Genomic DNA, 106,602 nt, shown 5'->3' with positions numbered 1-106,602 from the left:
CAGAGCCCCCTCGAAAGCCGGATATACGGAAGCAGTCGTACCACGGTCGTCGACACAGCGTTTCACTGGCAAACCGGGGAGAGTCCATATACGGGTGCAACCCGCCGACTTCGGTGCGGTCCCGCGCCATGTTCGGCGGGTTTCACCCGCCCTACCGGCGCTTCACCCGGCGCGGGCGCCCGGTGGGCGTCCGTTCCGGCGCGACGCCGGTGTAATAGATGTCATGGGTGGTACTGGCCTTGGCGTGGCCCAGGTCGACCTGCAGGCTCCTGAGCGGCCGGTGCGGCGCGTCGTAGCTGGCGCTGGTATGGCGCAGCCAGTAGGTGCTGGCGGCGCGCAGGCTGGAGATTTCCCGCTCGCCGCGGCCCTCGGCCTGCATTCGTTTGACCGCGCTGTCGAAGCACTTCTGCACGATGTTGCGGATCTGCCGGTCGGTCAGCCCGCCGCGGCCGTCCAGCTTCAGCAGCAGCGGTACGTTCTCGCTGGGCTGCGGCAGCGGCGTCAGGTTGCGCGACATGCGGTAGCGCTTGAGGTAGCCGAGCAGCTCGCTGCCGACCGAGATCCGCCGCTCCTTGCCGCCCTTGCCGACGGTCACGTACCACCAGGCACCGTCGCCGTCCTGCTGGAAGGCCTGCATGGTCGGATGCCAGTCGGGACGCCCGGCCAGCTCGGAGATGCGCAGGTACAGGGAGAACAGCACGACTACCACGAACAGCGTGCGTTCGTGGCGCTCCGCGTCCTGGTGGGCCATCCACTCCGCGGTCTCGATGACGAACGCCCACTGCAGCGGGTTGAGCACCTTGCCCTCGATCGAGGGCGCGCGCTTCTCGAAGAAGCGGCCCGGCTCCTCGATGGCGCGGAACGGATTGTCGAGCAGCGTGTTCTGCCCGATCAGGAAGTCGTAGAAGGAACAGCAGATGGTGAAGGCCTGCTTCAGCGAACTCGCGGTGACCTTGTAGTGCTCCGGCGCCTGGCGTGGCATGCCGGTCTCGTCGGCGAGCTTGCGCGCCGCCTTGCTGCCGAGGCTCTCGTAGGGGCGCCACTGCGGATTGGGCACCAGCTCGCCGGGCTCCTCGCCGGCGATGAAGCGCCGCCGCACTGCCTGGCCGACCCACTCTATGTCCGGTTCGCGACAGAAGCCGAGGAAGGCCTCGGCGTCCTCGCGGGTCAGCCTCAGCACCGAACTCCCCTTCTTCAGCCAGCTCCACAGCAGCAGCCGCTCCACCTGGATGCGGTAGGCCTTGTAGGTGGTTTCCCAGCCGGCGTAGTCGCGCAGGAAATCCCGGGTGTGCAGGTAATCGTTCTTGGCCGGAAGCTCCGGTTCGAGCCTGTTCAGAAAACGCACGACGAAGCGGTTTTCGAACACCAGGCTGCCTGGGGACAGCGCCAGGAAGCGTGCATAGGTGTCGAACAGCGGCTGGGGAATGAGTTCGGTCATCGGGCAAGGGGTCTGTCGGGTGGCTGGATGTCAGGATACATATTCCGATTATAGGCATAATCGGAATACTTCCTGCCCCCGATACGTGCGAAAGCCCGGCTCGAAGCCGGGCTCTTGCCCCTACCCGCTCAGAAGAACGCCTGGATGCCGGTCTGCGCCCTGCCGAGGATCAGCGCATGGATGTCGTGGGTGCCTTCGTAGGTGTTGACCACCTCCAGGTTGACCAGGTGCCGGGCGATGCCGAACTCATCGCTGATGCCATTGCCGCCCAGCATGTCGCGGGCCAGGCGGGCGATGTCCAGCGCCTTGCCGCAGCTGTTGCGCTTCATGAGCGAGGTGATCTCCACCGCCGCGGTGCCCTCGTCCTTCATCCGTCCCAGGCGCAGGCAGCCCTGCAGGCCCAGGGCGATCTCGGTCTGCATGTCGGCCAGTTTCTTCTGGATCAGCTGGTTGGCAGCCAGCGGGCGGCCGAACTGCTTGCGGTCGAGCACATACTGCCGCGCGGTGTGCCAGCAGGCCTCGGCGGCGCCCAGCGCGCCCCAGGCGATGCCGTAGCGCGCCGAGTTCAGGCAGGTGAAGGGCCCCTTGAGGCCGCGCACCTCGGGGAAGGCGTTCTCCTCGGGAACGAACACCTCGTCCATGACGACCTCGCCGGTGATCGAGGCGCGCAGCCCGACCTTGCCGTGGATCGCCGGGGCGGACAGCCCGGCCCAGCCCTTCTCCAGCACGAAACCGCGGATGTCGCCGGCCTCGTCCTTGGCCCAGACCACGAACACGTCGGCAATCGGGCTGTTGGTGATCCACATCTTGCTGCCGGTCAGCCGGTAGCCGCCGTCGACCTTTTTCGCCCGACAGGCCATCGAGCCCGGGTCGGAGCCGTGATCGGGCTCGGTCAGGCCGAAGCAGCCAATCCACTCGCCGCTGGCCAGCCTGGACAGGTACTTCTGCTTCTGCGCCTCGGTGCCGAACTCGAAGATCGGCAGCATCACCAGCGAGGACTGCACGCTGAGCATCGAGCGGTAGCCGGAGTCGATGCGCTCGACCTCGCGGGCGATCAGCCCGTAACACACGTAGTTCAGGCCGCTGCCGCCGTATTCGGCCGGAATGGTCGCGCCGAGCAGGCCGGTCTCGCCCATCTCGCGGAAGATCGCCGGATCGGTGTGCTCCCGGCGGAAGGCTTCCAGCACCCGCGGGGCCAGCCGCTCGGCGGCGAACTTGCGGGCGCTGTCCTGCACCATGCGTTCCTCGTCGCTCAGTTGCTGGTCGAGCAACAGCGGATCTGCCCAGTTGAAGCTTGTGTGGTTGGCCATGTCGGTATTCCTGTCTTGTTGTTCTATCGCTAGTGAATTCAGTGTCCGGGCGAAACCGGCATCAGTCCAGCCGTTCGACGACGCAGGCGATTCCCTGCCCCAGGCCGATGCACAGGCTGACCAGCACATGGCGCCCGCCGGTGCGTTCGAGCTGGCGCAGCGCGGTCAGCACCAGACGCGCCCCGGAGGCGCCCAGCGGATGGCCGATGGCGATGGCGCCGCCGTTGGGATTGAGGCGCGGGTCGTCGTCGGCCAGCCGGGTGCAGCCCAGCACCTGGGCGGCGAAGGCCTCGTTGATCTCGATCACGTCCATATCGGCCAGGCCCAGTCCGGTGCGCTGCAGCACCTTGCGGATCGCCGGCACCGGGCCTAGGCCCATCAGCCGCGGCTCCACCCCGGCGATGGCGCCGGCGTAGCGGCCGAAGGGCGAGCGCAGGCCGTCGTAGATATAGGCTGTCATGCCGATTGCTCCTGTTGTTCCGGGGTGTCGAGCGGCAGGCCGAGCTGCACGTGGCGAGCGACGCTGCCGAACAGCATCGCCCCGAACCCGAATACGACTACTACCCCAGCCAATGGGTCGAGCCCTACCTGGGACGCCGCCGGCAGAACGGCTTCGCCCTCTACGAAGTCCTTGGCATCGACCGCAGGGACCTGCAGCGGCGCGAGCAGCAGATGCTGCGCAACTACTCATTCTTCGATGCGCCAGTCGGCCTGCTGGTGACCCTCGACCGCCGCCTGAATACCGGCAGCTACATGGACCTCGGCATGTTCATCCAGAACATCCTCGTCGCCGCCCGCGGCCAGGGGCTGCACAGCTGCGCCCAGGCTGCCTTCGCCCCTTTCCATGCCGCCGTGCGCCGGCATCTGCCGTTGTGCGAAGACGACCTCCTGGTTTGCGGCATCGCCCTGGGATACGAGGACACCCAGGCCCCGGAAAACCGCCTGCTGACCGAGCGGCAGCCGGTCGAGGAGTTCGCCAGTTTCCATGGCTTCAGCGAAGTAGCAGAAGGCGCCTGCTGAGCCTTGCTCCCCGCCGGGCCGTCAGGACTCCTCCTGCCGCTCCGGGGCGGTTTCTTCTGACGTGAGCCGCGCCCTCTCCTGCTCGCTCACGATTGTCTGCCGCAGCAACTGCAGCTCCGTGTTGGCCGCCGCCAGGCCGATGTGCAGCGCCTGCGCCTCCTGGCGCTGCGTATCGAGAGCCGCTTTCAGCTCGCCCGTTTCCGCCTGCAGCAGACCCAGGCGATCCTGCAGAACCTCTCTGGCGGCATGAGACTGGGTGAGCTGGCCGTGTAGCGCGGCCAGCTCGCCGGCCTGCCGTTCCAGCCGGTCGCGCTGTTCGCCCAGCTCCTTCGCTCTATAGGCATTCTCGCTGGCCAGGCGCTCGTTGGCGCGGTTCAGCTGGGTCACCTCGTCCTGTTTGAGGATCAAGGTCTGCTGCAGCTGGCGCAGCTCCATCTGCACCTGTTGCAGCTGGGCTTCGTGGCGGCGCTGCTCCTGTTCGCGCTGCTCCTTGCTGGCCTGGCGGTAGTGCTCCAGCGCCTCGCGGCTGTGCCGGTGCTTCTCTTCCAGCGAGCGCACCTGCTCGTCGCGATCCTTCAGGTGCGCAGCCTGATCCTGATTGGCCTGGCGCAGGCGCGCCTGCTCGACCTCGGCCTGCTGCAACTGCTCGCGGCTGTGCTGGTGACGCTCCGTCTCGGCTTGCAGCTGGCCTGAAAGGCTGTCGACCTGCCCCTGTAACTGGCCGATCTGCTCCTGCGCCTGGACCAGGCGCGCCTCGAAGTCCGCCCGCTCGGCGTCGCACTGCTGGCGCATCCGCGCAACGGTTTCCTCGGCCTCGCCCTGCAGGCGCGCGGCCAGCGGCGCGATCAGTGCGGCCAGTTCGTCGCTCAGGCCGACGGCACTCCTCGCCTGCCCGGCTTCGCTTTCCTCCAGCTCCTTCAGGTAGCGATGGATGGTGGTCTTCGAGCCGGTATTGCCCAGCTCGACGCGTACCGCGTCGATGCCGGGATGTTCGCCGCGGGCCAGCAGCGCCTGCCGCGCCCGCATGACCAATGCCTTGTTGATGCCGCCACGTGCCATGGAAGTCTGCTCTTCGGATTATTTCGTACTGTTTTACATATTACGTAATTACATATTAATTTTCAGCTTTCACAACGATAAAAGTCGCTATTTCTGATACTTGATAATGAAGTATTATCCGCTGACAGACCCGCAGGCAGCTGCGAGAATGGCGCTTTTCGTACTGGAGACGGGCAATGAGCGATATCGAGCGCTACCTGCAGGCCGGCACGCGGGAGAACACCCGGCGCAGCTACCAGGCGGCCATCGAGCACTTCGAGGTGAGCTGGGGTGGCTTTCTGCCAGCGACCGGCGACAGTGTGGCGCGCTATCTGGTCGCCTACGCCGACAAGCTGTCGCTCAACACGCTGAAGCTGCGCTTGGCTGCCTTGGCCCAGTGGCACGTCACCCAGGGCTTTCCCGATCCGACCAAGGCGCCGGTGGTGCGCCAGGTGCTCAAGGGCATCCGCGCCCTGCATCCGGCGCGGGAAAAGCAGGCCGCGCCCTTGCCGCTGCAGCATCTGGAACAGGCCGTCGGCTGGCTCGACGGCGAGGCCGCCAGCGCCAGCGACCGTGGCGACGCCGCCACCCTGCTGCGCTGCCGGCGCGACGCCGCGCTGCTGCTGATCGGTTTCTGGCGGGGCTTTCGCAGCGACGAGCTGTGCCGCCTGGAAGTCGAGCGCATCCAGGCGGTGGCCGGCGTGGGCATGGAGATCCACCTGCCGCGCAGCAAGGGCGACCGCGACTTCCTCGGCACCACCTGCCGTGCCCCGGCGCTGAAGCGGCTGTGTCCGGTGCAGGCCTATCTGGACTGGATCGAGCTGGCCGGCCTGGCGCAGGGACCGGTGTTCCGCCGCCTCGACCGCTGGGGCAACCTCGGCGCGGACGGCCTCAACCCCAACAGCCTGATCGCCCTGCTACGGCAGATCCTGGAGCGCGCCGGAGTACCGGCCGCGTCGTACAGCAGCCACTCGCTGCGCCGCGGCTTCGCCACCTGGGCCGCCGCCAACGGCTGGGACCTCAAGAGCCTGATGGGCTACGTCGGCTGGAAGGACATGAAATCGGCCATGCGCTACATCGATCCCACCCTGTCCTTCGGCGGACTGGCTGCCAGGCCGCTTCTGGACAGCGATGCCGCCCCCCTGGCGAAGCTCCCCGATGCGTTCTAGCGCATACCTCGCCCTTGTCTTTGATTACAGCTTTGATGGATTGCTTGAGAGGTTGGTTGGGTGGAATATCTCTCTGCCCTACATTTCCGATTTCAGTAAATACATAAAAGGTTCGTTCCCATCGGGGGCCAGTGCCGGGCTTTCCCGTTATCGAATGAGGGGTCAATGCTCCGGCCTGGCTGGCCAAAGGCGATCGGCTATGGTTTCAGAGAGATGGCAGCATCATGGGAGGACAGTCATGAGCAGCGCCGAGCAACGGCTGTGCCTCTATACCGCCGTCGAACTGGAACCGGTGCTGCAACGCATGACACAGCAGGCCGCCCGGCTCTTCCAGCCGGGACGTCCGCTGTATGTGGTGGGGCTGTTGCGACGCGGCGAGCCGCTCGCCCGGATGCTTGCCGAACGGCTGCAACCGCTGCTCGGACTGGCCGAACTGCCGGTCATCCCCCTGCGGGTCAAGCGTTATGCAGACGACCTGAGCCTGCTGCACCCCGCCACCCTGCTGGAGGAAAACCCGGTCCTCGCCGGCCTGGAGCTGGCCGGCGCCACGCTGCTGCTGGTCGACGACGTGCTCTATGGCGGCCATTCGCTGCTACGCAGCTGCGCCTACCTGAGCCGGCTGGGGGCTGGCGAGATACGTACCGCGGTGCTGGTCGACCGCTGCGTGAGCAGCCAGCCGGTACATGCCGATGTCTGCGGGGTTCGTCTGCAGATCGCGCCGGGGGATATCATCGACTGTCAGGTGCCGCCCTACGAGGCGGAGTTCTGCATCGAGCTGTGCCGGCGATAAAGACGCCCTGCCCGGCTCAGCCGGCCAGATGCTGAAGGAACCACTGGCCGGCCAGTCGCTCCACCTCCTCCAGGGTGCCCGGCTCCTCGAACAGGTGGGTGGCGCCCGCCACCACCGCCAGATCGTGCGGACACTGCAGCCGCTCGGCGGCCTGTCGGTTCAGCGCGAGGACTTCGCTGTCCAGCTCGCCGACGATGAACAGCGAGGGCGCGCGCACCTTGTCCAGCACATCGGCCGCCAGATCGACGCGCCCGCCGCGGGAAACCACTGCAGCGATGTCGGTCGGACGCGCCGCGGCGGCGATCAGCGCGGCGGCGGCACCGGTGCTGGCGCCGAACAGGCCAATCTTCAGGGCACGCAAGTCGGCATTGGCGCGCAGCTGGTCGACCACCCCGCTCAGCCGCTCGCCGAGCAGCGGGATGTCGAAACGGAACTGGCGAGTCACCTCGTCGATGGGCTGTTCCTCCTCGGTGAGCAGGTCGAACAGCAGGGTGGCCATCCCCAGACCGTTGAAAAAGCGCGCGACGCTACGATTACGCGGACTGTGCCGGCTGCTGCCGCTGCCATGCACGAACACCACAAGCCCCTGCGCGTCCTCCGGAGCGATCAGGTCGCCATGCAGCCTGACCTTGCCCAGGGGGAAACGCATCGGTTGCGGTACAACAGGACTCTTCATGCTTGTCTTTCTCCATTTTTCTTTTTTTCTGACCATGCCCGCTGCAGCAGCTCCTGCACTTCGCGGTCGGAAACCTGGCTGAAATCGCGGTACCAGTAGCCGATCGCGCTGAGCTCCTGCGGCGTGTACAGGCAGATTACCCGATCTGCCAGCCGGCGTAGCTGACCGACCGTTTCCGGCGCACCAACCGGCACGGCGACGATCACGCTCGTCGCCCCCAACCGCCTCACCGCCTCGATGGCCGCGCGCATGGTGGCGCCGGTCGCCAGACCGTCGTCGATCAGGATCACCGGGCGCTCGCGCAGCGACGGCTGCGCCCGCTCCCCGCGATAGGCATGCTCGCGCCGCTGCAGCTCCTGGAGCTCGCGATCGGCGACGTGCTCGATGGTGGCCGGCGGTACATGGGCGTAATGGACGATGTCCTCGTTCATCACCTGCACCCCGCCGCTGGCGATGGCGCCCATCGCCAGCTCCTGATGCCCTGGCAGGCCGAGCTTGCGCACCACCAGGATGTCCAGCTCCAGTCCCAGGCGGCTGGCCACCTCGTAGGCCACCGGCACTCCGCCGCGCGGCAGGGCCAACACCAGGGCATTTGTCCAGGGTCCTTGCGAGCTCAGGTGTTCGGCCAGGTTCCGGCCGGCCTGGACCCGGTCGGGAAAAGGAATGTTCAGGCTCATTTGCACGGCTCCGCTGCACTTCTATGCTTTGAGTCTGGCCCAATAAAACCGCGCCAGGGATGGACAGTCGGAAATCGCGACGGATAGCCGGACACACCATGCAGCGAGGTGCTCGTCATGGACAAGCAGCGTCAGAGTCAGAGCGATCAACTGTTCAAGCCCGAACTCCACGACCCCTATCTCCGCCACTGGCATGCCCACGGCAATGCGCTCTGTCCGGAATGCGGGGTCTCCTACCAGGCCGGACGCTGGTCTTGGCAGGGGCTGGACGACGCCGAGCATGCCGAGCGCTGCGTCTGCCCGGCCTGCCGGCGCATCGCCGACAAGGCCCCGGCCGGCAACCTGACCCTGGCCGGCCGCTTCGTCAAGGAGCACTCGGACGAGATCTGCAACCTGCTGCGCAACACCGAGGCGCTGGAAAAGCGCGAGCATCCCCTCGAACGGCTGATGACCATCGGCGACGATCCCGAAGGGCTGGTGGTGACGACCACCGGCATGCATCTGGCGAACCGCCTGGGGCATGCGCTGGAAGCGGCCTACAAGGGCCATGCCGACTACCACTACAGCGACGACCAGACCCTGGTGAGGGTCCGCTGGGAACGCAACTAACTACTAACTGAAGGAATGGCGCTAGCTCAGCAGGGCCGGCGCGCATCCTGCTCCTCGGCGAGCCGGTCGAGATAGCGGTCGTAGCGATAGACCGGCCCTTCCTGACAGGCTGAGCTGCGCCCGACATGGCAACGCCCGCAACGGCCCATGCCGCACTCCAGACGCCGCTCGATGGACAGCCAGATGGCCGTCGGCGGCATGCCGTGCACCAGGCAGAGTTCGGCGGCGCTCTGCATCATCGGCTCCGGGCCGCAGCAGAGCACGGCCTCCGGGAGCTGAGCGGCGAGCTGGGCCTGCAGCGGCTCCAGCGGGCTGCCCCCGACGCGCCCGTCCTCCCGCCGCTCGAGGATCTCGATGAGTTCCAGAGCGCCCCGCCACTGCGCGCGCTCCCGGGCCAGCACCTGGTGGCCGGGGCTGCGCGCGCCGTAGACCAGGGTCAGGGCATCCTGCCGGCCGCCGCGGATCAGCGCCTCGATCAGCCCGGCCAGCGCCGCCAAGCCGCTGCCGCCGGCGACCACCAGTACCCGCCGGACGCCCGAGAGGTCCGGCCAGCCGATGCCGAAGGCTCCGCGATAGCCCAGCCGCGCGCCCGGCTCCAGCCCGAACAGGGCCGGACTCATCGCGCCCTCCTTGCGAATCAGCGCGGAGAAGCGCCCCTGCCAGTCCGGCGGGCGGACGTAGCTGAAGGGCGCCTCGCCCACGCCGGGGACCGTCAGCATGAAGAACTGGCCGGGCATCACGGCCTGATCGCCGGGTCGCGGCGACTGGAGGGCGAAGCTGAACTGCCGGCATCCCTCTCCTTCGTCATGGAACTCGAGCAACTGCATGGGCCGCGGAACCAGGCTGACCATGATGATTCAATCCTCTGCATAAGATGCACACGACAGGCGGAAGCGCCCAGCCGCTGGCGCAAGCGGCGGCCATGGCGAGGGAATACTATCCTTTCCCCATCGAGCACTGCCCGGTATTTCGTCGCCTGCCCCGGCCGGGACATGGTATTCGGCCAGGCATGTGCTTGACTGAGGTGCGGTTGAACTTTCCTTTTCCATCAACCACATGGAGGAAATAACCATGGCTCAAGCAAATCAGAACGTCCCCGCAGGCAAGGAGCAGCAGCCCCAGCAGTCCCAGCAGCCAACGGCCGCCTCTACCGATCCCTGGCGTCCTCTGAGCAACCTGCGCCGGCAGATCGACCACCTGCTGGAGGACTTCGACCGCATGTCGCCGTTCTGGCCGACGGGACGCAGCGGCTTCGAGATGGAGCCTTTGAGTCGGGGCGCCGGAGGCATGGCCAGCATGCCGGCGGTGGACATCGTCGAGCAGGACAAGGCCATCCTCATCACCGCCGAACTGCCCGGCATGGACGAGCAGAACATCGAGCTCAAGGTGTGCAACGGCAACCTGATGCTCAAGGGCGAGAAGAAGAGCGAACGCGAAGAGAGCAGCAAGGGCCGCTACCTCTGCGAGCGCAGCTATGGCGCCTTCCAGCGCAGCTTCGCCCTGCCGGACAGCATCGACGCCGACAAGATCGAAGCCCGCTTCGACAAGGGCGTGCTGAGCATCACCCTGCCGAAGCGCCCCGAGGCACAGCAACCAGAACGCGTCATCGGCATCAACAAGCCGGCGACCCAGTCCACCACCCATTGATCGCGCGGAGCTGACAGCAATCTGGAGCGCATGAGGAACCCCCTGGGGGCGCGGGTGATCGAGGCCACAACCGGCCGCCATCACCGGACCGCGCCCCAGCCAAAGCCCAAGGCATTTGCCCCCTCCCCGATACGTGCACCGACACACCGATCGCTCGATCGCCGGGATGGCGCCTGCTGGCGATGCCCTGAACGACTCACCCACAAGCGCAAGCAGCCCCACAGCCCCGCCCCTCACTCCGGCAGACGCGGCTCCAGGGACTTGGGCTCGGGCAGCTCGGTCATGGTCGCCTCGGTCAGCAGCAGGATGCTGGCCACCGACACCGCATTCTCCAGCGCCACCCGCACCACCTTGGTCGGATCGATGATGCCGGCCTCGAACATGTCGACATAGCGGTTCTGCGCAGCGTCGAAACCGATGCTGCCCTGTTCGGCGAGCAGCCGGGCGACCACCACGCCGTCGTCCACCGCGGAGTTCTCGGCGATGGTCCGCACCGGCATCTCCAGGGCGCGACGCAGGATCTGCAGGCCGGTGCGCTCGTCGCCCTCGACCTGCGCCTCCTCGGCGAGCAGCGCCGGCACCACGCGCAGCAGCGCCAGACCGCCGCCGGGCACCATGCCTTCGGCGATGGCCGCCTTGGTCGCGGCAATGGCATCATCCAGGGCATCCTTGCGGGCCTTCATCTCCGCCTCGGTCGGCGCCCCGGCGCGGATCACCGCCACGCCGCCGGCGAGCTTGGCCAGCCGCTCCTGCAACTTCTCGCGGTCGTAGTCGCTGCCGGTCTTGTCGAGCTGTGCGCGGATCTGCTTCATCCGCGCCTCGAGCGCCGCCGAATCGCCGGCGCCGCCGATCAGGGTGGTGCTTTCCTTGTCGACCACCACGCGCTGGATACGGCCGAGCTGGGCCAGGGTGGTGTCCGCCAGGCTGCGTCCCAGATCGCGGCTGATCACCTCGCCGCCGGTCAGCACGGCGATGTCTTCCAGCATTTCCTTGCGCCGGTCGCCGAACCCCGGCGCCTTGACCGCCACCGCATGCAGCACGCCGCGGATGTGGTTGAGGATCAACGTGGCCAGGGCCTCGCCCTCGATGTCCTCGGCGATGAACAGCATTGGCCGGCCGGCCTTGGCGACCTCCTCCAGCAGGGGGATGAGGTCCTGCAGCAGGCTGACCTTCTGTTCGCAGAGCAGGACGAAGGCATCCTCCAGCACCACCTGCATCTTCTCGGGATCGGTGACGAAGTACGGCGACACGTAGCCGCGCTCGAACTGCATGCCCTCGACCACCTCGAGGATGGTTTCGGTAGTCTTCGACTCCTCGACGGTGATCACGCCCTCGCCGCCGACCTTCTCCATGGCCTCGGCCACCAGCTCGCCGATCTGCTCGTCATTGTGCGCGGAGATGCTGGCGACCTGGGCCTTTTCCCGGCGCGCCAGCACCGGCCGCGACTGCGCTTTCAGGGAAGCGACGGCTACCTGGAGGCCACGGTCGAGGCCGCGCTTGAGATCGATGCCGCTGGCGCCGGCGACCACGTTGCGCACGCCGTCGGCGAAGATCGCCTGGGCCAGCACCGTGGAGGTGCTGGTGCCATCACCGACCGCCTCGCCGGTACGCTCGGCGGCCTGGCGCAGCATGGCCGCACCGAGGTTCTCCTCGGCATCCTCCAGATCCACCTGCTTGGCGATAGTCACACCATCGTTGCAGACCGTCGGCGCGCCCCACTGGCGCTGGATCAGCACCGACTTGGATTTCGGCCCCAGGGTCACGCGCACCGCGTCGGCCAGCTGGGTCGCCCCCTGCAGGACCTTCTCGCGCGCGGCGTTGCGAAACAGGATACGGGTCTTCGCCATGCCTCATCTCCTGTGGTAGTCGGGCTCGCAGACCCCTTCCGGGTGGACCACCAGCACGCTGCACGGCAATCGGTAGAGCAGCGCCTCGCTGGTACTGCCGAGAATCTCGTATTCGAAGGACTTGCGCAGACTGCTGCCCAGCACCACCACGTCGATCTCGTGGCGGCTGGCGTAATCGGTCAGGGTCGGGACCGGCGGCCCCAGCAGAAAATGCCGCTGCCTTTCCGGTACGCCGTGGCGATCGGCGAGCAGCCGGAAGGCCTCCTGGGCCGTGCTCTTCATCTTCGCCCCGAGCGTGCCCAGCCAGGGCAGGTTGAGCGTGGCGCTGCCGAACGGCTGGCCGCCCTGGGCGTTGCAGGCATGCAGCAGATGCAACTCGGCGCTGCACTGCAGGGCGAGATCGCCGGCCGCGCGGACGATCCGGTCGTTGAACTCGCTGGCCCCGTCGGTATGCACGAAGGGGTCGACCGCCGCCGCCACCTTGAGCGGCAGCGGGTTGTGCGCATCGGTCACCAGATGCAGCGGCACGGGGCAGCGGCGCAGCAGCTGCCAGTCCAGCGGGGTGACGAAGGCGCGCATCACCGCCGACTCCGGGCGCACGTCCTTGATCACCAGGTCCACTGGCATTTCCCGCACATGGGTGATGATTTCCTCCTCCGGGCGCTTGCTCCAGACCACCTCGGTGGTCACCTGCAAGCCCTGCTCACGCAGGATCGAGGCCTCCTCCTCCAGCCACTCGCGATGGCCGGCCAGGTAGCTGTCCACGGCCTGCTTCATCCCCTCCGGGTTGAAGCGGCCAACCGCCGCCAGGGTTTCCACATGAGTGAACAGCGCCATGTGCAGTGGCGCGCCGCTGACCCTGGCCAGGGCAGCAGCACGCTCGAAGGCCGGTGTTCGACACATGTCCGGGGTGACGACCAGCAACAGGCGTTGGAACTGGCTCATGGGGAAACCCTCCGGGGATGACAGGCCACGGTTTCATATTAGTAGGCCTGTCATGAAACGCCGGAGGGAGCGCGTGCTAGCCGGGTAGCGATTGCCGCTGCACGGCCTCCAGGAGCCCTTCGAGGGCCTGCTCCAGCGCCCCGCTGTTGTCGATGACGACGGCATCCGCCGGGCGCTCGGCCGACAGCTGCCGGGCGCGTTCGACCCGCGCGGCGATCTCCTGCGGCGTCTCCCGGCCGCGGGCGCTCAGCCGCTGCTGCAACAGCGCCGGATCGACCTGCAGCAGCAGTGGCAGCAGACGCGTGCCATAGCGCAGCCGGGCCTGATCCAGATGGGCGCGCGAGCCGTTGACCAGCACGTCCAGCCCGCGCTCCAGCCAGCAGTCGATCTCCAGGCCGATGCCATAGCGGTAGCCATTGGCGCTCCAGTGCAGGGCGAAGGTGCCGAGCGCCAGTCGCTGCTGGAACTCGGCCTCGCTCAGCCACAGATGGTTTTCCCCCTGCAGTTCGGGCGGACGGGTGATGTAGCGCGAGGCGATCAGACAGGAACCTGCACTGAGGCGTTCGCGCGCACGCAGCAGCAGGGAATCCTTGCCGGCGCCCGAAGGCCCCATCAGGTAGAACAACCGGCCATGCACGTTCATCCCTCCCCCTCGCCGTACCAGCGAACCCAGGTGCCGAAACGTTCCGGCAAAAGCACAAGAATCATGGTGTCATCCGAACGGCAATCGCAGTTTTCTAAGGATTGCTTGCTTTTAGTATTTACAGGTTGTCCCTTGCAAAGATAATGATTGCCATCATTAAAGCCATTGGCTAGCATTTTGCCCGGCATGTGACAGGGTTCAATGATTTCAGCCAGGCAGTCTGGAAACAAGAGCATTCACGTCACGGGGGATCGGTGCCCCCCGCAAGGAGGCAAATACATGATTCATCGCACCCCGTTTGCACATCAGGCGGCCCTCAAGGGCAGCCTGCTCTCCGTGCTGCTGCTGCTGGGCAGCAACACGGCTATGGCCGAGGAGATCACCGGCCAGGTGGTCGAGGTCCTGGATGGCGATACCCTCAGCCTGCTCACCTCCGACGACTGGCAGATCCACGTCCGCCTGGCCAATATCGACGCCCCCAACCCCAGCCAGCCCTACAGCGACAAGGCCCGCCAGACGCTCTCCGCCCTGGCGCTCGGCAAGCGCGCCACCCTGAAGGTGCAGGCCCGCGACATGGCCGGGCGCAGCGTGGCGCAGGTGCTCATCGAGGGCAAAGACATCAATCGCGAGATGGTCCGCCGTGGAGCAGCCTGGGTCGCCCACGACCATGCCGCGCCGCCGGTCCACCTGCTGCCCGACGAGACCGCAGCCAAGCGGGAACGCCGCGGGCTCTGGAGCCAGCCCAAGCAGGACATCGTGGCGCCCTGGGTCTGGAGCAACACCAAACAGCAGGGTCAGCAGACAATGGTTTCGAGCTGCGCCGGCCATTCCGGCACGCCTGACTGCCCCGTGCGCCGCCTGAACTGGGTGCCGCAGGACGAACAGCAACCGCGGCATTGAACAGCCGGCTCAATCCGGCAGCGCATCGGTGAAGCCGAGCGCCGCCGGCGTATCGACATCCCGGAGCACGCCGCGATCCTCGACCGCCAGCTCGTGCACCCGCCCCTCGCGCAGCAAGCGCTTCGCTCCGCGGTCGCCGTCCAGGGCCGCCAGCTCCGCCCGGCAACCCCTGCCGAAGCCGACCGGATGACCGTAGCGCCCCTGCCAGGTGGGCACCACCAGCGGGTGCTCCTCCAGCGCCCGCAGCACACGCCCGACGGTCGAAGGCAGAATGAACGGCATGTCGCCCAGGGCGATCAGCCAGCCCGCGCAATCCTCCGCATGGCTCACCGCCGCGGCGATGCTCTCGCCCATTCCCGCCGAATCCAGGATCAGGACTTCGCAGCCATGCGTCTCGCCGAGGGCGATCGCCCCGCCGTTGCCGGGCCGGGTCACCAGCAGCACCCGCTCGAGATTAGCCCGCAGCGCCAGCAGCGCATGCTCCAGCACCGCCCGTTCGCTGCCGTCGCGACCGCGGCAGCGCGCCAGCAGCTTGTCCTCGCCCGCCCCGGCAAGCGCGCGGTAGCGGCTGCCCTGCCCCGCCGCCAGCAGCACGGCGCAGATGCCGCCGCTCATGCCGGCTGCTCGCTGGCCTGACGGGCCGGCCGGCTGGCGTCGGCGACGCCATTCTTCAGCGCGACGATCTCGGCGAGCAGCGACAGGGCGATCTCCGCCGGCACCCGGCTGCCGATCGGCAGGCCGATGGGGCCGTGCAGGCGCGCGATGTCGCCTGCCGCCAGGCCGAGGAAGGCCAGGCGCTCGCGGCGCTTGGCGCTGTTGACCCGCGAGCCGAGGGCGCCGACGTAGAAGGCGCGGGATTGCAGCGCGGTGAGCAGCGCCATGTCGTCGAGGCGCGGATCATGGGTCAGCGCGACGATGGCGGTGCGTTCGTCCGGCTCGATGGCCAGCACGGCATCGTCCGGCATGCCGGGCACGAAGCGGGCGCTGCCGTCCTCCCAGCCGAAGGCGAACTCCTCGCGCGGGTCGCAGATCAGCACCTCGAAATCGAGCATCCGTGCCATCTCGCTGACATAGCGCGACAGCTGCCCCGCGCCGATCAGCAACAGGCGCCAGCGCGGCCCGTAGACCGCGCGCAGGCGCTGCCCGTCGAAGCTCAGGGCATCGCCGCGGGAAGCCTCGTGCAGACTGACCGAGCCGGTGGCCAAATCCAGCTCGCGGGCGACCAGCTCATGGTTTTCGCAGCGCGCCAGCAGCGTCTCGACCCACGCGGTCTCCAGCACCTCCTCCTCGGTCAAACGCAGGGTGCCGCCGCACGGCAGGCCGAAGCGCGCCGCCTCCTCGCGGGTCACCCCGTAGGTCACCAGGGACACCGGCCGGCCCGGCGCGCTGCGCCCGTCGTGCAGCCGCTCGATCAGGTCGTCCTCGATGCAGCCGCCGGATACCGAGCCGACCGGCATGCCGTCGCCGCGCAGGGCGAGCATGGCGCCGGGCGGCCGGGGCGCGCTGCCCCAGGTCTGCACCACCGTGTAGAGCAGCACGCGCTGGCCGGCCTGCCGCCAGGCCAGCACGCTGCGCAGAACATTCAGGTCGGCACTGTCCATCAGGCCTCCCGCCAGCCTTTCAGCTGGTCGCGGATCGGTAGTTCGCGGATGCGCTTGCCGGTGGCGGCGAAGATGGCGTTGGCCAGCGCCGGACCGACCGGCGGCACGCCCGGCTCGCCGACCCCGCCGAGCGGCACCTCGCCGGCCGGACGGACCGGATGCACGGCGATGGTCTTCGGCGCCAACGGCATGCGCGCTACCTCGTACTGGTGCAGGTTGCTCTGCTGCACCCGGCCCTCCTTGAAGCTGATCTCGCTGACCACCGTGTTGCCAAGACCCATCACGCAGGCGCCCTCCATCTGCGAACGGATGCGCTCGGGGTTGATCTGCGGGCCGCAGTCCACCGCCATGTCCGCCCGGTGCACGACCAGAGTGCCGTCGTCCCGGACCTCCACGTCGAGTACCACGGCGACGTAAGTGACGAAGCTGTAGTGCACCGCCAGCCCCAGGCCGCGGCCCCTGGGCAGCTCCCTGCCCCAGCCGGCCTGACGGGTCGCCTCCTCGACCACCGCACGCAGGCGGCCGGGGTCGATGGGATACAGGGCCGGCGATTCACCGTGGTTCCAGGTGTCGCCCAGGCTGTGCGGATCGATCCTGCGCGCCGGCCCGAGCAGTTCCAGCAGGAAGTCGCGGTGGTCCCGGCCGGCGGCGGCGGCCAGCTCGGCGATGAAGCTCTGCACGGCGAAGGCGTGGGGAATGTTCGACACCGAGCGGTACCAGCCGACCCGGGTGTGGGCTGCCGCCGCGGGGTTCTCCAGGCGCAGGTTGGGCAGCGCGTAGGGCATGCTGACGAAGCCCATGCCCAGCTCGATGGGGTTCTCGTGCCGGGGGTCCGGCCCGAACAGCGCGCCGATGCTCGGCGCCACGCTGCGGTGCAGCCAGGCGCTCGGCTTGCCGTCGGCGTCCAGGGCGCCGCGCAGGTACTCCACCGAGACGGTGTGGAAGTAGGAATGCTGCAGGTCGTCCTCGCGGGTCCACTGCACGCGCACATGGCGGCCGGGGAACTCCCTGGCCAGCACCGCCGCCTCGAGGATGAAGTCCGGCTTGGACTTGCGGCCGAAGCCGCCGCCGAGCAGGGTCACGTTGACCTTCACCTGGCCGAAGGGAATGCCCAGGCGCTCGGCGATCCGCTCGCGGGTGACCTGCGGCGCCTGGCTGGGCGCCCAGACCTCGCAGGCGCCGTCGGCGAACCAGGCGGTGGCCACCGGCGGCTCCATCGGCGCCTGGGCCAGGTGCGGAATGTAGTACTCGGCCTCGACCAGCCGCCCGCCCCTGGCGAAGACCGCTTCCACGTCGCCGGCCTCGCGCACCACCTTGCCGGGCGCTCTTGCCGCCTGGCTCATGGCCTGGCGGTAGGCGACCGAGTCGTAGGCGGCGTTGGCGCCGTCGTCCCAGTCGAGCTTGAGCGCCTCGCGGCCCTTGATCGCCGCCCAGGTGTTGGAAGCCACCACCGCCACGCCGCCCAGCGGCTGGAACTCGGAGGGCAGCGGCGAGCCGGCGATCTCCACCACCCTGACCACGCCCGGCACCTTGAGCGCCGCAGCGGCATCGAGGCTCTTCAGCCTGCCGCCGTAGACCGGCGGGCGGGCCACCACCGCGTAGAGCATGTTCTCGAAGCGCGGGTCGAGGCCGTAGACGGCGCGGCCGTTGACGATGTCGGCGCCATCGACGGAACGGGTCGACTCCTTGCCGATGTAGCGGAACTGCTCCGGCGCCTTCAGGCGCAGGCTGTCGCGTGCCGGCATCGGCAGGGCCGCGGCGGCTTCGGCCAGCTCGCCGTAGCCGAGGCTGCGCCCGCTCGGCCCGTGCACGACCTTGTGCAGCTCGGCCCGGCATTCGCCGACCGGCACCTGCCAGCGCTCGGCGGCGGCCTGCTCGAGCATCTGCCGCGCCGCCGCGCCGCAACGGCGCAGCGGCTCGAACCAGTGGCGCATGCTGCGCGAACCGTCGGTGTCCTGGTTGCCGTAGCGCTGCTCGTCGCCCGGCGCCTGCGCCACCCGCATCATCGCCCAGTCGGCCTCCAGCTCGTCGGCGACCACCATGGCCAGGCTGGTGCGCACCCCCTGGCCCATCTCCGAACGGCTGCAGACGAAGGTCACCAGCCCGTCGACGCCGAGGGTGAGGAACACCTTGGGATCGTCGACCCAGCCGTGGTCCATGCCGTCGGCGCCGTACTTGCGCTCCTCGGCGAAGGCCTCGCGCCAGCCCCAGCTGGCGGCGATCACGAGCACGCTGCTGGCCGCCATGCCCTTGAGAAAGCCGCGCCGGCTGAGGTTGGCGACGGCGAAATCGTCCATGTCCGACCGGCTCATGCCTTGCCCTCCCGCAGCTTGTTGGCGGCGACCTGGATGGCCGCGCGAATCCGGTTGTAGGTGCCGCAGCGACAGAGGTTGCCGGCCATCGCCGCCTCGATCTGCGCCTCGTCGGGGTTCGGGTTGCCCCTGAGCAGCGCGGTGGCGGTCATGATCTGCCCGCCCTGGCAGTAACCGCACTGGGCCACGCCGAGTTCCAGCCAGGCCTGCTGAACCACCTGCCCGACCGGGTCGGCGTGCAGCGCCTCGAGGGTGGTGATCTTCTTGCCGGCCGCGAGGCCGACCGGGGTGATGCAGGCGCGGGTCGCCTGGTCGTCGACGTGCACGGTGCAGGCGCCGCACAGGCCCATGCCGCAGCCGAACTTGGTGCCGCTGTAGCCGGCGACGTCGCGGATGACCCACAGCAGGGGCATGTCTTGCGGCACGTCGAGGGCGTGATCCTTGCCGTTGAGGTTGAGGGTGATCATCGAAGTCTCTCGATCCTGATTCCTTGGGAAGGAGCCCGGGGCAGAGCCCTGGCCTGGAGAACGTCAGCGAACGGTGGCAGCCCGGTCCGGGCCTGGCAGGCCGACAAGAGAGTTAATCTATCTCATGCACCGTTGAATCAGGTTCAATAATTCATTGATTTCACGGCAAGCATGGGAGATTTCGGATGCCGGCCTTCACTCGCGCGGACCTCGCCGACCTCAACGTGTTCATGACCATCGTCCGGCGCCGCAGCTTTCGCCAGGCGGCGCTCGAACTGGGGCTCACCACCTCGGCGCTGAGCCATTCGATGAAGAACCTGGAACTGCGCCTGGGCGTCAAGCTGCTCAACCGTACCAGCCGCTCGGTGGTTCCCAGCCTGGCCGGCAGCGCCCTGGCCGAACGCCTGGAACAGGGTTTCCAGACCATCGCCGAGGCGCTGGCCGAACTGGACACGCATCGTGACGCGCCGGTCGGCCGGCTGCGCCTCAACGTGCCCCGCGACGCCTCGCGCCTGCTGCTCGGCCCGGTGCTGCCGGGCTTCTTCGCCCGCTATCCGGATCTGCAGCTGGAAGTGGCGGTGGAGAACCGCATGATCGACATCGTCGCCGACGGCTTCGACGCCGGCATCCGCTTCGGCGGCACCGTGCCCCGCGACATGATCGCCATACCGCTGACCGGCGAACTGCGCTGGATCGTCGTCGCCTCCCCCGACTACCTGCGCCGCCACGGCCGCCCGCAGGCACCCGGGGACCTGCTGCAGCACCCGTGCATGCGCATCCGCCTGGGCGACAACTCGCCGTACAAGTGGGAGCTGGGCAACGGGCCGCAGGCCATTCACCTGGACGTCTCCGGGCCGCTCGGCGCCAACGAGACCGACATCCTGCTGCAGGCCGCGCTCGACGGCCTGGGCCTGGCCTACTGCCTGGAGCTGTACGTCGCCGCAGAGCTGCGCAGCGGCCGGCTGGAGCAGGTGCTGCCGGAGTGGTCGTCGATGGGTCCGCCCTTCTGCATGTACTATCCCAGCCGCCGCCAGTCCCAGCCCGGCCTGCGCCAGCTGATCGAGAGCATACGGGCGCTCGGCCTATGAAGATCGGCACATTGGAAGGAGTCCCTTCCGGGGATCGGCAACCCAACTGCTTTTCTTGGAGTCAACCATTGCATTGTCAAGCAAAGTGCCATCACTTACTTTGCCAGCACGAAACGGTTGTGATCGATAGAGTGCGACATGGAGTACGCGGAAAGGCCAAAGATTGGTACCAGCACGGCATTACTGCGTATGTCAGCTGCAGCGAAACAGACCCTGCATGGTTAGCACGCCCGCCTCCTTGCCGCATACTCGGCCGGGATATCCCGGCCTGCCCTTCAACGGCGAGCGCCCACTTCGACGGGTTCGCTGCCAACATTCCGCCCGAGCTGCCTCATCCCGTCATCACCGCGTGAACAGTGCTCGCCCGAGTCTCGGTGATGCATGCGCCAAGAAAGCCCGGCCATGCCTCCCACTCCGAATCCCGCATTCAACACCCAATACAACTGGAACGGACCACCCCATGAGCATCAGCCTCGCGAAGAAACAAACGATCTCTCTGGACAAGGAAGCCGGCACGGATCTGCGCAAGATCCGCATGGGGCTGGGCTGGGACCCGGTCAAGCCATCCGGCTTCTTCGGCAAGTTGCTGAACAGCGATAGTGCCGTTGACCTGGATGCCTCCTGCATCGTGGTGGACAGCGGCCAACGTCCCGTGGATATGGTCTGGTTCCGTCAGCTGACATCCACTGACGGCCTGATCGCGCATTCTGGCGACAACCGTACCGGCGACGGCAATGGCGACGACGAAACCATCTCCGTGAACCTGGAAGCACTGTCCGGCAACATCAAGCACCTGGTATTCACCGTGAACTCCTTTCTGGGGCAGACCTTCGAGAAGGTGGGCAACGCCTACTGCCGTATCGTGGATGACGTAACCGGCAAGGAACTGGCCCGCTTCAACCTGAGCGATCAAGGCCACCATACCGGCATGATCATGGCCTATCTGACCCGTACTGCTTCGGGTTGGAACGTGACCGCGGTCGGCCAGCGCAGCAACGGGCGAACCGTGGCCGATCTGGGTAACGAAGCCGTGGCAGCGGTGAACGCATGACCACGCTGTCTCCCGGCGCCAATGCGCCTCTCGCCCAAGGCCCGCTGACCGCCACGGTCAGCTTTACCCCGGTAGCCGGTGCGGATCTGGACGTTTCGGCCTTCCTGCTGGGGGCCAACGGCAAGGTCCGTGGCGATGCCGACATGTGCTTCTTCGGCCAGACCCTTGTCGCCAACGGTGCTGTTCAGCTGTCCCAGTCCGCATCCGGTCGGGTGGTCTTCAGCCTCAATCTGGACCGACTGGATGCCGCCGTGGAGAAAGTGGCCCTGACCGCCACCATCTACGAGAACAAGGCGCGCTTTGCGGCATTCCCGCATCTGACCCTGAGCGTAAGCGGTGGCATCGAAGCGCTCATCCCGACCCAGGGCATGCAGGAAACCGCGCTGATCCTCGGCGAGTTCTACCGCCGAGAGGATGCCTGGAAGTTCCGTTGTGTCGCGCAGGGCTTTGCCGGTGGTCTCGAGCCGCTGGCCACCCACTTCGGCGTCGAGATCGCGGCCCCGACCGCAAGCCCGCCAGCGACTCCCGCCCCGGTCAGCCTGAGCAAGATCACCCTCGACAAGTCTCGCGCCAGCATCAGCCTGGAGAAGAAAGGCGATGGCGACTTCGGCGAGATCAAGATCAACCTGAACTGGAACCGTCCCACTGCCTCCGGCGGATTCTTCTCCGGCCTGCTGGGCAGATCCGGCGGAGTCGATCTGGATGTGGGTTGCCTGTTCGAGCTGCAGGACGGTCGCAAGGGCGTGATCCAGGCGCTCGGCAAGGCCTTCGGCAGCTTCGATGACGCCCCGTACATTCACCTCATGGGCGATGACCGCACCGGCGCAGTCCGTGACGGCGAGTGGCTGCGGATCAACGGCAAGGAGTGGCGCAACATCCGCCGCGTACTGGTGTACGCCTTCATCTACCAGGGCGTCCCGAACTGGAATGCCACCGATGGTGTCGTAACGCTTTTCGCCCCCGGCCAACCGCCCATCGAAGTTCGTGTGAGCGAAGAAGGCGGCAATCTCGGTTGCTGCGCCATCGCCCTGCTCGAAAACGTGGCTGGCAGCGTGAAGGTGTCCCGTGAAGTGCGCTTCTTCCAGGACCAGCAGAAGGTCGATCACGCCTACCAGTGGGGCCTTCGTTGGAGCGCGGGCTCCAAATGACCCGGACAACCTGCAGGGCTTCGCCTGCCGACCGTTCCGGCCGTGAAGCAGCGGCAATCTGTCCTTGTCCAACGCCGACCCGAGGCTGACCAAGCCCCTGGTCGGCCTGAACCTGTAACCCAATCCTCCGCAAAACCATCCAGAAGGAAGTTGAAAATGGCTGTATCCCTGAGCAAAGGCGGCAACGTATCCCTGTCCAAAGAAGCCCCAGGCCTGACCGCCGTGAATGTCGGCCTCGGCTGGGATGCTCGCGTCACCGATGGCGCCGCATTCGATCTGGACGCCTCGGTATTCGTGCTCGGCGAGAACGACAAGGTGCTGAACGATCAGGCCTTTGTTTTCTACAACAACAAGAAGTCGGCCTGCGGCAACGTCGAACACCAGGGCGACAACCGCAGCGGCGAAGGCAGCGGCGACGACGAGCTGGTCTCCGTGAGCCTGGCTAGCCTGGGCGCCGAAGCCAGGAAGCTGGTCTTCGCTGTCACCATTCACGAGGCTGCCGCTCGCAACCAGAGCTTCGGCCAGGTGAACAAAGCCTACATCCGCGTGATGAACAAGGCCGGCGGCACCGAGCTCGCCCGCTTCGACCTGAGCGAAGATGCCTCCACCGAAACCGCGATGATCTTCGGTGAGTTGTATCGCCACGGCGAAGAGTGGAAGTTCAAGGCCATCGGTCAGGGCTTCGCAGGCGGCCTGGCCCCGCTGGCCGCCAACTTCGGCGTCAACCTCGCCTGATCAGTTGAAGGGGGCCTCCCACCGAGGCCTCCTTTAGCCTTTCCTCCTACTCCACAGGACTGGCCTCACGCCAGTCCGCGCGAAGCCAGCCCTGTGGAGCAGGGCCAGAACACTCGCCTGCGTCGATCGAACAAGGAATTTCCGAATGCTCGAACTCATCCAGGGCCAGCGGCTGCCCTTGTCCTCGATTACCACTTCAAGCTCCGTGGAAGTGACTTTCGACATTCAGGGCTCGCTGGCGCTCGACCTGGCCTGCTTCGGCCTCGATGCCCAAGGCGAGCTCTCCGACGACCGCTACATGGTCTTCTTCAACCAGCCGGAATCGCCCTGCCAAAGCGTGCGGCTGGTGAGTCCGACGACCTTCGGCCTCTCGCTGGCCGAGGTTCCGCCCAGCATCGACAAGCTCGTCTTCACCGCGGCCATCGACGGCCAGGGCACGCTGCGCCAGCTCGGCGCGAGCCGCTTCAGGATCGGCGACGCCGGCCTCTCCAGGGCCGCCTGCACGTTCGCCGGCGAGACCTTTGCCCAGGAGCGCGCCATCATGCTGGTGGAGTTCTACCGCAAGGATGGCGTCTGGCGGCTGAACGCAGTGCTGCAGGGCTTCAACGAGGGACTGGATGCGCTGGTATGCCACTTCGGCGGCGCGGTGGCGGAAGACGCAGCAGCCCCGGCGCCGGCAGTTGGCCACGTCTCCCTCGAGAAGAAGGTGGCTGCCGCAGCCCCGCAACTGGTGAGCCTGGCCAAGAAGGCACAGGTCAGCCTGGAGAAAGCCAGACTGACCGACGTGCATGCCCGGGTGGGCCTGATCCTCGACGGCTCGGGCTCCATGCACAACCAGTACAAGCGCGGCCGGGTGCAGGAAGTGGTGAATCGCCTGCTCCCACTGGCGGTTCACTTCGACAACGATGGCCAGCTCGACTGCTGGGCCTTCGGCGACCTGCCCCAGCAGCTCGGCAGCGTCAACCTGCAGAACTTCCACGATTTCATCGACACCGACCACGGCGGCTGGCGGAAATGGGAGCTGGGCTCACGCATCAACACCGAATACCGGGTCATCGAGCAGGCCATCGAGTTCTACCGCCGCAGCAGGAGTTCCACGCCGGTCTACATCCTGTTCGTCAGCGACGGCGGCATCTACGACAGCCGGCGCATCATCAAGCTGATCAGCGAAGCGGCCAAGCTGCCGATCTTCTGGCAGTTCGTCGGCCTGGCCGGAAGCAACTACGGCATTCTCGAAAAGCTCGACGACATGAGCAACCGCGAGGTCGACAACTGCAACTTCTTCGCCCTCGACGACCTGCACGACCTCGACGAGGAAACCCTCTACGACCGGCTGATGGAGGAATTCCCCGGCTGGCTGAGGGCAGCCAAGGCCAAGGGGATCGTCGCCTGACGGAGCGGCACTCGTCATCGGCCCTCAGCGCGCCGGCTTGCCGTCGCTCACTCCGGCGGTGTCCTCCAGCAGGCTGGCGGTCGCCGTTTGCAGGAAGGCGTTCAACTGGCGCTTCAGCGCCGCCTCGTCGGGAGCCGCGACGAGCGGCTGGCTGGCCGGATCGCTGCCGAGACGGTAGCGATAGAGTTTCGCCGCCAGGCCGGGGGGTTGCACCAGCACCCGGTCACCGCTGACCAGGGCGACCGTCTGGTCGCCGCCCGAGGGCTTGATCACGCCGAATCCCGGGCTGTCCGCCGGCTGGTCGAGCAGGTCCCGCCCCCAGCACTGGTGGCGAACCGCGCCGCCCAGGCGGCCCATGACGGTCGGCACGATGTCGAGCTGGGTACCGACGATGTCGCGGCGGGCGCCGAACTTCTCCTGCACGCCCGGGCCGATCAGCAGCAGCGGCACATTGAAGCGCAACAGGTCCATTTCCGTGAGCTGCTCGCGGCTGCCGAAGCCGTGGTCGCCGACCACCACGAACAGGGTGTCCTTGAAATAGGGCGAGTGGCGGGCCCGCTCGAAGAAGCGGCCCAGCGCCCAGTCCGCATAGCGCATGGCAGTCAGGCGCGGGTCCAGCTCGCCGAAACCGCTCACCGGCGCCACCGGCAGGTGTTCCGGCAGGGCATAGGGCGTGTGGTTGGAAAGCGTCTGCAGCAGGGCATAGAACGGCTGCCCGGCCTCGCTGCGGCGCTCGAGCTCCTCGGCGGCACGCTCGAACATGTCCTGGTCGGAGACGCCCCAGGTCGGATCGGAAAATACCGGGTCGACGAAATCGTGGCGGCCGATGAAATGCTTCATCCCCTGGCTGCCGAAGAAGCCCGACTGGTTGTCCCAGGCGAAGTCGCCGTTGTAGACGTACAGACTGTCGTAGCCCCGCGCGCCGAGCAGTTGCGGCAGTCCGGAAAAGCGCTGGCCGCCCTCGGGGGTCTGCATCAGGTATTCGAAACCGGGCAGGTTGGGGAAGCAGGCCATGGTAGCGAACATGCCCTGGTGGGTGTGGGTGCCGTTGGAGAAGAAGCGGGTGAACAGCAGCCCCTCCTGCGCCAACCGGTCGAAGTTCGGCGTGATGCCGCCCGGCGCGCCCAGGGCGCCGACGTAGTGGCCGGCGAAGCTCTCCATCAGGATCACCACCACGTTGCGGACCGGCAGGGTGCCGCCCAGCGGCGGCGAGTAGTCGCGACGGACGGCCGCGCTGCCCTCGTCGACCAGCCGGTCGGCGTTCGTCAGCAGCATCTGTCGCACGGTCTGGCGGGCTTCGCCGCTCGCCAGGGTGGCCTTCCAGAGGTGCTCGCGCTGATCGGAGAGCTGGCTGTGCACGGCGTCCAGCAGGGTCAGGCTGCCGTTGAGGCCGAGCCGGTTGGCGAACATCGAGTCGGTAGTGAAGGCGTCGCCCCAGCGCAGCGGCGGCCCCTGGCGCCAGGTTCCCCGCACCGCGAGCAGCGCCAGCGCCAGGCAGATCGAGAAGGCCAGGGCGCGGAGCGGCCAGCGGCTGCCAGCCTCCCGCCCCGCCACGGCCGGCGAGCGGGTGAGCCGGTCCAGCCGTCCGAACAGCCAGCCCAGCAGCAGCGTCGCGAGCAGCCAGGCGGACAGGTAGCGAAGCACCGGAAAGCCGTGCCAGAGCATGCTCAGCACGGTTTGCGGATCCTCCTTCAGGTACTGGAAGACCAGGCCGTTCAGGCGCTGGTGGAACTCGCGGTAGAAATCCAGCTCCAGCACGCCGAGAAACAAGGTGAGACTGGCGAGCAGGGTCAGCCAGGTGCGCAGCAGCGCCCTCGCCCGCATCGCCCGCCGGCTCGCCATGGCCAGCAGCAGGGGCGCGCAGACATAGACGACCAGGCGCAGGTCGAAGCGCAGGCCGTTGAGAAAGGCCTCAGCGAGGGTCGTGGCGGAGGCCGTGCCGATCTGCTCGCCGTTGTAGAGCAGCAGCGCCAGGCGCAGCAGGGAATACAGGGCCATCAATACGGCGGCGCAGGCCAGGGTGAAGGCCAGGTGCTGCCCGAGGGAAACACTGAAGGATGCTGGCGAAAGTTGCCGGGCTGACAGCCAGTGGTTTTTTCGCAAAAAGTCGAGCCCGACGGGACGGCTCGTAGGCATGGTTGCCGCGCTCCTGGAGGAAGTCTGCAGCAACCACTCTATTTATGGGGGCATGAAGAGCTCGTCAAAAACGGATGAACAAATCGTCAACACCGAACCTTAATGAACATGCCGCTTCCCGTCGCCATGGATATGGACCTTCTGGGCAGGCGGCGCCTCGCCCTGCGCCGGCCCCGGCGACATACTCTCGCCACCGCCATGGCGGTGCCCGGGACTGCTCTCGACCAGCATCCGGTAGCCTTCGGCATCGAGGCTCGGCAGCCGCTCGACGAAGGCCACCAGTTCCCAGATGTACGGGTCATCCATGCTCCGGCCCCAGGCCGGCATGCCCGAGGCCTTGATGCCGTGCTTGATGACCCAGAAGGCACGGGCCGGCTCGCCGCCGCTGCCGACCTTGCTCAGGTTCGGCGGCGCGGGATAGAGGCCCTTGCTCAACTCCGTCTCGGCCAGCCCCGGCGCCAGGTGGCAGCCGACGCACATGGCGTCGTAGTTGCCGGCTCCGTTGCGGACCAGCGCCTCGTCGGCAAGGCCGGGCACCTGGATGTCCCGGGCACGCACGGCGATCGAGCGTTCCCGCGCCGTCTCCAGCAGGGCATGGACCGGCGCGGCATGCGGCACATCGGCGCCCACCTCGATCAGCCCCGAATACACCACGCCGGCGCCGATCGCGGCCGAGACCAGGCCGATCACGGCCAACGTCTTGAAAACTCCCATGACTCTCCTTGATCAGCGTATTCCCATTCCAGCCAGCGGCAGGCCTCGGGGAAATCATTCTTCCGCATCGTCGCCCTCGTAGTCCTCTTCCTCGTCATCGGGCGCATTCTGATCGCTGCGATCCATGTCGTGGTCATCCATGTGCTGCTCGTGCATGTCCTCCATCATCTTCTCGTGTTCCTCCTTGTTCATCTTGTGCTCGCCGCCCATGGTGCCGCTCTTGTGCTCCTGCGACTGCCCGCTGCTGCCGGAGGAGGACTTGCCCTCCTCCTGCTCGTGGTGCGCCGCCAGCGCGGGCAGTTGCAGGGCGGCGCCCAGGAACAGGGCCAGGGAGCCGGCCAGCAGGGTCTTGCGTTTCGGGAGGGTGCTCATGGTTCGGGTTCCTCATGGCTGGATCGAGACAACGACGCCGCGGGAGATGCCCGCGCTGCCGTCAGGACAAAAATAGTTGCTCCATCGAGTTTCCCTACTCTGGCACGGCGGAAATGCCGCCTTTATTACATTTGTGTAAGGCCGGCAAACCGGAGGGCGGCCTGCATCGCAGCCGCCCGACAAGGAGTTGGCATCGCCCCGGTCGCAGCTCATCCCGGCGCACGGCACTACACTGGACTCAGATTCATCGGCTCCTTTTTCGATTTACCGGAGCGCCCGTGAATGAACAGCGAACGCCAGCGGATCCTCGATCCGGTCTGCGGCATGCCGGTCGAGGAAACCTCGGCAGCCCCCCGCACCACCTATGAGGGTCAGCCCTATTTCTTCTGCTCGCCGCATTGCCTCGAGCAGTTCGAAGCCGCACCCGGCAGGTACGCCAAAGCCCCCACAGCCCAGGCACATTCGCCGCCTGCCCAGGCCGGACAGCCGATGCAGGCGGCCTCCGGCAAGGAACGGGCGGGCCTGGCGAAGGACCCGGTCTGCGGGATGATGGTCGACAAGGCCACCGCCCTGCACAGCGAGCGCGGCGGGCGGACCTACTACTTCTGCAGCACCAGTTGCCAGCGCATCTTCGAGTCGCCGGAGGCCGAGCTGAAATCCATGCGCCGGCGGGTGACCATCGCCCTGACCGGCGTGCTGGCGCTGGCCATCCTGCGCGCCGGGGCCTTCATCGGCCTGGCCGCCGGGGCGACGATTCTCACCTGGGCGCCGATTCCCGCCCTGCCCTGGTTCACCTGGGGCATGTGGCTGTTCCTGCTGGTCACCCCGGTGCAGTTCATCGGCGGCTGGAGCTTCTACAAGGGTGCCTTCAACGCCCTGCGCAACCGCACCATCAACATGGACCTGCTGATCGCCCTGGGCACCTCGGTGGCCTACTTCTACAGCGTGGCGGTGCTGTTCTTCCCCGAGGTGCTGCCGGTGAAGGTGGACGAGCGCGCCGTCTACTTCGAGGTATCCGCGGTCATCATCGCCTTCGTGCTGCTGGGCAGGTACATGGAGGAGATCATCAAGAAGCACTCCTCGGCGGCGGTGCGCAAGCTGCTCGACCTCAAGCCCGCCACCGCCCGGGTGATCCGCGACGGCGTGGAGACGGAAATCCCCGCCGACAGCGTGATGGTCGGCGAAACCGTGGTGGTCCGGCCCGGCGAGCGCATCGCCACCGACGGCCTGGTGACCGAGGGCGCCTCCGCCGTCGACGAGTCCATGCTGACCGGCGAGTCCATGCCGGTGGAGAAGCAGCCCGGCGCCCGGATCATCGGCGGAACCCTCAACCGCACCGGCAGCTTCCGCTTCGAGGCCACGCGGATCGGCGCCGAGACGGCGCTGGCGCAGATCATCCGCATGGTCGAGGAGGCCCAGGCCAGCAGCGCGCCGATCCAGCGCATCGCCGACCAGGTGACCCGCTACTTCGTGCCGGCGGTGGTCGGCACCGCCGTGCTGGCCTTCGTCGGCTGGTGGCTGGCCGGCAACTTCCCGCAGGGCCTGCTGGCGTTCATCGCCGTGCTGATCATCGCCTGCCCCTGCGCCCTCGGCATCGCCACGCCGGCGGCGCTGATGGTCGGCGTCGGCCGCGGCGCCCAGGCCGGCATCCTGATCCGCGGCGGCGAAATCCTCGAGAAGGCGCAAAAGCTCGACACCGTGGTCTTCGACAAGACCGGCACCCTGACCCGCGGCGAACCGGCGCTCACCGACGTGCTGGCACTGGGCGGCTTCGACCGCGCTCAGGCCCTGCGCCTGGCCGCCAGCCTGGAAGCCGGCTCCGAACACCCTCTGGCCGAGGCGATACTGCGCGGCGCCCGCGAGGAAGGCATCGAGCCGGCCAGGGTGCAGGGCTTCGACTCGATTCCCGGCCACGGCGTGCGCGGCGAGATCGACGGCCATACCGTGCTGCTCGGCAACCGCCGGCTGATGGAGCGCGAAGGCGTGCCGCTGGGCGACGCCGCGGCCGAACTGGAACGCCTGCAGGCCGGCGGCAAGACCACGATGCTGCTGGCCTGCGATAGCCGGCTGGCGGCCATCGTCGCGGTGGCCGACACCCTCAAGCGCGAAGCCCTGGAGGCCATTGTCGCGTTGCGCACCGAGGGCATCGAGGTGGTGATGCTCACCGGCGACAACGCCCGCACCGCCGAGGCGATCGGCCGCGCGCTGGGCATCGACCGGGTGATCGCCGACGTGCTGCCGGCCGACAAGGCCAAGGCGATCAAGGCGTTGCAGGCTGCGGGCAAGGTCGTGGCGATGGTCGGCGACGGCGTCAACGACGCCCCGGCGCTGGCCACCGCCGACATCGGCATCGCCATCGGCTCGGGCTCGGACGTGGCCAAGGAAACCGGCGGGATCATCCTGGTGCGCAGCGACGTGCGCGACGTGGTGACCGGCATCCGCCTGTCGCGGGCGACCATGCGCACCATCAGGCGCAACCTGTTCTGGGCCTTCGTCTACAACAGCGTCGGCGTACCCATCGCCGCCCTCGGCCTGCTCAACCCGATCCTCGCCGCCGCGGCCATGGCCCTGTCGTCGCTGTCGGTGATCGTCAACTCCGCCCTGCTCAAGCGGGCGACCATCGGCAGCGCCTGAGCATCGCAGCGTGCAGGTCAGCGAACCTTCGGCAAGCCCAGGGAGATCAGCGCCGCCAGCAGCACGAAGAGGCTCGACACCCACAGGCAGGCCTCCAGCCCCCAGACCTGAAACACCCAGCCCGACAGCAGGGTGCCGAGCAGCCGGCCGAGGGCGTTGGACATGTAGTAGAAGCCCACGTCCAGCGACACGCCGTCCTCCCTGGCATAGCTGACGATCAGGTAGCTGTGCAGCGAGGAGTTGATGGCGAACAGCGCACCGAACAGCAAGAGGCCGCCGATCAGCACCGTCTGCGCGGAAAGCGTGGTGCCGAGGCCGAGGCCGAGGGCGATGGCCGCCGGCAGCCCGGCCAGCGACAGCGCCCAGGCGAAGGCCGCGCTGCCGTCCGGCAGCTGGCCGCGGCGCTTGCCGGTGAAGTACGGGGCGAACGACTGGACGATGCCGTAGCCGATCACCCAGACGGCGAGAAAGCCGCCGACCTGCCAGAAATCCCAGCCGAACACGCTGGACAGGTAGACCGGCAGCGCCACCACGAACCACACGTCGCGGGCGCCGAACAGGAACAGGCGGGCGGCGGAGAGGATGTTGATCGCCCGGCTCTTCGACAGCAGGTCGCGGAACTTGGGCTTGCTCGTCGCCTTGCCGAGATCCTTCTTCAGGGTCGCCAGGCTGGCCAGCCAGATCAGCGCCAGCACCGCGGCCATGCCCAGCACCGCGCCGGTGAAGCCCAGCCCCGCCAGCAGCGCGCCGCCGAGGAAGAAGCCGACGCCCTTGAGGGCGTTCTTCGAGCCGGTCAGGAGCGCCACCCACTTGTACAGCGTGCCCTGCTGGCCGTCCGCCACCAAGAGCTTGATCGAGCTCTTGGCGCTCATCTTGTTGAGGTCCTTGGCGATGCCGGACAGCGCCTGCGCCGCCATCACCCAGGGCACCGTGAGCAGGCTCGCCGGCACGCAGAGCATCAAGAGCGCCAGCACCTGCAGGCCCAGGCCGAGGTTCATGGTGCGGTTGAGCCCCAGGTGCGCGCCGAGCCAGCCGCCGACCAGGTTGGTGACCACGCCGAAGAATTCGTAGAAGAGAAACAGCGCGGCGATCTCCAGCGGGCTGTAGCCGAGCCCGTGGAAATGCAGCACCACCAGCATGCGCAAAGCGCCGTCGGTGAGGGTGAAGGCCCAGTAGTTGCCGGTGACCAGCAGGTACTGGCGGACCTCCGGGGAAAGGCGAGCGAGTGCGTGCATGGGAGAACCTGATGAGTCTGATCGTGCCCACGCTCCCGCGTGGGCACGTCGTCCGGACGCTCCAGCGTCCACAACAGGCTCCCACGCCGGAGCGTGGGAGCCATCACCCTACGGTGCTCAGCCGGCCAGGCCGACCTTGCGGGCCAGCTCCGCGGTGCGGTTGGCGTAGCCCCACTCGTTGTCGTACCAGGCATAGAGCTTCACCTGGGTGCCGTTGACCACCATGGTCGACAGCGCGTCGACGATCGACGAGCGCGGGTCGGTGCGGTAGTCGATGGACACCAGCGGGCGCTCCTCGTAGCCGAGGATGCCCGCGAGCGGCCCCTCGGCGGCGGCCTTGAGCAGCTGGTTGACCTCCTCCACCGTGGTCGCGCGCTCCACTTCGAACACGCAGTCGGTCAGCGAGGCGTTGGCCAGCGGCACGCGCACGGCATGGCCGTTCAGGCGGCCGCGCAGCTCGGGGAAGATCTCCGCGATAGCGGTGGCCGAGCCGGTGGTGGTGGGGATCAGGCTCATGCCAGAGGCGCGGGCGCGGCGCAGGTCCTTGTGCGGCTGGTCGAGGATGCTCTGGGTGTTGGTCAGGTCGTGGATGGTGGTGATCGAGCCGTGGCGGATGCCGAGGTTCTCGTGGATCACCTTGACCAGCGGCGCCAGGCAGTTGGTGGTGCAGGACGCGGCGGTGACGATGCGGTGCTGCGCCGGATCGAACAGCTGGTCGTTCACCCCCATCACCACGTTGAGCGCGCCCGGCTCCTTGACCGGCGCGCTGACCACCACGCGCCCGACGCCCTGGTCCAGATAGGCCTGCAGCAGGGCCACCCGGGTCATCTTGCCGCTGGCCTCGATCACCACGTCGCAATCCGACCAGTCGGTGTCGGCGATGGCCTTGTTGGCGGTGACCGGAATGCGCTTGCCGTCGATCACCACGCAGTCGCCGTCGCTGCCGGCCTCGTGCGGCCAGCGGCCGTGCACCGAGTCGAAGTTGAGCAGGTGGGCGTGGGTGGCGGCGTCGGCGGCCGGGTCGTTGATCTGCACGAACTCCAGCTCCGGCCAGCCCCAGGCGGCACGCAGGGCCAGACGTCCGATGCGGCCGAAGCCGTTGATGCCTACCTTGATGGTCATGAAGGTTTCCTCGTTTCAGAGATTCAGGGGGTTCGCGGGGCCAGCATGATAATCGCCATGCCGGCCAGGGCGACGCTGCCGCCGAGCAGATCCCAGAGCGTCGGGCGAACGCCGTCGACCAGCCACAGCCAGAGCAGGGCGACACCGACGTACACGCCGCCATAGGCGGCATAGACCCGCCCGGCCGCGGTCGGATGCAGCGACAGCAGCCAGGCGAACAGCGCCAGGGCAACGGCGCCCGGCAGCAGCAGCCAGGCGCTCCGGCCCTCCCGGAGCCAGAGCCAGGGCAGATAGCAGCCGAGGATCTCGGCCAGGGCGGTCAGCACGAAGAGCGTCAGGGTCTTCAGCATGCTGCCTCCCCGTTACCGGCCGAACTGCGCGATCCAGGCCGCATGCGCCGGATGCTGGATGGCCTTGGGCCGCAGCACCTGGACCAGGGCGACGGCTTCGGCGCGCGGCAGGCCGCGGTCGATCAGGATGCGCGCGGCGATCAGCCCGGTGCGCCCGGAGCCGCCCTTGCAGTGGATGGCGATGCTGCGCCCCTGGTCGAGCAGCTCGTGGATGCGGGCGCGCGACTGCGCCCAGGCGGCGTCGAAGTCGTCCAGCGGCACCTGCTCGTCGGCCACCGGCAGGTGGAACCATTCGAGGTTACGCCCGGCGCACAGCGCCGGCAGCGCGTCCGCCTGGTTCAGGCGCAGCTCCTCGCCCTGCATCAGGGTGATCAGCGCCTCGGCGCCGGCCGCCTGCAGGGTGTCCAGCGCACTGGCGACGCTGGTGTCCCGGGTGCCGGGGCACGGGGTGAAGATCAGGCGGCCCGGGCAGCCGGGTACATCGAGAATGTCGTGGGGGTGGGACACGGTGTTTTTCCTTGGCTCTCAAAGGGCGCGCTGGTTGACGCGCCGGGACAGTTCTTCGGCCGACTCCTTGCGCTCGGAGTAGCGGTCGACCAAGTAGTCGGCGCGGCCGCGCAGCAGCAGGGTGAACTTGACCAGTTCCTCCATCACGTCCACCACCCGGTCGTAATAGGCGGACGGCTTCATGCGCCCGGCCTCGTCGAACTCGAGGAAGGCCTTGGGCACCGAGGACTGGTTGGGGATGGTGAACATGCGCATCCAGCGGCCGAGCACGCGCATCTGGCCGACTGCGTTGAACGACTGCGAGCCGCCGCAGACCTGCATCAGCGCCAGGGTCTTGCCCTGGGTCGGGCGGATCGCCCCCAGGGTCAGCGGAATCCAGTCGATCTGCGCCTTGAACACCGCGCTCATCGCGCCGTGGCGCTCCGGCGAGCACCACACCTGGCCTTCCGACCAGAGCACCAGCTCGCGCAGCTCCTGCACCTTGGGATGGCTTTCCGGCGCATCGTCGGGCAGCGGCAGGCCGGCGGGATCGAAGATCCGCGGCTCGGCGCCGAGGCGCTCGAGCAGGCGCGCCGCCTCCTGCACCAGCAGGCGGCTGTACGAGCGCTCGCGGTTGGAGCCGTAGAGCAGCAGGATGCGCGGCGGGTGTTCGGGCTGCGCCGGCAGGCCGAGCTTGTCGAGGCTCGGCAGGTCGAGCAGCGCGGGATCGAGGTTGGGCAGGTCGTCGGGCATGGCGGTCTCCTTGGCGGCCTCAGGCGCAGATGGTCGTGCGTTCGGGGCGCTTGCGCATGCCTTCCAGACGCTCGGAGTCGGGGCGCAGCCAGTTGCGGTTGGCGGCCAGAACGGTGGCGAGCATCTCGTGCACCCAGTCCGGCAGATGCGGATGCAGGCGGTAGTACACCCACTGCCCCTGGCGGCGGTCCTCCAGCAGCCCGCTGCTGCGCAGCAGCGCCAGGTGCCGGGAAATCTTCGGCTGGCTTTCCTCCAGCGCCGCGGTCAGCTCGCAGACGCACAGCTCGCCCTCGCGGGCGATCAGCAGGGTCAGCCGCGCCCGGGTCTCGTCGGCCAGGCATTTGAAAACCGTGGTGGGGGTCAGGTGCTCGACCATGGCAGCCCTCGGGGTTCTTGCTTGAGGAGTCGGAAGGCCTGAATATATGGATTGCCGTATATTAAGTAAAGCAGGCACACTGGCTGTATCCGGTGCTTTTCCGATGCCGCCACTGGCAGCGGAGCATGGCGCATTCGGAACGGCGCATATTCGGACAAACAGATGAAGAAAACATGACCCTCGACGCGAACGGGCCGGAAAAAGGAGATGCCCCCATGTCCAGCCAATGCGAAGCGGCAGCCGCCAGGGCCGCCGGCGCCCCGCTCGGCTTCTTCGAGCGCTACCTGACCCTCTGGGTGTTCCTCTGCATCGTCGCCGGCACCCTGCTCGGCCTCTTCGCGCCGGCGGCGTCCCAGGCGGTCGGCGCGCTGGAGATCGCCCAGGTCAACCTGCCGGTCGGCGTGCTGATCTGGGTGATGATTGTCCCCATGCTGATGAAGATCGACTTCGGCGCACTGCACGAGATCTACCAGCAGAAGGCCAGCATGGGCGTCACCCTGTTCGTCAACTGGGCGGTCAAGCCGTTCTCCATGGCCCTGTTCGGCTGGCTGTTCCTCAAGCATGTGTTCGCGCCCTGGCTGCCGGCCGGCGAGATCGACAGCTACATGGCCGGGCTGATCCTGCTCGGCGCCGCGCCCTGCACGGCGATGGTGTTCGTGTGGAGCAACCTGTGCGGCGGCAACCCCAACTTCACCCTGACCCAGGTAGCGCTCAACGACCTGGTGATGGTGTTCGCCTTCGCGCCCATCGTCGCCCTGCTGCTCGGCGTGTCGTCGATCCCGGTGCCCTGGGACACCCTGCTGCTGTCGGTGGTGATGTACATCGTCATCCCGCTGGCCATCGCCCAGCTCCTGCGCCGGCGCCTGCTGGCCCGTGGCACGGCGGTCTTCCAGACGGCACTGGGGCGGATCGGCCCCTTCACCATCGTCGCCCTGCTCGCCACCCTGGTGCTGCTGTTCTCCTTCCAGGGCGAGGCCATCGTCGAGCGGCCGCTGATCATCGCCATGCTCGCCGTGCCGATCCTGTTGCAGACGCTGTTCATCGCCGCCCTCGGCTACTGGCTCAACCACAGCCTCAAGGTGCGCCACGACATCGCCGGACCCTCGGCGCTGATCGGCGCCTCGAACTTCTTCGAACTGGCAGTGGCGGTGGCCATCGTCCTCTACGGTTTCGATTCCGGCGCCGCACTGGCCACGGTGGTCGGCGTGCTCATCGAGGTGCCGGTGATGCTCGCCCTGGTGAAGCTGGTCAACGATAGCCGCGCCTGGTACGCGCGCGGCCTGCCGCACAACTGAGGAGACAAGTCCATGGAATTTCTCGAACAGCCGCCGCGCTTTCTGTTCTTCACCGGCAAGGGCGGCGTCGGCAAGACCTCGATCGCCTGCACCACCGCCATCCGCCTCGCCGAGAGCGGCAAGCGGGTGCTGCTGGTCAGCACCGACCCGGCCTCCAACGTCGGCCAGGTGTTCGGCATCGCCATCGGCAACCGCATCACGCCCGTGCCGGCGGTGGCCAACCTGTCCACGCTGGAGATCGACCCGCAGGCCGCCGCCCAGGCCTATCGCGACCGCATCGTCGGCCCGGCCCGCGGCGTGCTGGCGGAGGACGTGGTCAGGGGCATGGAGGAACAGCTGTCCGGCGCCTGCACCACCGAGATCGCCGCCTTCGACGAGTTCACCGAACTGCTGGTCGACTCCGACCTGACTGCCGCTTACGAGCACATCCTGTTCGACACCGCGCCGACCGGCCACACCATCCGCCTGCTGCAGCTGCCCGGCGCCTGGAGCGGCTTTCTCGAGGCCGGCCAGGGCGACGCCTCCTGCCTCGGCCCGCTGGCCGGGCTGGACAAGCAGCGCAGCCAGTACCGCGAGGCGGTGGAGGCGCTGGCCGACCCGCGGCGCACCCGCCTGGTGCTGGTGGCCCGCGCCCAGCAGGCCACCCTGCGCGAGGTGGCGCGCACCCACGAGGAGCTCGCCGCCATCGGCCTGCGCCAGCAGTACCTGGTGGTCAACGGCGTGCTGCCGGACAGCGAGGGCGAGCGGGACCCGCTGGCCGCCGCCGTCTGCGCCCGCGAGCAGGCGGCGCTGGAGGCCATGCCCGAAGCGCTGCGCGCCCTGCCCTGCGACCGGATCGCCCTCAAGCCGTTCAACCTGGTCGGCCTCGAGGCCCTGCGCCAGCTGCTCGACGGCGCGAGCGGCGTGCTCCCCGAAGCGCCGGCCGCCGTCCCCGCGCTGCAGGCCCCCAGCCTCGCCGAGCTGGTCGACGAGATCGCCGCCGCCGGCCACGGCCTGGTGATGCTGATGGGCAAGGGCGGCGTCGGCAAGACCACCCTCGCCGCCGCGGTGGCGGTGGAGCTGGCGCACCGCGGCCTGCCGGTGCACCTGACCACCTCCGACCCGGCCGCCCACCTGGCGGAAACCCTCGACGGCTCGCTGGACAACCTCAGGGTGAGCCGGATCGATCCGCACGCGGCGACCGAGGCCTACCGCCAGCACGTGATGGCGACCAAGGGCGCCAAGCTGGATGAGGCTGGCCGTGCGCTGCTGGCCGAGGACCTGCGCTCGCCCTGCACCGAGGAGATCGCCGTGTTCCAGGCCTTCTCGCGGGTCATCCGCGAGGCCGGCCGCACCTTCGTGGTCATGGACACCGCGCCGACCGGCCACACCCTGCTCTTGCTCGACGCCACCGGCGCCTACCACCGCGAGATCCAGCGGCAGATGAGCGCCAGCGGCATGCGCTTCAGCACGCCGATGATGCAGCTGCAGGACCCGCAGCAGACCAGGGTGCTGCTGGTCACCCTGGCGGAAACCACGCCGGTGCTGGAAGCCGCCAACCTCCAGGCCGACCTGCGCCGCGCCGGCATCGAGCCCTGGGCCTGGGTGATCAACAACAGCATCGCCGCTGCGCGGACCGACTCGCCCCTGCTGCGCCAGCGGGCACGCAACGAACTCGCCGAGATCGAGGCCGTGGCCCACACCCATGCGCACCGCCACGCCGTGGTGCCGCTGCTCGCCGAGGAACCGATCGGCGTGCAGCGCCTGCTGGCGTTGAGCAGGCCCGGCAGCCATTGACGACAAACGGCAAGAAGTACGCGCCCAGGCGCACTGCTCGGGCCTGCCGCTGGCGGTGACCTTTTCCTGATCTCCTCGCCGCTGGTGGACCTGGCCTCGGTGATCCTGCTGGCGAGCATCTTCAACTGGTCGATCGCCATCGCCTACGTGCTGGTCGGCATCGTGCTGGCGGTGCTCGGCGGCACGCTGATCGGCCGGGCGAAGATGGAAAACAATGTCGAGGCCTTCGTGCTGCACAACAAGGTGCTCGATCTGCCGCAGGAACAACTGACCCTGCGCGACCGCCTGAACTACGCTCGGGAACAGGTCGCCGAAGTCATCCAGCGCGTCTGGCTGTACGTGCTGGTCGGCGTGTGCATCGGGGCGGCGATCCACAACTGGATACCCGAAGCGCTGATCACCACCCTGCTCGGCGAGGAACGCTGGTGGTCGGTGCCGCTGGCGGTGCTGGTCGGCGTGCCGATGTACGCCGACATCTTCGGCACCCTGCCGATCGCCGAGGCACTGGTGGCCAAGGGCGTCGGCCTTGGCACCGCGCTGGCCTTCATGATGGCGGTCACCGCGCTGTCGCTGCCCTCGCTGATCATGCTGAGAAAGGTGGTCAAGCCGCGGCTGCTGGCGCTGTTCTTCGCCATCGTGGTCGCCGGCATCGTGCTGATCGGTTTTCTGTTCAATACCTTCGCCCACCTGTTCGTCTGACCTGGAGAAATCCCCATGATCGTCAAAATCCTCGGCTCCGGCTGCAAGAAGTGCGTCACCCTCGCCGAAAACACCAAGACCGCACTGGCCAGCCTGGGCCGCGAGGCCGAGGTGGTGAAGGTCACCGACTTCGCCGAAATCGCCGCCCACGGCGTGATGTCGACCCCGGCCCTGGCCATCGACGACAAGGTGGTGTCGGTGGGCAAGGTGCTCAGCACCGACGAGGTCGAGGCGCTGCTCAAGGCTCAGTGACAGGCACGCGGCGGGTTTTGCCGCGATAGATCGGCTATGCACCGGGGTGCGTCGGCCCTGGTGGGCTGAACACGGTAGCAATCCCCTTCCTTTCCACCCTTCGGGCGGCGAGCGTCAGCGAGAGGGAGGGGAGGCTGTCAAAGACCCTTCTGTCTCAGCCAGCGCCTGATACAGCGCAGCCCGCGGCCGTCGTCCGTCGGCCGGGATTTCGGCTCAGGCGCTCAAGTTCGACTTGCGCAACTACGCTTACGACGGCGCGCTGCAGTGGCTAGCGGCGCGCCTGTATCGGGGCCGGACCACCGACTTTCGTCCCCCGCGGCGCCTTCGCACCGGTGTATCCAGGGCCCGCACCCTTGCCCTGAGCACGACGGGTGCGGCGATCTCCAGAGGCAGTTCTTCAACTCAGTCAGCAGGCAGGAGAACCATCATGAGCAAGATCGACGTTGTGCTGTGCAACCCCGTACGTACCGCGATTGGCACCTTTGATGGTGCGCTCAAGAATGTGCCGGCGCCGGACCTGGGCGCCACGGCGATTCGCGAGAGCCTGGCACGTTCCGGCCTCGCCGCCGACAAGGTCGAGTCCCTGGTCATGGGCAACGTGATCCAGGCCGGCGTGAAAATGAATCCGGCCCGCCAGGCCGGCATCGCGGCAGGCCTGCCGGTGGAGCTGCCCGCCCTCACCGTCAACCGCGTCTGCGGCTCGGGGGCCCAGGCCATCGCCAGTGCGGCGCTGGAAATCTGGTCGGGCCTGACCCACTGCGCCATTGCCGGCGGCATGGAGAACATGGATCAGGCGCCCTACCTGATGCCCCAGGGCCGCTGGGGCGCCCGGCTGGGCGATGTCACCATGCACGACAGCATGCTCTGCGACGGGCTGAACGACGCATTCAGCGGCCAGCATTCCGGCTGGCATACCGAAGATCTGGTCAGCCGCTGCGGCATCTCGCGTGACGATCAGGACCGCTGGGCCCTGCGCTCCCAGCAGCGCTTTGCCCAGGCCCAGGCGGCGGGGCTGTTCGAGGCTGAAATCGCTACCGTCGAAGTGCCCGGCCGCAAGGGTCCGACCCTGTTCGCCAGGGATGAGCACAACCGCCCGGAGACCACAGTCGAGTCGCTGGCCAGGCTCAAGCCGGCGTTTCGTCAGGACGGCACCCTCACCGCCGGCAATGCGCCGGGACTCAATAGCGGTGCGGCCGCCATGCTGGTGGCCGAGCGTGGCTGGGCGGAGCGCAATGGCCTGGTTCCCATGGCGCGGCTGGTCAGCCATGGCGTGGGCGCGGTCGAGCCGGGCCTGTTCGGCCTGGGACCGGTGCCCGCGGTACGCCAGGCGCTGACCCGGGCGGGCTGGTCGGTGGCGGATGTGGAGCGGGTCGAGATCAACGAAGCCTTCGCGGCGATTGCCCTGGCTTGTCTTCGCGAACTCGGTTTTGCCGAGGAGAGAGTCAACGTTGAAGGTGGCGCCATTGCCCATGGCCACCCGATCGGTGCGAGCGGCGCGGTGCTGACCACCCGTCTGCTGCATGCCATGCAGCGCAGCGGTGAACGGCGGGGCATCGTGACGCTGTGCATTGGCGGTGGACAGGGCATCGCGCTCGCGCTGGAAATGCTGTGATCTGGATGGGTCGAGGCGCGCCCTCCTCGCGGATCGCGGCGTGGTCGAAGCCGTAGACATCGCCGAACCACACCGGGCCGCCTTCGGCCATGCCGCCATAGGCAAGGGCTGGAGTCGGGCTGCGGGCGGAAAAGCTCCTCCTTGCACAGCATCGCCATTCGCGGCAGCGTTTTCCCACCGCGCAGTGCAATTCGACGCGGGTGCGGCGCTGGCCACATACTTGATCCCCCGTCAGCAGCCCGCCCCCCGTTTATGCGCATCCACGTCACCTTCATCGACCGCGTCGGCATCACCCAGGAAGTGCTCGCCCTGCTCGGCGGGCGCAATCTCAACCTGGACGCCGTGGAGATGGTCCCGCCGAACGTCTACATCGACGCGCCGACGCTCAGCGCCGAGGTGCTCGAGGAACTGCGCGGCGCCCTGTTCAAGGTGCGCGGGGTGCAGGCGGTGGAGGTGGTCGACATCCTTCCCGGCCAGCGGCGCAGCCTGCAGCTGTACGCCCTGCTCGCCGCCATGCCCGACCCGCTGCTGGCGGTGGACGGCAGCGGCCGGGTGCTGCTGGCCAACCCGGCACTGATCGAGCTGGCCGGCCGCGACCCCGGCGGCGAGTCCCTCGGCGAGCTGTTCGCCGCCCCGGAGCTGCACGACGAGCTGCTGGCGCAGGGCCTGCGCCTGTCGATGCGCGAGGTCACCCTGAACGGCCGGACCCTGCTGCTGGACGCCATACCGATCGGCGAAGGCACCGGGCAGGGAACGGGCCAGCTGGCCGGCGCCCTGCTCACCCTGTACGCGCCCAACCGCCTTGGCGAGCGCCTGGCCGCCCTGCACCACGAACAGGCCGAGGGCTTCGACGCCCTGCTCGGCGACTCGCCGGCGATCCGCACCCTCAAGGCCCGCGCCCAGCGGGTGGCGGTGCTCGACGCGCCGCTGCTGATCCAGGGCGAGACCGGCACCGGCAAGGAGCTGGTGGCGCGCGCCTGCCATGCGGTCAGCGCGCGGCGCAATGCGCCCTTCCTGGCCCTCAACTGCGCGGCCCTGCCGGAGAACCTCGCCGAGAGCGAGCTGTTCGGCTATGCCCCCGGCGCCTTCACCGGCGCCCAGCGCGGCGGCAAGCCCGGCCTGCTGGAGCTGGCCCACCAGGGCACGGTGTTCCTCGACGAGATCGGCGAGATGTCGCCCTACCTGCAGGCCAAGCTGCTGCGCTTTCTCAGCGACGGCAGCTTCCGGCGCATCGGCGGCGAGCGCGAGATCAAGGTGGACGTGCGCATCCTCAGCGCGACCCACCGCAACCTGGAACAGATGGTCGGCGAGGGCCGTTTCCGCGAGGACCTGTTCTACCGGCTCAACGTGCTCAACCTGGCCGTGCCGCCGCTGCGCGAGCGCAGCGAGGACATCCTGCCGCTGGCCCGGCACTTCCTGCAGCAGGCCTGCGCGCAGATCCGCCGCCCGCCCTGCCGCCTGGCGCCGGACACCTATCCGGCGCTGCTGGCCAACCGCTGGCCGGGCAACGTGCGCCAGCTGCAGAACGTGATCTTCCGCGCCGCGGCGATCAGCGAGGGCAGTCTGGTGGAGATCGGCGACCTGGACATCGCCGGCACCGCCGTGGCGCCACGGGCCGACGAGATCGGCAGCCTCGGCGCGGCCGTGGAGAACTTCGAGCGCGGCATCCTGGAAAGGCTCTACGCCAGCTATCCCTCCAGCCGCCTGCTGGCCGCCCGCCTGCAGACCTCGCACACCGCCATCGCCAAGCGCCTGCGCAAGTACGGGATTCCCGGCAGCGAACGGTAGAAGCCCGCGTGCTGGCGATCCAGCGCCGCGCAATAGCATCACCAGCACGCTGGCTCCCACCCGAGATGCACGACGCCGGCCCGTCTGTAAGCAAATCGATACAGTGGAATGCATTCGCAACAGCAACGGCTGCCGCCCGCCAGCTCAGGGATTGGCACCAAAGCGCCAGCCTTCCCGTAACGATTTCGTTCCAAAAAATTCTACAAGCGCTTTCAGTAAACAGCATAAACAATTGATTTATAATGAATTTTTAAAAACTGGCATTCGCCTTGCTCAGGGCGAGCAACCGCTCGTCATCCTGCACGAGCCCTCAATCCCTCGCCCGCCTCGCTGCGGGCGAACCTTCAGGATTCACCGATGACCGATCGCCGCGCCCTCAGCACCACCAACGAATTCATCGCCCGCCATCTCGGCCCGCGCGAGGCGGATATCGCCGCCATGCTCGGCCAGCTCGGCTACGCCTCCCTGGACGCCCTGGGCGAGCGGGTGATCCCGGAGAGCATCAAGGGCAGCAGCGTGCTGGATTCCGGCGACGGTCTGGGCGAAGCCGAAGCGCTGGCCCGGCTCAAGGCCATCGCCGCGCAGAACCAGCAGTTCGCCAGCTTCATCGGCCAGGGCTACTACGGCACCCACACCCCGGCGCCGATCCTGCGCAACCTCCTGGAAAACCCGGCCTGGTACACCGCCTACACGCCCTACCAGCCGGAAATCTCCCAGGGTCGCCTGGAGGCCCTGCTGAACTTCCAGACCCTGATCAGCGACCTCACCGGCCTGCCGATCGCCAACGCCTCCCTGCTCGACGAGGGCAGCGCCGCCGCCGAGGCGATGACCTTCTGCAAGCGCCTGTCGAAGAACAAGACCGCCCGCGCCTTCTTCGCCTCCCGCCACTGCCTGCCGCAGACCCTCGACGTGCTGCGCACCCGCGCCGAGCCGCTGGGCATCGAGGTGGTGGTCGGCGACGAGCGCGAGCTCAGCGACGCCAGCCCCTACTTCGGCGCCCTGCTGCAGTACCCGGCCTGCGACGGCGAGGTATTCGACTACCGCGCCGAGGTCGAGCGCTTCCACGCCGCCGGCGCCCTGGTGGCGGTGGCCGCCGACCTGCTGGCGCTGACCCTGCTCACCCCGCCCGGCGAATTCGGCGCCGACGTGGCCCTCGGCAGCACCCAGCGCTTCGGCGTGCCGCTGGGCTTCGGCGGCCCGCACGCGGCCTACTTCGCCACCCGCGACGCCTTCAAGCGCGACATGCCCGGCCGCCTGGTCGGCCTGTCGGTCGACCGCCACGGCCAGCCGGCGCTGCGCCTGGCGATCCAGACCCGCGAGCAGCACATCCGCCGCGAGAAGGCCACCAGCAACATCTGCACCGCCCAGGTGCTGCTGGCCAACATCGCCAGCATGTTCGCCGTCTACCACGGTCCCGAGGGCCTCAAGGCCATCGCCCGGCGCGTGCACGGCCTGACCGCGATCCTCGCCCGCGGCCTGATCCAGCTGGGCCAGCGCATCGAGCAGGAGCACTTCTTCGACACCCTGAGCGTCGCCAGCGGCGCGCGCACCGCCGAGCTGCACGAGCGGGCCCGTGCCCAGGGCATCAACCTGCGCGAGATCGACGCCGGCCGTCTCGGCCTGTCCCTCGACGAAACCACCACCGCAGAGCAGGTCGAGGCGCTGTGGGCGATCTTCGCCGGCGAAGGCCAGGCCCTGCCGGACTTCGCCGCGCTGGCCGCCGGCGTCGGCGAGCGCCTGCCGCCGGCGCTGCTGCGCACCTCGGCGTTCCTCCAGCAGCCGGTGTTCAACCGCTACCACTCGGAAACCGAGCTGATGCGCTACCTGCGCCGGCTGGCGGACAAGGACCTGGCGCTGGACCGCAGCATGATCCCGCTGGGCTCCTGCACCATGAAGCTCAACGCCGCCAGCGAGATGATTCCGATCACCTGGGCCGAGTTCGGCAACCTGCACCCCTTCGCCCCGGCCGAACAGAGCCAGGGCTATGCCCGGCTGACCGCCGACATCGAGCGCATGCTCTGCGCCGCCACCGGCTACGACGCCGTGTCGCTGCAGCCCAACGCCGGCTCCCAGGGCGAGTACGCGGGCCTGCTGGCGATCCGCGCCTGGCACGCCAGCCGCGGCGAAGGCCAGCGCGACGTCTGCCTGATCCCCGCCTCGGCCCACGGCACCAACCCGGCGACCGCCAGCATGGCCGGCCTGCGCGTGGTGGTGGTGGCCTGCGACGCCCAGGGCAACGTCGACATCGACGACCTGCGCGCCAAGGCCGAGCAGCACGGCGCGCAACTGGCCGCGCTGATGATCACCTACCCCTCGACCCACGGCGTGTTCGAGGCAGGCGTGCGCGAGATCTGCGAGCTGGTCCACCAACACGGCGGCCAGGTGTACATCGACGGCGCCAACATGAACGCCATGGTCGGCCTGTGCGCGCCGGGCAAGTTCGGCGGCGACGTCTCGCACCTCAACCTGCACAAGACCTTCGCCATTCCCCACGGCGGTGGCGGCCCGGGCGTCGGCCCGATCGCGGTCAAGTCCCACCTGGCGCCCTTCCTGCCCGGCCACGGCCAGCTCGAGCGCCGCGAAGGCGCGGTCTGCTCGGCGCCGTTCGGCAGCGCCAGCATCCTGCCGATCACCTGGATGTACGTCAGCATGATGGGCGGCGCCGGCCTGCGCCGGGCCTCGCTGCTGGCGATCCTCAATGCCAACTACATCGCCAGCCGCCTGAAGGAACACTACCCGGTGCTCTACACCGGCGAAGGCGGCCTGGTCGCCCACGAATGCATCCTCGACCTGCGCCCGCTCAAGGACAGCAGCGGCATCAGCGTCGACGACGTGGCCAAGCGCCTGATCGACTTCGGCTTCCACGCGCCGACCATGTCCTTCCCGGTCCCCGGCACGCTGATGATCGAGCCGACCGAAAGCGAGTCGAAAGAGGAGCTGGACCGCTTCTGCGACGCCATGATCGCCATCCGCGAGGAAATCCGCGCGGTGGAAAGCGGCGCGCTGGACAAGGACGACAACCCGCTGAAGAACGCGCCGCACACCGCGGCCGAGCTGGTCGGCGAGTGGCGCCACCCGTACAGCCGCGAGCAGGCGGTGTACCCGGTCGCCAGCCTGGTCGAGGGCAAGTACTGGCCGCCGGTGGCGCGGGTCGACAACGTCTACGGCGACCGCAACCTGGTCTGCGCCTGCCCTGCGCCGGAGGCCTACCGGGACGCCTGACGACACGCCCGCTCCCGGCCAGGAAAGATGCCGACCTGTGCGTCATCTTTCCGGTCTATATAAGAACAACAAGGCCATCTTGCCGGGAGCCCGCCCGTCGGCTCCCGGCGCCGGAGTTCCATCATGTCCCTCAGCGTTTTCGACCTGTTCAAGATCGGCATCGGACCTTCCAGTTCGCACACCGTCGGCCCCATGCGCGCCGCGACGCGCTTCGTCGAGGAGCTGCGCCGCGACAACCTGCTGGCTGCCACCGCGCGCGTCAAGGTGGAGCTGTACGGCTCGCTCGGCGCCACCGGCAAGGGGCACGGCAGCGACAAGGCAGTGCTGCTCGGCCTGGAGGGCGAACACCCGGAGCGGGTCGACACCGACCGCATTCCCGAGCGCCTGGCGACGATCCGCGCCAGCAGCGAGCTGCGGCTGCTCGGCGACAAGCCGATCCGCTTCGTCGAGAAGGACGACCTGGCACTGATCCGCAAGGCGCTGCCCTACCATCCCAACGGCATGATCTTCCGCGCCTTCGACGCCGCCGGCCTGCAGATCCGCAGCCGCGAGTACTACTCGGTGGGCGGCGGCTTCGTGGTCGACGCCGACACCGCCAGCGCCGGCCGCCTCAAGGAGGAATGCCGGCCGCTGCCCTACCCGTTCAGGAGCGCCGCCAAGCTGCTGGCGCTGTGCGCCGAGCAGGACCTGTCGATCAGCGCGCTGATGCGCGTCAACGAGATGGTCTGGCGCCCGGACAGCCATACCCGCGCCGGCCTGCAGCGCCTCTGGCAGGTGATGCAGGAGTGCGTCGAGGCCGGCTGCCGTAGCGAGGGCGTGCTGCCCGGAGGGCTGCAGGTCAACCGCCGCGCCGCCGCGCTGTACCGCCAGCTGAACCGCACCCCCGAGGGCAGCCGGAGCGATCCGCTGTGGGTGCTCGACTGGGTCAACCTCTACGCCCTGGCGGTGAACGAGGAGAACGCCAGCGGCGGCCGCGTGGTGACCGCGCCGACCAACGGCGCCGCCGGCATCGTCCCGGCGGTGCTGCACTACTACATGCGCTTCGTCCCCCGCGCCAGCCTGGAGGGCGTCGAGCGCTTCCTGCTCACCGCCGGCGCTATCGGCATTCTCTACAAGGAGAACGCCTCGATCTCCGGCGCCGAGGTCGGCTGCCAGGGCGAGGTCGGCGTGGCCTGCTCGATGGCCGCCGGCGCGCTCTGCGAAGTGCTCGGCGGCACCCCGCAGCAGGTCGAGAACGCCGCCGAGATCGGCATGGAACACAACCTCGGCCTGACCTGCGACCCGGTCGGCGGGCTGGTCCAGATACCGTGCATCGAGCGCAACGCCATGGGCGCGGTGAAGGCGATCAACGCCGCGCGCATGGCCCTGCGCGGCGACGGCCGGCACTTCATCTCGCTGGACAAGGTGATCGCCACCATGCGCCAGACCGGCGCCGACATGAAGAGCAAGTACAAGGAAACCGCCCGCGGCGGACTGGCGGTGAACATCATCGAATGCTGAGCGGCGTCCTCGCCGCCTCGGCCTGCCCCCACGAGAGCGAGCCTGCCCGCGAGCCGGCTCGCCCCTACCCCATCGACCTTTGGAGTTCCTGCATGACCACGGAAACCCTCGCCACAACCCCGCTGCACGCCCTGCACCTCGAACTGGGCGCGCGCATGGTGCCCTTCGCCGGCTACGACATGCCGGTGCAATACCCGCTGGGCGTGCTCAAGGAGCACCTGCACAGCCGCGACCAGGCCGGGCTGTTCGACGTCTCGCACATGGGCCAGATCATTCTGCGCGGCGCCGATGCCGCCGCGGCCCTGGAGACCCTGGTGCCGGTGGACATCGTCGACCTGCCGGTGGGCCTGCAGCGCTACGCGCTGTTCACCGACGACAACGGCGGCATCCTCGACGACCTGATGGTCGCCAACCTGGGCGGCGAGCGCCTGTTCCTGGTGGTCAACGCCGCCTGCAAGGAGCAGGACCTGGCCCACCTGCAAAAGCATATCGGCGAGCGCTGCCAGATCGAATCGCTGTTCGAGTCGCGCGCCCTGCTCGCCCTGCAGGGCGTCAAGGCGGTCGACGTGCTGGCGCGCCTGGCGCCGGAAGTGGCGAAGATGACCTTCATGCACATCGCCGAGGTCGAGCTGCTCGGCAGCCCGTGCATCGTCAGCCGCTCCGGCTACACCGGCGAGGACGGCTTCGAGATCTCCGTGCCGGTCGAGCATGCCGACAAGCTCGCCCACGCCCTGCTCGCCGAACCGGAAGTCCAGCCGATCGGCCTCGGCGCCCGCGACTCGCTGCGCCTGGAAGCCGGCCTGTGCCTGTACGGCCACGACATGAGCAGCGCCACCACGCCGGTCGAGGCCAGCCTGCTGTGGGCCGTCTCCAAGGTGCGCCGCGAAGGTGGCGCGCGCGCCGGCGGCTTCCCCGGCGCGGCGCGGATCTTCGCCCAGCAGCAGGAAGGCGTGGCCAGCAAGCGCGTCGGCCTGCTGCCGCAGGAGCGCACGCCGGTGCGCGAAGGCGCGGAGATCGTCGATGCCGAAGGCGCGACCATCGGCAAGGTCACCAGCGGCGGCTTCGGCCCGAGCCTGGGCGCGCCGCTGGCCATGGGCTACGTCGCCAGCGGCCATGCCGCCGAAGGCAGCGAGGTCTGGGCCATCGTCCGCGGCAAGCGCGTGCCGATGAAGGTCGCCAGGACCCCGTTCGTGCCGCAGCGCTACTACCGCGGCTGAGCCCTGCCGCCCCTCTTCCGTCCGCGGCAGAGGGGCCGATTCGCCCACCATGGCGCCCGCCAGGCCGGCCGACTTCCCGGCTGGCCGCGAAGATCGCACGACCGCCACTCTTGCCGGTCCGGTACAACGCCCCGATCGCGATGCAATATCATCGGCTGGGCGCCTGCCTGATGCCCGAACGTTGCCCTCGCACTTCATGCTGCGGCCCACGCATCAGCCGCCTACTCTTGAGACAGCCAAGCTCCACACCCGCGACATGAGGTGAATCTTCCGATGATCAAGCTGAACCTGAACGGCAAGGACCATGAGTTCGATGCACCCGGGGACATGCCGCTGCTCTGGGCCCTGCGCGATGTCGCCGGGCTGACCGGGACCAAGTACGGCTGCGGCATGGCGCTGTGCGGCGCCTGCACCGTGCATGTCGACGGGCAGCCGACGCACGCCTGCGTGACGCCTCTGTCGGCGGTGGCCGGCAAGCAGGTGGTCACCATCGAGGCGATCGCCGCACAACCCGCCGGCAAGGCGGTACAGGAGGCCTGGCGCAAGCTCGACGTGGTGCAGTGCGGCTACTGCCAGTCGGGGCAGATCATGGCCGCCAGCGCACTGCTGTCCGCCAACAGGCATCCCAGCGATGCCGATATCGACACGGCCATGAGCGGCAACCTCTGCCGCTGCGCCACCTATGTACGCATCCGCGCGGCGATCCACGAAGCCGCACGGAGCCTGGCCTGAGGAGCATCGCCATGGCAGAGCTGCAACTCCCGAACGAAACGGTTGCCGGCGAAGACAGCGGCATCCGCAACTTCAGCCGCCGCGCCTTTCTGCGCGGCACGGGCGGCCTGGCGCTGGGCATCTACTTCGCGCCGCTGCTCGGGCGCCGGGGCCTGGCCGAAGCGGCCGGCGATGATTTCGAGCCGAACGCCTTCCTGCGCATCGGCTCCGACGGCGTGGTCACGGTGATCGCCAAGCACGTCGAAATGGGCCAGGGCAGCTACACCGGCCTCGCCACCCTGATCGCCGAGGAACTGGATGCGGACTGGCGCCGCATGCGTGTCGAGGGCGCCCCGGCGAACACCGCGCTGTACAAGAACCTGGCCTTCGGCCTGCAGGGGACCGGCGGCAGCAGCGCCATCGCCAACTCCTTCGAGCAGATGCGCAAGGCCGGCGCCAGCGCCCGCGCCATGCTGGTGGCCGCCGCCGCCGAGCAATGGCAGGTGCCGGCGGAGCAGATCGGCGTGCGCCAGGGCGTGGTCGAGCACGCCGCCTCGGGCCGCAGGGCCGGCTTCGGCGAACTGGCCGAGGCCGCGGCCAGGCAACCGCTGCCCGCCGACGTGCGGCTCAAGGACCCGAAGGATTTCAGGCTCATCGGCCAGCAGAAGCTGCCGCGCACCGACAGCCCGGACAAGACCGACGGCAGCGCGCTGTTCACCCAGGACATCCGCCTGCCGGACATGCTGGTGGCCGTCCCCGCCCATCCGCCGCGCTTCGGCGCCACGCCGTCGAAGATCGAGGCGAGCAAGGCCAGGGCGGTGCCGGGCGTGGTCGCGGTGGTCGAGTATCCCGGCGACGAGCGCCGTTTCGCCGGCGTCGCCGTGCTGGCCACCAATACCTGGGCGGCGATCCGGGGGCGCGACGCGCTGCAGGTGGAATGGGACGAGAGCAAGGCCTTCCGCCTCGGCAGCGCGGAGATCCTCGCCCAGTACCGGGAGCTGGCCGGCCAACCCGGCACTGTCGCGCGCAACGATGGCGACGCCGGCAGCGCGCTGGAGCAGGCGACCAGGCGCATCGACGCCGAGTTCGAGTTCCCCTATCTCGCCCACGCCGCCATGGAGCCGCTGAACTGCGTGGTCAGGCTGGACGAGGGGCACTGCGAAATCTGGAACGGCGAGCAGTGGCAGTCCGGCGACCAGCAACTGGTGGCGCAGTTGCTGGGCATTCCCGTGGAGGCTGTGTCGATCACCCAGCTCTACGCCGGCGGCAGTTTCGGCCGGCGCGCCAACCCGCACTCGGATTACGTGCTGGAAGCGGTGTCCATCGCCAGGGCAGCCCGGGACCAGGGTGTGAAGGGGCCGGTGAAGATGGTCTGGACCCGCGACAACGACACCCGTGGCGGCTACTACCGCCCGTTGTTCCTGCACCGGGCCAGCCTGGGCCTGGACGGCGAAGGCAGGCTGATGGCCTGGCAGCATCGTCTGGTCGGACAGTCGTTCATGCAGGGCACCCCATTCGAATCCGTGATGCTCAAGGACGGCATCGACAAGGTGGCGGTAGAGGGCATCGACAATCTCGCCTACGCCGTCCCCAACCTGCACGTCGAGCTGCACCTGGCGCAGGGCATCGGCGTGCCGACCCAGTGGTGGCGCTCGGTGGGCCATACCCATACCGCCTATGCGACGGAGACGCTGATCGACGAAGCCGCCGTGGCGACCGGCAAGGACCCCTACCAGTACCGGCGGGCGCTGCTGGACAAGCACCCGCGCCACCTCGGCGTACTCGACCTGGTGGCGGAGAAGGCCGGCTGGAGCGCCGCGTTGCCGCCAGGGGCGCAGGGCGAGCGGCGCGGTCGCGGCATCGCGGTGCACGAGTCGTTCGGCAGCTTCGTGGCGCAGGTGGTGGAGGTGACGGTGAAGCCCGACCACAGCTACCGGGTGGACAGGGTCGTCTGTGCGGTGGACTGCGGCCTGGCGATCAACCCGGACGTGATCCGCGCGCAGATGGAAGGCGGCATCGGCTTCGCCCTGTCGGCGGCGATGCACAGCGCCATCACCTTGAAGGATGGCATGGTCGAGCAGTCGAACTTCCACGACTTCCAGGTGATCCGCTTCAACGAGATGCCGCAGGTCGAGGTGCACATCGTGCCCTCGGCGGTGGCCCCCACCGGCGTCGGCGAGCCGGGCGTGCCGCCGCTGGCGCCGGCGCTGGCCAATGCGCTGTTCGCTGCCAGCGGCAAGCGTATCCGCAGGCTGCCGATCGGCAATCAGCTGCAGGCATAGGGCGGCGGCACCCAGCATCCTCGCGCCGGCGGGGATGCCGGGCGATGCCCGCTCCGGGGCCGTCGCCAGCGACTCGCCTAATGGCGGATGCCCTGCCAGACCATGCCGGCCAGCGCCAGCACGGACATCCCCAGCCAGAAGTGAAATTCGATATCCATTCGCAGATCTCCGGGCAACGACATGCCCGACCTCCAATCCAAGCCAGCCACTATTTCATGGCCGGGATTTTCGAGCGCCCCCTCGTTCGAGGGGCAGGGCAATCGCATGAAGCGAAATGTCGGCATGCATACGCCCCTGTAGGAGCGGATTCATCCGCGACCGCCCCGCATGCGGGGCGTAGATGTTCAACGATTTGCCGCACCTATGGCGCGGGTCGCGAATGAATTCGCTCCTACACGTTCATGCGATTGCTCTGGTTCGAGGGGGAAGCCGACCTCCCCTCAATGCCCGCCCAGATAGGCGCTGCGCACTTCCGGGTTGCCCAGCAGCTCCTCTCCCGTCCCCGACAGGCGGATCTGCCCGTTGACCATCACGTAGCCGCGGTCGGAGAGCTTCAGCGCGTGGTTGGCGTTCTGCTCGACCAGGAACAGGGTCATGCCGCCGGCCGCCAGCTCGCGGAGGATCTGGAAGATCTGCTTGACCACGATGGGCGCCAGGCCCAGCGAGGGCTCGTCGAGCAGCAGCAGGCGCGGCCGGCTCATCAGCGCGCGGGCGATGGCGAGCATCTGCTGCTCGCCGCCGGAGAGGGTCATGGCGCGCTGGTTGCGCCGCTCCTCGAGGCGCGGGAACAGCTCGAACATGCGCCGCAGGTCCTCGTCGGCGTGCGCCATGCCGATGGGAATGGTGCCCATCAGCAGGTTCTCCTCCACGCTCATGTCGGGGAACACCCGGCGTCCTTCCGGCGACTGGGCCACGCCGCCGGAGGCGACGTGATGGGCCGACTTGTGGGTGATGTCCTCGCCGCGGTAGAGGATCTGCCCGCCGCTCGCCCGTGGCTGGCCGAAGATCGACATCAAAAGGCTCGACTTGCCCGCGCCGTTGGCGCCGATCAGGCTGACCGTCTCGCCCTCGTCGACATGCAGGCTGACCTGGCGCAGCGCCTGGATAGGCCCGTAGTGCAGGTCGACGTTGCGAAATTCCAGCAAGGGCACGCTCATGCCAGCTCCTCCTCGTCGGCGCCCAGGTAGGCGGCGATCACCTTGGGATCGTGGCGGATCGCCGCGGGCGGACCTTCGGCGATCAGCTCGCCGTGGTCGAGCACCAGGATGTGGTCGGAAATGCCCATCACCAGGCCCATGTCGTGCTCGATCAGCAGCACGGTGACTTCGTGCGTGTCGCGCAGGGTGCGGATGATCCGGCTGAGCGCGGCGGTTTCTGCCGGATTGAGGCCGGCGGCCGGCTCGTCCAGGCAGAGGAGCTGCGGCCGGGTGCACATGGCCCGGGCGATCTCCAGGCGGCGCTGCTGGCCGTAGGACAGCTCGCCGGCCAGGCGGTTGGCGCAGTCGGCCAGATCGACCACCTCCAGCCAGTAGAAGGCGTGCTCCAGGGCCTGCTCTTCGGCCCGCCGGAAGCCCCGGGTGTTGAGGATGCCGGCCAGCAGGTTGCGGTTGACCCACAGATGCTGGGCCACCAGCAGATTCTCCAGCACCGACATCTCGCGGAACAGCCGGATGTTCTGGAAGGTCCGCGCCAGCCCGGCGCGGTTGACCAGGTGGGTGCCGCCGAACAGCTTGTAGCGCAGGCGGCTGGCGAAGCGCCGCGGGTTGACGAAGTCGCCCGCGCGGAACGGCTCGCCGAGCACCTGCAGCACGTCGGTGCTGCGGCCGCGGGCATGCAGGCGAATGCTGCCGCCGGTGGCCCGGTAGAAGCCGGTCAGGCAGTTGAACACCGTGGTCTTGCCGGCGCCGTTGGGGCCGATCAGCGCGGTGATGGAGTGGCGCCTGACGCCCAGGCTGACGTCGTGCAGCGCGCGGATGCCGCCGAACTGCATGGACAGGTGCTCGACGCGGAGGATCTCGTCGCCGCTCATGGCGCCACCCCCGGACGCTGCGCGAAGCCGCGGCGGCTGATGCGGATCAGCCCGCGCGGCCGCCAGATCATCATCAGCACCATGAGCATGCCGAACAGCAGCACCCGGTAGTCGGCGAAGCTGCGCAGCAGCTCCGGTGCCACCGTCAGCACGAAGGCGGCGAGCACCACGCCCAGGGTCGAGCCCATGCCGCCGAGCACCACGATGGCGAGGATCAGCGCCGACTCGAAGAAAGTGAACGAGGTCGGGTTGACGAAGCCCTGGTAGCTGGCGAAGAACACCCCGGCCAGCCCCGCCGTCGAGGCGCCGAGCATGAACGCCGAGAGCTTGACCAGCACGTGGTTGAGGCCCATGGCGCGGCAGGCGATCTCGTCCTCGCGCAGCGCCTCCCAGGCCCGGCCGATCGGCATGCGGATCAGCCGGCCCTTGACGTAGAGGACCAGCAGCACGGTGAGCAGCAGCACCGCGTAGATGAACAGGAACTTGACGTTGGGGTCGTAGGCGATGCCGAAGAACTCGTGGAACGGCACCCCGCCATCCTTGGCCCGGCGGCCGAACTCCAGGCCGAGGAAGGTCGGCGCCGGCACCGACATGCCGTTCGGCCCGCCGGTGAGGGACAGCCAGTTGTTCAGCACCAGGCGGATGATCTCGCCGAAGCCCAGGGTGACGATGGCGAGATAGTCGCCGTGCATGCGCAGCACCGGAAAGCCGAGCAACGCCCCGGCCAGCGCCGCCGCCAGCGCAGCCAGCGGCAGCACGCTCCAGAAGCCGAGGCCGAGGTATTCGTAGCCGAGCGCCAGGCCGTAGGCGCCGATCGCGTAGAAGGCCACGTAGCCCAGGTCGAGCAGCCCGGCAAGGCCGACCACGATGTTCAGGCCGAGGCCGAGCAGCACGTAGATCAGGCCGAGGATGATCACGGTGAGCAGGTACTTGCTGGCGAAGAACGGAAAGATCAGCGCCGCCAGCAGCACCAGCGGGACGATCCAGCGCAGATGCGAGCGGTAGTCCGGCGCCAGCACCTGCACGCCGGCGCCGGAGCCCTCGAAACGCTGCATCCAGCCGCGGCCGCTGGCGCTGTGCAGGAACAGGCTGAGGAGGAAGCGGCCGAGCATCACCGTGCCGACGATCCAGGCGACGCGCGCGGGCTGCAGGTTGAAGCCGTAGCCGTCGAGCACCACGCCGACGATGGGGCCGAACACCACCAGGGCGACCAGCCCGGCGAGCACGCTGTCGAGCAGCGGCTGGCGGATATCCAGGGAAGAACGCTCGGGCATGTTCATACCTTCGTCACCTGGGGCCGGCCCAGGAGTCCTTGCGGTCGGAAGATCAGGATCAGCACCAGCAGCGAGAAGCTGAACACGTCCTTGTAGTCGGTGTTGACCATTCCGGAGAACTGCGCCTCGGCGACGCCGAGGATCAGGCCGCCGAGCATGGCGCCGGGCAGCGAGCCGATGCCGCCGAGCACCGCGGCGGTGAACGCCTTGATGCCGATGACGAAGCCGGCGTAGAAGTCGAAGGTGCCGTAGTTCAGGGTGATCAGCAGGCCGGCCAGCGCGGCCATGGCGGCGCCGATGACGAACACCCAGGAGATCACCCGGTCGGTGTCGATGCCGAGGATCTGCGCCATCTTGCGGTCCTGCTGGGTGGCCCGGCACATGCGCCCGAGCCGGGTGCAGTGGATCACCCAGGTCAGCGCGGCCATGCCGGCGAAGGCGGCGACCAGGATGAACACCTTGGTGTAGCTGATCTGCAGGAAGCCCTCGCCGACGTGGAAGCGGAAGGCGCCATCGAGCAGGGTCGGTATGCCCTGCTGGCGCGCGCCCTGGCTGAGCTGCACGTAGTTCTGCAGGATCAGCGAGATGCCGATGGCGCTGATCAGCGGCGCCAGGCGCGTGGAGTTGCGCAGCGGCCGGTAGGCGATGCGCTCGATCGTCCAGCCGTACAGGCCGGTGACGCAGACGGTGAACAGCAGCGTGCCGAAGATCAGCAGCGGAAAGGATTCGAGACCGAAGAACGCCAGCAGGGCCAGGCCGATGGCCGAGAGGTAGGCGCTGATCATGTACACCTCGCCGTGGGCGAAGTTGATCATGCCGATGATCCCGTAAACCATGGTGTAGCCGATGGCGATCAGGCCGTAGACCGACCCGAGGGTCAGCCCGTTGATCAGTTGTTGCAGGAAGATGCCGTCCATGCGTAAGTCTCGTCTATGGGCGGTTCATGGAGGGTTCGGCTGCACTGCGCCGCAGGGTGGAAAACCTGCGCAGCGGTTTTCCACCGGACCGCAGCTGGAAGGTGGAAAGGACCGGCGGTCGTTTTCCACCCTACCCGGCCTGGGCGGTCGTCACTTCTGGTGATACTTGCCCTGGTCGTCCCACTCGTAGATCACGTAGTCGCTGACCTTCAGGTCACCCTTGGCATCCCACTCCTTGGTGCCCATCACGGTCGCCACCGGATGGCTCTTCAGCCACTCGGCGGCCTTTTCCGAATCGGTCTTGCCGACCGCGTTGAAGGCCGCGGCCAGCGCCTGCAGCGAAGCGTAGGCGTACAGGGTGTAGCCCTCCGGCTCGTAACCGCCGGCGCGCAGCTTCTCGACCAGCGCCTGGCCGTCGGGGATCTTGCGCGGGTCGGCGCCGAAGGTCATGAAGGCGCCCTTGACGTACTGCGGGCCGCCGGCGGTGGTGACCAGCTCGTCGGTGACGACGCCGTCGCCGGAGACGAAGCTGGCGGTCAGGCCCTGCTCGCGCATCTGCCGCAGCAGCGGGCCGGCCTCGGTGTGCAGGCCGCCGAAGTAGACCACGTCGACGTTGGCGCCGCGCAGCTTGGTGACCAGCGCGTTGAAGTCCTTCTCGCCGCGGGTCAGGCCCTCGTAGAGCACCGCGGCGACGCCGCGCTTGCTCAGCTGGGCGCGCGCGGAGTCGGCGATGCCCTGGCCGTAGGTGTCCTTGTCGTGGATGACCGCCACCCGCTTGCCCTTCAGGGTGTCGACGATGAAGTCGGCGGCGACCTGGCCCTGCTGGTCGTCGCGGCCGCACATGCGGAACATGCCGGTCAGGCCGCGCTCGGTGACCTGCGGGTTGGTCGAGCCGGGGGTGATGGTGAGGATGCCCGCCTCGTCGTAGACCTCGGAGGCCGGGATGGTCGAGGAGGAACAGAAGTGGCCGATCACCGCGGCGACCTTGTCCTGGTCGACCAGGCGGTTGGCCACCGAGACGGCCTGCTTGGGTTCGCAGGCGTCGTCGCCCTTGACCAGCTTGATCGGCTCGCCGTTGATGCCGCCGGCGGCGTTGATGTCGGCCGCGGCCTGGCTAGCCCCGCGCCAGTACTGCTCGCCAAAGGCGGCATTCGGGCCGGTGTGCGGACCGGCGACGCCGATCAGGATGTCGGCCTGGGCCAGGGAGGACAGGCCCAGCGCGGCGGACACCGCGAAAGCCAGCATGCCTTTTCTCACCATCGTCATGAAGTGAAGCTCCTTGTTGTTGGAGGTATTGGGGAGTGACGTTTCGTTTCCAGCGAGACGTGCCGTCCGCTGCGTCCAGGCCCCGACGGTTGTCCTGCGGGGAAGTCCGGACAGTGGGTGCGCGAGGTGGAAAGGCACACTCGCATGAGGGGTATACGACTCACAGAGCGAGTTTAAACAATGGCTTACGTGCCGTCGACGGCGCGCCGTCGGCAGCGCGAAGCGCCTCACCGATCGCCTCGGCCCTGCTCCCGACCCCAGGCCAGCATAGCTTCCAGCAGCGCGCGCAGCACCACGCGGGTCGGCGCGGCGAGATCCTCGCGGTAGCGGAAGGGCTCGTCCTCCTCCATGTAGCGGCACTGGACCAGCTCCAGCTGCACAGCGTGGATGCCCTCCCCCGGCCGCCCGTAATGACGGGTGATGTAGCCGCCGGTGAAGCGCCCGTCGAGCACCCGGCTGTAGCCCTCGGCCGCCGCGCACACCGCCATCAGCCGCTCGGCCAGCTCCGCCGCGCAGCTGGCGCCGCAATGGGTGCCCAGGTTGAGGTCCGGCAGGCGGCCCTCGAACAGCCAGGGCACCTCGGAGCGGATCGAGTGGGCATCGAACAGCAGCGCGTAGCCGAATTCCGCCTTCAGCCGCGCCAGCTCCTGCGCCAGGGTGGCGTGGTAGGGCCTCCAGACCTGCTCAAGATAGCCGGCCCGCTGCGTGGCGTCCGGCTCCTGCCCCGGCAGGAACAGCGGCGTGCCGTCGAGAAAGGTCGCGGGAAACAGCCCGGTGCCCGGCACGGTGTACAGCAGGCTGTCGTCGGGCGGCCGGTTGAGGTCCACCACGTAGCGCGAATAGCGCCCCACCAGCAGGCTGACGCCCAGCCCGGCGGCGAACTCGTAGAGCCGCGGCAGGTAGCGGTCGGTGTCCGGCAGGCAGCGGGCGCGCGGCACCAGGGCGGCCTCGACCTCGGGCGTCAGGCGGGTGCCGGCGTGGGGAATGCTGATCAACAGCGGCACCCGGCCGCGGCTGAATTCGAGAACCTCATCCATGGGTGACCTCCAGTCCGTGGAACACGACCTGTCTGGGCAGCTCGCCGCCCAGCCAATAGGCCAGTTCGGCCGGGCGATGGATGTCCCAGGCGACGAAATCGGCGTACTTGCCGACTTCGAGACTGCCATGGCTGTCCACCAGACCGAGCGCGCGGGCCGCGTGCAGGGTGACGCCGGCCAGCGCTTCCTCCGGCGTCAGGCCGAACGACGTGCAGGCCATGGCCAGCATCAGGCGCAGCGACAGCACCGGCGCGGTGCCGGGGTTGAGGTCGCTGGCCACGGCCATCGGCACGCCGTGCCGGCGCAGCGCCTCGACCGGCGGCAACTGGCGCTCGCGCAGCAGGTAGAAGGCCGCCGGCAGCAGCACCGCCACCGTGCCCGCCGCCGCCAGGGCGGCGACGTCGGTCTCGCCGGCATACTCCAGGTGATCGGCGGACAGCGCCCGGTAACGCGCCGCGAGCTGCGCGCCGCCCTGCGCGGAAAGCTGCTCGGCGTGCAGCTTGACCGGCAGGCGCAGGGCGCTGGCGGCGCGGAACAGCCGCTCGACCTGCGCCGGCGAGAAGGCCAGATGCTCGCAGTAGGCATCCACCGCGTCCACCAGCCCCTCTTCGGCCAGCGCCGGCAGCAGCTCGTCGCAGACATGGGCGATGTAGTCGTCAGCACGCCCGGCGTATTCCGGCGGCACCGCATGGGCGGCCAGGCAGGTGGCGCGCACCGTCAGCGGCAGGCGCCCGGCGAGCTGGCGGGCGACGCGCAGCAGCTTGCGCTCGCCGGGCAGGTCGAGGCCGTAGCCGGACTTCACCTCCAGGCAGGTCACTCCGTCGCACAGCAACTGACGGGCGCGGCGCAGGGCGCTGTCCAGCAACTGCTCCTCGCTGGCCGCGCGGGTGGCGCGTACCGTGCTGGCGATGCCGCCGCCATGCGCGGCGATCTCGGCGTAGCTGGCGCCCTCCAGACGCAGCTCGAACTCGGCGCTGCGCTCGCCGGCGAACGCCAGATGGGTGTGGCAGTCGATCAGTCCCGGCGTGACCCAGGCGCCGCCGAGGTCGACGGCCTCGGCGGCGCCGGGCGGCAGGGCCTCGCGCGGGCCGATCCAGGCGATCCGCTCGCCGCGCACGACGATCGCGGCATCCTCGATCACCGAATAGTGCCCGCCCTTCATGGTGGCGGCGTGGCAGTGGTACCAGCAGCGGGTGTAGGTCATGGTCGGACGACTCTCCTTGATCGCCACCGCCACTCCCGCAGGAGCCAGCTTGCTGGCGATGCTTTTTCGCTGTCATGGATCGCCAGCAAGCTGGCCCCTGGCGCGCCTGCAGCAGGCCGGCATCAGGAATCCCCCAGCATCGGCAAGTTCAACCCCTGCTCGCGCGCGCAGGCGATGGCCTCCGGGTAGCCGGCGTCGGCATGGCGCATCACCCCGCTGGCCGGGTCGTTGTGCAGCACCCGGGCGATCCGCGCCGCCGCTTCGTCGCTGCCGTCGCAGACGATCGCCATGCCGGCATGTTGCGAGTAGCCCATGCCGACCCCGCCGCCGTGGTGCAGGGACACCCAGGTGGCGCCACTCGCGGTATTCAGCAGGGCGTTGAGCAGCGGCCAGTCGGACACCGCGTCCGAGCCGTCGCGCATGGCCTCGGTTTCGCGGTTGGGGCTGGCCACCGAGCCGGAGTCGAGATGGTCGCGGCCGATGACCACCGGCGCCTTGAGCTCGCCGCTTCTGACCATCTCGTTGAAGGCCAGGCCAAGCCTGGCGCGCTGGCCGAGGCCGACCCAGCAGATGCGTGCCGGCAGGCCCTGGAAACGGATGCGCTCGCGGGCCATGTCCAGCCAGCGGTGCAGGTGCGGATCGCCGGGGATCAGCTCCTTGACCCGGGCGTCGGTGCGATGGATGTCCTCGGCCTCCCCGGACAGCGCCACCCAGCGGAACGGGCCGATGCCGCGACAGAACAACGGGCGGATATAGGCCGGGACGAAGCCGGGAAAGGCGAAGGCGTTCTCCACCCCCTCGTCCAGGGCCATCTGGCGGATGTTGTTGCCGTAGTCGAACACCGGCACGCCCTGCGCGTGGAAGGCCAGCATGGCGCGCACGTGCCCGGCCATCGACTGTTTGGCCGCCTTGACGGTCGCGGCCGGCTCGCGGGCGGCGCGCTCGCGGTACTCGGCCCAGCTCCAGCCCCTGGGCAGGTAGCCGTTGAGCGGGTCGTGGGCGCTGGTCTGGTCGGTGAGCAGATCCGGGCGCACGCCGCGGCGCACCAGTTCCGGCAGCACCTCGGCGGCGTTGCCGAGCAGGCCGACCGACACCGCCCGGCCCTCGCCGGTGTAACGGGCGATGCGCGCCAGGGCGTCGTCCAGGTCGCGCGCCTGCTCGTCCAGATAGCCGGTGTGCAGGCGAAAATCGATGCGGCTCTGCTGGCACTCGACGAGCAGCGCGCAGGCCCCGGCCAGGGTCGCCGCCAGCGGCTGCGCGCCGCCCATGCCGCCCAGGCCGGCGCTGAGCAGCCAGCGCCCGCGCAGGTCGCCGGCATAATGCTGGCGGCCGGCCTCGACGAAGGTTTCATAGGTGCCCTGGACGATGCCCTGGCTGCCGATGTAGATCCAGCTGCCGGCGGTCATCTGCCCGTACATGGCCAGGCCTTTGGCGTCCAGCTCGTGGAAGTGTTCCCAGGTGGCCCAGTGCGGCACCAGGTTGGAATTGGCGAGCAGCACCCGCGGCGCGTCGCGGTGGGTGCGGAACACCCCCACCGGCTTGCCCGACTGGATCAGCAGGGTCTCGTCGTCCGCCAGGTTCTTCAGCGTCTCGACGATCCTGTCGAAGCACTCCCAGTTGCGCGCCGCCCGGCCGATGCCGCCGTAGACCACCAGCTCCTTCGGGTTCTCGGCCACCTCGGGGTCGAGGTTGTTCATCAACAGGCGCAGCGGCGCCTCGCAGAGCCAGCTCCTGGCGTTCAGCGCCGTGCCGCGCGGGGCGCGGATCTCGACGTCGCGGTACGGGTGGAAGGAGTCGCCCATGGGAACACCTCGCGCTACGGCCTGCCTCAAGCATAGCCGCCGCATCCGGGCTCAACCGAAACGCTGCGCCAGCGCCCCGGCCATGGCCTTGCGCTCCAGCTCGGCGGCGGCGCGGGCGGCGAACAGGCGGAACACCGCGTCGACCAGCATCCCGCCATCCATCGGCCGCCGGTCGAGGAAGGCCAGGTGGCCGAGCACGCCGCCGTCGCGGCCGAAGATCGGTATGCCGATATAGCTCTGGAAACCCTCCTCCACCGGGAACTTGCGGGCCAGGGCCGCCGGATGAAAGCAGGTCAGCCCGTCGCGGATCACCGCCTCGCAGGGCGTGCCGGGCAGGTCGTACTCCAGGTTGTCGAGGAAGCGGTCGTCGGACCAGAAGGCCAGGGTGCGCACCCGGGTCGGCGGCTGGTCGGCGCATTCGGTGATGAAGGCGCAGGACACCTCGAGGGCGCCGGCGAAGTGCTGCACCAGGCGCTGGAAGAAGTCCTCGCCGTAGGTGCCGGCGGTGCCCTCGACCACTTCCTCGAGGATGTGCTCGACCCGCTTGATCGGACTGACGTCGGTGTCCAGGCCGACCATCCGGTAGGCGCGGCCGTTGGCATGGCGCAGCGCGCAGCCGCGCGACAGCAGCCAGCGGTAGCGGCCGTCCCTGTGGCGGACGCGGTACTGGCACTCGTAGCGCGGCAGGGCGCCCTGCAGATGGGAATCCAGGGCGATCTCGACGGCGATCAGGTCCTGGGGGTGGACATGCTCGCGCCAGACCTCCAGGCGGTCGGGAAACTCCTCCTCGGCGTAGCCCAGCATGCTCTTCCAGCGCGCCGAGAGGACCAGCCGGCCGTTGTCCAGATCGCGCTCCCAGAGGCCGTCGCCAGCGCCGCGCAGGGCCAGGGCGAAGCGCTCCTCGCTGAGCTTGCAGGCCCGCTCGGCCTGCGCACAGCGTTCGCCGAGCCGCGCCAGTTCGGCCTGCTGCGCCTCCAGCCGCTCGTGCAGCGCACGCAGGCCGGCGGCGAGACGGGCGAAGTCGTCGCCGTCCGCCGCCGGCGCCTCGCAGCCGCGGACGAGCTCCGCCAGCGGCCGGCGGACCTGCCGGCGCAGCGCCAGCGCGAGCAGCGCCAGCCACAGCGCCAGCCCCACCGCGAGCAGGCCCGGCGCGGCCAGGCGCGGCCAGTCCGCCCAGGCCAGAACGGCCAGCAGGAGCAGCGCCCAGAGCGCCGCCGGCAGCAGGATTCGGCGTTCCAGGCTCATGTCCGCTCCTCCCGTGCCCGCTTGCTTCGCGCCGACGGAGAAAACCTTGATCCTTCCGTGACGCTTTCGTGATCCCCGCCGCGCAGACTGGATCGCAACCGCCACCGCCCCCAGGAGCGAGCATGATCCCCTCCAGCCCTCCCCCCCGCCTGCCGGCCCGCGCCGGGATCGGCCTGCGCGCCCCGCACTATCGCCAGCTGCTCGCCGAACTGCCGGATATCGGCTGGCTGGAAGTGCACAGCGAGAACTACTTCGGCGATGGCCAGCCGCTGCACTATCTGGAGCGCGCTCGCGGCCACTACCCGCTGAGCCTGCACGGCGTCGGCCTGTCGCTGGGCTCGGCGCAGCCTCTCGACCGCACCCACCTCGCCCGCCTCGCGGCGCTGGTGCGGCGCATCGAGCCGGCGCGGGTGTCCGAGCACCTGAGCTGGGGCGCGATCCCCGGCCGCCACCTCAACGACCTGCTGCCGCTGCCCTACACCGAGGAGGCGCTGGCGGTGGTCGCCGCCCATGTGCGCCAGGTGCAGGACAGGCTCGGCCGGCAGATCCTGGTCGAGAACATCTCCAGCTACCTGCGCTTTCGCCACTCCAGTCTCGGCGAGGCGCAGTTCCTCGCCGCCCTCGCCAGCGAAACCGGCTGCGGCGTGCTGCTCGACGTGAACAACCTCTACGTCAGCGCGATGAACCATGGCTTCGATCCCGCCGGCTTTCTCGCCGACATCCCGCCGGCGGCGGTGGGCGAGATCCATCTGGCCGGCTTCGACCGCGCCGGCGAGCTGCTCGTCGACACCCACGGCAGCCGCGTGGCACCGCCGGTGTGGGCACTGTACCGGCTCGCCCTGCGCCGCTTCGGGCGCCAGCCGACGCTGATCGAATGGGACACCGACATCCCGGAACTGGCCGTGCTGCTGGCCGAGGCGGCCACGGCGGAACGCTTGCTGGAGGTGCATGATGCTCTCCCTGCGTGAGCTGCAGGAGCTGTTCGCGGCGGCGCTGGACGCCCCGCAGGACGCGGCGTTGCTGCCGCTGCTGGTGGCCGACCGCATCGCCCCCGGGGAACGCCTGGCGGTGTACCGCAACAACGCCCGGCACAACGGCCGCGAGGCGCTGCGCGCGGTCTACCCGGTGCTGGAGCAACTGGTCGGCGCGGAGTTCTTCGCCGCGGCGGCGGAGCGCTACCGCCGCGCGCATCCCTCGACCAGCGGCGACATCCACGACTTCGGCCGGCACTTCGCGGACTTTCTCGCCGGCCTCGCCCCGGCCGCCGGCCTGCCCTACCTGCCGGACATGGCCCGGCTGGAATGGGCGATCCACGAGGTGTTCCACGCCGCCGCGCCGCCAGCCTTCCCCCTCGAACGGCTCGCCGCGGTCGAGGCCGCCGCCCAGGCGCGGCTGCGCTTCCGGGTCAGCCCGGCCTGCCGCCTGCTCGCCTCGCCCTGGCCGCTGCGGCGCCTGTGGCAGCTGCACCAGCCGGGGGTGGCCTGGGACGAGGGGTTCGACCTCGCTAGCGGCGGTGTCGCGCTGCTGGTGCGGCGCAGCGGCTTCGAGGTACTGCTCGACGCCCTGAAACCCGGCGAATACGCCCTGCTGCGCCGGCTCGCCGACGGCCAGCCGCTCGGCGCGGCGTTCGCCGCGCTGCAGCGCACGGCGCCGGCGCTCGATCTGGCGGCCTTTTTGCAACGTCATCTGCTCGCCTCCACCCTGGCCGATTTCAGCCTGCGCTGAGCTGTGGTGCGGCGACCGGCAGGCGCACGACGAAACAGGTCCCGGCACCGGGCCGACTCTCGGCGCGGATGCTGCCGCCATGCAGCTCGACGATGCGCCGGCAGATCGCCAGGCCGAGTCCGGCATGCCCGGCGTCGGCGGCCTCGCCGCGGTCGACGCGGTAGTAGCGGTCGAACACATGGGCCAGCTCCTCCGCCGCCATGCCCCGCCCGGTATCGCTGACCCGCAGCTCCACCGCCTCCCCCACGGTCGCCACCTCGACGCCGATCACGCCGCCCGCCGGGGTGTGGCGCATGGCGTTCTCGATGAGGTTCTCCAGCAGCCGTTCGAGCATGCCGATATCGGCCGGCACCGCCGGCACGTCCGGCGGGATCGTCGTCTGCAGCCGCAGCCCGGCGTTGCCCGCCTGCAGCTCGAACTTCTGCGCCACGTCCTGGGCCAGCTCGGCGATGGGGAACGGCTCCAGGTTCGGGCGGACCTCCCGCGCCTCCAGGCGGGTCAGCTCGAACAGGTCGCCGACCAGCTTGCCCAGCCGCTCGCAGTGACGGGTGGCGATCTGCAGGTAGCCATGGCGCTCCTCCGGGGCGAGGCTGTCGGCCTTGAGCAGCAGGGTTTCCAGATAGCCCTGCATCGACGCCAGCGGCGTGCGCAGGTCGTGGGAGACGTTGGCCAAGAGCTCGCGGCGGCACGCCTCGGCCCGCGCCTGGGCGTCGAGCTGGCCGGCGATGCGCTCCGACATCTCGACGCAGACCCGCGCCAGCCGGTCGATCTCGTCGCCGGCAGCGACAGGCACGGCAAGGCGCAGCGGCTCGACGAAGCCACCGTCGCGAAAGGCCTCGATGGCCGCGCAGAGCGCGCGCAGGCGTCGGGTCAGCAGGCGGAAGACGATCAGTGCCGCAAGCAGGCTGAAGGCCAGCGCGCCGAGGATCAGGTGGCTCGCCAGCTCCAGCAGGCGCTCGGTCTCCAGCATCCGCTCCGAAGCGAGGATCGTCAGCCCGCCGACCGCGACGAACACCCCCATCAGCACCGCCGCGAGCCTGCCGTAGAGGGACTGGAACATGGTTAGGGTCTGTTGACGTTTTGGCGTGAGCCGCGTTGCCGCGTCAAATGCCGCCAGGCAAGGCGCGGGGCGCCGGCAATGGTCACTTCCTTGCCAAGCCCCGCAACGCCGCATGGCGGCATTTGCCGCGCAACCCGAAGGGACGGGGCCCGTCTGGCGCAGCACGGCGTCGCTCGTCGTTCATTTGGAATGACCAAACTTCTCTCCTCGTTCCTTGTTCTGCGCCAGACGGGCCGCCGTCGCGGCCTACGTCAAAACGTCAACAGACCCTAGCTCCGGGGCGCGTCGCGAAAGCGGTAGCCCACCCCCCACACCGTCTGCACGTATTCGGGGCGGTTGGGATTGGCCTCGATCTTCGCCCGCAGGCGGTTGATGTGGGTGTTGACGGTGTGCTCGTAGCCGCTGTGGCTGTAGCCCCACACCTGGTCGAGCAGCTGGCTGCGGGAGAACACCCGCCCCGGATGCCGGGCGAAATGCAGCAGCAGGTCGAACTCGGTGGCGGTGAGCTCGACCGGCCGGCCGTCGAGGGCCACCTGGCGCCGCTCCACGTCGATGCGCAGCCCGCCGTTCTCGATCACCTGCCCGGCCTGCGCGGAACGGCTGGCCAGGCTGTCGACCCGACGGAACAGCGCCTTCACCCGCGCCACCAGCTCGAGCACGCTGAACGGCTTGGTGAGGTAGTCGTCGGCGCCCATCTCCAGGCCGAGCACCCGGTCGAGCTCCCCCGAGCGCGCGGTGAGCATGAGGATCGGCACATAGCCCGGCCGCGCCCGCAGGCGCCGGCAGATCTCCAGCCCGTCGATCCCCGGCAGCATCAGGTCGAGGATCACCAGGTCGTAATCCCGCGCCTGCGCCTCGGCCAGCCCGCTCGCTCCGTCGCCGGCAAGCCTGACCGCGCAGCCCAGATCGGCCAGCTGCAACTGCACCAGCCGGGCGATATCCGCATCGTCCTCGATGACCAGCACCTGTCGCGCCATGGCGGGCTCTCGCGCAAGCCAGCAGGGGAATGAAGGATGAAGGATAGGCAATCGGGGAGCAGCGGGGGTGGTGTTCGTCTGGTGCAGCGGAGTTGTGCTGGGAGGCTGTGAGGTTTTCGATTTTTTTGGGGACGGCGATGAGCGCCGAACGCCCTGGAAGCGGAGCGGGTCGCCGCGGCTCTTTCACCCAAGCCCGGCGGGCGGTGCGCATAGCGCTGTTCGATCGGGCGGGCCATCGGCCCCTGGGCGCTGCCGCTGACCGGGCCTGCGCCAACGGAGCCCAATATATATGCATATATGCGACTGCTGTCAGGCCGGAATAAAACCCCGGGCAGCCCGGGGTTCTGGACTCTGTTAGTAGTTGACAATAGAAGAATGTTTCTCATGCAGATATAGAAGTTCGCAGTGCATCTGCTCGGCGTCCCCCTTATCGACAAGTTTCCTGTCCGCCAGCGCGGCTATATAGCCATATAGCCAGACGACGGAATCGCGATGCATTTGCCGAAGAAGTGCCGGCCGGTCTTCTTCGGGAATCTTCATTCTTTCCCAATCCAGTATCGAAATGCCCTGCAGGCTATGCAGGCGCGTATTGAAACTCGCAGAGCGGGCAGCCAGTTCTTTAAGCGTCATTGCTTTCTTACTCCCTTTTATTCCCCTAGGCGTGCAGCGGAACGCGTTTGAAAAGACTAGACGACGATCTACACAGGTGGCTGCCAGGCTTCTTACGAAACGTCCGGATCAATACCCAAAAGTGTCTATTCGCCAGCCCTCGAAAAGCCTTTTCAGGCGCGAGTTGTTCTTGCCAGTCCAGCACAACGACTTTTCGTATAGCCTTCAAGGGGCGCTCTTGCCGAACTCAACAGACAAGAATACCCGCTATTTTTCAAGCACTTGAGATAACGGATGAGCCGCTACCGGCGCAGCCGGGCTGAACGCCCGACTCCACTGAACGCTCTCTGTTTCAGATACCTTGCTTTTTACCACCGATAAACCAACTGCCGCCGCAAAACATTCGGTCATTCTTTCAGGATTCTCTATCCCGCCACAGGATCGCAACTGTCTATCCAGCGCCAGAGCCTTGTTCAGCGCTTCCGGGTCGAGCATGCGTTCTTCGCATGCCAGATAACGGCGAATACCCTCCTCGCCGGGACGCCCGTCGAACTCCAGATCGCACGTCATTGCCATTTGTGTATTCCAGATCAAGCCATCATGCCGGGCCACCATGCTGGTGGCGAACCGCTCGTGTAGTTCCTGGCTTTCCTGGCGGTCCTGCTCCTGCATATAGAACCCGCCGGCGATAACGCTGGCCATGACAATCGTGCCAATAAAGTCTTTCACGGCATACTCCCTGTTCATATCCGATACGGCTTGCAACGGATGTTTCCTCCTGACCCCAACTTTCAGCTTAGGTTCTGTTGAGGCAAGCCCGGTGTTGAAACCGCTTTTCCATGACCGACAGAAGCCGAGTTGGCTCGCATGCAAAGTCTGCCGAGCACCACAGAAGGCATTCGGCTCACGCCCCCGCCGTGACGAAAACGTGAATTTCGCGCGACCGTCCCGTGAATTCCGCCTCGGATACTGCCCACCACGGAAAGGCACCCCGCCGGCCCGTTTCCAAGCAACCCAATGCGGAGAACCCCCTCAATGAAAACCGAACAGATCATCCGTGGCGCCATGGCCGGTCTTTTGTCCCTGGGCGTGCTGGCCAGTGCCAGCGGGCCGGCGCTGGCCGCCAAGGCCGACGTGGAGAAGTGCGCCGGGATCGCCAAGGCCGGCAAGAACGACTGCGGCACGGCGAAGAGTTCCTGCGCCGGCACCGCCAAGGTCGACAACGACGCCGAGGCCTGGGTGCTGGTGCCCAAGGGCACCTGCGAAAAGATCGCCGGCGGCACGCTCACCGACAAGCCCTACAACGCCCACGGCGGCCTGGCGGCAATGAAGCAGCAGTAAGCCGCCCACGCATCCCCTGCCGGCCGCCGGGCGGCCGGCCCTCCCCACCCCACCGACTCTCAGGAGGTCACCATGGATCTCTCTGCCAGCCATCCCGCGCCCCTGGCGAAGACCCGCGCGCCCCTCAAGGGCCGCTTCGACGACGCGGCCAATGCCGCGCTGAAGGGGCTCGCCTTGTTCACCCCGCTGCTGGATTTCGGCATCCGGCTGCTGGTCGCCAGCGTGTTCTTCCAGGCCGGACTGACCAAGATCGCCAGCTGGAGCAGCACCCTGACGCTCTTCGAATACGAATACGCAGTGCCGCTGCTGCCGCCGGAGCTGGCCGCCTGGCTCGGCACCGCGGCCGAGCTGTCGCTGCCGGTGCTGCTGGTGCTGGGCCTCGGCACGCGGCTGGCGGCGCTGGCGCTGTTCCTGTTCAACATCGTCGCGGTGATCTCCTACCCGGGCCTCGGCGAGGTCGGGCTGCAGCACCACCAGTACTGGGGGCTCCTGCTGCTGGTCACGCTGTGCCACGGCCCCGGCAAGCTGTCCCTCGATCACCTGATCCGCCGCTGGCGGGGGAGGCGCGCAGCATGAAGCCCGATTCCCTGGACATCCCCGTTCCGGCAGCCGGCGAGCCGGCGGAACGCAACATCCTGGTGATCGGCGGCGGCTTCGCCGGCACCACCCTGGCCCGCGCCCTGGAGCGCCGGCTCCCCGCGCCCTGGCGCGTGGTGCTGGTCAGCCGGGAGAGCTACACCACCTTCAACCCGATGCTCGCCGAGGTGGTCGGCGCCTCGGTGTTCCCCGAGCAGGTGATCGCGCCGATCCGCCAGATGCTCAGGCGCACCCGCTTCGTCATGGGCACGGTGACCGGCGTCGACCTGGAAACCCGCCAGGTGCGCGCCGAGACCCTCGCCGGGCCGCAGACGCTGTCCTTCGAGCATCTGGTGCTGGCCTTCGGCACCCGCGCCAACCTCGCCCTGGTGCCGGGCATGGCCGAGCACGCCCTGCCGCTCAAGCTGGTCGGCGACGCGCTGTTCATCCGCAACCGCGTGCTGCAGCGGGTGGCGCGCATCGAGCTGGAATCCGACCCGGTGCTGCGCCGGCGCCTGGGCCACTTCGTGGTGGTCGGCGGCGGCTTCTCCGGGGTCGAGGTGGCCGGGGAACTGGCCGACTTCCTGCGCGGCGCGCTGCGCTACTACCCGCGGGTGAAGCCGGACGAGCTGCGGGTGACGATCCTCCAGGACGGCGCGCGCCTGCTGCCGGAGCTGCCCGAAAGCCTCGGCCGGCGCGCCGCCCGCTCGCTGGAGCGGCGCGGCGTCGCGGTCCACCTCGGCTCCCGCGCCGCCGGCGTCGACGCCGAGGGCGTGGACCTGGCCGACGGCGGGCGCCTCGCCGCCGCGACGGTGATCTGCACCATCGGCACCCGCCCACACCGGCTGGTCGAGCAGCTCGGCGTGCCGCTGGTGCGCGGGCGCATCGACACCCAGGCCGACATGGCGGTGCCGGGACTGCCCGGGGTCTGGGCCCTCGGAGACTGCGCGCGGGTGGCGAACGCCGCCAGCGGCGCGGACTCGCCGCCCACCGCGCAGTTCGCGGTGGCCCAGGCCGCGCAGCTCGCCGGCAATCTCGCCGCCGCCATCGCCGGCCAGGAGACGCGCCCCTTCGCCCACCTCTCGAAAGGGATGATGGCCACCGTCGGCCACCTGAACGGCGTCGCCCAGGTCTTCGGCCTGCCTCTGGCGGGCCTGCCCGCCTGGCTGCTGTGGCGCGCCTACTACCTGCTGCGCATGCCGACCCTCGGCCGCAAGCTGCACATCTGGGCGGAATGGACCTGGGGCATGTTCTTCCGCGCCGACATCACCCACCTGCGCTTCACCCGCAGCGGCGAGACGGAGGACGAGGCCGCCGCCCCGCCACCCCCTCTGCGCGAAATCCCGGCCCGCTCCGAACCTGCAAGAACACCGCAAGCCCTCGGCGCCGCCGGGAATCGCGGATAAATCCGCTCCTGCAACCGCCCATCTTCCCAGCGAGGACAACCCCATGCTCCAGGGAAAATCCGTCATCGTCACCGGCTCCACCAGCGGCATCGGCCTCGGCATCGCCCGCGCCTTCGCCGAACAGGGCGCCGACGTGCTGCTCAACGGCTTCGGCGAGCCCGACGCCATCGACAGCCTGCGCCACGAGCTGGAAACGCGCCACGGCGTGCGGGTGCGCTACTCGCCCGCCGACCTGGCCAGTCCCGCGGCCATCCGCGGCATGGCCGACTACGCCCGCGGCGAGTTCGGCAAGGTCGACATCGTCGTCAACAACGCCGGCATCCAGCATGTCGCGCCGCTCGAGGAGTTCCCCGAGGACAGGTGGGACGCGATCCTCGCCGTCAACCTGTCCTCGGCCTTCCACCTGATCAAGGCGGTGCTGCCGGAGATGAAGGCGCGCCGCTGGGGACGCATCGTCAACATCGCCTCGGCCCATGGACTGACCGCCTCGCCGTTCAAGTCGGCCTATGTGGCGGCCAAGCACGGCCTGGTCGGCCTCTCGCGCGCGGTCGCCCTGGAGGGGGCGGAGTACGGCATCACCTGCAACACCCTCTGCCCCGGCTACGTGAAGACCCCGCTGGTCGAGCGGCAGATCGCCGACCAGGCCAGGGCCCACGGCATCTCCGCGGAGAACGTGGTGCGCGACGTGCTGCTGACGCACCAGGCGCGCAAGGCGTTCGTCGCGGTCGAGGAGCTGGCCGCGCTGACCCTGTTCCTCTGCTCCGATGCCGCCGCCTCGATGACCGCCGCCGCCCTGGCGATGGACGGCGGCTGGACCCAACACTGAGGTGCACGCCATGACTGCCAGAGAACGACTCGACGAACGCCCGGCGGCGCAGCGCGCGGGCGCCGGCCAGCTGCAGGTGAAGCCGGTGACCCTCGCCCTGCAGGGCGGCGGCGCCCACGGCGCCTTCGCCTGGGGGGTGCTCGACCGCCTGCTGGAGGACGGGCGCATTGACTTCGAGGGGATCAGCGCCACCAGCGCCGGGGCGATGAACGCCGTGGTGCTCGCCTACGGCCTGATGCAGGGTGGCCCGGCCGGCGCGCGCCAGGCGCTGCACGGTTTCTGGCGCGACATCGCCGCCAGCGCGGCGCTGTACAGCCCGTTCCGCCAGCTGCCCGGAGTCGGCAACCTGTACGGCCACCGGCTCGACCACTCGCCGTTCTACCTGATGACCGACATGCTGATGCGGGTCTTCTCGCCCTATCAGTTCAATCCGTTCAACTTCAATCCGCTGCGCCAGGTGCTCGGGCGCCACGTGGATTTCGCCGCCCTGCGCGAAAACGGCAGCACCCGGCTGTACCTGTGCGCCACCAACGTGGAGAGCGGCAAGGTGCGGATCTTCCCGCGCGAGGAGATCTGCATCGAGGCGGTGCTCGCCTCGGCCTGCCTGCCCTTCCTGTTCCAGGCGGTGGAGATCGACGGCGTGCCCTACTGGGACGGCGGCTACGTCGGCAACCCGGCGATCTATCCGCTGATCTACGAATGCGCCAGCCGCGACGTGGTGATCGTGCACATCAACCCCATCGTGCGCCGCGGCGTGCCGAAGACCGCCGCGGAGATCCTCAACCGGATCAACGAGGTGAGCTTCAACTCCTCGCTGATGCGCGAGCTGCGTGCGATCGCCTTCGTCACCTCGCTGATCGAGCGCGGCCAGGTGGCGGACGGCGAGATGAAGCGGATGCTGATCCACTCGATCCGCGCCGACGAGACCATGGCCGGGCTCGGCGTGTCGAGCAAGCTCAACGCCGACTGGCGATTCCTCTGCACGCTGCGCGATCGCGGCCGCGCCCAGGCCGGGCACTGGCTGGCCGAGACCTACGACGCCCTCGGCGAGCGCTCCAGCGTGGACATCCGCGCCGAATTCCTCTGACCCGCCCCACCGGAGAATGCCCATGAAGATCGCCGACATCCTCGAAACCGCCTCGATGCCGCTGGCCAGCCCGAGCTACCCCAGGGGTCCGTACCGCTTCATCGACCGCCAGTACATGATCGTCACCTACCAGTCCGACCCGGCGGCGATCCGCGCCGCGGTACCCGAGCCGCTGGAGCCGGACGGCAGCGACCGGGTGCTCTACGAGTTCATCCGCATGCCGGACTCCACCGGCTTCGGCGACTACACCGAGTCCGGCATCGTCATCCCCTGCCGCTTTCGCGGCGAGCCGCTGAACTTCGTCGCCCAGATGTACCTCGACTGCGAGCCGCCGATCTCCGGCGGGCGCGAGATCTGGGGCTTTCCCAAGAAGCTGGCCGACGTCTCGCTGAAGGTGAACCGCGACACCCTGGCCGGGCGCCTGGAATATGCCGGCCAGCCGGTGGCGCTGGCGAGCATGGCCTACAAGCACGACAACATCCTCTGCGGCGGCAACGGCGGACTGGTCTGCGACACCGCGCCGCTGGTGCAGAAACTCTCCAGGACCCAGGTCAACCTCAAGCTGATCCCGGACGTCGACGGCTCCCCCGCCATCGCCCAGCTGGTCGCCTACAACCTCGCCGACATCCACATCAAGGGTGCCTGGGAAAGCCCGGCGCGGCTGCACCTGATCCCTCACGTCAACGCGCCGGTCGCCGACCTGCCGGTGCGCCGGGTGCTCGGCGGCATCCACTTCGTCGCTGACCTGACGCTGCCCTACGGGCGGGTGCTCTTCGACTATCTGCAGGAGGCCGGCGCATGCCGTACCGACTCGCCAACGGCGCGGTCCTCGCTGCCGCAATCGGCCTGAGCCTGCTCGCGGTGCAGCAGTACAGCCATCTGCTGCCAGGTTCGGCGAAGACCTTCAGCGCCGACCGCGAGCGCTGCTACGCCGTGGTGCGCGCCGGCAGGAACGACTGTGGCACCGCGAAGCACGCCTGCGCCGGCCAGGCGACCCGCGAGCGCAGCCCCGAGGAGTGGCTGATGCTACCCGCCGGCACCTGCCTGCGCATTGCCGGCGGGCAGCTCAAGGCCGGCGGTTGAGGCTGTGGAGCCGTAACGAGGAGGCACGCGAATGAACGGAGCGAACCCCGTCACGATGCCCGCCCCGCTGCTGCCGGCGCGGGTACGGCGGGAGATCGCCCGCGAGCAGTACCGCAGCGAGCTGCTGGTCGGCGCCGTGCAACTGGGCATCGCCGCGCTGCTCGCCCTGCTTTACGCCGGCAGCACTCACGGCTTCGCCCCGGACGCGCCGGTGGAGGCGGCGCCGCTGGGGCTCAGCCTGTTCGCCATCCTCGCCCTGCTGCGCCTGTGGCTTGCCCTCAGCGGGCAGCTCGGGCGCTGGCTGCTGGGGCTGGGCGTAGTCGCCGAGATGGCCCTGCTGGTCGGGGTGATCTTCGCCTACCACCTGCAGTACGAGCAGCCCGCGCAGTTCTCCCTGAAGAGCACCGAGTTCGCCTACCTGTTCATCCTCATCGCCCTGCGCGCGCTGCGCTTCGAGCCGCTCTGGGTGATCCTCTCCGGCCTCACCGCCGCGGCCGGCTGGCTCGCCCTGCTCGGCTATGCCGTGGCCAGCGCGCCGGGCAATCCTACGTGACTTCGCTGCGCTCGATCCAGATCCACTACGGCGGCGAATTCGACCGGGTGTTGGCACTCCTCATGGTCACTGCCGTGCTCGCCTTCTCCCTGTCCCGCGCCCGCCGCCTGCTCGCCAGCGCCGTCGCCCGCGAGCAGGCGGTGGCCGATCTGTCGCTGTTCTTCGACGAGTCGGTGGCCAGCCGCATCACCCACTCCGAGGCGCAGGTCATGGCCGGCCAGGGCGAGCTGCGCCAGGCGGCGATCCTCTTCCTCGACATGCGCGGCTTCAGCGAAGCCGCCGCCCGTCTGGTCCCCGACGAGCTGATCGCCCTGCTCGGCGAATACCAGGGCCTGCTGCTGCCGATCCTCAAGGCCCACGGCGGCAGCATCGACAAGTTCATGGGCGACGGCATCCTCGCCAGCTTCGGCGCGGTGAGCCCCGATCCCGCCTTCGCCGCCCAGGCGCTGCGTGCCGTCGACGCCATCTGGACGGCGGTCGGGCGCTGGCGCGCCCAGCGCCAGGCGGCCGGCCTGCCCGCCCCGGACGTCGGCGCCGGGCTTGCCAGCGGCGAGGTGGTGTTCGGCATCATCGGTCACGGGCGGCGGCTCGAGTACACGCTGATCGGCGACGCGGTCAACCTCGCCGCCAAGCTGGAGAAGCACAACAAGGTCGAGCACAGCCGCGGCCTGACCACCCGCACGACCTACCAACTGGCCCGCGCCCAGGGCTACGCGGGCAGCAAGGAGCTTCGTGCGGCCCGCCGGGTCGGCGGCGTGGCCGCGCCGCTGGATCTGGCGGTGCTCGGTTAGATTGCCCGCGGGAATCTTTGTCGATACTGGTCAATATCGACGGAAGAGCCATACTTGGCTGAAACGCCCTGCTTGAATGGCGATGGAACAATACCCTTCGAACCATATCGCCATCGAAATTTTTTATTACCGGGCCATGTTGCCGGATGGCTCGACAAGTTCTATAGCTGAACTTGGAGGCCGATAACAGGGAACGCAAAACATGCTGGATTGTCCATTCAAATAGACACATCCTGAACACAACCCATCGGCACTGTTGTTGTTTTCGAGAACTACTGAGAGTGTAAGTTGAGGAAGGGGAAGGAAAATTTGAAACGCCTGTAGTAACCACCGCCAGGGACGGCCTCTTTCCCAAAGAGGTACTCCTATGTCCGACCTGGAACATAGCGGCACAGCTCGTGCCCATGCCTCCGATCTCGTACGGAACGCCCGCGACAACAAGCGAGCAGCCCGGGAACTCGATCATCTCAATCTGCCCGAGTTGGCAAATGACTTGCGCAAGTTTGCCGACAACCAACTACGCATGGCCAGAATGTGGCTGCCACGACGGGGCAACGGATACTTTGGCGGCGTCTGGCAACTTCGGATGCTGCAAGGACGTCTGTCAAAACCGCTCACGGCGCCGGGCGCGTTGAAGCGTGACTGGGGCGGCAGATGATCCCGCCGTATATACCGCCGGTCGGACGGTGAATATCGCCGCCATCGCAGAGCACCACGCCCCCCGGCAGTGCATAATGCCGGCTCACTGCCACGAACACCGAGACCGGCATCCTCCCTCCGAAACGCCGCGATGAAGCCATCCCTGCCTGTTCCGGTCGATCTTGCAACGGTTTCATCGCGCAATTGATGCTCGGGCTATTCCCGGCGACGTCGCTGGCGAGGCTGGAGCGGGGCGATCGTGTTGCGCCAGCAGATCCCGCATCACCATAAAATGTTCGGTGGCCAATTGACGACCCACTTCACGGGTCGGTTGCCATCGATCAATCTGTTCTGTGCCATTCGCAGCGCCGCCATTAGATGGAACCTGATGAAGACTCGCCTGCTCCTCGCCCTGCTCCTGCTCCTCGCCCTGCTCCTGCTGCTCGCTTCGCTCCGCGGCATACCGGCCTTTGCCGGGGACCGCCCCCTGCCGGCAAACGTCTCCCAGACCGGCCCCATCGGCCTCCACACCAGCTATCTGATGGAGACGGGCGGCCGGCTGAGCCTGGAGCAGGCCGTTGCCGCCCACGCCCGGGGCGCCTTCAGGGCCGTCGGCGCCCCGGTGCCGAACTTCGGCATCGGCTCGGTGCCCGTCTGGCTCCAGCTCACCGTGGAAAACCCGACGGCGCAGCCGCTGGAGCGCCAGTTGCACATCAAGACCCCATGGCTCGACCGGGTGGAGGTGCATTTCCGTCTCGCAGGAACGACCCGGGCCAGCCATGTAATCGCCGACCGCAAGGCATTCGGGCAATCCCCTGGCGACAACCGTTTCTTCATGCTCGAACATGCCTTCGCGCCCGGACTCAGCGAACTCTTCATCCGTGTGGAGAAGCCCGACCCCATGGTCGTTCCGCTCTATCTGCTGACGGCGGACGAGGCACGTGCCCGGGAACGCATCCAGGACTACAGCTACGGCTTCTTCTACGGTTTCCTGTTCGCCCTGCTGGCCTACAACTTCATGCTCTGGGCCGGCCTGCGGGATGCGAGCTACCTGCTCTACTCCCTGTATCTCGGTGCCTTCCTGCTGATGAACGGCGCCTATACCGGCCATGGCTTCCAGTGGCTCTGGCCCGACTCCAGAATTTGGGCGCAATGGTCCAATCCGCTGCTCGTGCTGCTCTACGGAAGCAGCGGGCTGGCCTTCGCCCTGCGCTTTCTGGACATCCGTCGGCATTTCCCGCGTCTCTACCGGGCCATAGTCGGCTACCTGGGCGTTTTCACCCTGCTGATGCTGCTGGCCATCCTGGCCGGCAGCCAGAAGCACGCCCTGATGCTCGCCTTCGTGTTCGTCCTCCTGTTCGCGGGCATCATGCTGGCGCTGGGCGCGATTTCCATGCGCTCCGGGCAAAAGCCGGCGAAATACTTCCTGCTGGCCTCCATCGCCGCGATGCTCGGTGCGGCCATCAGTACGCTGGCAGTCTGGGGCCGCATCCCGACCAATGCATGGACCTATCGCGCGGCCGACATCGGCATGATGCTGGACGCCACCCTGCTGGCCCTGGCCCTCACCTACCGCTTCCGCGTCACCCAGGCCGAGAAGCTGCGCGCCGAACGGCTGGCGACGCTCGACCCGCTGACCGGGATCGACAACCGCCGGGCCTTTCACGACAAGGCGCTGCCGCTCTGGCAGCGGGCCCGGCGGGAGGATCGGGAGCTGTCGCTCATCCTCCTGGACATCGACCGTTTCAAGGCGATCAACGACACCCATGGCCACGCCGGCGGCGACAAGGTGCTGGTTGCCACGGCCAGGACCCTCGAAGCTGCCATCCGCAGGCAGGACGTACTGGCCCGGTGGGGCGGCGAGGAATTCATCCTGCTCCTGCCGGAAACCGACCTGAACGAAGCCGCCCACCTGGCCGAGCGCCTGCGCGCCGCGCTGGAAGGCCTGCGCGTGCGGCATGAGAGCCAGGACATCGCCATCACCGCAAGCTTCGGCATCGCCCGGCGCAAGGCCGGCCACCCCGATCTGGACCGCTTGGTCGCGGAAGCGGACGAGCTGCTCTACCGCTCGAAGGAAATGGGCCGCAACCGGGTCAGTTCGCCCGAAGCACCTTAGCTGGAAATCTCGCGCAGGTAGTCGAGCACTTCCTGCGAGCTGATCTTGAGGAAGACGAACGAGACGGCATGGAACACGACGATCGAGAAGATGACGCTCAGGTAGACGCTCAGGGTGGTGCCGAACAGGAAGCCGATCCCCGCCAGCAGCCCGATGTGCGAAGCGACGAAGGCCGCGCCGACCAGGGTACCGAGAAAGGTAGCCGCCCCGTATGAGAGCAGCACGGAGAGCAGCAGGCCGACGAGCGCGACGGCCCGCCGCCGGGGACTCCTCACCAGCAGGGCGACCCGGACGATGAGAAACGGCGCGGCGATGAAGGACGCCAGCACCTTGACCGGATGACTGGCGATCCGTCGGAACACCTCGCCGAGTCGCCCCTTCTCGTTGGCGGCATCCCTGGCCAGTGCGGAAATCCCGCTTCCCAATACCTCACCGGCAGCTTTTCCGAACATCGGCATTCCCCGTTGCGGCGCAAGGCCGAGTGGCCTCGAGTTTCACTCGGCGCAATGGTAGCGCACTGGATGGAGTCGGGCCTGGCGCTGTTCTTTTAGTCTATATATGGACTATATTGTCACTAATAAACATATTTGGACAGCCACGGAGCTTCCCCATGGAACCTCATACCCGCACCGCCCCAACCGGCCGCGCCGACGTCGACACGCCCCAGGCCGGTCGCGTGGCGCTGACCTTCTTCTTCCGCCTCGCCGAACTCTGGGGGCTGAGCGCGGAGGAGCAGATGGTGCTGCTCGGCGGCATCGGCCGCTCCACCTACTTCAACTACCGCAAGCTGCCCGAGGTCCGCCTGGGCCGCGACCTGCTGGAGCGCATCTCCCACCTGATGGGCATTCACAAGTCGCTGCGCATCCTGTTCGGCGACTCGCCCTCCGCCTACGACTGGGTCAAGCGCCCGAACAGGGCCGCGCCCTTCAACGGCGACACGGCGCTGCAGCGGATGCTGGCCGGCTCGCTGGTCGACCTGTCGGACGTCAATCGCTATCTGGCGGCGCAGCGGGGTTAGGCAATGAACGAAGTCATCCCTGCCTGGCAGGCGCACCGGCTGGTCGCCAGCCACTTCCCGCCCATCGGCGTGTTCGAGGACACCCTGGACCCCGCCGACCTGGAAATCGCCTTCGAGATCGAGGCGCTGACCAACGACCGGCTGCGCGAGGAAGCCGGCGAGATCCACCTGGTCGCGCCCGAGGACCGGATTTCCGGGCCCGGCTCCAGTCCGGTCATGGCGGCCTTCACCCACATCGGCAGCCCGAGCCGCTTCACCGACGGCAGCTACGGCGTCTACTACGCGGCCGACAGCCTCGAGGCGGCCATCGCGGAAACCCAGTTCCACCGCGCCCGCTTCCTCGCCGCCACGCAGCAACCCAGCCTGGAGCTGACCATGCGCTGCTACCTGAGCGAGATCGTCCGGCCGCTGCTGGACATCCGCGCCGGCGACCCCGCGCTCTACCACCCCGACCCGCAGCAGTACGGCCCGGCCCAGGCCTTCGCCGCCCGGCTGCGCCTGGACGGCAACTGGGGCCTGCTCTACGCCAGCGTGCGCCGGCCGGGCGCCGAATGCGTGGCGCTGTTCCGCCCGCCGGCGACCAGCATCCCGGTGCAGGGCAAGCACCTGCGCTACGTCTGGGACGGCCAGCAGCAGGCCTTCACCCACGTGCTGGAAGTGTCGGAAATCCGTTAGGCCTGCCCGGCCGCCCCCGTTTCTGCCGCCGGGTGCAGCCTCATCCAGGGCGACCCGGCGCAGCAGAAGCCGTCTTCCCCCTCGCCGCGTCGCGCAGCAGGCAGCTGGAGACGTTTCTTTGTGACTGGGGTGGGAAGGTTCGGTGGTGGAATTCTTGTCCCATATCTAGACTTCCGATTTTAGGAAATATATTGGACGAGCGTTCGCTTGGGCTCTCTCATCCGCAAAAGCCGGCACAGGGCGTATCCGGACTGGCTTGGCCTACTCGATGATTTCCGATTTAAGGAAAAATCCAGACAGGCACCGCGATGCCGGGCCTGCCGGGGAGCCACCCTGCATCCTCCGGCATGGCTTGGAGGGCACCGCCATGGCCTCGAGACGCATCGTCCCGGCTGTCATTACTTCACGGCCTCGCCTGCCCGCGTTATCGAGTCTTCCTGACCGCCGACCGGTCTGGATTGGCGATGGTAGCCGCCCCTGGTCATCCGATGAACAGACGCAGTCAACCTCGCCGAAAGTCGAGTGTCTGTGGCCTCAGAAGACACTCGGAAACGGGGCCATCGGAACGATGCCAGCGCAGGCATGGTACGGGCTGCAGCCCTGCGATCACCGCTCGTCGGAACGGCTGCAAAGCAATACTTTTCAAACATTTTTTCATGGAACTTTCACTTCGCTTGGAGCACTATGGTCCCAGCTGAAGGATCAGCTCCATCGTGTGACAGAGCCCATCGTTGTTTTGGTGGGCTTTTTCTTGCCCCCCCTTTTCCCCCTGTTCCCACATCATCATCCAGGCCAGCGTCGGCCCCCTCTCCTGCCCCCTTTTTTTCGTCGATCTTCCGATTCCCTCATCCATGGTTTCCGGGCCCTCTCAAGACATGGCGGCATCCGGCTCAGCCGTATATTTCCGATTTATGGATAAATGGGCAAATGAATACGGCAAAACCGCTCCTGCCCCGCCCATATCGCAGGGTCCGCTTCGACAAGGCCCGGGCTTTTTGCCTATCTATATAGGAAGTCTCTTTGCAGGATGCTTCCATGCCCTCCGCCCTGCTCCTTCGCCCCGGCCAGCTCGTCCTGGACGACCTGCGCGACATCTACTGGAACCAGGCGACGCTCGATCTCGATCCGGCCTGCCGGACCGAGGTCGAGGCCGGCGCGCGCAGCGTCGCGGCGATCCTCGCCAGCCAGCGCACCGTGTACGGCATCAACACCGGCTTCGGCCTGCTGGCGCGCACCTCGATCCCGGCCGACTCCCTCGCCGCCCTGCAGCGCAACCTGGTGCTCTCCCACTGCACCGGCACCGGGCCGCTGCTCGACGACGCCAGCGTCGGGCTGATCATGGCGCTGAAGATCGCCTCCCTGGCGCGCGGCTATTCGGGCGTCGGCTGGGCAGTGATCGAGGCGCTGCTGAAGCTCTACGAAGCCCGGGTCTATCCGTGCATCCCCTCCCAGGGTTCGGTGGGCGCCTCCGGCGATCTGGCGCCGCTGGCGCATCTGGCGGCGGTGCTGCTCGGGGTCGGCCAGGTGCGCCATGAAGGCCAGGTACTGGAGGCGGCCGAAGGACTGGCCATCGCCGGCCTGGAGCCTCTGATCCTCGGCCCCAAGGAGGGCCTGGCGCTGCTCAACGGCACCCAGGTGTCCACTGCCCTGGCGCTGCGCGGGCTGTTCGCCGCGGAGCGGCTGTTCGGCGCCGCGCTGGTCGCCGGCAGCCTCAGCGTCGAGGCGCTGAAGGGTTCCTTCGTGCCCTTCGATGCGCGCATCCAGGCGGTGCGCGGCCAGCCGGGGCAGATCGCGGTGGCCGAGCTGTACCGCGAGCTGCTCCACGACAGTGCGATCAACCGCTCCCACGTCCACTGCAAGCGGGTCCAGGACCCCTACTCGCTGCGCTGCCAGCCGCAGGTGATGGGCGCCTGCCTGGACCACCTGCGCTTCGCCGCCGGGGTGTTCCTGCGCGAGGCCAATGCGGTGTCGGACAACCCGCTGGTGTTCGCCGGCGACGCCGAGGTGCTCTCCGGCGGCAACTTCCACGCCGAGCCGGTGGCGATGGCCGCCGACGTGCTGGCCCTGGCCATCGCCGAGATCGGCGCGCTCTCCGAGCGGCGCACCGCCCTGCTGGTCGACCCTGCGCTGTCCGGCCTGCCGGCCTTTCTGGTCAGGGAAGGCGGGCTGAATTCCGGCTTCATGATCGCCCAGGTCACCGCGGCATCGCTGGTTTCGGAGAACAAGAGCCTGGCCCACCCGGCCTCGGTGGACAGCCTGCCGACCTCGGCCGGCCAGGAGGATCACGTCTCCATGGCCACCTTCGCCGCCCGCCGCCTGCAGGACATGGCCGGCAACGCCGCCGCGGTGGTGGGCATCGAACTGCTGGCCGCCGCCCAGGGCATGGACTTCCACGCGCCGCTGTCCACCTCGCCGCAGCTCGGCGAGGTCATGGCGCTGATCCGCAGCCGGGTCGCGCACTACGAAGAGGACCGCTACTTCGCCCCGGACATCGCCACCGCGCGGGCCTGGGTCGAGGACGGCGCCTTCGAACGCTGGGTGCCCTGTGCCCGTCTTCATTCCTGAGCGCCGCGAGGCCAGCATGACGACCACCCTGTTCGCCGAACGCGCCCTGCTGCCGGGCGGCTGGGCGCGCGACGTGCGCCTGGAAATCGACGCCGCCGGCCGACTCGGGCGGATCGAGCCCGATGCCCGTGCCGAGGGTGCCGAACGCCTGCGCGGGCCGCTGCTGCCCGGCTTGCCGAACCTGCACTCCCACGCCTTCCAGCGCGCCATGGCCGGACTGACCGAGGTCGCGTTCAGCGCCGAGGACAGCTTCTGGAACTGGCGCGAGCGGATGTACCGGCTGGTCGCCCGGCTCGACCCTGACCAGTTCGAAACCATCGCCCGCCAGCTCTACATCGAGCTGCTCAAGGCCGGCTACAGCAGCGTCGCGGAGTTCCACTACCTGCACCACGACCGCGACGGCCGGCCCTACGCCGACCCCATCGAGCTGTCCCTGCGCCTCGCCCGCGCCGCCCGCGAGGCCGGCATCGGCCTGACCCTGGTCCCCGTGCTCTACAGCCATTCCGGCTTCGGCGGCCTGCCGCCGGGCACCGAGCAGCGGCGCTTCATCCTCGACACGGACGGCTACCTCGACCTGCTGGCACGCCTGCACCCGGCGCTGGAGCAGGCCGGACAGTACCTGGGGCTGGGCTTCCATTCCCTGCGCGCGGTAACCCCCGGACAGATCGCACGGGTGCTGGCCGCCTCGCCCATCGACGGCCCCATCCACCTGCACATCGCCGAGCAACAGAAGGAAGTCGACGACTGCCTGACCTGGAGCGGCCGGCGCCCTCTGCAGTGGCTGTTCGAGAATTGCCCGGTGGACGAGCGCTGGTGCCTGGTGCACGCCACCCAGGCGCAGCCGGACGAACTCGCCCTCCTCGCCGCCAGCGGCGCGGTCGCCGGCCTCTGCCCGGCGACCGAGGCCAACCTCGGCGACGGCCTGTTTCCGGCCACGGACTACCTGGCCCGGGGCGGCCGCTTCGGCATCGGCTCGGACAGCCAGGTCTCGGTCAGCGTGGTGGAGGAACTACGCTGGCTGGAATACGGCCAGCGCCTGCGCGACCGCCGGCGCAACCGTCTCGTCCAGCCCGGCCGCCCGGCGGTCGGCGCCGCGCTCTACCAGGGCGCCCTGAGCGGCGGCGCCCAGGCCCTCGGCCAGCCGGTCGGCGCGCTGGAAAGCGGCCGGCGCGCCGACCTGCTGGTGCTGGACGGCACCGATCCCTATCTGGCCAATGCCGAAGGCGACCAGATCCTCAACCGCTGGCTGTTCGCCGGCAGCGACCGCCAGGTGCGCGACCTGATGGTCGCCGGCCGCTGGGTGGTGCGCAAAGGCCGTCATGCGGACGAGGAACACAGCGCCCGCGCCTTCGCCGCACTGCTGGCGAAGCTTTCGGCGACGTCCTGAGCGCCGGCAGGCAGGTGATTGCCTACGACCGGCTCGGCTTCGGCAGGTCCGATCCGCGGAGCAACCGGCCGACGGCGAACTTCATTGCTTCGGCCACAGCGTCGGTGGCGGCCTGACCGTCCACTGTGCGAGCCGCTTCGCCGATGCGTGCGCGGCACTGATCACCGAGTCTGCCCAGGCGTTCGTCGAGGACCAGCCCCATGCCTGCCGATGAGGGCTGCGCCGTCATGGATAGAAAAACGAAATCGACCCGACAAGTTCAATCGATTAGGAAAATTCTCCCCTGCATCGTAAGGTTGCACCCATCAAGTTCTTCACCCCCATCGAGGAGTCGAAACCCATGTTGGACGCTAGCCTTAAGACCCAGCTGCAGGCCTACCTGGAGCGCGTCACCCTGCCCTTCGAGATCGTTGCCACCCTTGACGGGAGTGCCAAGTCGCAGGAGATGCTCGGCCTGCTGCAGGACATCCAGGGCCTGAGCGACAAGATCACCCTGCGCACCGACGGCAAGGACGCACGCGTCCCGTCCTTCTCCCTCGAACGTCCGGGCGCGGACATCTCCCTGCGCTTCGCCGGCATCCCCATGGGCCACGAGTTCACCTCCCTGGTGCTGGCCCTGCTGCAGGTCGGCGGCTATCCGTCCAAGGCCAGCGAGGAAGCCATCGCGCAGATCAAGGCCCTCGACGGCGAATACCGCTTCGAAACCTACTTCTCGCTGTCCTGCCAGAACTGCCCGGACATCGTCCAGGCGCTGAACCTGATGGCGGTGCTCAATCCCAGGATCAGCCACGTCGCCATCGACGGCGCGCTGTTCCAGGACGAGGTCGAGAAGCGCCAGATCATGGCCGTACCGACCATCTACCTGAACGGCGAGCCGTTCGGCCAGGGCCGCATGGAGCTCGAGCAGATCCTCGCCAAGCTCGACACCGGCGCCAGCGCCCGCGGGGCGGAGAAGCTCAACGCCAGGGAAGCCTTCGACGTGCTGGTGGTCGGCGGCGGCCCGGCCGGCGCCTCGGCGGCCATCTACGCGGCGCGCAAGGGCATCCGCACCGGCGTGGTGGCCGAGCGCTTCGGCGGCCAGGTGCTGGACACCATGGACATCGAGAACTTCATCTCCGTGCCGGAAACCGAAGGCCCGAAACTCGCCCGCGCCCTGGAAGAGCACGTCCGCCAGTACGAGGTCGACATCATGAACCTGCAGCGCGCGGTCAAGCTGGTGCCGGCCGCCGCCAAGGGCGGTCTGCACGAGGTGCAGTTCGAGTCCGGCGCCTCGCTCAAGGCCAAGGCCGTGATCCTCGCCACCGGCGCCCGCTACCGCGCCCTCGGCGTCCCCGGCGAGCAGGAATACCGCACCAGGGGCGTGGCCTACTGCCCGCACTGCGACGGCCCGCTGTTCAAGGGCAAGCGCGTGGCGGTGATCGGCGGTGGCAACTCCGGCGTCGAGGCGGCCATCGACCTGGCCGGAATCGTCGCCCACGTCACTCTGCTGACCCACGGCGAGAAGCTGCGTGCCGACGCGGTGCTGCAGCGCAAGCTGCACAGCCTGCCGAACGTCACCGTGCTGCTCAACGCGCCGATCGCCGAAGTGATCGGCGACGGCCAGAAGGTCAACGGCCTGGTCTACAAGGAGCGCCTCAGCGGCGAGGCGCACCGCATCGAGCTGGAGGGCGTGTTCGTGCAGATCGGCCTGCTGCCGAACAGCGAGTGGCTGAAGGGCAGCGTCGAGCTCAGCGAGCGCGGCGAGATCATCACCAACGCCCATGGCAGCACCACGGTTCCCGGCGTGTTCGCCGCCGGCGACGTCACCACGGTGCCCTACAAGCAGATCGTCATCGCCGTGGGCGAAGGCGCCAAGGCTTCGCTGGGCGCCTTCGACCACCTGATCCGCACCTCGGCGCCGGCCTGACGGTCGGCCCCTCGGGGGCCCGGAGAACGAAAAACCGCCGCCCGCAAGGCCGGCGGTTTTTTCATGGGCTATAGCTTTGCGGGCCCGGGTGGGTTGGCTGCCTCGCTTATGGACCCTGCACGTTACTGTCCGTCGGCAAACGCCCGGGAGCCGCTCGCACGTGCGCCATATCCCTTTCGAACGCTCGTCTGCCCTTATTGGGACAGGTGCTCCAGCGCGGCGCTGGCCAGGTCGTTCCACAGCGGGCTGGGCCAGTCCTGCAGGTAACGCCGGAACTGGCGACGTGCCGAAACCAGCGGCTGGGCATTGGTCACGCTCCGCTCCCTCAAGGCCTTGCAGTTCAAGACCAGTTGGTCCTTCAGCGCCTCACCGGAAGCAGCTCCGGCATAAACGGTCCCCAGCAGATCCAGCTCGGCCTGCGTGCTATACGCATAAGCCTGTTCGCGTCCCGACAAGTTGCATATGCGCCAGTCGACCACCTGACGAACCGCCTGCCAGATCACACCGTAGTCGGCCGCCAGTTGCCTGGCTTCCTGCTCGATCCTGTCCGTCGGGCGGCCCTCTTTATCTTCCCGCAGCGCCAGGATGGCCCGTATCGCCAGACACTGGGTGATGACCCAGTGGTTGCAGGGATCGAGCTTCCAGGCCTGAAAATAAAAATCCCGGCAGGCTTCATACGCCCGCTGCTCTGCCGACTCGTCTATCTGGTTGAAGGCGATGCCCAGGCGCTTTTCGCAGGCGCCACTGATGCCGAAACGGTGGGCCATTTCCGTATTGCCCGGCGTCACGCATCCCGACTCGGCCCGCCAGCTTTCCAGATCCGCCCGGATCGCCGCCGAGAGCGGTGTCAGCTCCTGCTTCTGCTTCTCCGTCAGGCTCGGACGCTCGACGCCGGACTCGTTATTCGCTCCAACCAACTCGTCGATCCGCTCGAACTTGACCTCGATCCGCCGCCGCGTCTGCTGATCGCGGAACTGACCGACCTGCTGCTCGAAATCCCTGGATACGGTCGAATAGGCCACGATACTGGCCCAGTCATGGGTTTCCGGAACGTCCGTGCGCAGACGCTGGCGCAGTTCATAAAGCACCCAGCGTGGATCCGTTCCCTTCAGAAGTCCGGAATACAGCTCCCTGACGGCAACGGCCGACGCCTTCATCCACAGCGGAAACTGGGAAGCGATGACCCAGGGAATGCCCGCGGCATGCAGCTCGTGGGCGATGCTGCCCCCCGGGGTCAGGGGGGAGTCGATGTTGCCGGAATCGCAGGTCGCCAAGCTGACAAGCGTCGGGCGATGCCGGCTGTGGCCTAGCGGATCGCTGGCAATCAATGCGATGGCCAGCCGCTCTCCATCCACGACGTCGGCAGCCGTACCGCCCTCGGCGCACAGGGCCAGACCGTAACGCTCGTCCCCGCAATGCCGGAAGGATTTGCCGTGGGCGAGGATGTGCACATGGGTGAACTCACCCGAGGCACAGAGCGTCCGGATTTGCTCCAGGGAAGCATTGGGCAGCACCGTCAGATGCTTTTTGACTTCCTCGATGCGGGCCTTGGGGTCTTCCTCGACTCTGACCCAGGGGTCGATGGCCTCCCGCAAGGCTTGCAAATGGCTCTCGGCCGGCACATACAACCCATCCGGAGCCGCAAAGGCAAAGAGTATGCGGGGCTCCCGGTTCCATTCGATCGGCAGGGGACGGCCACGGCGGAATTCACGCGTAACGCAAATCGGCATGCGCGTCTGCAGGAACAGGGGAGACCCCGCTCCGGGAAAGCCCTCCGCCGCGATCGCGGTTTCGAAAGGCACCATGCCCAGTTCGAAGGCAGACATCACCAGCCGCAGATGAACGAGCCGACCGTTGCCGGAGCTGGCACTGCCCAGCTCGGACAACAGGGCAGGCACCAGTCCCAACACCTTGCCGATCATCTCGCCCAGGTCACGCAGTTCCGACTGGCGCTGATCTTCGGAAGTCTGCGTCCTGTCCATCTGATAGCGCAGGCGTTGCAACCGGCTCAGCAACTGGCGCTGCTCGAAGGGCATGTTCAGCGTTACCGGCCCATCGGAACCGCACAGCGCAATGTAGGAAGTCAGAGGAGAAAGCAGCTGGTTATGGGCCGGCCCGCTCCGTAACAGCTCCAGCTTGACACTGGAAATGGCGGAAGCTTCGCGCATGTTCAGGGCCTCGCGAATCGCTGGATTTCTTCGGGAGTCCCCGTACCGTCGCCCAGTACATGGTAGAGGCGACCTACGACCTGCCCCCCTTCCTGGCGGATGGACACGGCGCTGGTCTGGTTCATGACTAAGGAAGCGTCTCCGAATGTCGCCCTGTCGATGGTTTCCATGCGCCCGTCCATCAATACGTCGTAGACGGGTTTGAAGGCGCCCTGATCCTTGAGCATGGACTGGCTGAAGCGCAACAGCCGAATCCAGGTGCCACAGTTGAAGTAGTAACGGCCTCCCCCCATGTCGATCGCCCGCTCCAGATGGGTATGCCCCGTCACGATAAAGTTGACGGACTGTCCGACATTGGCCGTAACCGCCTTGAAGGTGTCGTCCCGATCCTGCAGATCGAAGCTCTTGTCGTCGGCCAGCCAGTCCTTCAAGGCCCGGCGCAGGGCTTCGTCCTTGGTGATATTGCGCATCCAGCCGGTCAGGCGGTCCAGGATCAACTGCCCGGTTCCCAGCTGGCCATCCTGCTCCGCCAACTGGGACAGAGGCTTGCCGAGATTCTTTTCGGCCTGAAGCAGCAGGCTATCCACATCGGCAGTCGCCTGCACCGAGGAGGCTTCTCCCAGGTTCGGCCCCAGCCACGGCTCCTTGACCGGCGTGGCGGCGCCGAGCGGACCCGGGGATCCGGAGACTGGCTCATCGGCGGAAAGGCGCTGGTTCATGTCCTTTTCGCTGAGCACCTTTTCTCCGAAGATGGACAGCAGATCGCCAACCTTCTTCGCCTGGGCGGGATCGAGCACCACCAGCGTACCGACGGCCGCCTGGGTTTCCGGCTTCAGCAGATCGATCCATTTGTAGCGTTCCTTGACGCTGTTCATGACCTCCTTGACCATCCGCGTTCCGGCATTGGGCCGCCACTCGCGCAGATCGAAACCGAGGCCGGCATTCAGCCGCCGTCCGACCCTGGCCAGACTCTCGTAGTGGTTGTAGTTCCAGGCATCCACCTCGTTGCCGTGGGTGCAGTAGACCCTGGCGCCGCCGACCGTGCAGCTGTAGCCGGCGCCCACGGTGGAGAACTCGATCCGTCCGCGCTTCAGCGAATCGTCTCCCGCCAGCCGGTTGAGGATCAGCCGCTGCACGCCGGCAAAGGACATCTCGATGTCATGGTTGCCGATGACGAATACCAGGGTCCGCCCATCCAGCGCCACAAAACGCGCCAGTGCATCCCAGATGCCGCTGAAGGAAGGATCGCCCATGATGCGGCCGACGACCTCCACGGCCCGCTCGATGGCGATGTATCCGGTGGAGCGCTCGGCCAGGGTGTCGAACACATCGCCATTGAGTACCAGCGCCACCCGCCCTTCGGGACATTGCTGACCCACCCAGCCGATATAGCCGGCGAGTCGCCCGGTTTCCCGGAGAATCTGGAAGTCGTGGGTTTCACCGCCCATGTGAATGTCCGAAATCACATGGATCTCATCGTATTCGGGAAAATGTTCCATAAAGAATCCAGTCCTGATGCGGCCAATGTTCGGCGCGCAGACGTTGCTCGATTGCCCCGGGCACGGTCAGAGTGCCGGCAGACGTCGCGTCTGCCGACCAGGTACCTGTCTTCCCTGCCCGGGTACCTTGAAAAGCCGCTTCAGTCAGAGATCCGCCGTGGGGCGGATCCCGGTGATGCCCTCGGCCACCCGCTCCGAGAGCGCACTGATGGTCGCCACCGGATTTGCCCCCACTGCGCTGGGCAGCAAGGCGCCGTCGGCCACATAGAGCCCCTGATAACCGAACACCTGGCCAAAGGTTTCCGGCGCCGCACTGGTCACGCCCCGCTGCGGGCTGTCGGCCAGACGGCAGCCGCCCAGCGCATGCACGGTCACGTTACGCTTCATGGGCCATAGCCAGTTCGGCAGAGGCACGAAGACCTTGGCGCCAGTCCAGTCCCGGAAGCGCTTGCCCATGCGTTCGATGGCGTCGTAGAGGCCCCTGTTGTCCCGGTAGGGCCACTTCACGTGGATGAAGCCTTCCTTGCAAAGACTCATCACACCGTTGCCTTTGTCGATCCCCATGCACAACAGCACGATGCTGGTGTAGGAAAGGCTCCCCTTGAGCAATTCATTGAAGGCATAGCCGATATGCCCGCTACCGAGGCCCTGCAGGAAACGAGAAGCCATCAGCCGCACGGTGCGCACGAAGGCATGGAAGTGCGAAAGTCCGGGCCGGATGCCCTCGGTATACCAGGCGGCGAAGTTCGGATAACTGGCATCCTCGAGGATGAAGGCGTGCTTGCGGTCGAAATCCTTGAGCAGGTTGTAATCCGTACCCTGGGTGATGACCGGGCCATAGTTCGGATTGGCCGGTTTCTTTCCATCGATCACGAAGGAGAGAAAATCCCCGTTGGCGGAAAAGTGCTGTCCCAGTTGCTGGCTGATGCCGGGCAGCGTCTTGTGAAGATCCCGGCAGCGCATCAGCAGTTCGGTGGAACCCAGCGTACCGGCGGACACCACCACTCGACGGCTCAGGGCGCTGCACTCGACATGCCCGTTCTTGAGATCGAGCCAGTAGACCCGGTAGCCATGCTCCCCGGTTGCCGACGGATCTTCCTCGCCCCGCTCGTTCAGGGGAGCGATTTTCTGCCCGAGCGCTTCGGTTTCTATGCGGGCCGCATAGCGGTGCTCGGCCACATGCAGGTAGTTGAGATCCAGGGAGTTCTTGGAGTGCGTATTGCACCCCAGATCGCATTCCGCACAGTACACGCAGGAAGTCTGCACCGCGCCGTAGCGGTTCTTCTCCTGAAGGCCGATGGCGGTCGGATTCTCGAAGTCGTTGCCGAAGAAAACGTTGATGTCCAGCAGCTTCGACTCACGTCCTTCGGACTGGGCAAACGCCTGAAACAGCTCGGTGCGAATGACCTTGCGCCGCGGATCGCTGCTCTGCGGTACCGGCCTCGCCCCCAATACCTCCTTGCTGACGGCATAGTACGGCTGCAAGGCTTCTTTCCTGGCTGCTGCAGGCCAGTTGTCGTCGAATACCTCCTCGGGAGGCTCCAGGAACACGTTGGCGTAAATCAGCGAACCGCCCCCCAGTCCGGCGCTGACGACCGCATCGATATGATCGAAGTTTCTGATGTCGAACAGCCCGTGAGCCTCTTGAGCGGCAATGGTTTTTGGCCGCATCCTCTGCTCGGGAAGCAGGTTCCAGAAGCTGTTCGCTATATCGTAGGGAGAACGCGGAAACGAGCCCATCGGATAACGCCTGCCACGCTCCAGCAGCAGGACCGCTCCCGGCCAGCGCTTGGCCAGGCGGCAGGTATTGATCGAGCCGCCGAAACCGCTGCCGATCACGACAGCTTCGTAGTCATACTTGATGCTCATCTTATTCTTGAGATCCCTTGACAGGGTTTTCGGAGAGTCCATTCACAGGCGTTGCCGATTTCCGGGTATGTCTTACGTAGGTATCCCAGAGCGACCGGGCAAAGAAGGTGAAAAAGCTGCACAGGGTTTTCAGGCGTGCCGACAGGCCATTCGCCTCTGTGATGCGGACGGTCGATAGCAGCCTCATCAGATCCGTCACGCCAAGGCTCAGTGTCCCGGCACCCACGACCGGACCGCTCGCGTCCGTGCCCTCATGGAGACGGGTGTAAAGGGTGGTGGTTTCCGGCCACAGCCTGAAGATCGAGCCGTTGCGCACTTCCTTGCGGCCGGCCAGATAGTAATCCTTGCCTTCGTGCTGGAAGCCCAGTTCATAAACCATGAAGGTCATGCCGGGATCATCGGTAGGCTTGAACAGGTTGAATACGCCTGTGCTCGCCCGCATGCCCATTCCCAGCGGAGCAAAGTCGATGCTTCCCGTCAGTTGCCCCCTGTGCTCGGGGTCCCTGACGAAGGCGCTCATGTCATCGATGCGAACCTCCGCATGCATGACCAGCCGCTGGTTCTGCCGTTTGCCTCTGGCCTGCCCTTCCGCCGCCTCGCCAACACCCAGGGCAAAGCCGCCTGCCATGGTTTCCTTGAACTGCAAGCCGGGATTCTGTGCTGTCATTTTCAACGTCTCAGGTTCGAGTGGAACGCCTTCGGGGGTCATGCTGGCGAAATAGTCGCGCGCATCGGCCCGTCCCATTTCAATCAGCTCGTCATGGGTGATGGCGCCGGTATAAAGAGCCAAGTCCAGAGGCAGGGGGTGCCTGGGCTTGATCAGATGGAGCCTGATGGGCTGCCGGTGGCCATAAGGCTGCTCTCCACGAGCAATGCGCTCGTTTATCTCGCGGATGTGCTGCATTTCTTTAATAAGCGCGCTGTTGGCGCTCATCTCCAGCATTTGCACATAGGCGTTCAGCGGGCCGCTGCGGTAGTGCGGAACATTGCCCATCACCCAGATGAGCCAGAGTTCGCCAGCGCCCCGCCGCACCGCCTCCATCAGGTTGGCGTCCTGGATGAACCCCGAGTCCAGGTAATGAACACCGTCGATCTCGACGGGCGGCAAGGTTGCCGGTAGCGACATGCTGGCGACCAGAAAATCCTCCGTCATCTCCCGATGAGGGATGACCCGGTTCGTCTTGGTCGAGAAATCACAGAGATTGAAGGTTCCCTGGATACCCTCTACAGCTCTGATTCTTTCGAAATCGATGCCCAGATGCGGATAAACCTTCTCGCGGAAGGATCTTGAAGCGCTGGCGGCCATGAATCTCGAAGGCAGGAGATAATTGGCCAGCGGCATCATGGAGAAGGTGTCCCGCATGCGCAGCGTCCGCCAGCGCCGGCAGATCTCCTCGATGCCCAGCCCCGAGAACAGCATGGCCAGATTGAGCGCTCCACCGGAGGTGGCATCCATGTGCTGGAAAGTGAGTCCGCGCGCAAAGATCTCCGACAAGGCACCGGCCGCATAGGAAAGGCGCAATCCGCCTCCGGGCAGGATCAGGGCTCTTCGGGGTCCATCGGGGCTCGACGCGGCCGCGCCCTGTGGCAACGAATTGGCAGGTTTGGACATGGGCTAGTGCCTGCCGTCTGCATGCGGGGGAATCGGCGCGGCAGGCGGTGACAGCCAGTCCTCGCTCAGGCTCAGGTCGACAACCGACTCCATTCCTTCCGGAGCCTTTTCCGGCAGCTGATCGAAATCCAGAAACCAGCTTTCGACATGATCATCCAGGGTCCCGGTGATCGAGGGCAAAAATACGGTGGCAATGGCATCGCCGATTTCCAGCTCTTTCATGGCCTGCAAACGCGGGTGATCGCCGATTACAAAGCGGGCCTTGGCATTGCGGAACAGGCGAACACCACAGCGGGCATCGAGAAAGATGTCCGACTTCATCAACATGCCGCGGAACGAGCAGTAGTTGGCAGCCTTCGTCCGCACGGGAATGCAGGTCTTTTTCGGAGGCTCGATCTCGACATAGGCAACCAGCTTCCCATCCAGGTCATACTGACTGCTGATGCGCTCTTCCGAGATATTGAAGTTCAGATGGCCCTGGTGCTTCGGCATGCCCCATATGCCTTTTCCCCCCTTCACGGAAATTTCGGAGGAGACCGGAAGGTCGACCACATACTGCCCAGCCTTGAAAAAATCCATGAACAGGGCCGGCAGCAACCTGGGAGCAGGCTTCCTGCCATGGGTACAGGCAATGGCGATGCTGTACTCGACATACTTGCCGATGGGAGTTTCCCTGTAGTCGATGACCGTCACGATCAGCAGGGCTTTCTTCCACAGGCGCAACGGATGTATGCCCTTGGGCAAAAATGCCCTGGCCTTCTCCGCATCGATTGGAAATATGGCCATCAAGGCCGGAGAATTGGTGGCCGCCACAGGCAACCTGAACGGAACACCATCAACCAGCGAAAAACGGCCAGCGTAGTCTTTTATACGCTCCGGAATCTTGTCGAACAACGAGTCTCTCCTTGGTCCTTGATCGTGAAGCACTGCAACAAATGTTGCTTATTGCCTTTCGAGTTCATGAATGATCAATGGGAATATGTCATGGGCCGCGTTTTTCCCCATGAACACATCCAGATGGCCGTAATCAGGCAACACATGCAATGCGTGATAATCCGGGCGCCATTTGGAAAAGTACTCATGACTCTTAACCTGGCTTTCCGGCAGGAAACAAAGATTTTTTTCACCCGCGAGAAAGGCAAACCGGGCCTCTGTTTTGGGCGCAAAGGATGCAAAATCCTCGGGAAGCTCCGGAAATCCCTCGACAGATACCAGATTGCCCCGGCTGGTGCAGCGAACTATCTGCTCGAAGAAGCGCAGCGGTACGGCGCCGAACTCGGATTTAATCCACTCATGGGTCTCGTCATCGAGGTTCTCATGCCGCCAGAGTGCCGGAAATCCGCTTCCATAGGTGAAGCTGACCTGCTTGCAGACGGGATTGTCACACTCGTGATGGGTCATATTCACCATCAGGGTGATCAGCTTGGCTGCCAGCGTAGGCGCCTCTATTCCCCAGTGAGGATTGAGGTATTGAGTCATCAGTTTGACCAGCGGCAACATCCGGTTCAGTTTGAAGGATGACCACCTGGGCACCACCGGATGCAGCGAGACGGCGTTGCTGACGATGACTGAAACCTGAGGCAACAGTCCGGCAACGGCCGACATGGTGAAACTGGTCGATCCCTGGCAGTGGATGACGGCCTTTACCGTTTCGGCCCCGGTTTCAGCGATGATCGTGCGCACTGCTGCCGGATGATCGAATAGAGCAGCCTGGTCAAGCGTCCAGAGATTGGCCTCGAAATCGATGCTGGCACGCCAGTTTTCCAGCCAGACATCGTATCCGCTGGCTATCAGTGCATCCACGATGTCCGTCTCCACGGGTGCCTGATATATCGAAGCCCGAACACCAGCTCCATGCACCAGGATCACGGGACCTTTGTCGGGCATCCTTTCGGAAGAACTTATATTGACGAGGTTCAGCGAACGGCCATCACCTGCGACAAAGGGAACAACGCGCCTTGTATAAACACCACCCTCGACAAAGGCAGTTGAAGACATGATGCTGGCATCCTTGAAAAGTTTGACCCTTGTTTATAGTTATACACTTCTTTCAAAAAGCGACTTCAAGGCGAGCACGAAACTCCGGCCCAACATCCAGATACTCCAGCAAGGGCTGCCCCATGAAGCAGTTCCAACTTTCGCTCTTGATCTGCACGCCGAGTATTGATCCGGCTTCTCGTACAAGCTCTAGATTTGCACGAAGTCGAGCGCCCGACACTTGCACTCTGAGCGCTGGGCACAGTTCCGTTATTCACTCACCGAAGAGATCTGCAATGAAGAAGATGTGGAGAATACGAAGAACATTATCGCTAGCAGCTAGAAATCTGGCCGAATCTGGTTTGCTGCCGCTTTTATTCGACGCGCGAGGCGCGAGACCATCGCGCCCTTGCTCTTCCCTGATCGATCCATTTTTCACAGCCCGCAAGATAGTAAAACAGTATCAAAATTCCCGCACTATCTGAAAGGATAAAATGGGCGTGGCGAACGTGATCGTCTTCATGCGGATATCCATGCCCGGCCATCCGGATGCGGCGATGCCATCAGGGTGGCCGGCGAGGTTTCCGGAAGATGCCGGGCGAGATGCTAGGGTCTGTTGACGTTTTGGCGTAGGACGCGACGGAGGCCCGTTTGGCGCAGAACAAGGAGCGAGGAGAGAAGTTTGGTCATTCCAAATGAACGACGAGCGACGCCGTGCTGCGCCAAACGGGCCCCGTCCCTGCGGGTTGCGCGGCAAATGCCGCCATGCGGCGTTGCGGGACTTGGCAAGGGAATGACCATTGCCGGCGCCCCGCGCCTTGCCTGGCGGCATTTGACGCAGCAACGCGGCTCACGCCAAAACGTCAACAGACCCTACGGATCGGTGAGGAAATGCAGACGCCTGCTTCCCGTCCTCAAGCGTGAGGCGCCGTCACCTGGCCGCAGGCGTCGAGATGAATGCCGACCCTCAATCGGGCCGGGCATTGCCGGGGACATCGCGCAGCCGCGCCAGCCGTTCGAGCAATCCTTCCGGCACCCGCTCCTCCAGCTTCGCCACTCCTGCGTAGACCACACCCTCGTTGCCGTCCAGGGTGATCGGCTCGCCCTCCGCCAGCAGCCGTTCACCGATGCGCAGACTGCGGCCCGCCTCGTCGATCGCCAGGCGCTCGCAGCCGACCAGGCAGACCTTGCCCATCTGCCGCGCCACCACGGCGGCATGGGAGGTGCGTGCACCACGCTGGGTCAGCAGGCCGTCGGCCAGGTCGAGGGCGGCGATGTCGCGGGTCTCGGCGTCGCGGCGCACCAGCACCACGGCGGCGCCGGCGGCCTTGCGCCGGCGCGCCACCACCTCGTCCAGGGCGATCTCGCCGCCGACCACCCCGCTCGCCGCGCTGGCGGCGCGGGCCAGCGGCTGCAGGGTCTGGCCTTCGCCGGCGGCGATCACCCGCAGCGCCAGCGCGCGCTCGTCCAGCCCTGCGGTTCGCTCGCGGGCGACCTCGGGGGCGATCAGCCCGGCGTCGCACAGGTCGAGGGCAATGCGCGCGGCGGCCTGGGGCGTGCGCTTGCCGCTGCGGGTCTGCAGCAGGTAGAGGCGGCCGTCCTGCACGGTGAATTCGAAGTCCTGCATGTCGCCGAAATCCCGCTCGAGCGTCGCGCAGGCCTGCAGCAGCTCGTCCCAGACCACGGGAGCGACGGCGGCCAGCTCGTCGTGGCCCGGGGCGCTGTGCCGGCCGCTGACCACGTCCTCGCCCTGGGCGTTGAACAGGAAGTCGACCCAGGGCGCCGGCTCGCCGCTGCTCGGGTTGCGGGTGAAGCCCACCCCGGCCCCGGACAGCCCGCCGGCGTTGCCGAAGACCATGCGCTGCACGGTGACCGCCGTGCCCATCGCCTCGTCGAGGCCGTGCAGCGCGCGGTAGGCGCGCGCCCTGGTGCTGTTCCAGGAGGCAAAAACCGCGCCGATGGCCGCGCCCAGCTGCGCCCGGGCATCCTGCGGAAAGGCCTCGCCGGCCTCGCGCCGGTAGCTGGCCAGATGACGACCGGCCAGCTCGCGCAGCTCGGCAAAGTCCAGCTCGCGCTCGTCCCGTTCGCCGCGCAGCGCATCCAGATCGGCCTCGAAGTGCCGGGCGTCGATCCCGACGACCACCTCGCCGTAGCCGGCGATCAGCCGCCGGTAGGCATCCCAGGCCAGCCGCGGATTGCCGGTCAGGCGCACCAGGCCGGGCAGGGTCGCGTCGCTCAGGCCGATGTTCAGCAGGGTTTCCAGCATCCCCGGCATGGACACCGGCGCCCCCGAGCGCACCGACAGCAGCAGCGGATGGCGGCTGTCGCCGAGGCGCAGGCCGGTGAAGGCCTGCAGTTCGCCCAGCGCCGGCTCCCAGAGTTCCGGCCCAACCTCCTGCGCGCGCCCGCACCAGCCAGTGCCGAGCACGAAGGCCGGCGGTACCGGCAGACCGAGCGCGGCCATCCGCGCGAGGTTCCAGGCCTTGAAGCCGAGGGATGCCGGGCTGGCCGCCGCGGGCAGGGGCCGGCCGTCGCCGATGGACTGGATCAGGCACAGCCCGTCGCGTTCGACGGCCGTCTGCGGGGCGTTCACGAGCCCACCCCGACGCGGCTGAAGGCCAGCTTGCGCAGGCCGTAGCCGGTGGCGAGCAGCTTGTCGCTGGCCCGCTCCAGGGCCTCGGCGAAGTCCGTGGCGAGGACCAGCGTCGCGGCGTCGCCGACGTTGCCGGCCAGCGCCCGGCGCGCCTCGCGCAGCAGGTTGTCGCACTGGCGCTCGGCGTTGACCACCCGCCAGAGGGCGGCGACGAACTCGTCGTGGTCCTCGCCGCTGCTGTCCTCGCCCAAAGTGCAGGCGATGGCCAGCGCCTTCACGTGGTCCTGCATGGCCTCGAGCACCGCGTCGGCGAGCTGCTGCATCACCCGCTGCACCGCGCCATGCCAGCCGTGATGATGGTCGTCGGCGATCAGCGAGAGCAGGAAGGCCGCCTCCTCCAGCGCGTCGGCCACGTCGTCGGCGCCCTCGATCAGCCGGGTGAAGGGTTCCCAGCGCGGATGGCGCTCGGCGCGGGTGCGCGAATGCATCACCAGCAGGTCGGCTTGGCGCTCCCACTGCTTGGCGCGCTCGGCCAGCCTGGCGGCGGCCTTGCGGTCGCTCTGCCAGCCATGGGCCAGGGCGTCGCGCAGGGCCTCGGCGATGGCATGGCAGTAGGCCGCGTGGCCGGTCAGCAGGTCGAACTCGTCGCGCCGCCGGCGCATGTGGCGGACCAGCAGCAGCCGCGTCTCGTCGGCGATCAGCGGCAGCGCCTGGCGCTGGCGCATGCCCTGGCTGGCCAGCGCCAGCACCTCGAGGAGGAACTCCTCGGCCTGCGCCGCGCCCATCACCTGGTCGAGACGGTCGCCGATATGGAAGCAGTCCTCGCCGAGTCCCTGCATCGCCCCGTAGATCAGCTGCTCGCCGCCGGCCGCCAGCCAGCCCATGTGGCCGACCTCGCGCCGCGCCGCCTCGCCGAGGATGGCCACGGCGGCGGGCTTGGAGACGAACGGCAGCAGGCGCTTGCGGGCGCGGTTCCAGTCGATCAGGAAGACGATCCGCGCGCCGATGCCCTCGAGCACCTGCTGCAGCGCCTGCTCGTCGGCGCAGGCGAAGGTCGCGGTGCCGACCTGGTAGGCCTCGCCGGCGTTGAGCCCGGCGCTGACCCGCGTGTCCGGCGCGGACCAGGCGGCGCCGAGCTCGGCCAGCATGGTCTGGAAGAAGGCGAAGCGCCGGGCGTGCAGGTCGGAATAGGTCAGGCTGACGGCCAGCTCCTCCACCTGGATCACCAGCACATGGGCGTCGTTGGTGCCGATGTCGTTCTGCAGCAGCAGCCGTCCGCCGTCGCGGGTGGCGGCGGTGTCCAGGCCGGGATGGTCGAACTTGAGCGCACGGGTGCGGTTGAGCCCGCGCATGAAGGCGGCGACCCGCGGCCGGTCGGCTTCGTCCAGCTGCCAGACGTGGGCGCCGTCGATGCGCTCGTCGGTCAGCTCAGCGGCCAGGTGGTTGAGCGCCTTGTGCAGGTCCATCACCAAGAGGTGGAAGCTGTCCTCGTCGCCACGCTTGCCGCTGGTCAGCGCGCGGAGCTGGTCCGCGTCGAGGCTGTCGTCGGTGAGCGCGTCGAGCCAGCCGCACCAGCTCTCCACCCGGCCGAGCAGCAGCGGGTCGCCGCCGTCGGCCAACGGCCGCGCCATGACCCGCAGGTCGTCGTGCAGCAGAGCCGCCAGGCGCAGGAACTCGGGCAGGTGCAGCCGCCGCCCCTCGCGGCAGGCGCCGGCCGGCAGCTCGTTGAGCCAGGAGGCGGCGACCTGCGCGGTGGCGAACTCCCGCGCCAGTTCCAAAGGCGGCGCATCGGGCCGCTCGGCGTGGGCCTCGGCGGCCTGCAGCAGCGTGAGATAGAGCTTGAGCCGGTCGTTCGCCGCCAGCGCCGCCTTGATCCATGCCGGGCGCAGCAACTGCATCTGCCCCAGCGACTCGACCACATCCATCTTGTCCATCCGCCACCTGCCTGCATTGCTGCGCGCACTCGATGAACAGAATTATGGGCGGCGAATTGTGACAACCGGTGCCACCCCGCCGGGCGGACGACGGACGAACCCCGCTCGCGCAAGCGCGCCGGCAGCCGCCGCTCGCCGCATCGTTTTCGCGCCGTTTCACCCAAGCCCAGCGTAAGATCGGCACAGATGCCCCGGCCGCCGGCGATCCCGCCGCGAGGTTTGCCGTTTCGCCCGGCCGGCGGAGAGAATGCCCGTGCGCGCGAGCGCATTCGGCGCTCACCATCCTGATGCGGGCGGCTCTTCCGGCCGCCGGCATCGTTCACAGGGGACCGAAAATGGACTCAAGAAATAGAATCAACGCTTCGGTAAGCCCCAAGGGCAGCCTGGAAACGCTGTCCCAGCGCGAAGTCCAGCAACTGAGCGAAGTCGGGGCGGGCAGCCTCTACACGCTGTTCCGCCAGTGCGCCCTGGCGATCCTCAACACCGGCGCGCGCACCGACAACGCCAAGACCATTCTCGAGTCCTACCAGGACTTCGAGGTGCGCCTCCACCAGCAGGATCGCGGCGTCCGCCTGGAGCTGCTCAACGCGCCGGCGGACGCCTTCGTCGACGGCGAGATGATCGCCAGCACCCGCGAGATGCTGTTCAGCGCCCTGCGCGACATCGTCTACACCCAGAGCGAGCTGGACAGCCTGCGCATCGACCTGAGCACCTCCCAGGGCATCACCGACTACCTCTTCCACCTGCTGCGCAACGCCCGCACCCTGCGCCCCGGCGTGGAGCCGAAGATGGTGGTGTGCTGGGGCGGCCACTCGATCAGCGTCGAGGAGTACAAGTACACCAAGAAGGTCGGTCACGAGCTGGGCCTGCGCAAACTGGACATCTGCACCGGCTGCGGGCCTGGCGTGATGAAGGGACCGATGAAGGGCGCCACCATCGCCCATTCCAAGCAGCGGCTCATCGGCGGCCGCTACCTGGGCCTGAGCGAGCCGGGGATCATCGCCGCCGAGACGCCCAACCCGATCGTCAACGAACTGGTGATCCTGCCGGACATCGAGAAGCGCCTGGAGGCCTTCGTGCGCGTCGGCCATGGCATCGTCATCTTCCCCGGCGGCGCCGGCACCGCCGAGGAATTCCTCTACCTGCTCGGCATCCTGATGCACCCGGACAACCAGGACCTGCCGTTCCCGGTGATCCTCACCGGCCCGCGGAGCGCGGCGCCCTACCTGGAGCAGCTGCACGCCTTCGTCGGCGCCACGCTGGGGAAAGCCGCGCAGCGCCACTACCGGATCATCATCGACGACCCCGTCGAAGTAGCCCGGCAGATGAGCCACGGGCTGAAGGAGGTCAGGCAGTTCCGCCGCGAGCGCAACGACGCCTTCCATTTCAACTGGCTGCTGCGCATCGAGGAGGTCTTCCAGCGCCCGTTCGACCCGACCCACGCCAACATGGCCAGCCTCCAGCTGAGCCGCGACCTGCCGCCTCACCAACTGGCGGCCGACCTGCGCCGCGCCTTCTCCGGCATCGTCGCCGGCAACGTCAAGGACAAGGGCATCCGCCTGATCGAGCAGTACGGCCCCTACGAGATCCACGGCGAAGCGTCGGTGATGCGACCGCTGGACGACCTGCTGCAGGCCTTCGTCGACCAGCACCGGATGAAGCTGCCGGGCGGCACGCCCTATGTGCCCTGCTATCGGCTGGTGACCTGAAGGCCGCCTTTCAAGGCCTTCGGCCGGCTGCTTGCCAGCCGGCCACAGGAGCGGGTTCATCGGCGATCATCGGCAAAACCGGAAGCATCGCAAATGAATTCGCGCCTGCGAAAGCTGCTGGGAAAGGGAAAGACCTTAAAAGGAGTGGGCCTGAAAGCCGGAAGGCCGGGGCCGTCGTGGTATAGTTCGCGGCTTTTCCCGCACCACGTCGGTCTGCCGACCCCAACGCATAGGTATTCCCGTTTGGAGCACAAACCTCTCATCGAGCGTTTGTGGGGCATCGCTCGCACCCACAGTTTTGCCGCTTTCGAAACCTGCCTGCACGAGGCCTGTCCCGATGGCTCGCTCAAGGCTCTGGCCGACGCCCTGCGCCAGCTGACCAGTGCCGGCCAGCAGGCGCTTGCACAGGACTTGCTGGGCGAATCCCTCGAAAACCATGTCGCCTCGCCGCAGATCCTCTGGCGCCTGGAGATGGCCCTGCTGCTCGGACAGCCCGGAACCGGCAAGGACACGGCTGGCGTTCCGGATCTCGTCACGCTTGAGAACAAGGTGAAGGAACTGGTCCTGGCCAACCGGCTGGACGATGCGATCGCCCTCGTAAGCGAAGCTGCCAGGGCCAGCGCCGCCCCGGAGCTGTACGAGCTGCTGGGCCGCCTGCACCTGCGCCGCGGAACGGCCCGAAGCGCCGCCGCCCCGGCGCTCGATTCCGTACCGCCCGCCGCACAGCCGGTGCAAGCGGCCATCAAGCCGTCAGGCGCAGCACGGGCCGAGGAAGAACCGGACGCGCAGGAAGCCGCCGTCCGCGTGGCAACCCGTCCTCTGACCGAAAGAATCGAACGGCCGGCGGAAACCCCGCGCGCAGCGGCCGCGCCGGTCGAGCCGCCCCGCCCGGCTGCCTCTGCGAGCCCATCCGCCACCACCGGCCTGGCTGCCGTCCGCAGCGGGAACCTGCCACCGCCCGCCCCCACACCGCCGGCAGAAACCACCGAAAAGGCCCCGCCGCAATGGGTGGCCGAAGAGCTGCTCAAGGCGCGCGCCAGGGCGCAGGAGACCATGCAGAAGCGGGCCGAGGCAGCCCCCGTCGCCAAGCCGGCCATCATTGCCGTCGCCGCCCCCGCCGCCAAACCCGAGCCGGCGCCCGCGCCCGTCGAGATCCCGGCGCCGGACGAGCCGAAGGAGCAGGTGTTCGCCCGCCTGCGCGAAGCCTTCACCAAGCTCAACAAGATCGAACGCAAGCTGCTGGCCTGGATCATGGCCAATCCCAACCAGACTGCCGCGCAGATCGCCAGGAACACCGAGCTGGGCAGCGCGGAAGTCACCACCGCGCTCAAGGGCCTGACCGGACTCTGGCTCGATCCCTTCACCTTCGCTGGCTACACCGTGCGGGACTACGTGCTGGAGTGCATGTCCATGGGCAAGCAGGCGCCCGCCGGCGCCCGCCCGTCCACGCCGGCCAGCGCCAGCCGCGCGACGACGCCAGCCACCGCGCGGACCGCCGAAACGCCGCGCACGCCCAGCCCGGCAGCGCGGGCGGCGGCCGCCCCGGCCGCGGCGAAAGCGGCCCGCTCCGCCGCCGCCTCGCCAGCCCTGTCCGGCCTGAGCGGGCTGGACAGGCAGGTGCTGGAATACATCGGCAACCACCCGGGCTGCTCGCCGGACGAGGTGATGGACGCGATGGGACCGGACGAACCGGCCTCGGTATCGCTGGTCACCCTGCGCCGGGAGTGGCTGGACCGCGACGCCCAGGGCCGCTACACCATCAAGCCGGCCATGCTCGACCAGATACCGAACGGCGACCAGCCGGCGCCTCCCGCCCCGGCGGCCGAGCCGGAAGTAGAAATGGATGAAGACCTCATGGAGGCAGCCCCGCCGCGCAAGTCGCGCATCATGGAGACCCTGGCCGCCTCGCCGCTCGCCGCCAGCGCCAGCGCCGCCAACCCGCTGTCGAAGGAGCAGGCCAGGCTGGCCAAACTGCCCAAGGGACAGCGCCAGATCCTGCAGTTCCTGTACGACAACGGCCAGGCACGCACCAAGGACATCGCCCGCACCCTCGACCAGGACGCGGCCAAGGTCAACAGCGCCCTCCTCGGCCCGCTCGCCGACTTCGTGTCGGTGATGCACAGCTTCTGGCGGCTGAACGACGAGATCCGCCCGGCACTGGCGCCGGTCGAACCCGACGAGGCGGGCGAAGCAGCCAGAGCCTGAGGCTCCGGCACCGGGACAGCCTTCCCCTCGGCCATGGCGACGGCTTGCCGTCGAAGGGCGATGCGGCCGGGAGGCTCATCGGTGGAAAACCCTGCGTGGTTTTCCACCCCGAGGGATCGGCAGCTCGCAGGGCGGACAAGGCTCGCGGTTTGCGGGCGTCGACCCAAGGCATTTTCGCGCCGGCCAGCGGTGGACCGAGAAACTACACTTTCCCCGCTGCCTGCAAATCCATTGCAGGGGAAAGCGCGTTTCCGCGCGCTACCCGGGAGCTGCCCTGCATGCTGAACTGGCTTCTGATTTTCGTCCCGGTCACTCTCGCTCTGGAGTACCTCGCCCCGGATCGCTACTTGCCGATCTTTGCCAGCGCAGCACTGGCCATCCTGCCGCTGGCCGGCTGGCTGGGACGTGCCACCGAGCATCTGGCCGAGCACTTCGGCGAGGGCGTCGGCGGGTTGCTCAATGCCACCTTCGGCAATGCCACCGAGCTGATCATTGGCATCGTCGCGCTGCAGGCGGGACTGCATGACGTGGTCAAGGCATCCATCGCCGGCTCGATACTCGGCAACATTCTCCTGGTCCTCGGTGGAGCCATGCTCTGCGGGGGCATGCGTTATCCCGAGCAGCACTTCAATGCCACCGGAGCCCGCTCTCAAGCCACCCTGCTGAGTCTTGCCGCCATTGCCCTGGTCGTGCCGGCGGCCTACGAGGCCTCCGCCGTCGCCAAGATTCCTCAGGGGGCGCACTATCTGAGCATATCGATTTCCGTGGTGTTGCTGATCGTCTATGTCTTGTTCCTCATGTACTCGCTGATTACCCACACAAGGGAGTTCGTCAGCGAGAACGGAGAGGACGGCACGCCGAAGCAGGTCCCGTGGCCGATGGGAAGGGCACTCCTGGTACTGGGAGCGGCCTCCGTCCTGATTGCCTGGGCCAGCGAGATCCTGGTGGCGGCCATCGAGCCCAGCACCCAGCAGCTCGGACTGAGCAATGTCTTTGTCGGCATCTTCGTCGTCGCCATTCTCGGCAACGCCGCCGAGCACGCCACGGCGATCACCATGGCGATGAAGAATCGAATGGACCTGTCCCTGGCAATCGCCATCGGCTCCAGCGTTCAGGTTGCCCTGTTCGTTGCCCCCGTACTGGCGCTGACCAGCCTGTTCGTCGGTCCGGCAGCCATGGACCTGGACTTTCCGCCGGGGCTGGTGCTGGTGGTGGTGTTGTCCATCCTCATTACCGGGCAGATAGCCGGCGACGGCCGCTCCGACTGGTTCAAGGGCGTCCAGTTGCTCGCCGTGTACCTGATCCTGGGGATGGCGTTCGCCCTCATTGCCGGAGACCCGCCCCACTAGGCGGTGGCATCGCTCCGAACGAGGAGAGCTTATCCATGCAATCCGACGACCCGCCACCCGACAGTGCCCCGTTCGCCACCTCCGCAGAGGGGTGGTTGCGCTGGCTGCCGGGATTGCAGGTGCTCAGGCAGTACCGTCTCGCCTGGCTGCCGAACGACATTGCCGCCGGCCTGGTGCTGACCGCCATGCTGGTGCCGGTCGGCATCGCCTATGCCGAGGCCTCCGGCGTGCCGGGCATCTACGGCCTGTACGCGACCATCGTACCGCTGCTGGCCTACGCGCTGTTCGGTCCCAGCCGGATCCTCGTGCTCGGGCCGGACTCGGCGCTGGCGGCGCCGATTCTTGCGGTGATCCTGGTGACATCCGAAGGCGATCCAGCCAAGGCGATCACCCTGGCCGGCATGATGGCGGTGGTGTCCGGCCTGGTGTGCATCCTCGCCGGCCTGCTGCGCCTGGGTTTCGTTACCGAACTCCTGTCCAAGCCAATCCGCTACGGCTACATGAACGGCATCGCCCTGGCCGTGCTCATCAGCCAGTTGCCGAAGCTGTTCGGCATCGGCATCGACGGTCGCGGACCGCTGCGGGATGTCCTGCAGCTCGGGCAGGCGATCCTCGCCGGCGAGGCCAACTGGTACAGCTTTGCGGTCGGCGGCGGCTGCCTGGCGCTGATCCTGCTGCTCAAGCCGTTCAAGCGCCTGCCCGGAATCCTCGTCGCGGTGATCCTGGCGACGCTGGCGGTCAGTTTCTTCGACCTGCACGAGGTCGGAGTGAAGGTCTTGGGCGAACTCCCCCAAGGGTTGCCAGCGTTCACCGTGCCCTGGCTCGGCGACGTCGACTGGAGCGAGGTGCTGCTCGGCGGTCTCGCGGTCGCCCTGGTGTCCTTCACCGACACCAGCGTGCTGTCGCGCACCTACGCGGCCCGCACCCGCAGCAAGGTGGATCCGAATCAGGAAATGGTCGGACTGGGCATCGCCAACCTGGCCGCCGGCTTCTTCCAGGGCATTCCGATCAGCAGCAGTTCCTCGCGCACGCCGGTGGCCGAAGCGGCAGGCTCGAAGACCCAGCTGACCGGCGTGATCGGTGCGCTGGCGGTCGCCGCGTTGCTGCTGGCGGCGCCCAGTCTGCTGCGCTACCTGCCCAGCAGTGCGCTGGCCGCTGTGGTCATCGCGGCAGCCATCGGCCTGTTCGAGATCACCGATCTGAAGCGGATCTTCCGCATGCAGCAATGGGAGTTCTGGCTCTCGTTCACCTGCTTCGTCGGCGTCGCGGTATACGGCGCCATCCCCGGCATCGGCCTGGCGGTAGCGATCTCGATCATTGAATTCCTCTGGGATGGCTGGCGCCCGCACTATGCCGTCCTCGGTCGCGCCAGCGGGGTGCGCGGCTACCACGACGTGCAACGCTATCCGGATGCCCGGCGCGTGCCCGGGCTGGTGCTGTTCCGCTGGGATGCCCCGCTGTTCTTCGCCAACGCCGAGCTGTTCCAGCAGCGCATCCTGCAAGCCATCGAGGAATCGCCCACGCCGGTACGCCGGGTGGTGGTGGCGGCCGAGCCGGTGACCAGCGTGGATGTCACCTCCGCCGACATGCTCGGCGAACTGGGCGGGAAGCTGCACGAGCGCGGCATCGAACTCCATTTCGCCGAAATGAAGGACCCGGTCAAGGACAAGCTCAAGCAGTTCGAACTGATGGAAAAACTCGGCCCGGACATTTTCCACCCCACCGTTGGCGCCGCCGTGGATGCCTATCTCGAGGACCATAGGGTGGATTGGTCGCCTTGAGCGCGAAATTGCACCTAACTTGACCAGCTTGATTGCATTCCACCTGACTTGGCATGTGCATGTTGCTTCAACAACTCACGCCGAATTGACGATTAGCAGCATTCGTTTCCAGCAAGTCGTGAGCGGCAGCAGGCGACCCAAAGCGGCCATCGCTCATTGCGCTGTCGACTGTGAAACATGCCCCCTTTCCCGTCCGGTACTTATTCGTTAGCGTTATCATTGCTATTCAACTAATGATGTTTATCGATCAATAGCAGGGCGGTACCTTGCTCTCTGTGATTTCAGGCGGTGAGCAATCCATGGAGCACATCCTCCGAAGGTGTTTTTCCGGGGCCCAGGCAGGCGTCCTCTATTTCGTCTTGGGCATCGGTGCCGTCGCGAACGCGGGCGACCACGCTCCACTGGTTATCAAGGATCAGGGAGGCATGATTGCCGGCGGCAAAGTGACCACACAGCGGGGGACCTTTGATCCGTATGCCGCAAGGTGCGGGCCATCGTGGCGTTCGAGCCGGGCAGCAGCTTCGTGTTTCCCGAGGGGGAGGTTCCCGAGCCGATTCCCAGCGCGTTCGACACAGTCTCGGCGCATGTCGTATCGAAGGCGCAGTTCGACGCGCTGACCCGCATCCCCATCGTCATCTTCTATGGCGACAACATCCCCGCCAAGCCGGTTCGTTTGCCTGCACAAAACAGCTGACGCGCCCGGCTTGTGATGGCGCGCCTGTGGCGGGACACGGTGAACCGGCATGGCGGTGACGTAAGGCTCATCCACCTGCCGGAGATTGGGATCAAGGGCAATAGCCACTTCCCATTCTCGGATATCAACAACGTCGAGATCGCGGATCTGGTTTCGACGTTCCTCGCAGAGAAAGATCTGGATTGACAACGTGCACGGCGATGGCTGCCGTGCCCTTCAGAAGCCGGAATTGGCGGGAGTATTCATATGCGGCGAACAACGATAAAGGCCACCCTCCTGGCCGCCATGGTCGGGATATCGGCAGCCGAGGCCGGGGCAGCGGACTACAAGCAGAATCCGTTCACATTGACCTACGATGGCGCGATTACGAAGAACGAACCGGGCAAGGTCAACATCCACCCGGTCACCTACAAACTCAACGGCTTGGACATTTCCGCCAACGTTTACACCCCCGCGAACTACGACCCTGAGAAGAAATATCCCGCAGTCGTCGTGGCGCACCCGAATGGCGGGGTGAAGGAGCAGGTCGCGGGCCTGTATGCCCAGCGATTGGCGGAGCAAGGCTACATCACGGTTGCCGCCGATGCGGCATATCAAGGTGCGAGTGGCGGTCAGCCGCGCAATGTGGACAAACCCGCGTACCGCATCGAGGACATCCACGCAATGGCGGACTGAACCGCCCCGGGAATCTCGGAGGCTCTTTGGTGTGAGTCATGCCATCAGGGCAGACTCGTCGAGTTGTCGATAATACGCCGCTTCAGCTTCGGCCGGCGGTATGTTGCCGATCGACTCCAGCAGTCGACGGTTGTTGAACCAGTCCACCCAGGTCAGCGTGGCCAGTTCCACGGCCTCGCGGTTCTTCCAGGACTGGCGATGAATCACCTCCGCCTTGTACAAGCCATTGATCGTCTCGGCCAGGGCATTGTCGTACGAGTCCCCCACACTGCCCACCGATGGCTCGATACCCGCCTCTGCCAGGCGCTCCGTGTAGCGGATCGAGACATACTGCACCCCTCTGTCACTGTGATGGATCAGCCCGCCCTGTACCGGCTGACGGGCATA

Annotated in this window: 92 protein-coding genes and 4 pseudogenes; 48 read left to right on the top strand and 48 right to left on the bottom strand. The window is 67.5% G+C overall.

The features are described from left to right. Nucleotides 1-151 precede the first annotated feature (151 nt). From EV691_RS14125 to EV691_RS14115, 3 genes and pseudogenes are all read right to left on the bottom strand, one after another. On the bottom strand, nt 152-1,438 hold the full coding sequence (locus EV691_RS14125) for a tyrosine-type recombinase/integrase (protein WP_131297523.1): 1,287 nt from the start codon (nt 1,436-1,438) through the stop codon (nt 152-154). 128 nt (nt 1,439-1,566) lie between these two features. Next, nucleotides 1,567-2,748, bottom strand: a complete 1,182-nt coding sequence (locus tag EV691_RS14120; RefSeq protein WP_131297522.1) for an acyl-CoA dehydrogenase — start codon at nt 2,746-2,748, stop codon at nt 1,567-1,569. 61 nt (nt 2,749-2,809) lie between these two features. Continuing rightward, nucleotides 2,810-3,169 (bottom strand): annotated as a pseudogene (locus tag EV691_RS14115) (3-oxoadipyl-CoA thiolase); the annotation flags it as partial. A gap of 44 nt (nt 3,170-3,213) precedes the next feature. Here EV691_RS14115 and EV691_RS14110 point away from each other — a divergent pair. Next, the gene (locus EV691_RS14110) at nt 3,214-3,768 is read left to right on the top strand and encodes a nitroreductase (RefSeq protein ID WP_242672485.1); all 555 of its coding nucleotides are present in this window, start codon (nt 3,214-3,216) and stop codon (nt 3,766-3,768) included. A 21-nt stretch (nt 3,769-3,789) separates the two neighbouring features. On the opposite strand, the gene EV691_RS14105 is transcribed toward EV691_RS14110, so the two are convergent. Next, nucleotides 3,790-4,827, bottom strand: coding sequence for a DNA-binding protein (locus EV691_RS14105; RefSeq protein ID WP_131297520.1), 1,038 nt, complete (start codon nt 4,825-4,827; stop codon nt 3,790-3,792). A 176-nt stretch (nt 4,828-5,003) separates the two neighbouring features. Between EV691_RS14105 and EV691_RS14100 the strand changes: the two genes are divergently transcribed. After that, entirely contained in the window at nt 5,004-5,975 is a 972-nt protein-coding gene (locus EV691_RS14100) for a site-specific integrase (protein ID WP_131297519.1), read from the top strand. A 238-nt stretch (nt 5,976-6,213) separates the two neighbouring features. After that, entirely contained in the window at nt 6,214-6,765 is a 552-nt protein-coding gene (locus tag EV691_RS14095; protein ID WP_131297518.1) for a phosphoribosyltransferase, read from the top strand. Nucleotides 6,766-6,781: 16 nt separating this feature from the next. On the opposite strand, the gene EV691_RS14090 is transcribed toward EV691_RS14095, so the two are convergent. Beyond that, nucleotides 6,782-7,414 (bottom strand): dienelactone hydrolase family protein, encoded by a 633-nt coding sequence (locus tag EV691_RS14090; RefSeq protein WP_131297527.1) that lies wholly within the window; start codon nt 7,412-7,414, stop codon nt 6,782-6,784. A 23-nt stretch (nt 7,415-7,437) separates the two neighbouring features. Further along, entirely contained in the window at nt 7,438-8,118 is a 681-nt protein-coding gene (locus tag EV691_RS14085) for a phosphoribosyltransferase (RefSeq protein WP_131297517.1), read from the bottom strand. Nucleotides 8,119-8,235: 117 nt separating this feature from the next. On the opposite strand from EV691_RS14085, the gene EV691_RS14080 reads away from it, so the two are divergent. After that, nucleotides 8,236-8,727, top strand: coding sequence for a BCAM0308 family protein (locus tag EV691_RS14080; RefSeq protein ID WP_131255893.1), 492 nt, complete (start codon nt 8,236-8,238; stop codon nt 8,725-8,727). Between the two features lie 26 nt (nt 8,728-8,753). Here the strand turns inward: EV691_RS14080 and EV691_RS14075 are convergent, their stop codons facing one another. After that, nucleotides 8,754-9,578 carry an FAD/NAD(P)-binding protein gene (locus EV691_RS14075; protein WP_131297516.1) on the bottom strand — a complete coding sequence of 275 codons (825 nt, stop codon included), beginning with the start codon at nt 9,576-9,578 and terminating at the stop codon, nt 8,754-8,756. Between the two features lie 220 nt (nt 9,579-9,798). Between EV691_RS14075 and EV691_RS14070 the strand changes: the two genes are divergently transcribed. Beyond that, on the top strand, nt 9,799-10,374 hold the full coding sequence (locus EV691_RS14070) for an Hsp20/alpha crystallin family protein (protein ID WP_131297515.1): 576 nt from the start codon (nt 9,799-9,801) through the stop codon (nt 10,372-10,374). A 233-nt stretch (nt 10,375-10,607) separates the two neighbouring features. Here EV691_RS14070 and groL read toward each other — a convergent pair whose 3' ends face one another. The 4 genes from groL to EV691_RS14050 form a co-directional block, all read right to left on the bottom strand. Beyond that, a complete protein-coding gene (groL, locus tag EV691_RS14065; protein ID WP_131297514.1) occupies nt 10,608-12,221 on the bottom strand; it encodes a chaperonin GroEL in 1,614 nt (537 codons plus the stop codon). A gap of 3 nt (nt 12,222-12,224) precedes the next feature. Beyond that, entirely contained in the window at nt 12,225-13,166 is a 942-nt protein-coding gene (locus EV691_RS14060; RefSeq protein WP_131255888.1) for a universal stress protein, read from the bottom strand. 76 nt (nt 13,167-13,242) lie between these two features. Continuing rightward, nucleotides 13,243-13,809: a ribose 1,5-bisphosphokinase gene (gene phnN, locus EV691_RS14055; RefSeq protein ID WP_131297513.1), complete on the bottom strand. Its 567-nt coding sequence runs from the start codon at nt 13,807-13,809 to the stop codon at nt 13,243-13,245. Further along, on the bottom strand, nt 13,806-14,045 hold the full coding sequence (locus EV691_RS14050; RefSeq protein ID WP_131297512.1) for a hypothetical protein: 240 nt from the start codon (nt 14,043-14,045) through the stop codon (nt 13,806-13,808). Before EV691_RS14050 ends, phnN begins: the two co-directional genes overlap by 4 nt. A gap of 43 nt (nt 14,046-14,088) precedes the next feature. Here EV691_RS14050 and EV691_RS14045 point away from each other — a divergent pair, with 43 nt between their 5' ends. Beyond that, nucleotides 14,089-14,709 carry a thermonuclease family protein gene (locus tag EV691_RS14045; protein WP_242672484.1) on the top strand — a complete coding sequence of 207 codons (621 nt, stop codon included), beginning with the start codon at nt 14,089-14,091 and terminating at the stop codon, nt 14,707-14,709. 9 nt (nt 14,710-14,718) lie between these two features. Here EV691_RS14045 and EV691_RS14040 read toward each other — a convergent pair whose 3' ends face one another. The 4 genes from EV691_RS14040 to EV691_RS14025 are packed head-to-tail and all read right to left on the bottom strand — an operon-like array spanning nt 14,719 to nt 19,089. After that, nucleotides 14,719-15,324: a nucleotidyltransferase family protein gene (locus EV691_RS14040; protein WP_131297511.1), complete on the bottom strand. Its 606-nt coding sequence runs from the start codon at nt 15,322-15,324 to the stop codon at nt 14,719-14,721. After that, nucleotides 15,321-16,310 (bottom strand): XdhC family protein, encoded by a 990-nt coding sequence (locus EV691_RS14035; protein WP_131297510.1) that lies wholly within the window; start codon nt 16,308-16,310, stop codon nt 15,321-15,323. Before EV691_RS14035 ends, EV691_RS14040 begins: the two co-directional genes overlap by 4 nt. Beyond that, nucleotides 16,310-18,622: a xanthine dehydrogenase family protein molybdopterin-binding subunit gene (locus EV691_RS14030; RefSeq protein WP_131297509.1), complete on the bottom strand. Its 2,313-nt coding sequence runs from the start codon at nt 18,620-18,622 to the stop codon at nt 16,310-16,312. The genes EV691_RS14035 and EV691_RS14030 overlap by 1 nt, the downstream gene beginning before the upstream one ends. Further along, complete coding sequence (locus EV691_RS14025; protein ID WP_131297508.1) at nt 18,619-19,089, bottom strand: (2Fe-2S)-binding protein; 471 nt, start codon at nt 19,087-19,089, stop codon at nt 18,619-18,621. Before EV691_RS14025 ends, EV691_RS14030 begins: the two co-directional genes overlap by 4 nt. A gap of 185 nt (nt 19,090-19,274) precedes the next feature. On the opposite strand from EV691_RS14025, the gene EV691_RS14020 reads away from it, so the two are divergent. The 5 genes from EV691_RS14020 (at nt 19,275) to EV691_RS14000 (ending at nt 24,504) form a co-directional block, all read left to right on the top strand. Continuing rightward, nucleotides 19,275-20,177 carry a LysR family transcriptional regulator gene (locus tag EV691_RS14020; protein WP_131297507.1) on the top strand — a complete coding sequence of 301 codons (903 nt, stop codon included), beginning with the start codon at nt 19,275-19,277 and terminating at the stop codon, nt 20,175-20,177. Nucleotides 20,178-20,637: 460 nt separating this feature from the next. Further along, entirely contained in the window at nt 20,638-21,228 is a 591-nt protein-coding gene (locus EV691_RS14015; RefSeq protein WP_131297506.1) for a TerD family protein, read from the top strand. After that, complete coding sequence (locus tag EV691_RS14010; RefSeq protein ID WP_131297505.1) at nt 21,225-22,376, top strand: TerD family protein; 1,152 nt, start codon at nt 21,225-21,227, stop codon at nt 22,374-22,376. The genes EV691_RS14015 and EV691_RS14010 overlap by 4 nt, the downstream gene beginning before the upstream one ends. Nucleotides 22,377-22,532: 156 nt before the next feature. Beyond that, nucleotides 22,533-23,111, top strand: coding sequence for a TerD family protein (locus tag EV691_RS14005; RefSeq protein WP_131297504.1), 579 nt, complete (start codon nt 22,533-22,535; stop codon nt 23,109-23,111). Between the two features lie 145 nt (nt 23,112-23,256). After that, entirely contained in the window at nt 23,257-24,504 is a 1,248-nt protein-coding gene (locus EV691_RS14000) for a VWA domain-containing protein (protein ID WP_131297503.1), read from the top strand. Between the two features lie 24 nt (nt 24,505-24,528). Here EV691_RS14000 and EV691_RS13995 read toward each other — a convergent pair whose 3' ends face one another. From EV691_RS13995 to EV691_RS13985, 3 genes are all read right to left on the bottom strand, one after another. Further along, a complete protein-coding gene (locus EV691_RS13995) occupies nt 24,529-26,640 on the bottom strand; it encodes an LTA synthase family protein (RefSeq protein ID WP_131297502.1) in 2,112 nt (703 codons plus the stop codon). A 99-nt stretch (nt 26,641-26,739) separates the two neighbouring features. Continuing rightward, complete coding sequence (locus EV691_RS13990; protein WP_131297501.1) at nt 26,740-27,354, bottom strand: c-type cytochrome; 615 nt, start codon at nt 27,352-27,354, stop codon at nt 26,740-26,742. 54 nt (nt 27,355-27,408) lie between these two features. Then, nucleotides 27,409-27,726, bottom strand: coding sequence for a hypothetical protein (locus tag EV691_RS13985; protein WP_131297500.1), 318 nt, complete (start codon nt 27,724-27,726; stop codon nt 27,409-27,411). A gap of 282 nt (nt 27,727-28,008) precedes the next feature. Between EV691_RS13985 and EV691_RS13980 the strand changes: the two genes are divergently transcribed. After that, entirely contained in the window at nt 28,009-30,360 is a 2,352-nt protein-coding gene (locus tag EV691_RS13980; RefSeq protein WP_131297499.1) for a heavy metal translocating P-type ATPase, read from the top strand. 17 nt (nt 30,361-30,377) lie between these two features. Here the strand turns inward: EV691_RS13980 and arsJ are convergent, their stop codons facing one another. The 6 genes from arsJ to EV691_RS13950 all read right to left on the bottom strand — a co-directional run bounded on the left by arsJ (nt 30,378) and on the right by EV691_RS13950 (nt 34,682). Beyond that, nucleotides 30,378-31,595 carry an organoarsenical effux MFS transporter ArsJ gene (gene arsJ / locus EV691_RS13975; protein WP_131297498.1) on the bottom strand — a complete coding sequence of 406 codons (1,218 nt, stop codon included), beginning with the start codon at nt 31,593-31,595 and terminating at the stop codon, nt 30,378-30,380. 117 nt (nt 31,596-31,712) lie between these two features. Then, on the bottom strand, nt 31,713-32,717 hold the full coding sequence (locus EV691_RS13970; RefSeq protein WP_131297497.1) for an ArsJ-associated glyceraldehyde-3-phosphate dehydrogenase: 1,005 nt from the start codon (nt 32,715-32,717) through the stop codon (nt 31,713-31,715). A 23-nt stretch (nt 32,718-32,740) separates the two neighbouring features. Beyond that, complete coding sequence (locus EV691_RS13965; RefSeq protein WP_131255849.1) at nt 32,741-33,067, bottom strand: YnfA family protein; 327 nt, start codon at nt 33,065-33,067, stop codon at nt 32,741-32,743. Nucleotides 33,068-33,079: 12 nt separating this feature from the next. Further along, nucleotides 33,080-33,574, bottom strand: a complete 495-nt coding sequence (locus EV691_RS13960; protein WP_131297496.1) for a phosphatase domain-containing putative toxin — start codon at nt 33,572-33,574, stop codon at nt 33,080-33,082. Between the two features lie 18 nt (nt 33,575-33,592). Beyond that, a complete protein-coding gene (gene arsH, locus EV691_RS13955) occupies nt 33,593-34,306 on the bottom strand; it encodes an arsenical resistance protein ArsH (RefSeq protein WP_131297495.1) in 714 nt (237 codons plus the stop codon). A gap of 19 nt (nt 34,307-34,325) precedes the next feature. After that, the gene (locus tag EV691_RS13950) at nt 34,326-34,682 is read right to left on the bottom strand and encodes a metalloregulator ArsR/SmtB family transcription factor (protein ID WP_131297494.1); all 357 of its coding nucleotides are present in this window, start codon (nt 34,680-34,682) and stop codon (nt 34,326-34,328) included. Nucleotides 34,683-34,897: 215 nt separating this feature from the next. On the opposite strand from EV691_RS13950, the gene arsB reads away from it, so the two are divergent. The 11 genes from arsB to EV691_RS13895 all read left to right on the top strand — a co-directional run bounded on the left by arsB (nt 34,898) and on the right by EV691_RS13895 (nt 51,036). Further along, nucleotides 34,898-35,977 carry an ACR3 family arsenite efflux transporter gene (arsB, locus tag EV691_RS13945; protein ID WP_131297493.1) on the top strand — a complete coding sequence of 360 codons (1,080 nt, stop codon included), beginning with the start codon at nt 34,898-34,900 and terminating at the stop codon, nt 35,975-35,977. A gap of 12 nt (nt 35,978-35,989) precedes the next feature. Continuing rightward, on the top strand, nt 35,990-37,753 hold the full coding sequence (arsA, locus tag EV691_RS13940) for an arsenical pump-driving ATPase (RefSeq protein WP_131297492.1): 1,764 nt from the start codon (nt 35,990-35,992) through the stop codon (nt 37,751-37,753). An 84-nt stretch (nt 37,754-37,837) separates the two neighbouring features. Then, a complete protein-coding gene (locus EV691_RS13935; RefSeq protein WP_242672483.1) occupies nt 37,838-38,452 on the top strand; it encodes a permease in 615 nt (204 codons plus the stop codon). Between the two features lie 15 nt (nt 38,453-38,467). Further along, nucleotides 38,468-38,704 carry a thioredoxin family protein gene (locus EV691_RS13930; RefSeq protein WP_131297490.1) on the top strand — a complete coding sequence of 79 codons (237 nt, stop codon included), beginning with the start codon at nt 38,468-38,470 and terminating at the stop codon, nt 38,702-38,704. A 427-nt stretch (nt 38,705-39,131) separates the two neighbouring features. After that, nucleotides 39,132-40,316: a thiolase family protein gene (locus tag EV691_RS13925; RefSeq protein ID WP_131297489.1), complete on the top strand. Its 1,185-nt coding sequence runs from the start codon at nt 39,132-39,134 to the stop codon at nt 40,314-40,316. 252 nt (nt 40,317-40,568) lie between these two features. Further along, the gene (locus EV691_RS13920) at nt 40,569-42,104 is read left to right on the top strand and encodes a sigma-54-dependent transcriptional regulator (protein ID WP_131297488.1); all 1,536 of its coding nucleotides are present in this window, start codon (nt 40,569-40,571) and stop codon (nt 42,102-42,104) included. 357 nt (nt 42,105-42,461) lie between these two features. Further along, nucleotides 42,462-45,326, top strand: coding sequence for an aminomethyl-transferring glycine dehydrogenase (gcvP, locus tag EV691_RS13915; protein ID WP_131297487.1), 2,865 nt, complete (start codon nt 42,462-42,464; stop codon nt 45,324-45,326). Nucleotides 45,327-45,449: 123 nt separating this feature from the next. Further along, nucleotides 45,450-46,826 carry an L-serine ammonia-lyase gene (locus EV691_RS13910; RefSeq protein WP_131297486.1) on the top strand — a complete coding sequence of 459 codons (1,377 nt, stop codon included), beginning with the start codon at nt 45,450-45,452 and terminating at the stop codon, nt 46,824-46,826. Between the two features lie 92 nt (nt 46,827-46,918). Further along, a complete protein-coding gene (gene gcvT, locus EV691_RS13905; RefSeq protein ID WP_131297485.1) occupies nt 46,919-48,043 on the top strand; it encodes a glycine cleavage system aminomethyltransferase GcvT in 1,125 nt (374 codons plus the stop codon). A 273-nt stretch (nt 48,044-48,316) separates the two neighbouring features. Then, entirely contained in the window at nt 48,317-48,775 is a 459-nt protein-coding gene (locus tag EV691_RS13900; RefSeq protein ID WP_131297484.1) for a (2Fe-2S)-binding protein, read from the top strand. 11 nt (nt 48,776-48,786) lie between these two features. Then, nucleotides 48,787-51,036, top strand: a complete 2,250-nt coding sequence (locus tag EV691_RS13895) for a xanthine dehydrogenase family protein molybdopterin-binding subunit (RefSeq protein ID WP_131297483.1) — start codon at nt 48,787-48,789, stop codon at nt 51,034-51,036. Between the two features lie 77 nt (nt 51,037-51,113). On the opposite strand, the gene EV691_RS13890 is transcribed toward EV691_RS13895, so the two are convergent. From EV691_RS13890 to EV691_RS13845, 10 genes are all read right to left on the bottom strand, one after another. After that, the gene (locus tag EV691_RS13890) at nt 51,114-51,320 is read right to left on the bottom strand and encodes a hypothetical protein (protein ID WP_131297482.1); all 207 of its coding nucleotides are present in this window, start codon (nt 51,318-51,320) and stop codon (nt 51,114-51,116) included. 156 nt (nt 51,321-51,476) lie between these two features. Next, nucleotides 51,477-52,193 (bottom strand): ABC transporter ATP-binding protein, encoded by a 717-nt coding sequence (locus tag EV691_RS13885; protein WP_131297481.1) that lies wholly within the window; start codon nt 52,191-52,193, stop codon nt 51,477-51,479. Continuing rightward, the gene (locus EV691_RS13880) at nt 52,190-53,065 is read right to left on the bottom strand and encodes an ABC transporter ATP-binding protein (RefSeq protein ID WP_131297480.1); all 876 of its coding nucleotides are present in this window, start codon (nt 53,063-53,065) and stop codon (nt 52,190-52,192) included. The genes EV691_RS13885 and EV691_RS13880 overlap by 4 nt, the downstream gene beginning before the upstream one ends. After that, nucleotides 53,062-54,339, bottom strand: a complete 1,278-nt coding sequence (livM, locus tag EV691_RS13875; protein WP_131297525.1) for a high-affinity branched-chain amino acid ABC transporter permease LivM — start codon at nt 54,337-54,339, stop codon at nt 53,062-53,064. Before livM ends, EV691_RS13880 begins: the two co-directional genes overlap by 4 nt. Before the next feature lie 2 nt (nt 54,340-54,341). After that, the gene (locus EV691_RS13870) at nt 54,342-55,256 is read right to left on the bottom strand and encodes an ABC transporter permease subunit (RefSeq protein WP_039804243.1); all 915 of its coding nucleotides are present in this window, start codon (nt 55,254-55,256) and stop codon (nt 54,342-54,344) included. A gap of 150 nt (nt 55,257-55,406) precedes the next feature. Next, the gene (locus EV691_RS13865) at nt 55,407-56,522 is read right to left on the bottom strand and encodes a branched-chain amino acid ABC transporter substrate-binding protein (protein WP_131297479.1); all 1,116 of its coding nucleotides are present in this window, start codon (nt 56,520-56,522) and stop codon (nt 55,407-55,409) included. A gap of 227 nt (nt 56,523-56,749) precedes the next feature. Next, nucleotides 56,750-57,559 (bottom strand): N-formylglutamate deformylase, encoded by an 810-nt coding sequence (gene hutG / locus EV691_RS13860; protein WP_131297478.1) that lies wholly within the window; start codon nt 57,557-57,559, stop codon nt 56,750-56,752. Continuing rightward, nucleotides 57,552-58,763: an imidazolonepropionase gene (hutI, locus tag EV691_RS13855; protein ID WP_131297477.1), complete on the bottom strand. Its 1,212-nt coding sequence runs from the start codon at nt 58,761-58,763 to the stop codon at nt 57,552-57,554. The genes hutG and hutI overlap by 8 nt, the downstream gene beginning before the upstream one ends. A 122-nt stretch (nt 58,764-58,885) precedes the next feature. Next, nucleotides 58,886-60,565, bottom strand: a complete 1,680-nt coding sequence (gene hutU, locus EV691_RS13850) for a urocanate hydratase (RefSeq protein WP_131297476.1) — start codon at nt 60,563-60,565, stop codon at nt 58,886-58,888. A 51-nt stretch (nt 60,566-60,616) separates the two neighbouring features. Then, entirely contained in the window at nt 60,617-61,810 is a 1,194-nt protein-coding gene (locus tag EV691_RS13845) for a PAS domain-containing protein (protein WP_131297475.1), read from the bottom strand. A 122-nt stretch (nt 61,811-61,932) separates the two neighbouring features. On the opposite strand from EV691_RS13845, the gene bufB reads away from it, so the two are divergent. Both bufB and EV691_RS13835 read left to right on the top strand, forming a co-directional pair. Then, a complete protein-coding gene (bufB, locus tag EV691_RS13840; RefSeq protein ID WP_131297474.1) occupies nt 61,933-62,778 on the top strand; it encodes an MNIO family bufferin maturase in 846 nt (281 codons plus the stop codon). Continuing rightward, nucleotides 62,762-63,535, top strand: coding sequence for an HvfC/BufC N-terminal domain-containing protein (locus tag EV691_RS13835; protein ID WP_131297473.1), 774 nt, complete (start codon nt 62,762-62,764; stop codon nt 63,533-63,535). Before bufB ends, EV691_RS13835 begins: the two co-directional genes overlap by 17 nt. Here the strand turns inward: EV691_RS13835 and EV691_RS13830 are convergent. The 4 genes from EV691_RS13830 to EV691_RS13815 all read right to left on the bottom strand — a co-directional run bounded on the left by EV691_RS13830 (nt 63,522) and on the right by EV691_RS13815 (nt 66,910). Then, nucleotides 63,522-64,595, bottom strand: a complete 1,074-nt coding sequence (locus tag EV691_RS13830) for a sensor histidine kinase (protein WP_131297472.1) — start codon at nt 64,593-64,595, stop codon at nt 63,522-63,524. The two genes, EV691_RS13835 and EV691_RS13830, sit on opposite strands and share 14 nt — an antisense overlap. Nucleotides 64,596-64,864: 269 nt before the next feature. Further along, entirely contained in the window at nt 64,865-65,572 is a 708-nt protein-coding gene (locus EV691_RS13825) for a response regulator transcription factor (protein ID WP_089168150.1), read from the bottom strand. Between the two features lie 354 nt (nt 65,573-65,926). Beyond that, nucleotides 65,927-66,202 (bottom strand): hypothetical protein, encoded by a 276-nt coding sequence (locus EV691_RS13820; RefSeq protein WP_131297471.1) that lies wholly within the window; start codon nt 66,200-66,202, stop codon nt 65,927-65,929. 246 nt (nt 66,203-66,448) lie between these two features. Next, the gene (locus EV691_RS13815) at nt 66,449-66,910 is read right to left on the bottom strand and encodes a hypothetical protein (RefSeq protein ID WP_242672482.1); all 462 of its coding nucleotides are present in this window, start codon (nt 66,908-66,910) and stop codon (nt 66,449-66,451) included. 306 nt (nt 66,911-67,216) lie between these two features. Here EV691_RS13815 and EV691_RS13810 point away from each other — a divergent pair, with 306 nt between their 5' ends. From EV691_RS13810 to EV691_RS13765, 11 genes are all read left to right on the top strand, one after another. Then, nucleotides 67,217-67,522, top strand: a complete 306-nt coding sequence (locus EV691_RS13810) for a BufA1 family periplasmic bufferin-type metallophore (RefSeq protein ID WP_089168148.1) — start codon at nt 67,217-67,219, stop codon at nt 67,520-67,522. Nucleotides 67,523-67,594: 72 nt separating this feature from the next. Further along, complete coding sequence (locus EV691_RS13805; RefSeq protein ID WP_131297470.1) at nt 67,595-68,098, top strand: DoxX family protein; 504 nt, start codon at nt 67,595-67,597, stop codon at nt 68,096-68,098. Beyond that, complete coding sequence (locus EV691_RS13800) at nt 68,095-69,504, top strand: NAD(P)/FAD-dependent oxidoreductase (protein ID WP_131297469.1); 1,410 nt, start codon at nt 68,095-68,097, stop codon at nt 69,502-69,504. Before EV691_RS13805 ends, EV691_RS13800 begins: the two co-directional genes overlap by 4 nt. 43 nt (nt 69,505-69,547) lie before the next feature. Beyond that, complete coding sequence (locus tag EV691_RS13795; RefSeq protein ID WP_131297468.1) at nt 69,548-70,330, top strand: 3-hydroxybutyrate dehydrogenase; 783 nt, start codon at nt 69,548-69,550, stop codon at nt 70,328-70,330. 10 nt (nt 70,331-70,340) lie between these two features. Then, nucleotides 70,341-71,417 carry a patatin-like phospholipase family protein gene (locus tag EV691_RS13790; protein WP_131297467.1) on the top strand — a complete coding sequence of 359 codons (1,077 nt, stop codon included), beginning with the start codon at nt 70,341-70,343 and terminating at the stop codon, nt 71,415-71,417. Between the two features lie 22 nt (nt 71,418-71,439). Beyond that, nucleotides 71,440-72,267 carry an acetoacetate decarboxylase gene (locus EV691_RS13785; protein ID WP_131297466.1) on the top strand — a complete coding sequence of 276 codons (828 nt, stop codon included), beginning with the start codon at nt 71,440-71,442 and terminating at the stop codon, nt 72,265-72,267. Then, nucleotides 72,216-72,500, top strand: coding sequence for a BufA1 family periplasmic bufferin-type metallophore (locus EV691_RS13780; protein WP_089168143.1), 285 nt, complete (start codon nt 72,216-72,218; stop codon nt 72,498-72,500). Before EV691_RS13785 ends, EV691_RS13780 begins: the two co-directional genes overlap by 52 nt. 31 nt (nt 72,501-72,531) lie before the next feature. Further along, entirely contained in the window at nt 72,532-73,053 is a 522-nt protein-coding gene (locus EV691_RS23600; RefSeq protein WP_207390141.1) for a hypothetical protein, read from the top strand. After that, nucleotides 73,050-73,844 (top strand): adenylate/guanylate cyclase domain-containing protein, encoded by a 795-nt coding sequence (locus EV691_RS23595; protein ID WP_207390140.1) that lies wholly within the window; start codon nt 73,050-73,052, stop codon nt 73,842-73,844. Before EV691_RS23600 ends, EV691_RS23595 begins: the two co-directional genes overlap by 4 nt. 367 nt (nt 73,845-74,211) lie before the next feature. Continuing rightward, nucleotides 74,212-74,502, top strand: coding sequence for a hypothetical protein (locus tag EV691_RS13770; RefSeq protein WP_242672481.1), 291 nt, complete (start codon nt 74,212-74,214; stop codon nt 74,500-74,502). 369 nt (nt 74,503-74,871) lie between these two features. Continuing rightward, nucleotides 74,872-76,599 carry a diguanylate cyclase gene (locus EV691_RS13765; protein WP_131297465.1) on the top strand — a complete coding sequence of 576 codons (1,728 nt, stop codon included), beginning with the start codon at nt 74,872-74,874 and terminating at the stop codon, nt 76,597-76,599. On the opposite strand, the gene EV691_RS13760 is transcribed toward EV691_RS13765, so the two are convergent. After that, the gene (locus tag EV691_RS13760) at nt 76,596-77,051 is read right to left on the bottom strand and encodes a hypothetical protein (RefSeq protein WP_131297464.1); all 456 of its coding nucleotides are present in this window, start codon (nt 77,049-77,051) and stop codon (nt 76,596-76,598) included. The genes EV691_RS13765 and EV691_RS13760 overlap by 4 nt on opposite strands. A gap of 158 nt (nt 77,052-77,209) precedes the next feature. Here EV691_RS13760 and EV691_RS13755 point away from each other — a divergent pair, with 158 nt between their 5' ends. From EV691_RS13755 to ahpF, 6 genes and pseudogenes are all read left to right on the top strand, one after another. Further along, nucleotides 77,210-77,617: an MbcA/ParS/Xre antitoxin family protein gene (locus EV691_RS13755; RefSeq protein WP_242672480.1), complete on the top strand. Its 408-nt coding sequence runs from the start codon at nt 77,210-77,212 to the stop codon at nt 77,615-77,617. Nucleotides 77,618-77,620: 3 nt separating this feature from the next. Continuing rightward, nucleotides 77,621-78,292, top strand: a complete 672-nt coding sequence (locus tag EV691_RS13750; RefSeq protein WP_131297463.1) for an RES family NAD+ phosphorylase — start codon at nt 77,621-77,623, stop codon at nt 78,290-78,292. 1,035 nt (nt 78,293-79,327) lie between these two features. Then, entirely contained in the window at nt 79,328-80,857 is a 1,530-nt protein-coding gene (hutH, locus tag EV691_RS13745; protein WP_131297462.1) for a histidine ammonia-lyase, read from the top strand. 16 nt (nt 80,858-80,873) lie between these two features. Next, a complete protein-coding gene (locus tag EV691_RS13740) occupies nt 80,874-82,244 on the top strand; it encodes a formimidoylglutamate deiminase (RefSeq protein WP_131297461.1) in 1,371 nt (456 codons plus the stop codon). After that, nucleotides 82,244-82,440: pseudogene (locus EV691_RS24275) on the top strand (alpha/beta fold hydrolase); the annotation flags it as partial. The gene EV691_RS13740 and the pseudogene EV691_RS24275, both read left to right, overlap by 1 nt. A 144-nt stretch (nt 82,441-82,584) precedes the next feature. Beyond that, entirely contained in the window at nt 82,585-84,150 is a 1,566-nt protein-coding gene (gene ahpF, locus EV691_RS13730) for an alkyl hydroperoxide reductase subunit F (RefSeq protein WP_131297460.1), read from the top strand. Between the two features lie 194 nt (nt 84,151-84,344). Here ahpF and EV691_RS13725 read toward each other — a convergent pair whose 3' ends face one another. The 8 genes from EV691_RS13725 to EV691_RS13690 all read right to left on the bottom strand — a co-directional run bounded on the left by EV691_RS13725 (nt 84,345) and on the right by EV691_RS13690 (nt 97,802). Next, nucleotides 84,345-86,318: a CHAT domain-containing protein gene (locus tag EV691_RS13725; protein WP_131297459.1), complete on the bottom strand. Its 1,974-nt coding sequence runs from the start codon at nt 86,316-86,318 to the stop codon at nt 84,345-84,347. A gap of 2 nt (nt 86,319-86,320) precedes the next feature. Beyond that, nucleotides 86,321-87,817, bottom strand: coding sequence for a metallophosphoesterase (locus EV691_RS13720; RefSeq protein ID WP_131297458.1), 1,497 nt, complete (start codon nt 87,815-87,817; stop codon nt 86,321-86,323). Between the two features lie 144 nt (nt 87,818-87,961). Then, nucleotides 87,962-89,686, bottom strand: a complete 1,725-nt coding sequence (locus tag EV691_RS13715) for a GMC oxidoreductase (RefSeq protein WP_131297457.1) — start codon at nt 89,684-89,686, stop codon at nt 87,962-87,964. A 1-nt stretch (nt 89,687) separates the two neighbouring features. After that, a complete protein-coding gene (locus EV691_RS13710; RefSeq protein ID WP_131297456.1) occupies nt 89,688-91,298 on the bottom strand; it encodes a patatin-like phospholipase family protein in 1,611 nt (536 codons plus the stop codon). A 3-nt stretch (nt 91,299-91,301) separates the two neighbouring features. Further along, nucleotides 91,302-92,192, bottom strand: coding sequence for an acetoacetate decarboxylase family protein (locus EV691_RS13705; protein ID WP_207390139.1), 891 nt, complete (start codon nt 92,190-92,192; stop codon nt 91,302-91,304). Between the two features lie 48 nt (nt 92,193-92,240). Then, nucleotides 92,241-93,296 (bottom strand): lipase family protein, encoded by a 1,056-nt coding sequence (locus tag EV691_RS13700; RefSeq protein WP_131297455.1) that lies wholly within the window; start codon nt 93,294-93,296, stop codon nt 92,241-92,243. Between the two features lie 946 nt (nt 93,297-94,242). Further along, a complete protein-coding gene (locus EV691_RS13695; protein WP_131297454.1) occupies nt 94,243-95,868 on the bottom strand; it encodes a PEP/pyruvate-binding domain-containing protein in 1,626 nt (541 codons plus the stop codon). Next, nucleotides 95,865-97,802, bottom strand: coding sequence for a DUF47 family protein (locus EV691_RS13690; protein ID WP_131297453.1), 1,938 nt, complete (start codon nt 97,800-97,802; stop codon nt 95,865-95,867). Before EV691_RS13690 ends, EV691_RS13695 begins: the two co-directional genes overlap by 4 nt. A 335-nt stretch (nt 97,803-98,137) precedes the next feature. Between EV691_RS13690 and ppnN the strand changes: the two genes are divergently transcribed. The 6 genes and pseudogenes from ppnN to EV691_RS13660 all read left to right on the top strand — a co-directional run. Beyond that, on the top strand, nt 98,138-99,511 hold the full coding sequence (ppnN, locus tag EV691_RS13685) for a nucleotide 5'-monophosphate nucleosidase PpnN (protein ID WP_131297452.1): 1,374 nt from the start codon (nt 98,138-98,140) through the stop codon (nt 99,509-99,511). A 243-nt stretch (nt 99,512-99,754) separates the two neighbouring features. Further along, a complete protein-coding gene (locus EV691_RS13680; protein ID WP_242672479.1) occupies nt 99,755-101,716 on the top strand; it encodes a hypothetical protein in 1,962 nt (653 codons plus the stop codon). A 278-nt stretch (nt 101,717-101,994) separates the two neighbouring features. Then, nucleotides 101,995-103,065, top strand: coding sequence for a calcium/proton exchanger (cax, locus tag EV691_RS13675; protein ID WP_131297450.1), 1,071 nt, complete (start codon nt 101,995-101,997; stop codon nt 103,063-103,065). 35 nt (nt 103,066-103,100) lie between these two features. Beyond that, entirely contained in the window at nt 103,101-104,846 is a 1,746-nt protein-coding gene (locus EV691_RS13670) for a SulP family inorganic anion transporter (protein ID WP_131297449.1), read from the top strand. Between the two features lie 481 nt (nt 104,847-105,327). Beyond that, nucleotides 105,328-105,726, top strand: a pseudogene (locus EV691_RS13665) (alpha/beta hydrolase family protein); the annotation flags it as partial. A gap of 60 nt (nt 105,727-105,786) precedes the next feature. Further along, nucleotides 105,787-106,212 (top strand): annotated as a pseudogene (locus tag EV691_RS13660) (alpha/beta hydrolase); the annotation flags it as partial. A gap of 39 nt (nt 106,213-106,251) precedes the next feature. On the opposite strand, the gene EV691_RS13655 reads toward EV691_RS13660, so the two are convergent. After that, nucleotides 106,252-106,602, bottom strand: a 351-nt coding sequence (locus EV691_RS13655; protein ID WP_165901256.1) for an integrase core domain-containing protein, incomplete at its 5' end; no start/stop codon positions are given.

The sequence above is a fragment of the Azotobacter chroococcum genome (genome assembly GCF_004339665.1).
In the GTDB taxonomy this organism is placed as follows: domain Bacteria; phylum Pseudomonadota; class Gammaproteobacteria; order Pseudomonadales; family Pseudomonadaceae; genus Azotobacter; species Azotobacter chroococcum.
The sequence above is the reverse complement of the archived record's forward strand: the minus strand, read 5'-3'. Positions and strand labels throughout refer to the sequence as shown.

Coding starts and splice junctions, on each gene's coding strand:
- EV691_RS14125 (WP_131297523.1), bottom strand. CDS start 1,438: ATGACCGAACTCATTCCCCAGCCGCTGTTCGACACCTATGCACGCTTC.
- EV691_RS14120 (WP_131297522.1), bottom strand. CDS start 2,748: ATGGCCAACCACACAAGCTTCAACTGGGCAGATCCGCTGTTGCTCGAC.
- EV691_RS14105 (WP_131297520.1), bottom strand. CDS start 4,827: ATGGCACGTGGCGGCATCAACAAGGCATTGGTCATGCGGGCGCGGCAG.
- EV691_RS14100 (WP_131297519.1), top strand. CDS start 5,004: ATGAGCGATATCGAGCGCTACCTGCAGGCCGGCACGCGGGAGAACACC.
- EV691_RS14095 (WP_131297518.1), top strand. CDS start 6,214: ATGAGCAGCGCCGAGCAACGGCTGTGCCTCTATACCGCCGTCGAACTG.
- EV691_RS14090 (WP_131297527.1), bottom strand. CDS start 7,414: ATGCGTTTCCCCCTGGGCAAGGTCAGGCTGCATGGCGACCTGATCGCT.
- EV691_RS14085 (WP_131297517.1), bottom strand. CDS start 8,118: ATGAGCCTGAACATTCCTTTTCCCGACCGGGTCCAGGCCGGCCGGAAC.
- EV691_RS14080 (WP_131255893.1), top strand. CDS start 8,236: ATGGACAAGCAGCGTCAGAGTCAGAGCGATCAACTGTTCAAGCCCGAA.
- EV691_RS14075 (WP_131297516.1), bottom strand. CDS start 9,578: ATGGTCAGCCTGGTTCCGCGGCCCATGCAGTTGCTCGAGTTCCATGAC.
- EV691_RS14070 (WP_131297515.1), top strand. CDS start 9,799: ATGGCTCAAGCAAATCAGAACGTCCCCGCAGGCAAGGAGCAGCAGCCC.
- groL (WP_131297514.1), bottom strand. CDS start 12,221: ATGGCGAAGACCCGTATCCTGTTTCGCAACGCCGCGCGCGAGAAGGTC.
- EV691_RS14060 (WP_131255888.1), bottom strand. CDS start 13,166: ATGAGCCAGTTCCAACGCCTGTTGCTGGTCGTCACCCCGGACATGTGT.
- phnN (WP_131297513.1), bottom strand. CDS start 13,809: ATGAACGTGCATGGCCGGTTGTTCTACCTGATGGGGCCTTCGGGCGCC.
- EV691_RS14050 (WP_131297512.1), bottom strand. CDS start 14,045: ATGCTCTTGTTTCCAGACTGCCTGGCTGAAATCATTGAACCCTGTCAC.
- EV691_RS14045 (WP_242672484.1), top strand. CDS start 14,089: ATGATTCATCGCACCCCGTTTGCACATCAGGCGGCCCTCAAGGGCAGC.
- EV691_RS14040 (WP_131297511.1), bottom strand. CDS start 15,324: ATGAGCGGCGGCATCTGCGCCGTGCTGCTGGCGGCGGGGCAGGGCAGC.
- EV691_RS14035 (WP_131297510.1), bottom strand. CDS start 16,310: ATGGACAGTGCCGACCTGAATGTTCTGCGCAGCGTGCTGGCCTGGCGG.
- EV691_RS14030 (WP_131297509.1), bottom strand. CDS start 18,622: ATGAGCCGGTCGGACATGGACGATTTCGCCGTCGCCAACCTCAGCCGG.
- EV691_RS14025 (WP_131297508.1), bottom strand. CDS start 19,089: ATGATCACCCTCAACCTCAACGGCAAGGATCACGCCCTCGACGTGCCG.
- EV691_RS14020 (WP_131297507.1), top strand. CDS start 19,275: ATGCCGGCCTTCACTCGCGCGGACCTCGCCGACCTCAACGTGTTCATG.
- EV691_RS14015 (WP_131297506.1), top strand. CDS start 20,638: ATGAGCATCAGCCTCGCGAAGAAACAAACGATCTCTCTGGACAAGGAA.
- EV691_RS14010 (WP_131297505.1), top strand. CDS start 21,225: ATGACCACGCTGTCTCCCGGCGCCAATGCGCCTCTCGCCCAAGGCCCG.
- EV691_RS14005 (WP_131297504.1), top strand. CDS start 22,533: ATGGCTGTATCCCTGAGCAAAGGCGGCAACGTATCCCTGTCCAAAGAA.
- EV691_RS14000 (WP_131297503.1), top strand. CDS start 23,257: ATGCTCGAACTCATCCAGGGCCAGCGGCTGCCCTTGTCCTCGATTACC.
- EV691_RS13995 (WP_131297502.1), bottom strand. CDS start 26,640: ATGCCTACGAGCCGTCCCGTCGGGCTCGACTTTTTGCGAAAAAACCAC.
- EV691_RS13990 (WP_131297501.1), bottom strand. CDS start 27,354: ATGGGAGTTTTCAAGACGTTGGCCGTGATCGGCCTGGTCTCGGCCGCG.
- EV691_RS13985 (WP_131297500.1), bottom strand. CDS start 27,726: ATGAGCACCCTCCCGAAACGCAAGACCCTGCTGGCCGGCTCCCTGGCC.
- EV691_RS13980 (WP_131297499.1), top strand. CDS start 28,009: ATGAACAGCGAACGCCAGCGGATCCTCGATCCGGTCTGCGGCATGCCG.
- arsJ (WP_131297498.1), bottom strand. CDS start 31,595: ATGCACGCACTCGCTCGCCTTTCCCCGGAGGTCCGCCAGTACCTGCTG.
- EV691_RS13970 (WP_131297497.1), bottom strand. CDS start 32,717: ATGACCATCAAGGTAGGCATCAACGGCTTCGGCCGCATCGGACGTCTG.
- EV691_RS13965 (WP_131255849.1), bottom strand. CDS start 33,067: ATGCTGAAGACCCTGACGCTCTTCGTGCTGACCGCCCTGGCCGAGATC.
- arsH (WP_131297495.1), bottom strand. CDS start 34,306: ATGCCCGACGACCTGCCCAACCTCGATCCCGCGCTGCTCGACCTGCCG.
- EV691_RS13950 (WP_131297494.1), bottom strand. CDS start 34,682: ATGGTCGAGCACCTGACCCCCACCACGGTTTTCAAATGCCTGGCCGAC.
- arsB (WP_131297493.1), top strand. CDS start 34,898: ATGTCCAGCCAATGCGAAGCGGCAGCCGCCAGGGCCGCCGGCGCCCCG.
- arsA (WP_131297492.1), top strand. CDS start 35,990: ATGGAATTTCTCGAACAGCCGCCGCGCTTTCTGTTCTTCACCGGCAAG.
- EV691_RS13930 (WP_131297490.1), top strand. CDS start 38,468: ATGATCGTCAAAATCCTCGGCTCCGGCTGCAAGAAGTGCGTCACCCTC.
- EV691_RS13925 (WP_131297489.1), top strand. CDS start 39,132: ATGAGCAAGATCGACGTTGTGCTGTGCAACCCCGTACGTACCGCGATT.
- EV691_RS13920 (WP_131297488.1), top strand. CDS start 40,569: ATGCGCATCCACGTCACCTTCATCGACCGCGTCGGCATCACCCAGGAA.
- gcvP (WP_131297487.1), top strand. CDS start 42,462: ATGACCGATCGCCGCGCCCTCAGCACCACCAACGAATTCATCGCCCGC.
- EV691_RS13910 (WP_131297486.1), top strand. CDS start 45,450: ATGTCCCTCAGCGTTTTCGACCTGTTCAAGATCGGCATCGGACCTTCC.
- gcvT (WP_131297485.1), top strand. CDS start 46,919: ATGACCACGGAAACCCTCGCCACAACCCCGCTGCACGCCCTGCACCTC.
- EV691_RS13900 (WP_131297484.1), top strand. CDS start 48,317: ATGATCAAGCTGAACCTGAACGGCAAGGACCATGAGTTCGATGCACCC.
- EV691_RS13895 (WP_131297483.1), top strand. CDS start 48,787: ATGGCAGAGCTGCAACTCCCGAACGAAACGGTTGCCGGCGAAGACAGC.
- EV691_RS13890 (WP_131297482.1), bottom strand. CDS start 51,320: ATGCCGACATTTCGCTTCATGCGATTGCCCTGCCCCTCGAACGAGGGG.
- EV691_RS13885 (WP_131297481.1), bottom strand. CDS start 52,193: ATGAGCGTGCCCTTGCTGGAATTTCGCAACGTCGACCTGCACTACGGG.
- EV691_RS13880 (WP_131297480.1), bottom strand. CDS start 53,065: ATGAGCGGCGACGAGATCCTCCGCGTCGAGCACCTGTCCATGCAGTTC.
- livM (WP_131297525.1), bottom strand. CDS start 54,339: ATGCCCGAGCGTTCTTCCCTGGATATCCGCCAGCCGCTGCTCGACAGC.
- EV691_RS13870 (WP_039804243.1), bottom strand. CDS start 55,256: ATGGACGGCATCTTCCTGCAACAACTGATCAACGGGCTGACCCTCGGG.
- EV691_RS13865 (WP_131297479.1), bottom strand. CDS start 56,522: ATGACGATGGTGAGAAAAGGCATGCTGGCTTTCGCGGTGTCCGCCGCG.
- hutG (WP_131297478.1), bottom strand. CDS start 57,559: ATGGATGAGGTTCTCGAATTCAGCCGCGGCCGGGTGCCGCTGTTGATC.
- hutI (WP_131297477.1), bottom strand. CDS start 58,763: ATGACCTACACCCGCTGCTGGTACCACTGCCACGCCGCCACCATGAAG.
- hutU (WP_131297476.1), bottom strand. CDS start 60,565: ATGGGCGACTCCTTCCACCCGTACCGCGACGTCGAGATCCGCGCCCCG.
- EV691_RS13845 (WP_131297475.1), bottom strand. CDS start 61,810: ATGAGCCTGGAACGCCGAATCCTGCTGCCGGCGGCGCTCTGGGCGCTG.
- bufB (WP_131297474.1), top strand. CDS start 61,933: ATGATCCCCTCCAGCCCTCCCCCCCGCCTGCCGGCCCGCGCCGGGATC.
- EV691_RS13835 (WP_131297473.1), top strand. CDS start 62,762: ATGCTCTCCCTGCGTGAGCTGCAGGAGCTGTTCGCGGCGGCGCTGGAC.
- EV691_RS13830 (WP_131297472.1), bottom strand. CDS start 64,595: ATGTTCCAGTCCCTCTACGGCAGGCTCGCGGCGGTGCTGATGGGGGTG.
- EV691_RS13825 (WP_089168150.1), bottom strand. CDS start 65,572: ATGGCGCGACAGGTGCTGGTCATCGAGGACGATGCGGATATCGCCCGG.
- EV691_RS13820 (WP_131297471.1), bottom strand. CDS start 66,202: ATGACGCTTAAAGAACTGGCTGCCCGCTCTGCGAGTTTCAATACGCGC.
- EV691_RS13810 (WP_089168148.1), top strand. CDS start 67,217: ATGAAAACCGAACAGATCATCCGTGGCGCCATGGCCGGTCTTTTGTCC.
- EV691_RS13805 (WP_131297470.1), top strand. CDS start 67,595: ATGGATCTCTCTGCCAGCCATCCCGCGCCCCTGGCGAAGACCCGCGCG.
- EV691_RS13800 (WP_131297469.1), top strand. CDS start 68,095: ATGAAGCCCGATTCCCTGGACATCCCCGTTCCGGCAGCCGGCGAGCCG.
- EV691_RS13795 (WP_131297468.1), top strand. CDS start 69,548: ATGCTCCAGGGAAAATCCGTCATCGTCACCGGCTCCACCAGCGGCATC.
- EV691_RS13790 (WP_131297467.1), top strand. CDS start 70,341: ATGACTGCCAGAGAACGACTCGACGAACGCCCGGCGGCGCAGCGCGCG.
- EV691_RS13785 (WP_131297466.1), top strand. CDS start 71,440: ATGAAGATCGCCGACATCCTCGAAACCGCCTCGATGCCGCTGGCCAGC.
- EV691_RS13780 (WP_089168143.1), top strand. CDS start 72,216: ATGCCGTACCGACTCGCCAACGGCGCGGTCCTCGCTGCCGCAATCGGC.
- EV691_RS23600 (WP_207390141.1), top strand. CDS start 72,532: ATGAACGGAGCGAACCCCGTCACGATGCCCGCCCCGCTGCTGCCGGCG.
- EV691_RS13770 (WP_242672481.1), top strand. CDS start 74,212: ATGTCCGACCTGGAACATAGCGGCACAGCTCGTGCCCATGCCTCCGAT.
- EV691_RS13765 (WP_131297465.1), top strand. CDS start 74,872: ATGAAGACTCGCCTGCTCCTCGCCCTGCTCCTGCTCCTCGCCCTGCTC.
- EV691_RS13760 (WP_131297464.1), bottom strand. CDS start 77,051: ATGTTCGGAAAAGCTGCCGGTGAGGTATTGGGAAGCGGGATTTCCGCA.
- EV691_RS13755 (WP_242672480.1), top strand. CDS start 77,210: ATGGAACCTCATACCCGCACCGCCCCAACCGGCCGCGCCGACGTCGAC.
- EV691_RS13750 (WP_131297463.1), top strand. CDS start 77,621: ATGAACGAAGTCATCCCTGCCTGGCAGGCGCACCGGCTGGTCGCCAGC.
- hutH (WP_131297462.1), top strand. CDS start 79,328: ATGCCCTCCGCCCTGCTCCTTCGCCCCGGCCAGCTCGTCCTGGACGAC.
- EV691_RS13740 (WP_131297461.1), top strand. CDS start 80,874: ATGACGACCACCCTGTTCGCCGAACGCGCCCTGCTGCCGGGCGGCTGG.
- ahpF (WP_131297460.1), top strand. CDS start 82,585: ATGTTGGACGCTAGCCTTAAGACCCAGCTGCAGGCCTACCTGGAGCGC.
- EV691_RS13725 (WP_131297459.1), bottom strand. CDS start 86,318: ATGCGCGAAGCTTCCGCCATTTCCAGTGTCAAGCTGGAGCTGTTACGG.
- EV691_RS13720 (WP_131297458.1), bottom strand. CDS start 87,817: ATGGAACATTTTCCCGAATACGATGAGATCCATGTGATTTCGGACATT.
- EV691_RS13715 (WP_131297457.1), bottom strand. CDS start 89,686: ATGAGCATCAAGTATGACTACGAAGCTGTCGTGATCGGCAGCGGTTTC.
- EV691_RS13710 (WP_131297456.1), bottom strand. CDS start 91,298: ATGTCCAAACCTGCCAATTCGTTGCCACAGGGCGCGGCCGCGTCGAGC.
- EV691_RS13700 (WP_131297455.1), bottom strand. CDS start 93,296: ATGTCTTCAACTGCCTTTGTCGAGGGTGGTGTTTATACAAGGCGCGTT.
- EV691_RS13690 (WP_131297453.1), bottom strand. CDS start 97,802: ATGGACAAGATGGATGTGGTCGAGTCGCTGGGGCAGATGCAGTTGCTG.
- ppnN (WP_131297452.1), top strand. CDS start 98,138: ATGGACTCAAGAAATAGAATCAACGCTTCGGTAAGCCCCAAGGGCAGC.
- cax (WP_131297450.1), top strand. CDS start 101,995: ATGCTGAACTGGCTTCTGATTTTCGTCCCGGTCACTCTCGCTCTGGAG.
- EV691_RS13670 (WP_131297449.1), top strand. CDS start 103,101: ATGCAATCCGACGACCCGCCACCCGACAGTGCCCCGTTCGCCACCTCC.